Here is a 113583-nt window from a genome sequence, read left to right on the forward strand (position 1 = left end):
GCGTGGCGATGGCGACCAGCGGCAGCACCACGTCGCACTTGCGGATGTTGTACTCGATCCACTCCTTGTTGATGGTGATGTCACCTTCGAAGAAGTGCATGCGCGGGTGGTCGACGAGGTCGCCCAGGCGGTCCGTGTTCATGTCCATGCCGTAGACCTCCCACGGCGTGGTTTCCAGGACGCGGCGCGTCAGGTGATGGCCGATGAAACCGTTGACGCCGAGAATCAGGACCTTTTTCATCGGTTTTCCTCGTGGCAATGTTTTCTGAGAATCTGGGAAAAGGCATCGGGCGTGACCGGCGCCCCGTCATGCGCCAGCAATTCGGTCACGAGCACCACGCCCCCATCTCCGCACAGGCCAAGAAGCCTGCCATCATGCACGTGCAGGCCGGGCGGCAACCCGCCGGCGGCGCTTCCGGCCTCGAGGCGGCGCGCACGCGCCACGATAAAGCGCTGTCCGGCCACCTCGGTGAACGCGCCGGGGTAGGGCGGCGCGACCGCGCGGATCAGGTTGTAGACGCTGGCAGCCGGCTGGCTCCAGTCGATGCGGCCATCTTCCGGCTTGCGCCCGGAGAAATAGCTGCCTTCCGCAAGCCGGTTGGGCCGCTGCGGCGTCTGCCCGGCGATCATCGCCGGCAACACGCGCCACAAGGTCTGTTCGGCGGCCACGGTGACCTTTTCAAAGACTTCGCCGGCGGTGTCGTCCGGCAGGATCGGCACGGCGGTCTGGTCGACGATATAGCCGGCGTCGGGCCTGGCCTCCATCGCATGCAGCGTGGCGCCGGTTTCGGTCTCGCCGTGCAGCACCGCCCAGTTCACCGGCACGCGGCCGCGGTACTTCGGCAGCAGCGAGCCGTGCATGTTGAAGGCCCCGCCAGGGGCCAGCGCCAGCACTGCCGCCGGAATCATCGCGCGGTAGTAGAAGGAAAAGATCACGTCCGGACGCGCATCGCGCACGGCCTGCGCGATCGCGGGATCGGCAGGGTCCTCGCCGTAGATAAAGGGAAGGCCCAGCTCCGCGGCGGTGTCCGCCACACGGCGGAACCAGATGTTCTCGTCGGGACGGTCGCGGTGCGTGATGACCAGCGCCACCTCCACGCCGCGCGCATGCAGCACGCGCAGGCAGCGGTCGCCGACATTGTGGTAGCCGAAAACGACGGCGCGCATCATGGCTCCACGCCCTTGCGGGCCAGTGCGGCGTGCGTCGGGTCAGTCTCCAGTACCGCCTGGATGCGATAGCGCGGGCGGTCGCGCACTTCCTGGTAGATGCGGCCGACGTATTCGCCCAGCAGGCCCACGCCGAACAGCAGGATGCCGATCAGGAAGAAGTTCATGGCGAACAGCGTGAACAAACCTTGCACTTCCGAGCCCAGCACGAAGCGCCGCACCAGCAGCATCACGAACAGCACGCCGGAGAACAGCGACAGGATCGTGCCGATCGCCGAGAACCACTGCAGCGGCACGATCGAGAAACCGGTCACCAGGTCGAAATTCAGGCGGATCAGCTGGTACAGCGAATACTTCGATTCCCCCGCATGGCGCTGCTCGTGGCCGACCTCGATCTCGACCGGGTTCGACGCAAAGGTGTAGGCCAGCGCGGGGATAAAGGTGTTGACCTCGCGGCAGGCGTTGATAGTGTCGATCACGTTGCGGTCATAGGCGCGCAGCATGCAGCCCTGGTCCGTCATGCGGATCTTGGTGATGCGCTCGCGCAGCCGGTTCATCGCGCGCGACGCGTAGCGGCGGAACGCCGTGTCGTTGCGCTGGCGGCGGATGGTGCCGACGTAGTCATGGCCGGCGCGCATCGCTTCGACCAGGCGCGGGATTTCTTCCGGCGGGTTCTGCAGGTCGGCGTCGAGGGTGATCACGATCTTGCCGCGGGTGTGCTCGAAGCCCGCCAGGATCGCCATATGCTGGCCGAAGTTGCCGTTGAACAGCACCACCCTGGTGACCTCCGGGCGCTTGTGGAACTGCGCGGCCAGCAGCGCCGCCGAGCGGTCGGTGCTGCCGTCGTTGATGAAGATGATCTCGTAGGACTCGCCCAGGCCATCCAGCGCCGGGTAAAGGCGGTCGAACAGGGCTTGCAGCCCGTCTTCTTCGTTGTAGACCGGAATGACGACCGAAACTTCGACCGGGCTCATTTGGAGAGACGTTTGCATGTTTCGCTGAGGGTTGCACAGACCCGCTCGACGTCGGCGGCTTGCATCGCCGGGAACAGCGGCAGCGTGACGATGCCGCGGCCGATGCGTTCGGCATGCGGCAGCATGCCTTCGCGCCAGCCGAGCGAGCGGTAGTAGGTAAAAAGATGGATAGGCGGATAGTGCACGCCGGTGCCGATGCCGCGCTCGCGCAGGGCTTCCATGACCTGCTGGCGCGCCTGCGCCGGACCGCCCTGCAGGCGCCCGGTCGGCAGCACCACCTGGAACATGTGCCAGTTGGTGGAGGCCTGCGTATCGAGCGGCAGCGGCAACTCGATGCCCAATCCGGCGAGGCCGTGGTCCGCGGCGCAGCGGAAGTACGCCTCCGCCAGTTCGGCGCGGCGTGCGGTGATGGCGTCGAGCTTGCTGAGCTGGGCCAGGCCCACGGCGGCATTGACGTCGGTCAGGTTGAACTTGCCGCCGGGCTCTTCCACGTCCATGCCGTCCATGCCGGTGCGGATCACGCCCTGCAACCGCAGGCGTTCGGCGCGCACCGCTTCTTCCGGCGTGTTCATCACCAGGCAGCCGCCCTCGATGGTGGTGATGTTCTTGTTGGCCTGGAAGCTGAAGCTGACCAGGTCGCCGAAGGCGCCGATGCGCCGGCCCTGCCAGCGCGAGTCGATCGCCTGCGCGGCGTCTTCGATCACGCGCAGGTCATGTTTCGAAGCAATGGCGTAGAGGCGGTCCATGTCGACCGGCAGGCCCGACAGGTACACCGGCATGATCGCGCGCGTGCGCGGCGTGATCGCGGCCTCGACCGCGTCCAGGTCCAGGTTGCGCGTGCGCGGGTCGATGTCGACGAACACCGGGCGTGCGCCGACCGCGATCACCACGTTGGCGGTGGCGACCCAGGTGATCGGCGTGGTGATGACTTCATCGCCGGGGCCGATATCCGCAATGCGCAGCGCGATTTCCATCGTCGCCGAGCCGTTGGCGAAGGTGCGCACCGGGCGTCCGCCGAACAGGTCCGACAGCGCGGCCTCGAAGGCCTGCATTTTCGGCCCGGAAGTGATCCAGCCGGACGCCAGCACCTTGCCGACGTCGGCAATGGCGGCGGCATCGATTTCAGGCCGGACAAAGGGCAGGAAGTCGGGAACTGAAGCAGTCATGGGCTTAGAGAACGAAAAATCGGCGAAAAATCGGTGAAAAATCCGCGAAGAATCGGTCCCGGTCGGTGAGGCAGGGCAGGCAAGCCAGGGCGGCCAGGTCAGGAGCGGGCGATCAGGAAGACGCCAGCCAGTATCAGCAGGATGCCGGCCACGCGCAAGGGGCCGATCATCTCGCCAAACAGCCACCAGGCGGCGAGCGCGTTGACCACGTAGCCGAGCGACAGCATCGGGTAGGCGACCGACACGTCCACGCGCGACAGCCCCACGATCCACACGGCGACGCTGACCACGTACAGTGTCAGGCCGGCCAGCACCGGCCATTGCGTCAGCACGCGCATTGCAGTGACGAGCAGCGTGCCGCGATCCAGCGTGATCGCGCCGATGGCATTGACGCCGGCCTTGAGCAGCAGTTGGGCGGCTGCATTGAGCAGCACGCCGGTAACGATAAACAGGAAAGTCGAAAGCGTCATGGCGCCAGGTCGTGCAGGGTTACTGTCCTTGGGATGGCGCGTGCGGGCCTTCGCCCGGCAGTGCAAAGTTGGCGACTGCCACGCGTCGGCGGTCGCCTGCGATCCGATGCATCGGCACGCCACGTGCTGCCAGCATCTTGTAGGTATCGGGCATCATGATCGCCACGGCGCGCTGGCCGTCCTGCCAGCGCGAGATAAAACCGTCGATGGTGGGAATCCACTTCTGCGGTTCCTGCCCGATGCCGAATTGCAGTTCGTCCTGATGCGCGACCATGATGGCGGTGCGGCGCAGGTAGAACGGCAGCGTATGGTCCAGCATGCCGACGCTGTACAGCGGCATCTGCGGCGTCAGTACGGCATTGATCGCCGGCACCAGGTCCGCGCCGGAACTACGCCGTCCCATCACCTCGTGGCCACGCAGCGCCACCGTGCAGCAGGCGAACATCGCCAGCGCGTATACCACGATGCTGGGAAACACGCCGCGGGTACGCAGCAGCCGCCGGGCAGTCAAGGCCCCGGCCAGCATGATGGCAAACGCAATGGCGAGCCAGATTGTGAATTCGCGGTACACGGCATTAGGCGTGCTTGGCTTGTCCAGCATGGCGACGAAAGGGCACGCCAGCAGCCCGACCGCGCCCAGCGCAATCATGGCATTGACCTGCCAGCGCCACGCGCGTTCCGTGATCGTGTCCAGCGCCACGCCCGCCAGCAGCGCCAGCGCCGGGAAGATCGGCACGATATAGCCCGGCAGCTTGGAACCAGACAGGCTGAAGAACACGAAGATTGCCACGGCCCACAGCGCCGCCAGCAGCGCGGGCTGGAAAGGCCGCGGCGAAGTGCCGCGCGCGACGCCGGCACGCTCGCGCACAGCCCGCCACATCTGCGGCGCCAGCCCCAGCCAGGGCAGGAATCCGGCCAGCAGCAGCGGCACGAAGAACGAGATTGCGCCTTCGCGCTGGTGGACGTGCGAGGTGTAGCGCTGCCAGTGCTCGTGGATAAAGAAGAAATGCGGGAATTCGGGGTTGCGCGCCGACACCAGCCAGAACCACGGCACAGTGACCGCGAGCAGCACCGCCGTGCCGGCCAGCAGATGAAGCCTGCGCCACAGGCCAAAATCGCGCGTGGCGAAGGTATAGACCACCAGCACCAGCCCCGGCAGCGCCAGCCCCACCAGTCCCTTGACCAGCACCGCCACGCCCATGGCGCCCCAGCACGCCAGCATCCAGTTGCGCCGCGCCGTGGGCGTGGCGTCCGGATGCTGCGCGAGCAGCATGCAGGCCAGCACGCACGCCATCGCGCCGGCCAGGGTCATGTCCAGTGAATTGAAGTGCCCCGCAACATTCCACATCGGCGCCGCCACCAGAGCCAGCCCGGCCAGCAGCGCCACGCGCTGCCCATACCACCGCGCCGCGGCCAGCATGGTCACGCCCAGGCCAAGCAGGCCGGACAACGCTACGCACAGGCGCGCCTGCCAGTCGCCGACACCGAACAGCGTATAGGCCAGCGTGGTTACCCACAGGTGGAAGGGCGGTTTCTCGAAGTACTTGAGTTCGTGGTAGCGGATCGTCACCCAGTCGCCGGTGACGAACATCTCGCGTGCGATTTCAGCGTAGCGGCCCTCGTCGGAGCGCAGCAGGTGGCGCATGTCGAGTGTGCCGAACCAGACCAGCAGGACGGCGAGGCTGACCAGCACGACAGCGCTGGTGGTGGTGGCACCAACGGACAGCCCGGCATACCGCGAGGTCGATGAACTACGCATGGAACTCCTGGAAAACGACGGATTGGGATGGTCTTGCGTGGAGGCGCGATGACGGGAAGCCATCACAACGCATCAGGCCGGCCTTTGGTGGACAGCCAACCGGTGGACACCTAACCGGTAGCTTGGTCAAAGCAGACCGGAGCCTTGCAGGATGGCCGCGCCGATGGCTCGTTGCCGAGCGCCCGGGACGCCACAGCCGCGGCGGCGACACGCGCGGCGGGCAATGGTAGCACGGCGGCGGGGGCGTCCCTCGAGTCGCCGGGATCTGGACGACGGGCGTGCTCCGGCGCGGCTGGCGGGCCCGCCGGATGGCGTTCAGGTCGCCTGGATGGCTGCTGCGGCGGGGCGCGCGCGGCGCAGGCGGAACGCGACGCCGATCAGCAGGATGCCGCACACGATGGCCCATGCCCCGATCATCCACAGCACCGCGAGCGCTCCCGCCAGCGGCTGCCACAGCACCAGGAAGGCAAAGGCGATGCTGACCAGGCCGGCCAGGATCAGCCACCACTCGTTGGGAATCTCCTTGCGCAGCCGGATCGCGGCAACGATCTGCAGCACGCCGGTGGCCAGGGACCATACCGCGATATAGACCAGCAGCGACAGCGCGGTGATGGCCGGGCTGAACCACGTCAGCGCGCCCACGCCGAGACCGAGCAGGCCCTGCAGCGCAAGGATCCAGCGGTCACTGGTCTCGCGGTCCTTGCCGGAGATGGCCATGACCAGCGCCATCAGCCCGTCGGCTGCGGCAAACGCGCCGAACACGATCACCAGCGCGGCCAGCGTGGCGATCGGCGCGAAGAACGCGCAAATGCCGAACACCAGCGCAAAGAGGCCGCGCAGGGCGACCACCCACCACAGTTTCGCGTAGTACTGAAGCATGGAACCTCCTTATGGGCCCGCGCGCGGGCCGGTACACGAGAACAGCCCGGCGGTCGCAGATTGGTGGCTCTCGCCGCCGCTATGGGTCAGCGATACGGGTCAGCGAGATAGCCACTTGCACGAAAAACACGAATAATCTGATGGCCAGGCGGACGCCTGGCAGGCCGGGCGCGATATCGGGGGCGCCAGGACATTCTAGACAGGGATTGATGTGAAGACAAAGGCGCAGCATTACCGGATTGCAAGCCTGGCCGCGGTGGCAGGCATGCTGCTGGCTCTGCCGGCGGCGGCGCAGCCCGCCGCGACCGCCGGTGCTGCGGCGACCGCGGTCAGTGCCGCCGCGCAAGTGGCCGCCACGCAGGTGGCTGCGTCGGCGGCGGCCGTACTTTGCAACGCGCCGTGGTTCCGCTCCGGCTCGCATGTGCAGATGGAGGGCGATGGCGCCATGCCGATGTCGATCCGCATGACGCTGCGCGACGTCGGGCGCAGCGCATCCGGCTGCCGCGCGCAGCTGACGGTCAGCTCCAAGTCGGCGATGTCGGCCCTGATGGGGCCGCCGGTGATCATGGAACAGGTGCATGAGGTCGTGATCGACCGGCGCACGCCCAATGACCAGACCAGCATCGAAAGCCAGCGTGCGATCATCAATGCCCGCGCGCGCTATGCGCGCCTGTACGGCGAAGCCTCGTTCCGGGGCAAGGGCGTTTTCAACTACGCCGGCATGGACCTGCGCGAAGGCAGCACGCTCGACGGCGAGACATTTCAGTCCAGCGTGTCGCTCAAGGTCTATCCCCTGGGCTCCGACGAAGTGGTCAGCACCATGCGGGCGCTGCATGCATCGATCCATATCGGCTCGCGCCAGGTCGGCCGGCGCCAGGCGATCGAGACCGTGATGGGGCGCAAGGAGTGCCTGCCGATCACCTATGAGAAGCGCACTTCGCTGGGGCCGGTGCTGGTGGGCGAGGAAGTCGTGCAGGTCGAGCCCTCGGTGATGCACGTGACCGACTGGTACTGTCCGTCAGATGCCTTCGTGCTGCGCACCGAGGTGCGGCAGGATGGCAATGTGCAGCGCATCGACGTCACCGCGCTGGAGCGCGACACGCAGGCGCCATAAGCAGTCCTTGGCCTGCGCAGCCGCAAAAAACCCGCCTCGGCGGGTTTTTTGCTGGAGCCATTGCCGTTCAGCTGGCGGCCTGCGCGGGAGCGGCTTTCTTCTTGGCCTTCTGCTTGGTCGACTTCTTGGCCGGTTTCTGCTCTGAGGCCGGTGCGGCGGGATTCAGGTCGCTGCGCGTGCTCTTGTTGGCGCCCTGGCTGTACGGGTCGAACTTGTCGCCGGCCTTGGCACCCTGCGAGTACGGGTCGAACTTCTCGCCCGACTTGGCACCCTGGGAATACGGATCGAACTGCTTCTTGCCGGTGCCCTGCGCGTGGGCGGCCAGCGAGGCGGCGCCGAGGCAGAGTGCGATCGCGGTCGCGACAAACTTGTTCATGGTTTCTCCTGAGAAATGCCGCCGTCGGGCGGTCGTGTATGTGGCCTATCCCACGCAGGGATGGCTCGGGCCAGTGTCGCCAACATCGTTTGTCACTGTCAACTTGGGGCTTGCCCGGCGCGGCACTCTCATGGAAACCCTGAATTGCGGACCCAGACCGGTTGCGGTCGGGCCTCCCTGACCGGGATTACTCGGTAACGGCGTCCGAGGGGTGCTTCCACGCCGCGCGCACCTCGCCCGACGGCGCCAGCGCCAGGTTGATGCCGCGGCTGCCGATCGGCTGCTGGAACCAGCGCTTTTGCAGCGCGATCACATCCGGGCCGGTGAAGGCCGTGGCCAGGGTCTGGTCGACCAGGCGTTTCCATTCCGGGTCGGCCTTGGACAACATCAGCGCGTTCTGCTCGATCGACATCGACGGGCCCACGATCACGTACTGCGACGGATCCTTGGCGCGCGCGCGCAGCCCGGCCAGCAGCACGTCATCCATCACGAAAGCCTGGGCTCGGCCGGTTTCGAGCAGGAGGAACGACTCGCCATGGTCCTTGGCGTAGACGTCGTGGTAGCCGTACTGGTCCTTCAGGCGGCGTACGTGGCGGTCGCCGGTCGAGCCCGCGCTGGTGACCACGGTCTTGCCGCGCAGATCGCCGAGCGAGCGGATGCCAGAGTCGGCGCGGACCAGCATGCGCACGGTCGAGACATAGTGCGAGACGCTGAAGGCCACCTGCTTCTGGCGCTCAAGCGAGTTGGTGTTGGGGGCGCAATCGAGGTCGACCAGGCCGTTGACCACCGCCGGAATACGGTTCTGCGGCGTCAGTGGCATCCAGCGCACTTTCAGGTCTTTCAAGCCCAGCTTCTGGCGCGCCGCTTCTGCGGCGCGCAGGCACAGGTCGACCGCATAGCCGGCCGGTTGGCCCTTGTCGTCGGCAAAAGAAAAGGGCAGCGCCGATTCGCGGTAGCCCAGCACGATGGTGCCGGAATCGCGGATCTTGTCGAGCAGTGGAGTTTGCGGCTGGGCATTGGCTACAGCCGGTGTCAGTGCGGAGGCCATGACGCAGAAGGCGAGCGCCGCCAGGGGGCGACGCGCGTCGGACAAGCGGGCAAGCAGGGAAGACAGGGCAGAGACGGACATTCGGAAACCAGATAGCTGGCCGGCGGTGCGGCAAAGACGCTAGGGTATACCCGGGTCTTGGCTGAGCGAAGGATAAAGTCGTCATAAGCAAATGCTTCTTTGCTGAGACATGAAGTCCAAGGCGAGCAATCAGCAACAATCGCTGCCAGTGTGTAACCAATCCGCAATTTGTGGATGTAACGCCACATTTCAATCAGGGCAAACGGGTAGAATCGCGCCTTCCGTGCGCTTCATATTCCAAAAGCAATGAGCCCCCGTCCGTCACGCCTGCCTTGCATCGACGCGCTCAAGGCGGTCAGCTCCCAGCTGATCGTGCTGCATCACCTCGCTTTCTACGGGCCGATGTCCGATACGGCCTACCGCCTCGCCCCGGGGCTGGTGGACTGGCTGTACGACTATGCCCGCATCGCGGTCCAGGTGTTCCTGGTGATCAGCGGCTTCCTGGCGGCGCGCAGCCTGGCACCGCATGGCAGGCTGGAAATCCGCGAACATCCGCTGGCGATGCTGTGGCGCCGTTACCTGAAGCTGGTGGTGCCCTTCGCCGCCGCGCTGTTGCTGAGCATTGCCGGCGCCGCGCTGGCGCGGCAGTGGATGATCCATGAATCGATCCCGGCACCTCCGCACCTGACGCAGTTCCTGGCGCACCTCACGCTGCTGCATAACGTCCTCGACGTCGATGCGTTGTCGGCCGGTGTCTGGTACGTCGCGATCGATCTCCAGCTGTTTGGCCTGCTGCTGGTGTCGCTGTGGGCCGCACGCGCCTTTGCGCCGCGCCAGGCGCAGGCGGGTGCCGCTGCCGGCATTGGCGTGGTTGCGCTGCTGGCGGTCGCGTCGCTGTTCTGGTTCAACCGCGATGCCGCCTGGGATATCTGGGCGGTGTACTTCTTCGGCGCCTATGGCATGGGCACGCTGGCATGGTGGGCCTCGAACCCGGGCCGGTCGGCCATGCCGCTGCTGGTGCTCGGCGCGGTGGCGCTGGCGGCGCTGATCGTCGATTTCCGCTTGCGTATCGCCGTGGCGCTGGCCACCGCGCTGCTGCTGGCGATCGCCCGCCGCGGCGGCTGGATGGAGCGCTGGCCGCGCGGCGATGTGGTCGGCTTCTTCGGCCGCATTTCCTATTCGGTTTTCCTGGTGCACTTTCCGGTGTGCCTGCTGGTCAATGCGCTGGTGTTGAACCTTGCGCCGGGGCAGCCGGTGCTGAACGCGCTGGGCATGGCGGCGGCGTGGGCGCTGAGCAACGTCGCCGGCGCGCTGTTTCACCGCTACGTGGAAAGCGCGAGCCCGCAGGCCGCGCTGCGCGCGGCGCGGGCCTGGCTGTCGCAAGCGCGCGGCTCGGCGAGCCGTCCTTCCATGTAAGCCTTGCAAGCCTGCGCGCTGGGCAGATTGCCTCCTGCTGGTGCGCGCGCACCGTTGGCGTCACGTCCCCGGCACGCCGTCCGTGCATGCGCGCCGCCCCGCTTGCGTACGGCGCCATACAGAGCACGGCAAAACTCGCGTAAACCGGCATTGGGCGATGGCATGAACGTTGCCTAGTATGGAATCGTAAACCTGACCGTTTGGTCAGGATTCCATCGGGAACCGAGGGTGTCATGTCCGACCATATCGTCCTCACTTCGCACGCGCGCCGCGACAAGCCGGCCGAGCCGATCCACTGGGGTGCGCCCACCGCCGCCGAACGCGGACCAGTGATCGCCAGCCTGACGAATCCCGCGCAGCGCAACGTGATCGGCACCCATGCCGGCGCCTATGCCATCTACCGCGCGCTGGCGGTGGCCTCCGGCTCACTGCAGCGCGACCATCGTCCCGACCTGACGGATACCGCGCCTGCCGAGTCGATCGGCCCGCACCCGCAATGGGCCGATCCGGAAAAGATCGTTTCGCTCGATCCCTGGGGCCACCTCGTTTCGTCCGTCTTCGCCGACCGCATCGCGGCGGGCGTGGATATCCGCCCCACCATCGCCGTCACGCGCGCGCATATCAACATGCCTGAGCTGATATCGGCGATGGCTGCCGGCCGGCTGACGCCGGACGGCAGCATCCTCTATGCCAACGGCGACGTGCGCGTGACCAAGGCAGCGGTCGATCCGGTCTGGTACCTGCCAGGGCTGGCGGCGCGCTTCGGCATCAAGGAAAGCGCGTTGCGGCGCGGCCTGTTCGAGCAGACCGGCGGCATGTTCCCGGAGTTGGTCACGCGGCCCGACCTCAAAGTGTTCCTGCCGCCCATCGGCGGCATGACACTGTACTTTTTCGGCGACGTCAGTCAGCTCGGCAAGCCCGAGACAAGAGTGGCCTGCCGCGTGCACGATGAATGCAACGGATCCGACGTGTTCGGGTCAGACATCTGTACCTGCCGGCCGTACCTGGCACATGGCATCGAGGTGTGCATCGAGATGGCGCAGCAGGGCGGTGTCGGGCTGGTGGTCTACAACCGCAAGGAGGGCCGCGCGCTGGGCGAGGTGACCAAGTTCCTGGTCTACAACGCCCGCAAGCGGCAGGCGGGCGGCGACCGGGCCGAGACTTACTTTGCCCGCACCGAATGCGTGGCAGGCGTGCAGGACATGCGTTTCCAGGAACTGATGCCGGATGTGTTCCACTGGCTGGGCATCCGCCGCATCGACCGCTGGGCGTCGATGAGCAACATGAAGCATGGCGCGCTGGTGGCGCAGGGGATCGAGGTGGTCGAGCAGGTGGCGATCCCCGAAGCCCTGATCCCGGCGGACGCCCGTGTCGAGATCGACGCCAAGGTGGCGGCCGGCTACTTTACGCGTTACACGCCGCCGGATGCCGATGAACTGGCCCTGGCAAAGGGCAGGGGGTTGAACGAATGACAATGTATCCCGAAGAGGATCGTGGCGGCATGGACCGTCGGGGAGCAGGCGAGGAAATGCGTCCGGGCGCGGGCTGGCTCAGCCCCGTGCCGGAAGGGCACCCCGCTTCGGCGCTGCTGTGCGCCGAAGCCGTGCGCACGCATTGCGCGGCGGTCACCGAGCACGTGGCCAGCGGCGCGTCCAAATTGTTTACGTGGCACCCCGACCGCATCCACGCGATCGCCGATTACGTGGCCAGCACCATCCGGCAGCGCTATCCGGACCTGCAGGTGCCTTACCACAGCCGCTGGCGCCACTTCGAGAGCGGTGGCGTCGACCAGCGCGCGGACCGCTGGCAGGTGCTGTGCGAGCGTGCCGGCCTGAGCGGGCCCGAGCACCGCGAAGCGCGCGCGCGCATCGGCATCGACCTGGTGATCCCGAGCGTACTGCTCGACGCCGGCGCGGGCCCCGACTGGCGCTACCGCGACCCGGCCAGCGACCTTGTGCTGACCCGCTCCGAAGGGCTGGGCGTGGCCAGCTTCGTCCTGTTCGCACGTGGCGGCTTCTCCGCGGCGCCCGGCGACCCGCTGCGCGCGGACGCCGAGCGGCTGCAGCGCATCGACGCCGACAGCATCGCCCACGCCTTCCAGGTGGCGCAGCACAACCCGCTGGTGGGGCTGGAAGGCCGCGCCGGGCTGCTGCGCCGGCTGGGCGAGGTGATGGAAGCTACGCCGGCGCTGTTCGGGCGGCCTGCGCGCCTGGGCAACATGTTCGACTACCTGAAGGCGCATGCGGTCAACGAACGGCTCGATGCCAGTTTTCTGCTGCGCACGCTGCTGGTGGGGCTGGGGCCGGTCTGGCCGGGACGCATCGTGATCGAGGGTGTGTCCCTGGGCGATTGCTGGCGCCATCCGGCCGCGCCCGGCGGGCTGGTGCCGTTCCACAAGCTCACGCAGTGGCTGACCTATTCGCTGCTGGAACCGCTGGAGGACGCGGGCCTGACGGTCACCGGGCTGGATGCGCTGACCGGGCTGCCCGAATACCGCAACGGCGGCCTGTTGTTCGACTTCGAACTGATGGTGCCGCGCGATGCGTCCTTTGCCACCGAGCCGCACGCGGTGGACGAGCCCGTGATCGTCGAGTGGCGCGCGCTGACCGTGACTGGCCTCGACCTGGTGGCCGATGGCGTGCGCCAGGCGCTGGGACTGGCGGAAGCCGACTTCCCGCTGGCGCGCGTGCTGGAGGGCGGCACCTGGGCCGCGGGCCGGCGCATCGCCGCCAAGCGGCGCCCGGGCGGTGCGCCGCCGTTCAGCATCATCAGCGACGGCACCGTGTTCTGAGCACGGCGGGCGCCCCTGCGCCCGCCGCGATTGCGGCCGCAATCAGCAAGGTTTGCGTTGGATAACGTGGCATCAAACATGGCATCAGGAGCGTACCCATGAACGACATGTCCGCTGTTCCCGATGTAGCCGGCAGTGACGACGATGCCGGCATGCCCGGCGTGCTGGTCGTCGACCATCCGCTCGTGCAGCACAAGGTCACGCTGGCGCGCAGCGAGGAAACCACCACCGATAATTTCCGCCGCCTGGTGCGCGAGATCAGCCAGTTGCTGACCTATGAAGCCACGCGCGACCTGGCGATGGAGACCATCGCCATCCGCACCCCGATTGCGCCGACGCAGTCGCGCGTGCTGGCGGGCAAAAAGTTGTGCCTGGTGTCGATCCTGCGCGCCGGCAATGGCTTCATCGACGGCATGCTGGAACTGCTGCCGGCGGCGCGCGTCGGTCATATCGGGCTGTACCGCGACCCCGAGACGCTCGAGCCGATCGAGTACTACTTCAAGATGCCGGAAGATATCAACGAGCGCATGGTCATCGTGGTCGATCCGATGCTGGCCACAGGCAATTCGGCCATTGCCGCGCTGAACCGGCTGAAGGAGGCGGGCGTCACCACCATGAAATACGTGTGCCTGATCGCCTCGCGACCGGGCTTGCGCGCGCTGCGTGCCGCCCATCCCGAGGTGGGCATCGTTACCGCCGCGATCGACGACACGCTCAACGAGCACGGCTATATCGTGCCCGGCCTGGGCGATGCCGGCGACCGCCTCTACGGCACACGCTGATGGACCCGCGCGCCAGCGCCACGCCGCGCCGGGCGCTGCCAATGCATGGCGCGCCGCTTGTGCGCGAAGGTCCTGCCGGCCGCATCCGGCAGGAGAACCAGGCCATGATCGTGCGCGCGGCCGAGTATGTGTTCGCGCGCGCGGGGTTTGCCGGCGCCACCATGGCCGAGATCGCGGCGCGTGCCGGCGTGCCCAAGTCGAACCTGCACTACTACTTCCGCACCAAGCAGGCGCTGTACCGTGCGGTGCTGGCCCACACGCTGCAACTGTGGCTGTCGGAGACCGATATCATCCGTGCCGAACTTCCGCCGCAGGTGGCGCTGGAGCAGTACATCCGCGCCAAGATGCGGCTGTCCGCCAGCCATCCCGATGCCTCGCGCGTGTTTGCCAACGAGTTGCTGCACGGCGCGCCGGAGATCGGCGAGATCCTGCGCCATGCGCTGCGCGAACTGGTGGCGCGCAAGGCCGCGGTGGTGCAGCAATGGATCGACAGCGGCCAGATGGCGCCGGTGGACCCGCAGCATTTGTTCTTCACCATCTGGGCCGCAACGCAGACCTATGCCGATTTCGAGTCGCAGGTCTGCGCGGTGCTAGGCGTGAGCCAACTGGGGCGGCAGGACTATGCGCAGGCGACCGAGCACCTGGTGGCGCTGCTGCTGCGCGGCTGCGGCCTCGCGCCCGAAGCCATGACCATGCAGGTGCTGGCTGACGGGCAGGGGTGAGCGCATCGTCCGCACTCACGCTACCTGCGCCCGCGCGGCCATGCGATCATGCGCCGTGCTTCTTCGTCTGAACCTTTCCCGGCAAGAGACGCCATGCTCGACCTGATCCTGCGGCACTGCAACCTGCCCGACGGGCGCACCGGCATCGATATCGGCATTGCCAACGGCCGCATCGCCGCGGTGGAACCGGCGCTGGCCGCGCGGGCTGCCGAGGAAATCGATGCCGCCGGCCAATTGGTGACGCCACCGTTCGTCGACGCGCATTTCCATATGGACTCGACGCTGTCGTACGGGCTGCCGCGCGTCAACCAGTCCGGCACGCTGCTCGAAGGGATTTCGCTGTGGGGCGAACTCAAGCCGCTGCTGACGCAGGAAGCGCTGGTCGAACGCGCGCTGACCTACTGCGACTGGGCGGTGGCGCGCGGGCTGCTGGCCATCCGCTCGCATGTCGACGTCTGCGATCCGCGCCTGCTCGCGGTGGAAGCGCTGTTGCACGTGCGCGAGCGCGTGCGTCCTTACCTCGACCTGCAACTGGTGGCGTTCCCGCAGGACGGCGTGTTGCGCGCGCCCGGCGCCATGCAGAACCTGACGCGCGCGCTCGACATGGGCGTCGACGTGGTCGGCGGCATCCCGCATTTCGAGCGCACCATGGCGCAGGGCGCGGAATCGGTGCGGCTGCTGTGCGAGCTGGCGGCCGAGCGCGGGCTGCGCGTCGACATGCATTGCGACGAAAGCGACGACCCGCTGTCGCGCCATATCGAAACGCTGGCGAGCGAGACGGTGCGGCTCGGCCTGCATGGCCGCGTGGCCGGCTCGCACCTGACCTCGATGCACTCGATGGACAACTACTACGTGTCCAAGCTCATTCCGCTGATGCGCGAGTCCGGCGTGGCGGCGATCGCCAACCCCCTGATCAACATCACGCTGCAGGGCAGGCACGACAGCTACCCGAAGCGCCGCGGCATGACGCGCGTGCCGGAACTGCTGGCGGCGGGCGTGCCGGTCGCGTTCGGCCACGACTGCGTGATGGACCCGTGGTACGGCCTGGGCTCGGGCGATATGCTGGAAGTCGCGCATATGGGCCTGCACGTGGCGCAGATGACCGGGCAGGAGGCGATGCGTGCCTGCTTTGCCGCCGTGACCGCGACGCCGGCGCAAATCCTTGGTCTGGACGGCTACGGCATCGCGCCGGGCTGCCGGGCGGACCTGGTGCTGCTGCAGGCGCGCGATGCGGTCGAGGCGATCCGGCTGCGCGCCACGCGGCTGCGCGTGCTGCGTGCCGGCAAGACCATCGCCGGCACGCCGCCGGCGATGGCGGCGCTGCAATTGCCCGGGCGGCCGGCGCAAGTGGACTTCATGCGGCGGGGTGGCGAGCAGTAGGTGCATGCGGCATGTCCGCGAAGATTTTTGCCGGTGGCTGTTGACAGCGTCGGATATGGGCGGCATAATTTCTTTCTTCGCATCGCAGCAGCAATGCAGCGAGACGAAGCCCAGATGGCGGAATTGGTAGACGCACTAGGTTCAGGTCCTAGCGGTGGCAACACTGTGGAGGTTCGAGTCCTCTTCTGGGCACCAATATTTTGAAAGGCTCGCGCAAGCGAGCCTTTCGTCGTTTACGGTCGCAATCGCGGTCGAGATTGCGGCCGAAACCGCGGCCGAGATCGCAGGTCCAGCCGATCGATATTCCACCGGCAAGCTCAGGCTGCCGGTGCTCCTGCGTTGCTCTGCGCTTCGCGCACGCAATTGCGCCCCTCCGCCTTGGCCCGGTACATCGCGGCATCGGCCGCGGCGAACAGCTGCTGCCAGTGACGTGCCCCGCCGTGCCCGCTGGCGACGCCGAAACTGGCCGTCACATGCAGCGACTTGCCGCCGGGCATGCGCACCGGGCCACGGGCGAGCGCCGCGCGCAGCGCTTCGGCCTGCGCGGCGGCTTCGCCCGGGCGGCCATGCGGCAGCAGCAGCGCGAATTCCTCTCCGCCAAAGCGGGCCAGCACGCTGTCCGGCGGCACCAGCGCGCGCATCAGCGTCGCCACCTCGCGCAACACCTCATCGCCGGCCGCATGGCCATGGCGGTCATTGATCTGCTTGAAGCGATCGACATCGATCAGCACCAGGCTGGCACTGTTATGTGCCGGGTAGCGGGCCGCCACCAGTTCCAGCGCGCGCCGGTTCAGCAGCCCGGTGAGGCTGTCGGTGCGCGCCTGGTGCTCCAGCTGCGCCGTCAGCGAGGCGCGTTCGCGCAGCTTGCGGCGCAGGATATCGATGGCATCGAACAGGGGCCGCATCTCCGTTGCGCGCGTGACCAGCGCAGGTGGCGCGGTGTAGTCGGGATGGCCGCGCTCCTCGGCCAGGCCGATCACTTCGGCTCGCGCGCGCAGCAATGGCAGGAACACCGAGCGCTGCGCGAACACCAGGATGTAGCCGAGCACGGCGAGGATCAGCGCCGTCGCGCCGCAGGCGGCAGCCAGCTCGCGCAGCGCCTGCGCGCGCGTGGCGGTGAAATGCGCGACCACCTCGTCCAGGAACACGCGGCGCAGCCGCTCCAGCGGCTCCAGCGTGCGCACGTAGCGATTCGTCAGTTCCTCGGGCGTCATCGAATAACGGCCCGATACACGTCCTTGCGCGACCAGGCTGTCGATCATCGCCATGCCCTGTCCGAAAAACTGGTGATTCGTGTCGGCGTAGGCGTGCTCCAGCGCGGGCGATTCGCCGAACATGTTGTAGGCGGGCCCGGCCAGCTGCCACAGTTCGAGCAGCCGTCCGCGCGAGCGCGTGGCATCGACCAGGCTCTGCACCGGCATCGGCTGCCGCGCCGCCACGGGCGCCATGATCTGCGAGGCGATGCGCCCGCCATACTCGCGCAGGTCGCCCAGCATCTTGCCGGTCAGCGCGGGCGCGGCGAGGCCTTCGTGGCACGCGGACAACTCGCGCACCTGCCAGGCGATAGCGGGCTGCAGCATGTCGACCACGTCGAACATGCTTTCGATCGCCAGGCGGATCGCGTCCATGTCGCGTTCTGCAAGCGGGCGCGCGGCCAGTTGGTCGATCTCGGTGCGCGCGCGCTGCAGCCGCTCGCGCACGCGCTCGACCATCAGCGGCGGCAGGTGGTGGCTGTGCAGGCCGAAGGGCGGCGCGGGCGGTGCGGCCAGGCGCTGCAGCGCGGCGTCGCTGAGCGCGCGCATGGCACGCAGCCGCGCACGCGCGGCGCTGTCGGCCAGCGGCGCTTCGCCCAGCACGCTGTTGGCGGGCCCGCGTTCGGCGGACAGCACATTGGCGGCGTCGAGCACGCCACGGTATGCCGAGACGTCGTAGAGGTTCTGCCGTGCGGCCATGAAGGTGCCGAACGAGCGCGCGATCACCAGCGCGGCCAGCACGAGCGTGCAAAGGCCGCCGACCGCGGTGGCGATCGCCAGCTTGCGCTGCAGGCTGCCGGCGCGACGCGCCGCCACCACCGTCGCCGTCGCGGTCTCCGCCGCCGTGTTACCCCGGCGCGCGCGTCGCCACCGTGCCATGGGTTCTGCTCCCGGCGGCTGCGTGCCGGGCAATGCGTGGAAGATTTGTCATTCCCGCCATTATTGACGAAAAAGGCTCATCTAAAGCGCAACGCCGCGGCGATTTGATCCGGGCTATCCATGGCGAGGTGCGTAGCCGCATGTCCGGCCGCGGCCGTTGTCCGAAACACGGCCATTGCCACTGCGCGGACACGAACACTCCCCGCTTACGCAAGCAGGCGGATTGTCCTATGCTCAAGCTCATCGGGCAGGCAGATATAACGTCCGAAGGTGGTTGCCATGACTATGGTCTTGTCATCATCGAGAGAGAGGGAGGAGGCGGGATCTTGCCCCGGTTGGCACCCGTGTGCCACGCATCCGGGTCCGATCCTGCACCACCTGCAATGCTGCAGCATCCTGGCCGTGCTGATGTGTGCGCTGGCCCACGCGGATGATGCGGTTCCCGAAAGGGCGGGCGGCAGCCAGGGCCTCTCCGGCTGGGACCAGCCGCTGCAGGCTCAGGCCGCGGAGGTGCCCGACACGCTGACGGCGGCGGCCGACATATCCGCCATGGCGCCCACTTTCTCCAGTGCTCCCGAACCGGTTGCCGTCGAGTATGCGGAGCGAACGCCCGAGTATTCGCCGCCGTTGCCGCTGGCAATGGGTGTGGGGCCGGACGACGATGCGCCGGGCCTCGCCGCGGTGGATCGCGATCTCGTCGCCATGGCCGAACGCCCGCGCCGCCTGACGCTGCACCTGGATGATGTCACCAGCGCCGGCGGCTTTGTCGACGGCCGCGTGCGCACCATGGCGCTGGCTGTCGATGCCGTGGTGCCGCGCGGCGGTGGCCTGACAATCCAGCCGCGGTTGCAGCTGGCCTACCAGCCTGGCATGTCTCCGGTCAGCGGCGTGCAGGCGCAAGGCATGCCTGGCGATTCCAGCGCCACCGGCATCGGCGTACGGCTCTATGGCGCGCAGCCGACGCGGCTGGCCGGCATCTATCCGTTCGTTGAAGCCGACTGGTGGCAGGACAGCCGCAAGCAGAGCATCAACATCAATGGCACCAGGATCGATGCCGACCTCCTGCGCGGGCTGTTCTCGTTCAACATCGGCGCGCACGGCAACACGAAGACCGGCGTGAAGCTGTGGTTCAAGGTGAGGGCGGGGCGTAATCCAAGCGGTACGGTTGGCGCGAGGTACCGGTGGTAGTTTCAGAGTGCCGGCGAGCGCTTGCGCAAAGGATGGGGCGCAGCCTCGCCGCCATGAAAAAAGGGCTTCCGTTTCCGGAAGCCCTTTTCCCTTCTGCATAGGTGGCGCGGCTGGCAGGATTCGAACCCACGACCCCTTGGTTCGTAGCCAAGTACTCTATCCAACTGAGCTACAGCCGCACACGAGAGGCCGAATTGTAGCGGAATTTCGGGATTGCGCAAGTGGGGTACGCGAAAAAACTTTTGTGGCCCCCTACGGCGCTTATGGCGCCTACGCCGCCACCTCCGACCAGCCCCCATCCGCTTCGCGCGCCTTGCCTTCATCCCGCAGCTTTAGCAAGTGCGCCAGCAGCGAGCGCTGCGCGACCGGATGCATGCGCGGCGGCACGTCGTCATAGACGCGCAGCACCAGCGCTTCGATCGGCGCGGGGCCCAGTTCGCGCAGTGCGGCCGCGACCTTGGCTTCACGCTGAAGCCGGTGGCGGACCAGCAGGCGGATCGCGTCCTGCGGGCGCGCGATCAGGAAGCCGTGCCCGGGGGCGAGCCATTCCAGGTCTTGTTCCTGCAGTGCAGCCAGCGAATCGAGGTAGGCGCGCATGTCTCCGTCAGGCGGTCCGATCACGACCGTCGAGCCTTGCATCACGTGGTCGCCGGTGAACAGGGTCTTTTCTTCTTCCAGCAGGTAGCACAGATGGTTCGACGCGTGGCCCGGCGTATGGCAGACGCGCAGTGTGCAGCCGTCGCCGATGGTGATGCGCTCGCCGTGCGCGAGTTCGCGCTGCGGCGTGAAGCTCGCGTCCTGCCACTGGCCGGCGGGCGCGCCACGGCCCAGCACGGTTGCGCCGGTCGCAGCCTGCAGCGCGGCGGCTGCGGGCGAATGGTCGAGATGTGTGTGCGTGGCGAAGATCCAGCGGATCGGACCAGGCGCCGCGGCCAGGATGGCGCGTACATGTTCGGCGTCATCGGGGCCGGGGTCGATCACGGCCCATTCGTTGCGCGCGCCGCCGCCGACCAGGTAGGTGTTGGTGCCGGGGCCGGTCATCACGCTGCCGTTGTTCGCGGTCACGCGCCAGACGCGCTCGGACAACTGTACCGGCAAGCCGGGGGACAGCTCGTAACGACCATGGTGCCGGCCTTCGGGGTCGATGCGGCCGATCTCGGCATAGCACGCTTCGTTGGGCATCACCGGCCGCATGCCCGCGGCGCCGTTGGCCAGGCGCGGCATGATGCAGGCAATGCCGCGCAGTTGCGCCGCATACGCAAAGCAGGCCTCGGCGTTCTCGAATTGCGCGATCGCCGCCAGCGTGCGACGCGTGACGTGCATCATCGGCAGGCCGCTGGCGGGATCGGCGGCTTCGGCAGGGCGGATCCAGCGGTGTTCGACGATCTCGTTGCCATCGGCGATCACCTCTTGGCCTTCCGGCGCGATAGCGACGAAGAAGCGCGTGTCGAAGCGCTTGGGCAGGCCCGGCGGCGTGAGCCAGTAACTGTGGTAGGCCAGCCGGTCGGCTGCCAGCCGCAGTCCGAGTTGCTCGCATGCATGCGCCAGGCCCGGTCCGCCGCGCTGCACGGCTGCGCGCAGCAGCGCCTGCTGTCTGGCGCCGAGGGCATCGGGCGGCTGCAGTTGCCCGTCGCTGCCATAGGCGAACAGCAGGCCGGCTTCTTCGAAGCATTCGCGTACCGCGGCAACATAGAAGTCCAGGCCGCCAGCGGGCAGCCCCAGGCGCTCGCTTGCGGCGATGTCATCGAGGCCGTGGGCGTGCGCATGCAGCGCCTTGTCGTGCAGCGCGTCGAGCGTGCCGCCGGGGAACACATAGGCGCCGCTGCTGCGGTCGTTGGCGCGCTCGACGCGGCGGACCAGCAGGACTTCCATGCCGGCGGGCGCGTCGCGCACGACCAGCAGGCTGGCGGCATTGCGCAGCAACGGCGCGGGAATGGCGGTGGTGGCAGGGCGTGCGCCGCTTGTCTCTGTGGTTGTCATTGTGTCGGCATCGTGGTGTCTTGCGGCGCCGCGCGATGCGCGCCGGCGCCGGGAGCCGATAGTGTAGCCGCGTTGAAAGATTCGCAATCGCGGGCAAATCCGGAGGCAGCCGGGCCGCCCCAGGGATGCCCGGCTTTGGCTTTTCCGCCCGAAAGCATTAATCTGATAGCTCCGCTTCACTTTTTGGGAGGGCGCCGGGGTGCGCGCTTCCGCTGGGAGGAGGTCCGCGTGATCCGAGCTTCAATCCTGTGCCTGCCCCTGGCGTGCCTGCTGGCCGCCTGCGAGACGCCGCCGCAAACCGCGCCGCGCCCGGTCCCGCCCGCCACCACGCGCATCACGGTGGATGCCCAGACCGTGTCCAAGGCGGCCTCTGTTGCCTGTGAGCCGGCCGTCGCCGAAGCGCTCAAGCGCCGCTATCCGCAGCCGGGCAGCGTCATGCTGATGGCCGATCGCGAGCAGTACTACCAACGCCCTGGCGCGCAGACGTCGGTCAATGGCGAAGGTGTGTTCGAGCCCGACGACAGCTCGTCGGCGATCGGTTTCCACTACGCCTGCCTGTACAACGCGCGCACGGGCAAGGTCGACGATGTGCAGATGCGGTATTGACGGCCATCGAGCGCTGATTCCAGCTTCTGATTCCAGCTTCTGATCGGGTGATTCCCTCACGCTGTGGAGGTGCTTTATCATCCATGTTCCGCAACCAGCCCCACCTTCAGTGTGATCGCGCTCGCTTCCCTGCTTGCGAGGAATTGACACGGCGCAAGGGGAGGGACAAGATGCGGGAGCTAACAGATGCGCCTCCGGGACGACATGCCGGCAGTCATAGCCGCAACCCCGGGACAAGTCGCAAGAATTGGGAACGGGGTCATGAAACCTTCATTTCGTCTTATGGCGAGCGCGGTCACGCTCGCTGTCATGCTGTCCGGCTGCGCCAGCGCGCCGGATTCAGCCGCCGTCCAGGCCGTTGCCGCCGAGCAGCCGCCTTCCGACCAGGCCATGAAGACCCTGTCGGCCGAGGTCTTCACCTATGCCTATCCGCTGGTGCTGATGGACGTGACGCGCGAGCTGATGACGCTGCGCACGCCGGTCAACACCTTCAGCCACAAGCGCACGTTCCCGGACGCCAGCTTCACTGACGTGGTCAGCCCTAATGCCGATACGTTGTATTCGTCGGCGTGGCTGGACCTGTCGCGCGAGCCGGTGATTCTGTCCGTGCCCGACACGCAAGGGCGCTATTACCTGATGCCGCTGATGGATGCGTGGACCAATGTGTTTGCCTCGCCGGGCAAGCGCACCACCGGTACCCGCCGCGGCAATTTCGCCATCACCGGACCCGACTGGCGCGGCACGCTGCCCAAGGGCGTGCAGGAAATCCGCTCGCCGACGTCGATGGTCTGGCTGATCGGTCGTACTCAGGCCAACGGCAAGAAGGATCTCGCGGCCGTGCACCGGCTGCAGGACCAGTACCGGCTGACGCCGCTGTCCGCGTGGGGCGGCGGCCGCCGTGTGCCTGAACGGCCCACCCCGCGCGCCGCTGTGGTCGACACGCAGAGCTCGCCGGTTGAGCAGGTCGCGGCGATGGACGCGCAGGCCTTCTTCACGCGCTTCGCTGCGCTGCTGCCGGCCAATCCGCCGGCGCCGGCCGACAGCGCCATGGTGGAGAAACTGCGCCGCATGGGCATCAGCCCCGGCGTGCCGTTCAAGACCACGGTGATGGAACCGTCGACCGCGCGCGCGGTGCAGGAGGGCGCGACCGCGGCGCTGTCGGCGATCGCGCAGGGCGCGCGCAAGGGCAATGCCGATGCGGGCAACGGCTGGGTCATGCACCGCGATCTCGGCAACTATGGCACCAACTACGCCCGCCGCGCGGTGACCGCGTGGGTGGGGCTGGGCGCCAACCTGCCTGAGGATGCGATCTACGCATCGACGCGCACCGATGCCAACGGCACGCCGCTGCAGGGTGGCGCGCGCTACGTGCTGCATTTCGACAAGGGCCAACTGCCGCCGGCGCGGGCGTTCTGGTCGCTGACCCTTTACAACGACCGCCAGGCGTTTATCCCCAACCCGATCCAGCGCTACGCCATCGGCAGCCGCGACCGCCTGCGCTACAATCGCGACGGCTCGCTCGACATCTATATCCAGCACGAACGCCCGGCGGGATCCCGGGCCGCCAACTGGCTGCCGGCCCCGCCCGATGGCCTGAACTTGATGCTGCGTGCGTACTGGCCGGAGCAGGCGCTGCTCGACGGCAGCTGGATGCCGCCGGCGGTGACGCCGGTGAACTGAGCCGGCAACGCCCTACTGGCAAGAAAAGAAGGCCGCATGCCCATCAGGCATGCGGCCTTCTTTCCGGCCTTTCCTGCAATGACGCGCGCCGCTGCTCAGTGCGCGTGCGTCGCGCAACCAGTGCAAGCGGTGCCGCCTGCAGGCGCCGCGGCGACATGGCCGGCCGGCTTGCCGACCCGCTTCCATGCCATCGTGCCGGGGCTGGACCAGCGCTCGCGCAGCGCGCGCGCCGCGCTGACCATGTTGGCCAGCGCCGCCTCGGTTTCTTCCCAGGCGCGCGTCTTCAGGCCGCAGTCAGGGTTGACCCACAGGCGCTGCGGCGGCACCACTTCGCAGGCACGGTCGAGCAGCCGCTCCATCGCCTGCACCGACGGCACGCGCGGCGAGTGGATGTCGTACACGCCAGGCCCGATCTCGTTCGGGTAGTCGAAGTCGCCGAAGCCTTCCAGCAGTTCCATCGCCGAGCGCGAGGTCTCGATGGTGATCACGTCGGCGTCCAGCGCCGCGATCGACGGCAGGATGTCGTTGAACTCGGCGTAGCACATATGCGTGTGGATCTGGGTCTGGTCCCTGACGCCGCTGGCTGAGAGGCGGAAAGCGGTGACTGCCCAGTCCAGGTAGGCGTCCCAGTCGCCGCGGCGCAGCGGCAGGCCTTCGCGCAGCGCGGGCTCGTCGATCTGGATCACGCGGATGCCGGCCTGTTCCAGGTCGCACACCTCGTCGCGGATGGCCAGCGCGAGCTGGCGCGCGGTGGTGGCGCGCGGCTGGTCGTCGCGCACGAACGACCATTGCAGCATGGTGATCGGACCGGTGAGCATGCCCTTCATCGGCCGCTCGGTCAGCGATTGCGCGTAGCGGGTGGTGTCTACCGTCATCGGCTCCGGCCGGTACACATCGCCGTAGATCACCGGCGGCTTGACGCAGCGCGAGCCATAGCTCTGCACCCAGCCGTTCTCGGTAAAGCCGTAGCCGCACAGCTGCTCGCCGAAATACTCGACCATGTCGTTGCGCTCGGCCTCGCCGTGGACCAGCACGTCCAGGCCCAGCGCTTCCTGCTTGCGCACGGCCAGCGCGATTTCGGCGCGGATGCGCTCCAGGTATTCAAGCGCGCCGATTTCGCCGCGCTTGAAGGCCGCACGGGTCTGGCGGATGGCCGCGGTCTGCGGGAACGAACCGATGGTGGTGGTCGGCAGCAGCGGCAGCTGCAGCGCCTCGCGCTGGCGCTCGATGCGTTGTGCGAACGGGCTGGCGCGGCGGGCCATGTCGGCGGTCACGCCGGCCAGGCGTTGCTGCACGCGCGGGTTGACCACGCGGCGCGATTGCCGGCGCGAGGCCTGCACGGCGTCGGACGCTGCCAGCTGCGCGGCGACGGCGGCATCGCCTTCGTTGAGCGCGCGTGCCAGCACCTGCAGCTCGTCGAGCTTCTCGGTGGCGAAGGCGAGCCACGACTTCAGTTCGGCATCGAGGCGCACCTCATGCGCCAGCGACACCGGCACATGCAGCAGCGAACACGACGGCGCCAGCCACAGGCGGTCGCCGAGCGCCGCCTGCACGGGGCGCAGCGTGTCGAGTACGCGGCGCAGGTCGGTGCGCCAGATATTGCGGCCGTCGATCACGCCGGCGGACAGCACGGCATGCGCCGGCAGCGCGGCCTGCCATGCGGCCAGCTGGCCCGGTGCTCGCACCAGGTCGATATGGAAGCCGTCGACCGGCAGCGCGGCAGCGCGCGCGGCATGGTCGGCGGCGGTGTCGAAGTACGTCGCCAGCAGCAGCTTCGGGCCCGCGTCGCGCAGGCCGGCGTAGGCACTGTCGAAGGCGTCGAGCCATGCGGGCTCCAGGTCCAGGCACAGCGCGGGCTCGTCGATCTGTACCCACTCGATGCCTCGCGCCTTCAATTGGCCGAGGATGCGGCGGTAGGCCTGCACCAGCTTCGGCAGCAGCGAGAGGCGGTCGAAGCCGGCTACGTGGCTCTTGGACAGCCACAGGTAGGTGACCGGGCCCACCAGTACCGGCCGCGCGCGCAGGCCTTGCGCCAGCGCTTCATCGATTTCCTCGAAGAACCAGGCCGGACCGCCGTCGAAGGCGGTATCGGCATCCAGCTCGGGGACCAGGTAGTGGTAGTTGGTGTCGAACCACTTGGTCATCTCCATTGCCGGTTGTTCGCGGTTGCCGCGCGCCAGCTCGAAATACTGCGTCAGCGTCAGCTGTGACGGGTCGAAACCGAAGCGGCGCGGCAAGGCACCCAGCAGCGCGGTCAGGCTGAGCATCTGGTCGTAGTAGGCGAAGTCGCCGGTGGCCACGGTGTCCAGGCCGCGCTCGGCCTGCAGTTGCCAGTGGCGGCGGCGCAGTTGCGCGGCCACTTCGCGCAGCGCGGCTTCGCTGCTTTCACCGCGCCAGAAGGCCTCCTGCGCGAATTTCAGTTCACGGCGTTCGCCGATGCGGGGAAAGCCGAGGATATGGGTGCGTGCCATGGGGAACTTGCTCCGGAAGATGACTGGCGCACAGTGTCGGTTTCCCCATAAAATGAATCAAGCGACAAGTTTTAAACAACATATGAATCAGTTTCATACGAAAACGGGGCGGGCTAGCGCCCTGCGCTGCGCATGATCGAGGTCCGCCATTTCCGCTCGCTGGTTGCGATTGCCGAATCCGGCAAGCTCGCCACCGCGGCCGAGCGCGTGCATGTCAGCCAGTCGGCGCTGTCACACCAGATCAAGGCGATCGAGGCGCACTACGGCCTGCCGCTGTTCGACCGCACCCGGCAGGGGCTGCGCTTCACGCCGGCGGGCGACCGCCTGCTGGCGCTCGCGCGCGAGGTGCTGGCCGCGGTCAGCGCGGCCGACCGCGATATCGAACGGCTCAAGGGCGACACCCGCGGCGAACTGCGCGTGGTGCTGGAATGCCATACCTGCTTCGACTGGCTGATGCCGGTGATGGACGAGTTCCGCCGCCGCTGGCCCGAGGTGGAGGTGGATCTGGTGGCGGGCTTCCATGCCGACCCGATCTCGCTGCTCAGCGAAGGCCGCGCCGACATGGTGATCGGGTCGCAGCCGGCGGTGCGGCGCGGGCTCGACGTGGCGCCGCTGTTCCGTTTCGAGATCCTGGCGGTCATCGCCAACGAGCACCGGCTGCGCAACAAGCGCCGCATCGAAGCGGCCGACCTGGACGGCGAGACGCTGATCACCTATCCGGTGCCGGAGCAGCGTATCGACCTGATCCGCGAGGTGCTGGAACCTGCCGGTATCCGGCTGCAGCGGCGCACCGCGGAGCTGACGGTGGCCGTGCTGCAACTGGTGGCGAGCCGGCGTGGCGTGGCGGCATTGCCCAACTGGGGCGTGAAGAACTACGTCGACCACGACTACGTGCTGGCCAAGCGGATTGGCGCGGGGGGGCTGTGGAGCGAACTCTATGCCACGGTGCCGGCGCCACTGGCACGCCGGCCTTATGTGGCGGACTTTGTCGCGATCGTGCGGGATACGTGTGCGGCGCAGCTCGACGGCATCGAACTGCTGCCGGCATAGCGCAGCCGGCTAGGCCGGCAGCGCCAATGCGGCGTCGCTGCTGACCTTTGGGATAGCGGCGCGCAGCCCGGGAGTCAACTCGCTTTGCGCCTCGTCGTCCGGATCGTCGATGTCTGCGCCCAGCACAGCCATGTCGATGCCACTTTCCAGCCGGCGCAGGAACAACCAGAGCAAGCTGGCATCGGCCGCGGTCAAGGTGGCATGGAGCACTGGCTTGCTGGCGGGTTCGGCGCGGGTCGCGTCGAAGCGCAACTGTTCAGGCGCCAGTCCGGTACGCCGGGCGCTGGCAAACACCCACTCCATCGCACCGAATGGGTCGGTGCCATCGAGTTGCAGGGAAAGACGCAGGGTGGGAAGGACGGTGGCTGGCATGTGGCGTTTCAGGCAGGTTTTCTGATGAAGTTAATTTACCAGCCGGAGTGCAAAATGAGCTTCTTTATTTTTCCGGTATTGGGAAAATTGAGAAAGAAACATCTGTCTGTGGCAGAATTCAAGGATGTTTCGTCTTTGAATAACAGAGGCCATGGTGCAACCTCCCAAACTCGATGACACCGATCGCCGCATCCTGCGCGAACTCCGCCGCGACGGTCGGCTTTCCAATGCGAAGCTGGCCGAGCAGATCGGCCTCTCCGCCACACCCTGCTGGAACCGGGTGCGCGCACTCGAGGAAAGCGGGGTCATCGAAGGCTACGCCGCGCTGCTGAACCAGAAGGCGCTGGGATTGCCGGATACGGTCCTGATCGAGGTCACGCTGGAGCGCCACGACGACGACATGCTGTACCGCTTCGGCCAGGCGCTGGCCGAACTGCCGGAAGTGATGGAGGCCTACCTGCTGACCGGGGACTACGACTACCTGATCAAGGTCGCCGTAGCCGGCACGCAAGGCTATGAGGAGTTCCTGCGGCACAAACTGTACAAGCTGCCCGGCCTGCGCCATAGCCGCTCGACCTTTGTGCTGCGCACGCTGAAGCGCGAGCCATCCGTCGAACCCTGAGCCGCCAGCCGCCGCAGCAGATTGCTACGCCGTCCGCATCACTTAGGGGCTGCATAAGCCTGTCGCGCGCCCCGATGTAGGACTATGGCGACGATCCGCAACGGTGCGTTCCATGCCCGAATCAAGCGCGAACGCGCAATTCCGCTCATAATGTCGCCGGTGCCGGGCCGCCCCGCGCCCATTGAAAAGAATTCCGGTATGAACGACACAGAAATTGAGCTGATCGATTCGGCACGCCTGCCGACCCGATTTGGCGACTTCACGGCACACGCCTTCAAGGGCGCTCACTCAGGCATTGAGCATCTGGCCCTCAGCGTGGGCGAGGTAACCGGCGACGACGTGCTGATCCGCATGCACTCCGAATGCCTGACTGGGGATGTCTTCGGTTCCTGCCGCTGCGATTGCGGCCCGCAACTGGAACTGGCGATGGAAAAGATCGCTGCCGAGGGCCGTGGCATCCTGCTGTACCTGCGCGGCCACGAAGGCCGCGGCATTGGCCTGGCGGAGAAAATCCGCGCCTACCGCCTGCAGGATGGGGGGCTCGATACCGTCGACGCCAACCTGGCGCTGGGCCAGGCTATCGACGCGCGCAACTACGCCTTTGCGGCCGACCTGCTGCACCAGTGGGGCGTCACGTCAGTGCGGCTGATGAGCAACAACCCGCTCAAGGCCGCCGCGCTGGAAAAGGCTGGCATCAAGGTCAACGAGCAACTGCGGCACATCGTGCCGCCCAACGCCGAGAACGAGAAATACCTGGCGACCAAGCGCACGCGCATGGGGCACCTGCTCGACTGAAGGCGGCTTGGCTGGGCGGCATTGCCGGGTAACCGCCCGGCCGCCTGCCGGGCCTGTCCGGAAGAAGCGAGACGGGCCTGTTTCCTCACATAATCCCTGGGTTGATCCGCAAGGGGCACCGCGTCGGAGTTGCTGCGCCTAATTGGTTGCTAGTGGAAACTATTGCCATTAGAATCTGTTCGCCGTCCGCAAGCCTTCTGTCCTGATGCCCGACTCCACCACCAGTTCGATCCTGGAATACCTGACTTTCCGGCTGAACCGCCTTTGCGAAATGACCAAGGACTCTGCCTCCGGCTTCTATGAGCGGGAATTCGGCATCGGCCTGAGGGAATTGCGCGTGCTGCGTTTTGCCGGCATGGAGCCCGGCCTGACGCTGACGCGCCTGATCGAACTGGTGCTGCTGGAGAAGACGGTGACTTCCAAGCTCGTCACCGCGCTGGCAAAGCGGGGCTTGCTGCGCCGTGAGGTCGGCGCGGCCGATGCCCGCCAACTGAACCTGTTCCTGACACCGGCCGGCGCGGCATTGGTCGCGCAGACTTACCAGCGCGGCGATGTCCTGGAAAAGATGTTCCTGTCGGTCCTGACCGAAGCCGAAGTCCAGGCGCTGGACCGGGTCATCGGCAAGCTGACCGCGGCGCTCGAGGCGCACCAGCGCGGTGTCGAGCCGCCGGCCGGGTAGCAGGGCAGGGGAGCGAAAAACGGCAAGGCCACACAACAACGAGGAGACGACATGAAACCCAATACCCATACCCGGCCGCGCCGCCAATGGCGCACCATCGCATGCGGTGCACTGTGCGCCGCCGCCTTGCCGGCCTGGAGCCAGGACGCTGGCCGCGGCGCCGCGCCCGCAGCCTCGGCGCCGGCGCTGGTCGCCGCGCTGGAAAGCGATCCGGTCCGGCTCGGCTGGATGCAAGGCTTTCCGCCGCCGCCCGAGAAGCAGATCACCCACGCGCCGGGCGCCGAGAAATTCCCGCGCAATCGCTGGCTGTTCTCGCATATCCGCGAACTGGTGCCGACCGCGTCGGTCTGGCGCGGCAACGGCCCGCCCAGCGCGCTGCCGCGCGCGGAGCGCGATATCGGCTCGGTGCCGTTCACCGATGCGGACGGCACGCGCCGGACCTTCGAAGAGATGCTGGCGCTGACCTATACCGACGGCATCCTGGTCATGCACAAGGGCAAGGTCGTCTATGAGCGCTACTTCGGCGTACTGGACGGTCATACGCCCCATATCGCCATGTCGGTGACGAAATCGTTCGTCGGCACGCTGGCGGCGATGCTTGCCGCCGACGGCAAGCTCGACCCGGCGGCGCCCGTCACGCGCTACCTGCCGGAGATGGCCGGCACCGCCTACGGCGATGCCACGGTGCGCCAGGTCATGGACATGACCGTCGGCGTCCGCTATTCGGAGGACTACGCCAATCCCAAGGCCGAGGTATGGGACTATGCGCGCGCCGGCGGCATGCTCGCCCGGCCTGCCGGATATAACGGGCCGGGAACGTTCTACGACTTCCTGAAGACGCTGCAGAAAGAAGGCGGACACGACGATGTCTTTGCCTACAAGACGGTGAATGCCGAGGTGCTCGCGTGGATCGTGCGCCGCGTTTCGGGCCAGTCGCTGGCCAAGGTGCTGTCGGAACGGATCTGGCAGCCGATGGGCGCCGAGCAGGATGCTTACTTCACGGTCGACAGCATCGGCACGGAATCGGGCGGCGGCGGCCTGAACACCACGCTGCGCGACCTCGCGCGCTTCGGCGAGACCATTCGCGGCAACGGGCGCTTCAACGGCAAGCAGATCATCCCGGTATCGGTCGTGGCCGATATCCGCCGCGGCGGCGACCGCGGGCAGTTCGCACGCTCGGGCAGCGGCACCGTGTTGCCGGGCTGGAGCTACCGCGACATGTGGTGGGTCTCTCATGACAACCACGGCATGTTCCAGGCTGCCGGCATCCATGGGCAGCGCATCTACATCGATCCTAAGGCCGAGCTGACGATCGTCCGCTATGCGTCGCATCCGGTCGCGGGGAACGCTGCCAACAACCCGATCACGTTCCGCGCGTTCCGGGCGCTGGCGGAGACGTTGCCGCGGTAGTGGCATGCGGGGGGGCAGGATGGCTGCGCCGCCCCTGGCATTCTGTTTTCCTGGTTCTATGGAATTTCCTGGTCGACGCCCTCGCGCGGCAGCACTTCCGCCGCGATGCGCTCGCCCAGATCCCGTTGTGCGACCTTCAGGTCGTAAGTCACCTGCATATTCATCCACGAACGCGCATCGCCGCCGCCATAGCGCCACACCGTCACGACTCTGAAAGCGAGTGGCGCAAACAATACGAATCTTTTTCCAAACTGTTACACTGTATGGATGTACAGTGCATGGGCCATGCCTTCCCGGCCCGGCCCGACCCCTGTGCTATGGTGGTTTGCTACAGGCCCGCCTGACCCATCGCCACCCGCCGTCCACGCCTGTCCCTCCCTTAACGCATTGATCCGAAAGAAAAAAATCGTGTCGAGCAAGCAGCTGATTCGCATTCGCGGCGCCCGCCAGCACAACCTCAAGGATGTCGACCTCGATCTGCGCCCCGGCGAGATGACCGTGGTGACCGGGCCGTCCGGCTCGGGCAAGTCCAGCCTGGTGTTCGACACGCTCTATGCCGAGGGGCAGCGCCGCTACGTCGAAACCTTCAGCGCCTACGCGCGCCAGTTCCTGGACCGGATGGATCGCCCGCAGGTCGAGCGCGTCGACGGCGTGCCGCCGGCGATCGCCATCGACCAGACCAACCCGGTGCGCAGCTCGCGCTCGACGGTCGGCACGATGACCGAGCTGAACGACCACCTGAAGCTGCTTTACGCGCGCGCGGCGGAGCTGTTCGACAAGCAGACCGCACACCCGGTGCGCCACGACTCGCCGGAGACGATCTACGCCGAACTGCTGGCGCGCACGGCGCAAGGACAGCCGCACCACGATGCGCGGCTGGTGGTGACGTTCCCGGTGGAGTTGCCGGAATCGGCGACCGAGGAAGAGGTCCAGCAATGGCTCTCCGTCAGTGGCTATACGCGCGTGCAGGCGCAGCGCGTGGTGCAGTCGTCCACCGGCGCACGCAAGCTGCTCGACGTGGTTGCTGACCGCTTCCGTCTTGGCAATACCGAGAAAGTGCGTGCGGTGGAGGCGATCGAGGCTTCGCTCAAGCGCGGCGGCGGACGCGTCAACATCTACGTGCTGACCGATGGCGATGACGGCCCGGTGTGGCGCTTCTCCACCGGCCTGCATAGCCCGGACAGCGACCTGCGCTATGCCGACCCGCAACCCGCGCTGTTCTCGTTCAACTCCGCCTACGGCGCCTGCGAAACCTGCCGGGGCTTCGGCCGTGTGATCGGGGTCGACCTCGGGCTGGTCATCCCCGATGCGCGCAAGTCGCTGCGCGAAGGCGCGATCAAGCCGATGCAGACCCCGGCCTGGAAAGAATGCCAGGACGACCTGATGCGCTACGCCGGCAAGGCCGGCATCCCGCGCGACACGCCCTGGGCCGACATGACCGAGGCCGAGCGCCACTGGGTCGTCCATGGCTCGCCCGACTGGAACGGCCAGTGGAACAAGCAGTGGTACGGCGTGATGCGGTTCTTCAGCTACCTGGAGTCGAAGGCGTACAAGATGCACATCCGGGTGCTGCTGTCCAAGTACCGCAGCTACACCCCGTGCGAAACCTGCGGCGGCGCGCGCCTGAAGACCGAGTCGCTGCTGTGGCGCCTGGGCTCGAAGGACAATGCCGACGCCGTGCTGGCGGCCGGACGCCGTTTCCTGCCGCGCGGCGTGGACTGGGACCGCACCCAGGTCGAAGCGTTGCCGGGCCTGACCGTGCACGACCTGATGCTGCTGCCGATCGAGCGCATCCGCCGCTTCTTCGACGAGCTGACGCTGCCCAGCGCGATGCTGGATGACGCGCTCAAGCTGCTGCTGGCCGAAGTGCGCACGCGGCTGAAGTACCTGTGCGACGTCGGCCTTGGCTACCTGACGCTGGACCGCCAGAGCCGCACGCTGTCCGGCGGCGAAGTGCAGCGCATCAACCTGACCACCGCGCTCGGCACCTCGCTGGTCAACACGCTGTTCGTGCTGGACGAGCCCAGCATCGGCCTGCATCCGCGCGACCTGAACCGCATCGTCGAGGCCATGCACCGGCTGCGCGACGCGGGCAATACGCTGGTGGTGGTCGAGCACGATCCTTCGGTGATGCTTGCCGCGGACCGCCTGATCGACATGGGCCCCGGCCCGGGCGAGCGCGGCGGCAATATCATCTTCGACGGCCCGCCATCCGACATCCGCAGCGCCGACACGCTGACCGGCGCTTACCTGGGCGGGCGCCGTCGCGTGGCCGATGCCTCGCACTGGCAACGCCGCCCCGTTGACGACGCGCTGCCGCGCATCGTGCTGGAGGGCGCGACCGAACACAACCTGCAGGACGTCACCGTCGAGATCCCGCTGCGGCGGCTGGTGTGCGTGACCGGCGTGTCCGGCTCGGGCAAGTCCACGCTGCTGCAGGACGTGCTGTATCCGGCGATGGCGCGGCATTTCGGCAAGGCAACGGAATCGCCGGGGGCGTACCGCAAGCTGACCGGCGCGGACCTGGTCGATGACGTGATGTTCGTCGACCAGTCGCCGATCGGCAAGACCGCGCGCTCCAACCCGGCCAGCTACGTCGGCGCGTTCGACGAGATCCGCAAGATCTTCGCCAAGGCGCCGATGGCGCTGCAGCGCAGCTATACCGCGGGCACATTCAGCTTCAACTCCGGCGACGGGCGCTGCCCGACCTGCGGCGGCTCGGGCTTCGAGCACGTCGAGATGCAGTTCCTCAGCGACGTCTACCTGCGCTGCCCGGATTGCGACGGCACCCGCTATCGCCCCGAAGTGCTGGAGGTGAAGATCGAACGCGCCATCGCCGGGCAGCCGCCGCGCGCGCTCAGCATTGCCGACGTGCTGGAACTGACCGTCAGCGAAGCGGCGGCCTGTTTCGCCGGCGATGCCGCGGTGCTGCGCGTGCTGCAGCCCATTGTCGATGTCGGCCTCGAGTACGTGAAGCTGGGCCAGCCCGTGCCGACGCTGTCGGGCGGCGAGGCGCAGCGCCTGAAGCTGGCCGGCTTCCTGGCCGAAGCCGCGCAGGCCACGCCGTCACGCACCCGCGGCAGCACGCTGCCGCGCCGGCTGTTCATGTTCGACGAGCCGACCACGGGTTTGCACTTCGACGATATCGCCAAGCTGATGCTGGCCTTTGGCAAGCTGCTCGACAGCGGTCATTCGCTGATCGTGATCGAGCATAACCTGGACGTGATCCGCGCCGCCGACTGGCTGATCGACCTGGGTCCCGAAGGCGGCGATGCCGGCGGCCGCGTGGTCTGCACCGGCACGCCCGAAGACGTGAAAGGCTGCGCCGAGTCGCATACCGGGCAGGCGCTGATCCACTATGACGCCGCGCTCGGCCAGGCCGGCACTCTCGCCGCTGAGCGTGCCGCCGGCGCCGAGTCCGAAGGCGTGCCGCTGCAGGCGGTCTTGCAGGCCCGCCGCGCGCGCCGCGAGATCGAGGGTGAGGACGTGGTGCGCATCGTCAACGCGCATGAGCACAACCTGAAGTCGCTCAACGTCGATATCCCGCACGGCAAGTTCAACGTGGTCACCGGCGTATCCGGCTCGGGCAAGTCGACGCTGGCGTTCGACATCCTGTTCCACGAAGGCCAGCGCCGCTACCTGGAATCGCTCAACGCGTATGCGCGCTCGATCGTGCAGCCGGCGGGCCGGCCCGAGGTCGATGCGGTCTACGGCATCCCACCCACCGTCGCGATCGAGCAGCGCCTGTCGCGCGGCGGCCGCAAGAGCACGGTGGCGACCACGTCGGAAGTCTGGCACTTCCTGCGCCTGCTGTACGTCAAGCTGGGTATCCAGCACTGCGTGCATGACGGCGCGCCGGTGACGTCGCAGAGCCCGGAATCGATCGCCGCGCAGTTGCTGCGCGACCATCGCGGCCAGCACGTCGGCTTCCTGGCGCCGCTGGTGGTCAACCGCAAGGGCGTTTATACCGACCTGGCCAAATGGGCCAAGGCACGCGGCAATACGCATCTGCGCGTCGATGGCGAATTCCTGCCGGTCGACCCGTGGCCGCGCCTGGACCGTTTCCGTGAGCACACCATCGAGCTGCCGGTCGGCGACCTGGTCATCACGCCCGAGAACGAGCAGCAACTGCGCGCACTGCTGGCGCAGGCCCTGGAGGCGGGCAAGGGCGTGATGCACCTGCTGGCGCCCCTCGATGGGCTGGACCATGCCATGAGCAACGGCGGCACCGCGCACGTGGGCGAGGTCAAGGTGTTCTCGACCAAGCGCGCCTGCCCCGAGTGCGGTACCAGCTATCCGGAACTCGACCCGCGCATGTTCTCGTACAACAGCAAGCACGGCTGGTGCGGCAGCTGCGTCGGCACCGGCCTGGCGCTGACGCGCGAGCAGCGCGCGGCGTTTGACGATACCGTGCTGGCCGACGATAACCGCGGCCGCGAGCAGAGCCTGCCATCGGAAGAGCTGGAGCCCGAAGGCGTGGGCGAAGCGCCGTGCCCCGACTGCCATGGCACGCGCCTGAACCCGGTGGCGCGCGCGGTCACGTTCGATACGCAGGCCATCGTCGACGTGGCGCAGTGGACCGTGTCCGATACCCGCCGCTGGGTCGACGGCCTGCGCCTGGCCGGCCGCGACGCCGAGATCGCGCGCGACGTGGTCAGCGAGATCGGCAGCCGGCTGCAGTTCCTGGAAGAAGTGGGCCTGGGCTACCTGAGCCTGGACCGCGCCGCGCCGAGCCTGTCCGGCGGCGAGGCCCAGCGTATCCGGCTGGCGGCGCAGCTCGGCAGCAACCTGCAGGGCGTGTGCTACGTGCTGGACGAGCCCACTATCGGCCTGCACCCGCGCGACAACCAGATCCTGCTCGATGCGCTGCGCAAGCTGGGCGACAAGGGCAATACGCTGGTGGTGGTCGAGCACGACGAAGACACCATCCGCCGCGCCGACCACATCATCGACATCGGGCCTGGCGCGGGCAAGCGCGGCGGCACGCTGGTGGCGCAGGGCAGCGTGGCGGACCTTGCCGCGGCGCAGGCTTCCACCACCGGCCAGTTCCTGGCGCAGCCGATCGTCCACCCGCTGCAGGCGCGCCGTCCGGTGCAGCCGGGCGCGGCAGGCAAGACGGCTGATCCGTCCGCATGGCTGACCGTGCACGGCGCTTCGCTGCACAACCTGCGCAGCGTGACCGCGCGCATCCCGCTGGCGCGGCTGGTGGCGATCACCGGCGTGTCGGGCTCGGGCAAGTCGACGCTGGCGCGTGACGTGCTGATGACCAACCTGCTCGATGCGGTGGGCCGTTCGGTGCTGTCGTCGCCGGCTACGCGCCGCGCGCGCAATGCGGCCAAGGAAGGCGCGAAGGCCAGCAAGTCGACGGCGAAGCAGCCGCTCAAGGTCGATCACGACTGGTATGGCTGCGACGCCATCACCGGCTGGGAACCGATCGACCGCGTGCTCGAAGTCGACCAGACCCCGATCGGCAAGACCCCGCGTTCGTGCCCGGCGACGTATATCGGCGTATGGGACACGATCCGCCGGCTGTTCGCCGATACGCTCGAGGCGCGTGCGCGCGGCTATACCGCGTCGCGCTTCTCGTTCAACACCGGCGATGGCCGCTGCCCCGCGTGCGAAGGGCAGGGCGTGCGCACCATCGGCATGAGCTTCCTGCCGGACGTGAAAGTGCCATGCGACGTCTGCCACGGACAGCGCTTCAATCCCGAGACGCTCGCGGTCACCTGGCGCGGCAAGAACATCGGCGACGTGCTGACCATGGAGATCGACGAAGCGGTGGAATTTTTTGCATCGATGTCCAATATTGCGCACCCGCTGCAGCTGATGAAGGACGTCGGGCTCGGCTACCTGACGCTGGGCCAGCCGTCGCCGACGCTGTCCGGCGGCGAGGCGCAGCGCATCAAGCTGGTCACCGAGCTGAGCAAGGTGCGCGACGACATCACGCGCCGCGGCCAGAAGGCGCCGCATACGCTGTACGTGCTCGACGAACCGACCGTCGGCCTGCACATGGCCGACGTGGCGCGCCTGATCCGCGTGCTGCACCGCCTGACCAACGGCGGCCACAGCGTGGTGGTGATCGAGCATGATCTCGACGTGATCGCCGAGGCCGACTGGATCATCGACCTGGGACCGGAAGGCGGCGCGGGCGGCGGCACCATCGTCGGCGCGGCCGATCCGGAGTCGCTGGCGCGGATCCAGGCCAGCCATACCGGCGCGGCCCTGGTGCCGGTGCTGGCGCGTGGCAAGGCCGGGACGCAGCAGGCCGGCGCGCGGGGCAAGGTCAGCATGGCCTGAGCCGCCTGCCGCAAGCGGGGGCGTTAGTCAGGGCCATACGGCACAGGCACGTCTTTCGCTTGCTCATGGTTACTGGCGCGCACATCGCGCCCTGAACGGAGGTAACCATGAAGCATATCCGACCCAGCCGACTGCTCGCCGCCGTCGCGCTCGCCGCCGTTGCGATTCCCGCCATGGCGCAGATGACGCCCGGCACGCCGCGCGGCACCTATGATCCTTATTCGCAGGGCGCACGCAGCACAGACAAGTTCGATCCATACACGCAGGGCGCCAACGCTCCTACGCGCCAGGACCTCGCGCCCGCGCCCGAGGCCCAGCCTTCTACCGTGCCGGCGCAGCCTGGCATCGCCAGCCAGCCCATGCAGCGCACGGCTGATCCGTACATGGAAGGGACGCGCTGGGTCAGCCCGGAACTGGGCCGCCGCCTTGGCCCGCGCAGCCAGTTCCTGGACGGTGCCTGATCTTGAGCGCCTGACAGGGCAATTTTCGCAACGGCCGCTGCCACGTGCGCTGCATCATGCGCGCCGCGCAGGCAACGGCCTTTCCAGCCGGGAAGGCGCGGCAAAATGCGAATGCAACCGGACTTACCGCCTCTTGTAAATCCTGCGCAAGCGCGCGGACCCCACGGCGCGCAAGCGGCCCACGCGCTTGCGGCCCACGACCAGTTCAGCGTGCCGGATGCCGGCCAGGCCCTGCAGCGCGGCCCCATGCGGTCCGCCGGGCTCGCGCGCATGACGGTGGTCAGCTACAACATCCATCGCGCGGTCGGTACCGACCGCCGCTATCGGCCCGACCGGATCGCCGCGGTGCTGGAAGAGCTCGGCGCCGATATCGTCGCGCTGCAGGAAGTCGAGTCGGGCAGCAGCAACGACCACACGCTCGAATACCTGGCCGGGCACACCGGCATGCACGTGGTGTCTGGCTTTACCCGCATGCGCGGCAATTCGGATTTCGGCAATGCACTGCTGACGCGCTTTGCGCCGCAGGCAGTCAACCAGCTCGACCTCACGGTGAAGGGCTGCGAGGCGCGCGGCGCGATCGACGTCACGCTTGCCTGTACCGCATCGGGGCACGCCAGCGCGCTGCGCGTCATTGCCACGCACCTGGGCCTGCGCCCTGGCGAACGGCGCCATCAGGTGCAGCAGCTGCTGAACTACGTGGCCGCGGCGCCGCCGTTGCCCACCATCCTGCTGGGCGACGTCAACGAGTGGTTCTTGTGGGGACGTCCGCTGCGCTGGCTTCACGCGTATTTCGAACATACCCCGCACACGGCAACGTTTCCTTCGCGCATGCCGATATTCGCGCTGGACCGGATCTGGGTCTCGCCGCGCGCACACCTGGTCTCCGTGGCCAGCCACCGCTCGCCGCTGGCGCGGGTTGCCTCCGACCACCTGCCGCTGCTGGCCTGCTTCGAGGTGCCGTTGGCGGAAGCGTCTTCGGCCGCCGCCGGCCCGGAGATCTGTACCGGAGCATAGGCAAACATAGGAGCACGACGATGAGACAGAGCGACGACAACTACCTGCGCAGGCGCCCCGACCAACTGTACGGCAGCAACGATCAGGGCTACAGCGGCATCCCGGCCCAGTCGCGCAACCGGCGCCAGCGCGGGCTCAGCGGCGGCCGCTACGGCAATACCGCCGAGCGCCTGCCGCGCGACCAGACCCAGGACGTGACGCCGGGAGACGAAGAGTGGTATGGGCTGTACGTCGAAGAATGGCGCTGGCCGGCCGAGCCTCCTTATGCCGCCAGCGGACGCGACGATGGGCGCTACGAGGATGAATGGTCGCGGCGCAGGCCGGCGGGCGCGGGCCGCGGCCGCTACGCGCGCGATGAGGGCTATGGCGGCTATGGCGAGCCTGAGCGCTATGGCTACCGGCGCTGGCAAGACGAGCGTTATGAGCGTGAGGCGCGCGGCTATGGCGGCGTTGGCGACGTTGGCGACGAGTGGGACGGCCCCACGCAGCAACGTCCCGCCGGCCCGCGCAACTACCGGCGTGACGACGACCGCATCCACGATGAGGTCTGCAACCGGCTGGCGCGCGATGACGAGCTCGATGTCAGCGACGTCGAAGTCCGCGTGCAGGACGGCGTGGTGACGCTGGAAGGCAAGGTCAACGACCGCCGCACCAAGTACGATATCGAGGACGTGGCAGAGCGCGTGTTCGGCGTGCAGGACGTGATCAACCATATCCGCGTGCAGCGTTACGGGTTGCTGGCTTCCGAGTGAGGCCGGAGAAGGGTGGGAAAAACGGGGGGCGGGAAAAAGGCGAGGGCGGCGGCGCAGGTTCGCTGCGCCGCCGCCCTTTCCTGTAGCCTGCGCCTCAGTCCTCGCTGGGCCGGGGCGGCTGCGGCGGGTGCTCTTCGCGATCGTCGGTACGGTCGGCCTTGTCGACCGGCACCTCGGCGGGCAGCCCTTCGGCCGCGCGCACCACTTCGTCGGCAATCTCCTCTTCCGGGATTTCGTCTTCCGGCGGCATGTGCGCGTCGTCGTCGCGCTGCTCGATCTCGCTTTCGATGTCGCTGGTCTCTTGTTCGAGATCCGGATCCAGCGTGCTGGGGATATTACCGGCCTGCGCCCGCGCGGCGCCCGTCGCGGTCTTGTCGCGCGAACGGCCGCCCCCGGCGGAAGCTTGCGCGCCATCGCGACGTGTGCCGCTGGTGCTACCGACACGGTCGCCGTGGCGTGCGCTGGTACGTACGGTCTTGCTCATGGTCTCTCCTGTGGTCTCTCCTGAGCGATACGGCGTGGCATCGTAGCAGCGCTCAGGTGTTCTCCACCGGGGGTTCGCTTTCCTCCGGATTGCCGCCGCGGCGCTTGACCGAGGGCGGCTCGCCGTTCTCGTCGGGAATGTCGTGCTCGCGCTCGACATCGTGGCGGCGGTCGCGTCCGGGTTTGCCGCGCTCATGTTCGGTGTCAGGCCCGCCCTTGTGCGGATCCGGCCGCGGCTCGCTGCGGCGCCGGGTGGTGTCATGGTCGGGTTGGCGATGGGTGCTCATGGTGTCTCCAGGGCAAATGGTGTCTCCGGGGCAAATACTCGTGCCGGTGTCGGCATCGTTAGTCTGTACCGGCACGGAGTTCGTCGGATACCGCGGTCACGCCGCGTACCGAGCGTGCCAGTTCCATGGCCATGGCGCGCTGCTTGTCGTCCCGCACCGAGCCTTCAAGCTTGACGACCCCGTCCATGGTCGACACGCGGATTTTCGCCGGATCCAGCGTGCGGGCGTTGTCCAGGCGCGCACGGACTTCGGAGGTGATGGCGCGGTCGCTGGCAATCTCGGTATCGCGCGGCGCGGCGGTGCGGCCCGTCGAGGATGGGGCCGCCGGGGCATCGGTGGGCGCCGCGGGCACCGCCGGCGCAACTGCCATGGCCAGTACCGCCAGTGGCAGCGCCAGGCGGCGGATGCGGAAGCGAGTACGTAATCTCATGGCGATCCTCCTGTACGGCGCACCGTACTGTATAGCCTGAAGCTGAGCGGCGGGCTGCGCAACGTTGCCCGCACCTGCCCAAGAACCTGCAAGCTCCGTTCCCGCCGGCGCGCAAGCGCAGGAAGGGCCGGTTGTGCGCCTTGCGCCGCAGCGTATCAGGCCATGCGGTAGCGCTTCGCGGTCGGCGCGCGCCGTACTTTTTACAGTAGCTGCAGAAAGTGCATGCGTCCGGCGGCCAGCGCAAATGGTGCGTGGGACCGCCCGCACCGGTGCGCATCGCCGGCGGGTGGCGCGCCGCTTGGGCAGCGTCGTGTGCTTGCGTGCCGTCATGTCTATAGTGAAAGCAATGCTGGCCAGAACTGGCGTACGGCATGTGCCGCCGAGCACAACCCGCCACGCCGGCCCCATGCCGCGGCGGCTCCGCTTGCCGCGTGCCGAAGGGCCTATCAGCGCAGCCGGCCGGGGGAGCGGCACATCCTGTTGCGAGGGTAGAAATGAATTTCGCCAGCATCCTGTCCACCGTCGTCCTGGCCTCGTCAGTATCGGTTTCCTCAGCGCCGGTCGAACGCCAACTGCTCGCAATCACTCCCCTGGATTTCGCTCAGCGCTTTAATACGGTCGCGCAGGACACGGGCTCGGGGTTGACGTTGCCCAGTTTCAAGATCAAGCCCGGCTGGCACCGCGCCGCGCCGAGTTCCGGCGTCTCGGTCCTGGTGCGTGCCAGCCGTTCCGGCTATGCGCTCGATGAAGTGGTGGTGGTCTGCCGCGAAGTCGAGCGCTGCTTCCTGACCATCTGCACGGCCGCGCTTGCGATCGACGACAGCGTCAACCCGCTGTTGCTGCAGCGCTTTATCGTGGCGCGCATCGCCACCGAACTGGGTGAAGTGGGGCTGGTCATGTCCGGTCTTGCCTATATCGTGGTGACGCCGAAGGAAGACGATTACGTCGCCGTAGTGATCCGGCCCTATCTGCCGCAGGACCGCAGCGCCTCGCCCAGCCAGGCGCAGCGCGAGCCGCCTGCGGGGACCGAGCCATTCCATCAGGGCCAGGTGCTACCTCACGACCCGCACCACCCGCATGGGCGGTATGGGCCGCATGGACTGCCTGGACCCTATGCGGCACCGAGCGCGCCGCGCCCGCCGCTGACCCCGATCGCTGCGCAAGCCCCGATCCCGCACATGTCCCGCTTGTGACGCGCGCGTCAGGGCTCGCGCAGCAGCAGTGCCACGGGCAGTCCGCCCAGAACGTCGCGCAGGCGCAGGCGCCCGGCAGGCGCATCGAGCCGGTGCCCTGTGAGCGCGTCGATCCAGCGGCTGGGCTGCGGCGCGCCAAGGTTGAGCGTGGTGTTGCCCCAGCACGCCGGCGGAATGCGCGGCACGGCCGGGTCGACCCGTGCCGCTGACAGCCGCGTGACCACGGTGACGGCCTGGCGCGAAGCGGTGCTGCGCGCAAACGCCAGCACTTGCTGCGCCAGCGTGCCCTGTGCGGCCAGCATGTTGTACTGGCCGTCTGCAAACAGCGCGGGGTCGGCGCCGCGCGCGGCGAGCACATGGCGCACCAGTTGCTGCTTGAGCCGGCCATCGCGCCAGTGCGCCAGCCAGTGCGCCCAGCCTGCGCGGCACGCCAGCCGTGCCTGCAGCCGCCCGAAGTCCGGCGCGCAGCGGTTATCTGGATCGACCAGGCTCAGGTCCCAGCCTTCGGTGCCCTGGTAACGGTCAGGAATGCCGGGGGCAGTCAGTTGCACCAGCACCTGCGCCAGGCTGTTAACGGCACCCGCCGTGGCAATACGCTGCGCGAAGCGGCCGATTTGCGCCAGCACGCCTTGTGGCCACGCCGCCGCGATGCCGCGCAGGAAGGCCTCGCACGCCGCTTCGTACCCGGCATCGGGGCAGGTCCAGTTGCCATGGCGCTTGGCTTCGCGGATGGCCTTGACCTGCCACGCGGAAATGCGGGCCAGCAGGGCTTCAGGTACCGGCGCCGCGTCGCCGGAATGGTCCGTCGGCTCCGTCGGCTCCATCGGCCATGCCCCGACCAGCGCCTGGTACAGCATCAGCCGGTCGGCCGCGTCGGGCGCGCGCGGCAGCGTGGCGAGCAGCGATGCGCAGTCGCGCTCCCACGCGGCGACCGCGTCGCCGAAAGTGCCCGGCAGCTCGCTCAGCACGGCCAGCCGCATGCGCGCGTCTTCGCCGCGCTTGTGGTCATGCGTGGCAGTGGCCAGCATCGAATGCGGGCCGGCCAGCCGGCGCGCTGCCATGCGGGCGTGGAACTGCGCCGGCGGCATCGCCAGTTGCGCCGGGTCGCTGCCCACCTCGTTGCGCGACAGCAGCCGGCCATAGCGGTAGAAGGCGGTGTCCTCGCCGGCCTTGGCCGCCAGCGCCGGCATCAGCTGCTGCAGGCGGCGGCGCAGCACGCCGGTGTCGCTGTCCGGCGCGGCCTGCGTGCGCAGGCAGCCGGCGATAAAAGCCAGCGCCACGGTCTCGTCCGGCGCCAGGCCGCTGCGCGCGGACTGCAGGGCCTGATCGACCATGGCGTCATCGGCATGCGCGGCGGCGGCGTCGCGCGCCGACGGCTGCGCGTCGTAGTAGCTGCGATAGACCGGCACGGCCGCCATCAGCGCCATCAGCGCCTGCCGCAGCGCCGCCGGCGTGAGGTCGCGCGTGCCTGGATCCTGCTGCGCACAGGCGTGCAGGCGGGCGCTCACGCCCTCGCATTCGGTGACGAGGTGCCGCTGCAGCACCAGGCAACGGGCCGCGCGCACGTGCGCGGCGTACGGGCGCGCGTCGCCGCTGGTCATGGCCCACAGCGCGGTCAGCGCCGCTTCGCCGGCCTCGTTGTGCAGCATCGCGGCCACCTCGTCCATGAAGTCGTAGCCGGTGGTGCCGTCGACCTGCCAGTCCGGCGGCAGCCGTTCGCCGCTGCCGAGGATTTTCTCGACCACCAGCCACGGGCGCTGCAGCGGCAGCAGCGGCGGCCGCGCGGCGGCGTGCCGGTCAAGCTCGGCGCGCAGGCGGCGGCAATAGCCGGCGGGATCGGCGAGCCCGTCGACATGATCCACGCGCACGCCGTCAATCCAGCCTCCGCGCAGCAGGCGGAAGACCAGCCCATGGACCGCGTCGAAGACCTGCGGGTCTTCCTCGCGCACGCCGACCAAGTCGCTGATTTCGAAGAAGCGGCGCCAGTTCAACGAGGCAGCCGCGGTGCGCCACCAGGCCAGCCGGTAGTGCTGGCGTTCCAGCAGCGCGTGCAGCCGGGTGCGTCCGGCGGGCTGGGTGGTGTCGTACCAGCCGGGGTCGGCGGTGGCCTCCGCGTCGGGGCTGTCCGGTGCCAGCGGCAGCACATGGTCGAAGTAGCGTATGTGGGCTGGCTGGCCGCCGCTGGCGGGCACCCACCGCAACTCGCCGGCGACGACCGTGTCCCAGTACGACTGCCCCAGGATCGGCAGCAGGACCTTGTCACACAGCGCCGGGTCGCGCGGCGTCCAGTCGATATCGAAGCAGCCGGCATGGGGACTGGCGCGTCCGTGCGTCAGCACGTCCCGCCACCAGCCGTTGTGGGTGCAGTCCGCCGCCATGTGGTTGGGCACGATATCGGCGATCAGCCCGAGGCCGGCGCTGCGCGCGCGCGCAGCCAGCGCCTTCAGGCCCGCCTCGCCGCCCAATGCCTCGCGCACGCGGGTGAAATCGGTGACGTCGTAGCCGTGCGTGGAACCGGGCCTGGCCTCGCAGACGGGCGACAGATACAGGTGGCTGACCCCAAGCGCGGCGTAGTAGTCGACCACGCCGGCGGCATCGGCGAAGGTGAAGCCAGGGTGGAGCTGCAGCCGGGCGGTGGCGCGCGGCAGGCCGCGCACGGCTGCCGGCGCGGTGGCTGCCGCAGCCGGCATTACCTGGGGCGCGCCGCGGCGGGCTCGCACAGGGTGGCGACGCAGGCCAGCGGTGGCAGCATGCCGGCGGACAGTTCCGCGGCGGCGCCCGGCGCGCTCTCGTGCAGCGCCGTGCGCTCTTCACGGCAGGAGTGGGTGGCGGACACCGCATCGTCGCCCAGGTTCAGCCACAGGCTCAGCTCCATGCCGTCCACCAGGCGCCAGCGCGCGCACAGCGCCGCAGGGCCAAGGATATCCACGCCGGCAGCCTGGCAGCCCGGCAGCCGGTGCAGCAGCTCGCGCCGCCGGATCGACAGCAGCTCGCGGTAGTACGGGGCCCAGTCGGCGTCGTCCGCCAGCGACGGCCGCGACGCTTCGAAGGTGGCCGGGTCGTTGGGATCGGGGATGGCAGCGGCACGCGCATCGTCTCCGTAGGCCGCGCTGGCGGCGAATTCGCGGCGGCGGCCGTCGCGCACGGCCTTGGCCAGTTCCGGTGGATGACTGGTGAAGTAGAGGAACGGCTGCCGCGCACCGGTCTCTTCGCCCATGAACACCAACGGCACCTGTGGACACAGCAGTTGCAGCGCCACCGCGGCGCGCAGCGCGCGCGGGTCGGCCAGGCTGGCCAGCCGTTCGCCGAAGGCGCGGTTGCCAGTCTGGTCGTGGTTCTGCAAGAAGCTGACGAAGGCGGTAGGCGGCAAATGCGCGCTGGGCTGGCCGCGACGGATGGTGGCAGTGGTGGCGGCAGTGGCACCGCCGGAACGGTGCAGCGACCGCTCGCCCTGGTAGGCGAAACCTTCGGCCAGCACGCGTGCGAGATGGCGCAGCGCGGGCCGGCCACGCTCACCTGCATCGACGGCGGCGGCGGCGGGCCTGGCGTAGTCGCGATAGTAGCCGTCGTCTTCCCCGGTCAGCAGCACATGCAGCGCATGGTGGGCGTCATCGTTCCATTGCGCATCGAAGCCCTGCGCCAGCAGCGCGGCGTCGTTGTCGTCGTTCTCCAGCACCAGGTGCAGATGGCGGTCGCCACCAGCGCCATCGGCCAGCATGGTGCGCAACTCGCCCGGCAACGCGGCGAGCCAGCCTTCGTCCTCGATGGCATGGACCGCGTCGAGCCGCAGTCCGTCAAAGCGGAACTGTTCCAGCCAGTAGCGCGCGTTCTCGGTGAAGAAGCGCCGTACCTGCGGGCGCCGGAAATCGATGGCCGGGCCCCACGGGGTCTGCCGGTCGGCGCGGAAGAAGGCGCTGGCATAGCGGTGCAGGTAGTTGCCCTCGGGCCCGAAGTGATTGTAGACCACGTCCAGCAGCACCATCAGGCCGAGCGCGTGCGCACGGTCGACCAGCGCGCGCAGCTCGTCCGGCGTGCCATAGCTGGTCTCCGGCGCGAACGGCAGCACGCCGTCATAACCCCAGTTGCGTCCGCCGGGAAACTCCGCCACCGGCATCAACTCGACGGCGGTGAAGCCCAGCGCGGCCAGCCGCGGCAATTGCTGCGCGGCGCCCGCAAAGCCGCCGCACAGGCCGACGTGCATTTCATAGACGATGGCTTCATGCCACGGCCGGCCGCGCCAGCCGGGGCAGGTCCACGCGTACGAGGCACCGGCGTCGCGCGCCGGCACGATGCTCGGGCCGTGCACGTCGTCGGCCTGCCAGCGCGAGGCCGGGTCGGGCACCGTGGTGCCGTCGTCGAGCCGGAACCAGTAGCGCGCGCCTTCGCAGCACGGCACGATCGCCTCGAACCAGCCGTTGGGCCCCGCCGCCATATGGACCGGTCCCAGGCCCGCGATCTCCAGCCGCACGGCATGGCCTTGTTCGGCCGCGTCGGGCGCCCACAGGCGGAAGCGCACGCGCCCGTCGGGCAACCAGGCCGGCCCGAACAGGTAGTCCTGCGCATGTTCGTCGTTGGAGGAGAAGGCACTTGCAGAGGGCGCGGCAAAGCAGTCGAGCGGGGCCAAGTTTGGCAGGGCGGACCTGGCACCCGGGGCGAGTAGAAACGGGTTAGCGTTCAAATTCGGCTCCTGCCATCGGTTGGCGTGTGAGTCCTGGAGGTTGCCTTGCGGCGGCACTAGCGCAATGCGAGCTCCATGCCAGCAAAACGGCGTTTTGCGGTGCGGCGCGCGAGCAGGGGGACGGCCGGGCCGAGAGCTTTGTTACATGGGCGATTGTAGAAAGTACTGCCCGGCATGCGGCGCCCCGCGCATGCGATACCGCACACTGTGCGCGCGTCTTGCGCATGCATGGCTATGCCGCGCGCGGCCCCCGCGCGCCCGGATCGACCTGCCACGGCGCGCCGCTGGCACGGTGCAGCAGCCGCACCGGCACCGGCTCGACGTTCCAGATGCGCTCGCAGTATTCGCGGATGGCGCGGTCCGATGAAAAGCGGCCGGAACGCGCGCACGACAACACCGACATGCGTTGCCAGCGATCCGGATCGGCATAAGCGTCGGAGACGATCTGCTGGCATTCGATATAGGAAGCGAAGTCTGCCAGCAGCAGGTAGGGATCGTGTCCTGCCAGCGGATCGAACAGTGGCCGGAATAGCGCCGGATCGCCACGCGAGAAGAACCCCTGCTGCACCAGGTCCATCACCGCGCGCAATTGCGGATTGCTGTGGTAGTAGGCGGCCGGGTCATAGCCGCTCGCGCGCAGCGCATAGACCTCTGGCGCGGTCAGGCCGAACGGGAAGAAGTTGTCGTTGCCGACGGCCTCGCGCAGCTCGATATTGGCGCCGTCCATGGTGCCGATGTTGAGCGCGCCGTTCATCGCGAACTTCATGTTGCCGGTGCCGGAGGCTTCCTTGCCCGCCAGCGAGATCTGCTCGGACAAGTCCGCGGCCGGGTAGATGCGCTGGCCGTAGGTGACGTTGAAGTTGGGCAGGAACACCACCTTGAGCCGGTCGCGTACCTGCGGGTCGCGGTTGATCACGTCGGCGACCGAGGTGATGAAGCGGATCATCAGCTTGGCGTACTCGTAGCCCGGCGCGGCCTTGCCGCCGAACAGGAAGGTGCGTGGCTGGATCTCGGCGCCCGCGTCGGATTTGATGCGGTGGTACAGCGCGATCACGTGCAGCACCGCCAGGTGCTGGCGCTTGTATTCGTGGATGCGCTTGACCATCACATCGAACATGGACGACGGGTCCACCACCACGCCGGTGGTGTCGCGGATCAGCTGCGCCAGGTCTTCCTTGTTGGCGCGCCGCATCGCCTGCCATTGCTGGCGGAAGCCGGCATCGTCGGCATAGGGCTCGAGCACGCGGATCCGCTCCAGGTCGGAGATCCAGCCATCCCCGATCGCTTCCGTCACCAGCCGCATCAGCCTGGGGTTGGACAGCGCCAGCCAGCGCCGCGGCGTGACGCCGTTGGTGATGCTGGTGAATTTCTCAGGCCACATCGCGTAGAAGTCCTTGAGCACGTCCTCGCGCATCAGCCGCGAGTGCAACTCGGCCACGCCGTTGATGGCATGGCTGCCGACGCATGCCAGGTTCGCCATGCGCACATGGCGCTCGCCGTGCTCGTCGATCAGCGATAGCCTCGACAGCCGCGATTCGTCGCCGTAGAAGCGGATGCGCACCTCGTCCAGGAAGCGCGCGTTGATCTCCAGGATGATTTCCAGGTGACGCGGCAGCACGCGGCGGAACAGCGGCAGCGGCCAGCGCTCGAGCGCCTCGGGCAGCAGCGTGTGGTTGGTGTAGGCGAAGGCACGCCGGGTGATGTCCCAGGCCTCGTTCCATGGCAGGTTGTTCTCGTCGATCAGCAGCCGCATCAGTTCGGCGATGCCTACCGCCGGATGCGTGTCGTTCAGCTGCACCGCGAACTTTTCGTGGAAGCGCGTCACCGGGACGCCGTCGACGGCCAGCAGACGCAGCATGTCCTGCAGCGAGCAGGCGACAAAGAAGTACTGCTGTTCCAGCCGCAACTCCTTGCCCTGCGCGGTCTCGTCGTTGGGATAGAGCACCTTGGTCAGGTTCTCCGACGTCACCTTCTTGCTCACGGCGCCGAGGTAGTCGCCGCGGTTGAAGGTATGGAAGTCGAAGGCCTCGGTGGCATCGGCGCGCCACAGCCGCAGCGTGTTCACGGTGTTGACGCGGTAGCCCAGGATCGGCGAGTCGAAGGGGACGCCGGCCACGGTCTTGGCCGGCACCCAGCGCACGCGATAGTGGCCACGGTCGTCGGTGTAGTGCTCGGTGTGGCCGCCCAGGCGCACCTGCACCGCCCATTCGGAGCGCTGGATCTCCCACGGGTTGCCGTTGCGCAGCCAGGTATCGGTCTGCTCCACTTGCATGCCATCGACGATGGTCTGCTGGAAGATGCCGTACTCGTAACGGATGCCGTAGCCGAGCGCCGGGATCTCCAGCGTCGCCAGCGAATCCATGAAGCACGCCGCCAGCCGGCCCAGGCCGCCGTTGCCGAGCCCCGGCTCGACTTCTTGCTCCAGGATGCGGTCGAGGTCTAGCCCGGCCGCCGCCATGGCCTCGTGCACTTCGTCGAAGATGCCGAGGTTGATCAGGTTGTTGCCCAGGTGCGGGCCCATCAGGAATTCGGCCGACAGGTAGGCCACCGTGCGCGAAGGCTGGCCCAGATAGGCTTCCGCGGTGCTGATCCAGCGCTGCACCAGGCGGTCGCGCACAGTATGCGCCGCGGCCTGGTAGAGGTCGTTCTGGCTGGCGTGGCCGGGCAGCTTGCCCTGGGTATGGAACACGTGGTCGAGGAACGCGCGGCGCAGGCTGGCGCCGGACAGGGCGGTACGGGTGTCGTCGGCGTGCTCGGGCCGGATCACTTCCTTCATGGCGGGACCTCCTGCGCATGCTGGTGGGTCAAGCTTAGTGGATAGGGGAACAGTGCGCGCCCCGATCGCGGCGCGGGTCGGGTCGACGCCACCTCACCGGTGGCTACCCGCGCGGCGGCGGATGCAGGGTGCCGTGGCGGCCACTGCGAACGGCTTGCCGGATCGATTGCACCCGGGCGCGCAGCGCCGGCGCGTCAGCCAGCGCGCGCACGTCGGGGTCGAGCCGGCGCTGCCAGTTGGGATGGACGCTGGTGGTGCCGGGCAGGTTGGGCTGCTCGGCCTCGCCCAGCAAATCTTCCAGCGGCACCACGCGCAGTGCCGTGCGCGCGGTGCCCAGCCAGGCCAGCACGGCATCCAGCGGGGCGTGTGCGGGACCGGGCTCCGGGCCGTGGCACAGCCCGGCGTCGTTCAGTGCCTGCCACAGCGCGCTGCGCTCGCGGGCGCGGCCTGCCTGAGCCTGCGCCAGGGTTTCGCCGGGCGCGAGCAGCTTCAGCCGGTCGCGCCAGTCGAGGTCGCGTCCGGCCCACCAGCCGGCGACGGTGGGCAAGTCGTGCGTGGAAGTGGTGGCGATGGCTTCGGGCGGCCACTGCGCGGGCGGCTGGAACGGCGCCGGATCGGCCTCGATGGCCGTATCGACCGCGGCCTCGGCCGCCCTCGCTTCCTCGCGCTGGAACCACAGCACGTCGATGCCGAGCACGCCGCGCGCGGTCAGCGCCGCGTTCAGTTCGGGCGGGACCGTGCCGAGGTTCTCGCCGATGATGATGGCGCGGTGCCGCCAGGACTCCAGCGCCACCAGCCGCAGCAGGTCTTCGAGCGGATAGCGCAGGTAGGCGCCGTCGCTGGCGGATGCGCCCGCAGGCACCAGCCACATCCGCGCCAGGCCCAGCACGTGGTCGATGCGCAGCCCGCCGCAATGGGAGAGGTTGGCGCGCAGCATTTCCAGGAAGGCGGCGTAGCCTTGCCGGCGCAGGCCGCGCGGGGAGAACACCGCCACCCCCCAGTCCTGGCCGAGCGGGTTGTACAGGTCCGGCGGCGCGCCGGCATGGAAGCCGGCCAGGATTTCCTGCTGGCGGGTCCACGCCTGGCTGCCGCCCGGGTCGGCGCCGACCGCCAGGTCGCAGACCACGCCTACCGCCATGCCGGCGTCGCGCGCGGCGCGCTGCGCACGCGCCATGCCATCGGCGGCGAGCCATTGCAGGAAGGCGTGGTAGGCCACGTCGTCGGCGTGGTCGCGGGCAAAGGCCGCCACCGCGGCGTCGGCGGGAGATCGCAGCGTGGCCGGCCAGCAGCGCCAGTCCGGCGCCGCGGCGTGGTTCATGCCATGGCTGGCCGTGGCAAGCCGCTGCGCCTGGATCGCTTCATAGCAGGCATGCGCATGCAGCGCCGTGCCGCCGCGGGCGCGGAAGGCGGCGCAGTCGTCCAGCGCCGCGCGCGTCAGCAGGGACTCGCGCCGCTGCCAGAGCCAGTCCAGCACCGCGTAGCGCAACGGCGCCAGCGTAAGCCAGTCGATTTCCGTGAGCGCTTCGAGCGCCGCCAGCTGCTCGCCGATGCCGAGCGCCGCGATGGCCGCGTCCAGCGCTTGCTGGCCGAACACCGCAGCGGGATCGGCGTACAGCGGGTTCAGGAACAGCCGGCTGGAGGGGGCGTACGGGCTGTAGCGCTGCGGCAGCGCGGCAAAGCCGGCATGCAGAGGATTGATCGCGACGGCGTCGGCGTGCAGGGCGGCGGTGCTGGTGCAACACTGGGCCAGCGCGGTCAGGTCGCCCATGCCGCAGTCGGCGCCGCGGCGCAGGCTGTAGAGCTGCACCGCCAGCCCCCAGGGGCGTGCGCCGGCGCCAGCGGCAGTGCGGCCGGCGTGACGTAGCGCGTCCGCTACGCCATAGCAGCGCGCAGGCGCCACCGCCAGCACCGTTTGCGCATCGCCCAGTTCGAGCCGGTGGTAGCCGCAGACATCGACCGGCGGCAGCAGCATGGTGCCGGCCGGATTGCTGTCCGCGTGCGCGCGCACGGCGGTGCCGTTCAAGATGGCGCCGTCTTCCAGCGTCAGCCGGTACGCGCGCTCCGGCAGCTTGTGCGGCCACGGCACCGCGACCGGCTGGCTGCGTTCGGCAGTGACTAGCGGCGGCAGTGCGTTGGCGGCGTCATCGGCCACGAGCCAGGCGCGCGAGGCCTCGCACTGGCCGGGGGTGGAGCAGGGCAGGCCAAGGCCGTCCAGCACGCGCCGCAGCGCGTCGGCTGGCACGGCCCGCGGCTGGCTCCAGGCATCCGTCCAATGCGGCAGCAGGTCCGCGCGCAGCGCCAGCTTCTGCAGTGGCGTGGGGTGTGGCGCGGGGTGTGGCACGGCGCTGCGGTGCGGGGGTCGGGTCATTCCTGTGTCTCCTGCGGCGCGCCCAGCGGTGGGCTTTCCTGGTGCGGGCTGTCGCGGCTGCGGGCCGGGGCGGCCAGCAGCACAAGCGAATGGCCCGGCACCGTCTGGCTCTCGCCCACCGCATCGCCGGCAAGCTCGGACTCGGTGGCTTCGGGCCGGCTGCTGTCGAATAGCAGGGTCCAGGCCAGCCTGGGCTCGGGCAGCAGGAACGATGCGTCGGCCTCGCCGGCGTTGAGCAGCAGCAGTGTCACCTGCACGGTGCGCGCATCGTCCTCGTCTTCCTCCTCTTCCGGCAGCGAGCCCAGTTGGGGGCGCTCAGGTTGCGGCGGCGGGGCAGCGCGGCGCAGCGCCAGCGTGCGGACTTCCGGGTCGGCCCATTCCTCGGGGGTGGGCGCTTTGCCGTCGGTATCGAACCAGGCAATGTCGGCGATGCCGCGCGCCGGTTCCTGGCGCCCGTGGGCGAAACGGTCGCCGGTGAGCGCGTGCAGCCGCCGGCGCAGCGCGAGCAGGCGTCGCACCATGTGCTGCAGCGGCTGCGCACCAGGCGTCTGGGCCTGCTTCCAGTGCAGCCACGAAATCTCGTTGTCCTGGCAGTAGGCGTTGTTGTTGCCGTGCTGGGTGCGGCCCCATTCGTCGCCGGCGGTCAGCATCGGCGTGCCTTGCGCGAGCAGCAGCGTGGCCATCAGGGCCTGCGCCACGCGGCTGCGGCGCTCCAGGATTTCCGGGTCGTCGGTCGGGCCTTCAATGCTGCCGTCCGGGCTCCAGTTGGCGCTGGCGTTGTCGTCGGTGCCGTCGCGGTTGTCCTCGTCGTTGGCCTCGTTGTGCTTGGTGCTGTAGCTGACCAGGTCGGCCAGCGTAAAGCCATCGTGAGCGGTGATGAAGTTGACGCTGGCCCACGGGCGCCTGTGGCGCCAGTCGAACAGGTCGGCCGAGGCCGCCAGCCGCGCAGCCAGTTCGCCGCGCTTGCCGGCATCGCCGCGCCAGAACCGGCGCACCGCGTCGCGGAACTTGTCGTTCCATTCGGCAAAGCCTGGCGGGTGGTTGCCGAGCTGGTAGCCGCCGGGGCCCAGGTCCCAAGGTTCCGAGATCAGCTTGACGCGGCTCAGCACCGGGTCCTGCATCAGCGCATCGAAGAAGCCAGAGCCCTGGTCGAAGCCGTTGCCTTCGCGCCCGAGCGTGCTGCCCAGGTCGAAACGGAAGCCATCGACGTGGTAGCACTCCACCCAGTAGCGCAGCGAGTCCATCACCATCTGCAGCACGCGCGGATGCGACAGGTTGAGGGTGTTGCCGCAGCCGGTGTCGTTGATGTAGTGGCGCGCGTCGCCCGGCATCAGGCGGTAGTAGCTGGCGTTGTCCAGGCCGCGCCACGAAACCGTCGGCCCCAGTTCGTTGCCTTCGCAGGTGTGGTTGTAGACCACGTCAAGGATCACTTCGATGCCGGCTGCATGCAGGCGCCGCATCGCCACCTTGAATTCCTGCAACTGCCCGGTGCCCAGGTAGGCCGGTTCCGGGGCGAAGTACGCCATGGTGTTGTAGCCCCAGTAATTGCGCAGCCCGCGCTCCAGCAGGAAGCGGTCCTGCAGGATGGCTTGCACCGGCAGCAGCTCGACGGTGGTGATGCCCATCTGCACCAGGTGGTCGATGAAGCGCGGGTCGCACAGCGAGGCGAAGGAACCGCGCAGGTTGGGCAACAGGTCGTCGCGCAGCATCGACAGGCCGCGCAGGTGGGCTTCATAGATGACGGTGGCGGGCCACGGCACGGCGGGCGGGCGGTCGTCGCCCCAGTGGAAGCTTTCGTCGATCACCACGGCCTTGGGCACGCTCTGGGCGCTGTCGCGGCGGTCCGGCGTCAGGTCGCCGCGCGCGCTCTGCAGGCGGTAGCCGAACAGCACATCGGCCCAGCGCACCGGGCCGCTCAGTTGCCGCGCGTACGGGTCCAGCAGCAGCTTGTGCGGATTGAAGCGGTGCCCGTGCGCGGGGTCGTAGGGGCCGTGCGCGCGGAATCCGTACAGGGTGCCGAGCGCCGCGTTGGGCAAGTAGCCGTGCCAGATCTCGTCGGTGCATTCCGGCAGCGGCAGGCGTGCCAGTTCCTTGCGGCCATTTTCGGAGAACAGGCACAGGTCGATGCGTGAAGCATGCGCCGAGAACACCGCGAAGTTGACCCCAAGCCCGTCCCAGTGGGCGCCCATGGGGTACGGCTTGCCGGGCAGCAGCCGGTTCGCGAAGGGTCGGGTCATGTCGTTGCGGCCGGCGCACCCGCAATCGGTTCGAGCCGCAGCACGAGCGTGGCCAGCGGCGGCAGCGTCAACGCCAGCGAGGCCGGCTGGCCGTGCGAGGGCACGTCCACCGCCGTCACGGTGCCGCCGTTGCCGACGTTGCTGCCGCCATAGCACTCGGCGTCGGTGTTCAGGCATTCCTGCCAGGTGCCGGCAAAGGGTACGCCGAGCCGGTAGCCCCGGCGCGGCACCGGCGTCATGTTGACCACCACCAGCACGACCTCGCGGCTGCCCGGCGCGGCGCGGCGCAGCCACGCGAACACGCTGTTGTGGTTGTCGTCGCCGACCACCCACTGGAAGCCCTCGGGGCTGTGGTCGAGCACGTGCAGCGCCGGCAGCTCGCGGTAGAGCCGGTTCAGGTCGCGCACCAGCGTATGCATGCCGCGGTGCATGGGATGGTCCAGCAGCGCCCAGTCGAGCTCGGCGTCATGGTTCCACTCCTGCCACTGCGCCAGCTCGCCGCCCATGAACAGCAGCTTCTTGCCGGGATGGGCCCACATGAAGCCGTAGTAGGCGCGCAGGCCGGCAAAGCGCTGCCAGTGGTCGCCGGGCACCTTGCCGAGCATCGAGCCCTTGCCGTGCACGACCTCGTCGTGCGACAGCGGCAGCACGAAGGCCTCGGACCACGCATAGACCATCCCGAAGGTCATGTCCTGGTGGTGCCAGGCGCGGTGTACCGGCTCATGCCCGAGGTAGCGCAGCGTGTCGTGCATCCAGCCCATGTTCCACTTGAAGTCGAAGCCGAGCCCGCCGGCGGCCACGCTGGCGGTGACGCCGGGCCAGGCGGTGGATTCCTCGGCGATGGTCAGCGCCCCGGGGCAGCGTTCATGGACCACGGTGTTGAGTTCGCGCAGGAAAGCGACCGCCTCCAGGTTTTCGCGGCCGCCGTAGCGGTTCGGCACCCATTGCCCCGGCTCGCGGCTGTAGTCGCGGTAGAGCATGGAAGCGACCGCGTCGACGCGCAGCCCGTCGGCATGGAAGTGTTCCAGCCAGTGCAGCGCGCCGGCCAGCAGGAAGCCGCGCACCTCGTTGCGGCCGAGGTTGTAGATCAGCGTGTTCCAGTCCTGGTGGAAGCCTTCGCGCGGATCCATGTGCTCGTAGAGGGCGGTTCCGTCGAAGCGCGCGAGCCCGTGCGGGTCGGTCGGGAAGTGCGCCGGCACCCAGTCCAGGATCACGCCGATGCCGGCCTGGTGGCAGCGGTCGATAAAGGCGGCGAAGGCTTGCGGCGGACCGAGCCGCGCGGTCGGCGCGTACAGCGACAGCGGCTGGTAGCCCCACGAGCCGCCGAAGGGGTGTTCGGTGATGGGCAGCAGCTCGATATGCGTGAAGCCCAGCTCCTGCACGTACGGCACCAGCCGCTCGGCCAGGATGTCCCAGCCGTGGCGGTTGTCGTTGGCGGCGCGCAGCCACGAGCCGACATGGACTTCGTAGACCGACATCGGCAGGGTGTAGGGATCGGCGGGACCGCCGGCATCGCGGCGCGCCATCCAGTCGGCGTCATGCCATGCGAACGGCGGCGCCCCCTTGCCCGGCGCGGTCACCACCGAGGCGGTCTCCGGCGGCGCTTCGGTGGCAAGCGCGAGCGGGTCGGCCTTGTCGGGCAGCTCGGTGCCGTGCGGGTCGAGCAGGTCGTACTTGTAGCGGCTGCCGGGCTCGGCGCCCAGCGCGGCCGGCACGAACAGTTCCCAGATGCCGCTGGGATGGCGCAGCCGCATCGGGTGGCGCGCCTGGTGCCAGCCGTTGAATTCGCCGATCACGGACACGCGCCGCGCATTCGGCGCCCACACCGCGAAGCGCACGCCATCGATGCCGTCCACGCGCTGCCATTGCGCGCCCAGGCACTCGCCCAGCTCGAAGTGGCGGCCCTCGGCGATCAGGTGCAGGTCCAGCTCGCCCAGCAGCAGGTCGAAGGCATACGGGTCGGCGCTGCACTGCTCGGTGCCGTCCGGCCAGGTCACGCGGATGCGGTAGTCCGACGCCGTGGCGCGGCGCTCGTTCCCAGGCAGGTGCGCGGCGAAGATGCCGCCGGGGTGCAGCCGGTCCATCTCGGCCAGCGTGGCCCCGTCGGCAGCGGCCAGCTGCGCCGCGACCGCGCCGGGCAGGCAGGCGCGCACCAGCAGGCCGCCGTCGTCGGCGCGGTGCGGGCCCAGCACCGCAAACGGGTCGTGGTGGCGCGCGCCCAGCAGCGCGTCGAGTTCGTGTCCCGGCAGCACGCCGGTGCGCGGCGCGCCGCGCGTTGCCGTGGTCGGGGGGCTCATGGCTGCCCCCCCGGCTGCGCCAGCAACTTGCGCAGCAGGCGTGCCAGCCCGCTGACCGGCAGGTCGATCCACGCCACCCGGTTGGCGGCTTCGTAGTCGACCTCGTAGGCGGCGCGTTCCAGCAGGAACAGGTCCAGCAGCGGCTGAAACTGGACCGGGTCGACCCAGGGTGCTGGCGATGCGTCCATATGCTGGCGGTAGCAGTTCAGGAAGGCCTCGTTGGCGGTGGTGCGGAAGCGCTCGAGCAGCAGCGCGCGGCGTTCCGCCAGCTGCGGCGGCAGCTCGGTATGGGTGCGTTCCTGGCGGTCAGTGCCGACCGTGGCAGCGGCATAATCCAGCGAGCGCAGCAATCCGGCCACGTCGCGCAGCGGCGAGGTCTTGCGCCGGCGCCAGTCCAGCGGCAGGCCCGGCTCGCCCTCGAAATCGACCAGGTAGGTGTCGTTTTGCGCGATCAGCACCTGGCCCAGGTGGAAGTCGCCGTGGAAGCGCGTCTGCAGGCTGCCGGGCGCCGCCGTGGCCAGTTGTCCGACCAGCGCGGGCAGCGCGCCGCGCGCGGCCATCAGCGTCTGCACGTCGGCTTCGAACGCCTGCCCGAACGCCTGCCGCGAACCCTGGACGCTGTCAGCGCGCTTGTCGACCAGCGCCAGGGCGCGTTCCAGCGCCTGCAAGGCCTGCGCGGCCCAGTCGCGCGCGTCGGCCTCGGTGGCGGGCACGGGTGCAAAGGCCTCGTCGTCGGACGGTCGCGCCAGCACCGCATGCAGTTCTGCCAGGCGCTGTCCCAGCGTGCCTGCCAGCGCGGCGTAGCCGGTCATGGCCTCGGCGAACTCGTCCTCGCTTTCTTTCGCTGGCAGCGCATCGTCGATGGCGCGGCCCAGGTAGTCCAGGGTCCAGTCCCAGCCGTTGCCTTGGTTCAGGATGTAGCCCTGTAGCAGCATCAGCGTATGCGGCACCCCGTCGGCGCTGGTGCGTACTACCTCGCCCAGCAGCGGCGCCGCGTGCGCATAGCCCTGCGCGGTCAGGTAGCGCGTCATCTCGGCCTCGGGATGGATGCCGCCGGAAAGTCGCCGCACCAGCTTGAGCACCGCGGTGTTGTTGTACGACAGCGAACTGTTCGACTGTTCGGCCGACATCCACTCGATCGGATCGCGCTCCAGCTCCAGCGCCGCCAGGCCCGGTTCGGCGCGGAAGCGGATCCGGTCCGGTCCGGCCTGCAGCTCCAGTCCTTTGCGCAGCGCCTGCACCACCTCGCGCGCGAACGGCTCGACCACGAAGCCGTCGGTGACCAGCCCCACGCGGCTGCCCTGGCGCACGCGCGCCATCGACAGCCCGTGCGCCAGCTGCGACACGCCGTCGGCGCTCTCGCGGTCCCACAGGATGCCCACCGGCAACTGGTAGCGCTCGGTGCGGCCGGACAGCGCCACCTCGACTTCGCCGAGGTAGACGTCCTCGCCATTGCTGCCGCGCGTGAACGGCAGCACGTACGCCATGCCGACGCGCTCGATGCGCTCGTGCTTGCTGCCGAACCAGCGGCGCCGGCTGATGTAGTGGGGCAGCACCTCGGTCGCCATGATGCGGCGCGATGCGTCGGTCAGCTCGGGGCGGCCGGTGTTCTGCATCACAAGGGTGATCTGGTCTGGCATCTGTTCCGGCGCCTCCACGTGCCACGACGGCGGCTGCGCCTCGTCGCTCAGTACGAACCAGTAAAAGCCATAGGGCGGCAGCGTCAGCAGGTAGGTCAGCGTGCCGATGGCGGGGAAGGGCGTGGCGCCCATCATCTCGACCGGCACGCGGCCGTTGAACGCGGACAGGTCCAGCTCGACCGCCTGCGGGGCGCGCGACAGGTTGGCCACGCACAGGATGTGCTCGTCCTCGTGCTCGCGCAGGTACGCCAGGATCTTGCGGTTGCCGGGAAACAGGAAGCGCAGCGTGCCGCGGCCGAAGGCGCGGTGCTTGCGCCGCAGCGCCAGCATGCGCCGTATCCAGTTGAGCTGCGAATGCGGGTCGCGCGTCTGCGCCTCGACGTTGACCGCCTCATAGCCGTACAGCGGCCCCTGCAGCGGCGGCAGGACCAGCCGCTCGGGATCGGCGTGCGAGAAACCGCCGTTGCGGTCGGGCGACCACTGCATCGGCGTGCGCACGCCGTCGCGGTCGCCCAGGTGGATGTTGTCGCCCATCCCGATCTCGTCGCCGTAGTAGATCACCGGCGTCCCCGGCATCGAGAACAGCAGGCTGTTCATCAGCTCGATGCGGCGCCGGTCGCGCTCCATCAGAGGCGCCAGCCGGCGGCGGATGCCAAGGTTGATGCGCGCGCGCCGGTCTGACGCATAGACCTCCCACAGGTAGTCGCGCTCGCTGCCGGTCACCATTTCCAGCGTCAGCTCGTCGTGGTTGCGCAGGAAAATCGCCCACTGGCAGTTGGGCGGCACCTCCGGCGTCTGGCGCATGATGTCGGTGATCGGGAAGCGGTCTTCGCGCGCGATGGCCATGTACATGCGCGGCATCAGCGGGAAGTGGAAGGCCATGTGGCATTCGTCGCCTTCGGGGTCGGGGCCGGTCAGGCCGAAGTACTGCTGCGCGTCTTCCGGCCACATATTGGCTTCGGCCAGCAGCATGCGCCCGCGGAAGTGCTGGTCGAGATAGGCGCGGATATTGCGGATGACCGCGTGGGTCTCGGGCAGGTTTTCGTTGCTGGTGCCCTCGCGCTCGACCAGGTATGGCACAGCGTCCAGCCGCAGCCCGTCAATGCCCATGTCCAGCCAGAAGCGCATGACCGACAGCACCGCGTTGAGCACCTGCGGGTTGTCGAAGTTCAGGTCGGGCTGGTGTGAGTAAAAGCGGTGCCAGAAGTAGGCGCCGGCGACCGGGTCCCAGCTCCAGTTGGACTTCTCGGCATCGCAGAAGATGATGCGCGTGCCGGCATAGGCCTGGTCGTGGTCGGACCAGACGTAGTAGCGGCGCGCGGCGGAGCCCGGCTTGGCCTTGCGCGCGCGCTGGAACCAAGGGTGCTGGTCCGAGGTGTGGTTGATCACCAGCTCGGTGATCACGCGCAACCCGCGCGCATGCGCCGCGGCGATAAAGCGGCGCGCTTCGGCCAGCGTGCCGTAATCGGGATGGACGTTGCGGTAGTCGGCGATGTCGTAGCCGTCGTCGCGGCGCGGCGACGGATAAAACGGAAGCAGCCAGATGGTGTCCACGCCCAGGTTGACCAGGTAGTCGAGCTTGGCCAGCAACCCGGCAAAATCTCCCACGCCGTCGCCGTTGCCGTCAAAGAACGACTTGATGTGCAGCTGGTAGATGACCGCGTCCTTGTACCAGAGCGGGTCGGCATTGAGCAGTGCGGCGCTGGCAGTTTCGGTGAGGCGTTTCATCGTGTCTCCACGTCTGCCGGTCAGGCGCCATGCGGGTCGGTCGATGCCGGTGCGGCGGCGGGGCGCGGCGCGGGCCGGTCCAGCGGGCGTACGTGCCACACCGCGAACGGCAGCTGCGCGGGGTCGAGACGGATGCGCTGGTGCTTGCCCTGCAGTTCGAAGCGCTGGCCGCGCATCAGGTCATGCACGGCCACGCGCGCATGGTCGGACAGGCCCCATTCCCACAGCGGCAGTTCGAGATCGGCCTCGTGCGCGTTGCGCGGGTCCAGGTTGATCGCGGCCAGCAGCACGTCGTCGCCGAACAGGTAGTCGCTGCCCGGGACGAAGCGTGCGAACCACAGCACGGCATCGCTGCCGGCATGGTAGAAACGCAGCCCCAGGTGGTTTTGCAGCGCGGGGTGGCTGGCGCGAATCTCGTTCAGCCTCGAGATCTCGGCGACGATGTTGCCGCGCTGGTGCCAGTCGCGGGCGCGCAGCTGGTATTTCTCGGAGTCGAGGTATTCCTCGCGCACCTTGCCGTCGAGCACGAACGGTGCGCTCTCGCACAGCTCGAAGCCGTTGTACATGCCCCATAGCCCGGACAGCAACGTGGCCAGTGCCGCGCGGATCAGGAACGCGGGGCGGCCGCCGTGGTGCAGGAAGTAGGGATTGATGTCCGGCGTATTGACGAAGAAGTGCGGGCGGAAGAATTCGCGCAGCGGGCTCTGCGTCAGCTCGGTCAGGTACTCGGTCAGCTCCCACTTGGTATTGCGCCAGGAGAAGTAGGTGTACGACTGGCTGAAGCCCAGCTTGGCGAGCCGTGCCATCATCTTCGGCCGCGTGAAGGCCTCGGCCAGGAAGATGGTGTCGGGATGGTGCGCGCGCACGTCGGCGATCATCCATTCCCAGAACGGCAGCGGCTTGGTGTGGGGGTTGTCGACGCGGAAGATGCGCACGCCGTGCTCGGCCCAGAACATCACCACGTCGCGCAGCGCCTGCCACAGCGCGGCCCCTGCCGGCGGCGCGGCGTAGAAGTCGACGCCGACGATGTCCTCGTACTTCTTGGGCGGATTCTCGGCGTAGCGCAGCGAGCCGTCGGGGCGGTGCGCGAACCATTCCGGATGGTCTTTCAGCCACGGATGGTCGGGCGAGCACTGGATCGCGAAGTCGAGCGCGATTTCGAGCCCGTGCGCGGCCGCGGCGTGGCACAGCCGGCGGAAGTCGTCGAACGTGCCCAGTTCTGGATGCAGGGCATCGTGCCCGCCTTCTTCGCCGCCGATGGCATATGGGCTCCCCGGTTCGCCGGGCTCGGCGCGCAGGCTGTTGTTGCGGCCCTTGCGGTGGGTGCGGCCGATGGGGTGGATCGGCGTGAAGTAGAGCACGTCGAAGCCCATGGCGCGGATCGCGGGCAGCCGCGCGATGACATCGTCGAAGGTGCCGTGGCGCTGCTCGTCGTTGCTTTGCGAGCGCGGGAACAGCTCGTACCAGCTGGCGTAGCGCGCCGCGAGGCGGTCGGCTTCCACCGGCAGCGCCACAGGATGACGCGAGGCGAACTGCCTGCCGGCCGGGGTGGCCATGTGGGCCAGCATGGCGGCCGCGGTGCGCGGCGACAGCAGGATTTCCAGGCGCCGCTCGTCGTCGCCCGCGACGGTCGTGAGTTCGTCGACGATCGCGGACAGTTCGCTGTCCGAGGGCGGTGCCTGGCCATGCTTGCGGCCATTGCCTTTCCTTCCGTTCCTGCCGTCCTTGCCGTGCTTGTCTGTAGGCGGCAGCAGTGCATCGGCAACCAGCCGTGCGCCTTCCTCGGTCTCCAGGCTGACGTTGAGACCGGCCGCGCGTTTCTTGCCGATTTCGTCGAGCCAGCTGGCATAGGGATCACGCCAGGCTTCGACCGTGAACTCATGCCGGCCCAGCGCCACCAGCGGGAAGCTGCCTTGCCAGCAGTCGTTGACCACGTGCCGCAGCGGCGTTTCGTGCCAGTCGGTCTCGCCCGGCGCACGCCACAGCACCACGGCGCCGAGCTTGTCGTGACCGTCCATCCAGATATCGGCGCTGACTTCCACGCGCTCGCCCACCACGCGCCGCACCGCGAAGCGACCGTCGTCGCAGGCGGGTTCGACCCGCTCGATGGCGATGCGCGGCGCTTCCATGGCAGCAACCACGCTGCCCAGCCCGGTTGCGGCCAGGGTCTCGTGCCCGTGCGGCGCGCGCGCGTCGGCGCGCGGCATGCCGGGCCGGGTCAGCGGCACCGGCGGCGCTTCAAACAGGCGGATGTCGGCGGGTGCAAGCGTGATCGACCCCAACGCATCGAGCCGGTTGTTGGCGTCGAGCGTGCCGCCGGGTCCGCCCGGCGTGGCTTCGAGGTGGGCGCTGGCATGCGGCAGCGCGCTCAGCACGCGGTCGGCGCCAAGCGTGCCGGGCGCCATCGGGTCGGGATTGACCACCACCATCAGCGCCGCGGCGCTGTCTGGCCCCGCAAAGCCGTTGCCTTCGGCCGGGTCGGCGCACAAGCCTTCCGGCGCGGGCAGCCGCGCCAGCACAGTCAGCGGCGCCTCGGGCCCGCTCAGCTGGCGCACCGCGAGCGCCGGCGCGGGGTCGCGCGAAGCAAGCCACGTGGTCGCCTCGAGCAGTTCATGCGTGATGTCATAAGGAGCCCCGTCCTGGCCGGCCCCATCGGTAGCCAGTGGGTCGCGCGCAAGCGCGCCGCCGGTCTCGAATCCGGCCGGCACCAGGATGCCGTCGCCGATGGCGGCGGCGGTCCACAGCGCACGCCGTGCGCTCAGCGCATCCTGGCTGGCTGGAGTCAGGGCCGGCGCCGCCAGCACGCTGCCGAAGCGGCGCAGCCGCGCGATTTCTTCGGTCAGCCAGGCGCTGCGGAAGTCCCACCACGGCAGCGAGCAGAAGGCGCCATCAAAGCCGGCGGGGGCAAGGTCGTCCAACTGTGCGGGGGTCAGGCCAGGCGTCCACGCCAGCAGGCGCGGCGCGCGGCGCGCATCGGCAGGCGCGGCGTCGTTGCGCAGCGTTTCTGCCAGCGCTGCCCAATGCCTGCCGGGCACGCGTGCCGGCGCGCGGCAGCAGAAGCCGGCCGCGCCCGAGGCCCATGCCAGGCGCAGCCGCGCGGCCCACCATTGCACCAGGGCTTCGGCCACCTGCGGGTCATGCCAGCGCAGGCGTGCGCCGGGAAGATGGTTGTCGGTTTCATGGGGGGCGAAGGCGGGGGCCGCGGCGTCGATCCAGCCGGGGTCGGGAGCGCCTTCCCCATCGGCGCTGTAGCGGTCCAGTGAGATGTCGAGCAGCGGCGCGAGCCCATGCCGGGCGCACGCCGCCAGCGTGTCTGCCCCGGACAGGTGCGGCCAGCCGCCGATCAGTACGTGGTCGAAGCCCAGTGCCGCCACGCGTTGCAAGGCGTGTTCGTCGGCGTCCGGGGTTCCGGTCAGGTCGATCTGGCAGATCCGCACAAAATCCTCCTGGTGTTTCGCTCCGGCGGAGCAACAATGACCCCCCCCGGCGCCAGACGGCCAGCCGGCGGGATGGCTCACCCATGCGAAGTGCGTGCCAGCGCGCCCGCTCGATAAAAGATATGCGGCGGAGCGCCGCCGCGCCAAAGGATTTCAAGCGAAAGGCAATGTGCATAAAGCGCTACCGCTTGTAAAAAGTACCGGGTACGCCATGATCCGTGGCAAGAAGCAGCCGCATGCCGGCCACGCGGCGCGGAGGCGGATTGCCCGGTACGCTTCTTGCCCGCTGTCACGATGGACAAACCGGGAAAACATGCATGGACTGGTTGCTCGAGGCTGCGCAGTGGCCGGCGATGGTAGTGACAGTGCTCGCCACATGGCTGGTGGGATCGCGCTCCATTGCGCGGCGCCGCGCAGGCTTCTGGGTGTTCCTGGCCAGCAACCTGTTGTGGATCGCGTGGGGATGGCATGGCGATGCCCACGCGCTGATCGTGCTGCAATTTGCGCTGATCGTGATGAACCTGCGTGGCCTGCGCGAAGCGCGCGGGGCCTGGCAGGCGGCATCGCGCCGGACCTTCGGCGTGCCGCACGACAGCCCTGGCAGCGCAGGTGCGGGGCCGCTATTCTCGTCCAATGTCGACGAGCGCGACATGCGCCATGGGCGGGGCGAACGACGTCAACCGCCGGCCTCGGCCGGCCCTGATCGATGATTCACGGGTCCGGCCGCGGACCAGGCAGGTGGGCGATGGCAAGGAAAAAAATCCTGGTGCTCAACGCGCTGATCGCGGTCTCGCGCGAGGGCGAGCGCGATTGCCGGCGTGCGGCCCTCGCCGCGGCCAATCCGCACCTCAAGTCGTTGCTGACCAGCCGCGCCAATGCCTTCGCCCTGGCGGCACAGGAACTGCAGGCGTGCCTGCTGGTACTCGGACACCTGCCGCTGGCCATGGCGCCCACGGCGTGTCGCGGCGGGGCGGGCAAGCACCGTTCGGACCGCGCCATCCTGCACGCGGTCAGCAAGGGCGAGCAGGCGGTGCAACGGCGCTTTGCGCGTGCGTTGCGGGCGCACGTACTGGGCTCGCGCCTGCGCGCGGTGGTGCGGCGCCAGTATCGCGGCGTGCAGGTCAATCATGAGCTGTTCCGGGTGCTGCGCGAACAATACCGTGCGCAGACGGCCCGTCCATAGCAGGACCTTGTCCCACCACCATGCCCACTGCCGCTGCTTCCGACCTGCAAGCCTTCGAGCATGCCGCGCGCCTGGTGCTGATGTACGGCCTGGTGCCGCTGTGGCTGCTGGCCGGCGCAGGTGACTGGCTGTGCCATCGCTTTACGCACATCGAGCGCAACGCCGGCGTGCGCGAATCCTTGCTGCACATGCTGATGTTGGTGGAGGTCGGCCTGCCGCTGCTGATGGTGCTGTTCCTGGAGATCAATGCGCTGGTGATCGCCGTCGTGCTGGCGGCGCTGGTGATCCACGAGGCCACGGCGTGGTGGGACGTGCAGTACGCGAGCAAGCGTCGCCATATCGCGCCGGTCGAACAGCATATGCACAGCCTGCTCGAAGTCCTGCCGATGGCTGCCGCTTCATACGTGGTTGTGATGTACTGGGGCCAGTTCCTGGCGCTGTTCGGCGCCGGCAGCGAACCCGCGCGGCTGGCGCTGGCATGGAAACCCGCGCCATTGCCGCCGGGCTATCTGGTCGGATTGCTTGCAGCGGTGGTCCTGCTGGCCGGCCTGCCGTACCTGGAGGAGCTGTGGCGCTGCCACCGCTGGCGCCAGCGCGAACGCGAAGCCGCGCTGGCGCAGGCGACCCGGGCGCTGCGCGGGGATACCTGAGCAGCGCCCATCCGGCGGGAGCCCGTCCGCACAAGCCCCGCCACGATTGCGCTCAATGCATGCGAAACGGCATGCGCAATGGCATGCGCTTACTGCTTGGGCGCCGGATCGGGCGAGTCGCCCTTCGGGCCGCTCGGCGCATCGGCGGTTGGTGCCGCCGGCGTGCCCTGTTCGCGAGGCTTCTTGCTGCGGGCGGTGTTGGCCTCCTTGCCGGACTTTGACTTGGACTTCTTGGCAGTGTCCTTGGTGGTGTCAGTCGGCGCCGTGGTCATGTCGGTGGCGGCCGGGGTTTCCGCAGGCACGCGCAGCAACTGCTCCTTGGCCGAGGGCGAGTACGCCACGATCGCGCAGTACAGGACATCACCGCAGCCCGGCACCTCGGCGATACGCGACGCAATCAGCCCCGCGGTGCACGATTCCGCAGTCACTACGTGGAGCCCGTGGCGCCGCAGATAGCGGGCGATGCTGCGGTGATCGCCGGGGCCCGCCGGGGCGTCGTGGCTGGTCATGGCGGCATCCGGAGTGGAATTGATGCGAGCGGCGGCAGGTTCCGTGCCAGCGGCGCGGCATCCGCCGCGCGCCGACCGGGCATCGTCCGGGCGTCGTCCGGGCGTCGTCCAGGCGTCGCAGGCGGGGAAAAATGTACATGCAGCGCCAGCAACGGCCTTGTAAAAGCTGCGTGGCCGCGCACGCTGCACGTGGCGTCGCATGGTGGCGCCTATCTTGCATGTCCTGCACCAGGGCACACACCAGAATGCCACGGAGACTCCTATGCCAGACCCGACGCACAAGCCGAACCAGCCGGCGCCGGATGCGCCCCGCAAGCAGCGCTACCCCGGTGATCCCGCCGATGTCCGCAAGGGACAGGTGAGCGGGCCGCTGCCGCGCGAAACCTTCCGGGAGCGCTTTATGGCGCGCTTCACCGACCCCGCCTATCGTGACGAGGATGAAGCCCTGGCGCGGCTCGAGCGCATCGCGTGGGAGGCTTACCATGAGGGCCGCAAGGCGCCGCTCAAGCACAAGGCCGGGCCTGGCTTCGCCGATCCGGACTATGAGCTGTCCGACGAATGGCGCGCGGCGAGCGAGGCAATCCGCGCGGCGCAGCAACGGCAGGCCGACCCTGCCACGCCATCGCGCGTGCTGCTGGTCTGTGCCGCCGCGCGCAATGACTACACCTGCCCCGGCGAGATGTCCAAGTCCTGGCGCCTGGCGGGGCGCGCGCGAGCAACGCTGGAAGCGGAGGGCATGGAGATCGATATGCTCGACCTCAGCCTGCTCACCTCCGATGCGGACTTGCGCATCCATCCGTGCAAGGGCTGCGTCTCGACGTCGATGCCGTTATGCCACTGGCCCTGCAGTTGCTACCCCAACCACGCGCTCGGCCAGGTCAACGACTGGATGAACGACATCTACCCGCGCTGGACCGGCTGCCACGGCGTGCTGATCGTCACGCCGGTCTACTGGTACCAGGCCAGCAGCCCGCTGAAGCTGATGATGGACCGGCTGGTCTGCGCGGATGGCGGCAACCCGGATCCGACCAGCACGCAGGGCAAGGACGTGGTGCGTGCCAAGTCGATCGAGCTGGCGGGATGGGACTATCCCAAGCACCTGGCAGGCCGTACCTACGGGCTGGTGGTCCACGGCGACGTGGCTGGCATCGAAGGCGTGCGCCGCGCGCTCTCCGACTGGCTTGACTGGATGGGCCTGATCGATGCCGGCCCGCAGGCGCGGCTCGACCGGTTTATCGGCTACTACAAGCCGTATGCCACCAGCCATGTGGAACTGGACGAGGATGACGGCGTGCTCGGCGAGGTGGATAACGTGGCACGTGCGCTGGCGTGCGCGGTACGGCAATTGCGCGACGGCAAGCTCAGCGAGCCCGACCGCGGCCTCGTGCCGCCGCGGCAGAAATAGTTGCGTTGCGCTGCAGATAGAGCGGCGCCGCAGATCCCGGCACGGCAAGCGGAGACGACAATGGACCGTAGAGACAACCGGCGCGGACAACCCTGGCACGAAAGCGCCGTGCCGGAAACCGACATGCGCAGCCACTACGTGGGCGCCTACGGCGTGTACGACTATGACAAACCGGTGGACCCCGGTGAGTTTGGCGGCACGCAGGGCTGGCAGTCCGCCACCGCGTCAGACGCACGCGCCCGGCAGGCGCCGCGTGGACGGGATCCTTACCGCCAATTTACCGGCTACAACGAGCGCATGGATCTGTATCGCGGGGGCCCGCGCCAGGCGCGCCCCGTAGGCCCGCGCAACTACCAGCGCAGCGATGCGCGCATCCTCGAGGACCTGTGCGAGCAGCTCGCGCGCAGCGCCCGGCTGCAGGTCGAAGATGTCGAGGTGCGGGTGGAGCAGGGCGTGGTCACGCTGGAGGGCTGCGTGCCCCATCGCCAGCAGAAATACCGGATCGAAGATATCGCGGACGAGATCTACGGCGTCAAGGACGTGGTCAATCACCTGCGCGTGGCGCGCGGCGATGCTTCGGCGGCGCATCCGGGCCACGGCATGCGCATGTACTGACGCCGGAGGGGCACGCATGCAGGATCCTTCCAATACGCCGCCAGCCAATCCGCGCGGCACCGCCGTCACCGCTGCTGACGTCGAGTTGCAGGCAGCACTGTGCGCGCGGCTGTGGGACAGCGGCCTCGATGTCAGCGAGATCGCGCTGAATGTCGCAAACGGGCGCGTCACCATCGAAGGCGCGATCGGCACGCGGGCGGATCGCGAGGCGATCGAAGCGTGCATCCGCGCGGCCGGCGGCGTGCGAGAGGTCGTCAACCACGTCAGCGTGGCGCCGGATCGCACCGGCGGGTGAGGGCCGGGGAGCGCGGGGGAGGGGCCTCATGGCACGTCTTTCGCACCAGCCACGAGCTCGCGGCCGGCGGCGAATGTGTCGCGCGCGCGTAGTGGCTCTGCAATTCCGTTTCGGGCCGGTAGATGACCCCGATGAAGCGCTCCTGCCGCGGCGGCAGCAAGGCGGTGCGGGCGTCTTCGAGCGGGCCGCCACGCGCGCCCCGCAGGTCGAGCCAGCATTGCGCGTGGCCGGTCCGCTTCCACCGCGACGATGCGGAAACCATGGCGCGCCACCAATTGCGCCGTCAGCGCGGCGCGCGTGGTAGAACTCCGCGGTACCGAGCGTGCTTTCGCCAAGCAGCACCACCCGGTGCGCGGCCAGCGCTTCGGCCTGCCTCGCGAGTGCATTGGGGAAGGGGCCGGAGAAGGGGCTGCTCTGTGCGGGGTCGTCGACCTGCGGCAGCGGCACCGCCGCGGCTGCGATTGCGGCAGCTGCCCGCAGGTCGTCCCGGTGCGGTGCCATGGATGCGCGTGCGCAGGATTGGGTGCCGGAGGCGTTATCCGGCGAGACAGGGTTTAGCCTGGTATGGTGCGCGGATCGTGGCCGAAGCTGTTGCGCGAGCGGATCTGGCCATCGCGGCCATGGATCAGCAATTCAACATGCTCGCGCTGCGCCTGCGTAGTCGCGGCGGCAATGGCTTCTTCCTGGGTGGCATGGTGGGATTCGGCGTAGCGGGCGCCTTCATGGATGACATCCCAGCCATCCCGATGCGGCACGACGTGTATGCTGGTGCCCATTTTGGTGTCTCCTTGGCTGTCGATGCCTTTATTGTGGGCGATATACGGCGGCTGTCTATCCGGCGGCGTCTGACAGGTCGGACAGTAACCCCGGACGATGCGCGGAGGGCAGCAAGCCCGACTTTTGCATGGAAATTTCTGGTTATTTGGCGCCCCTCTTGTAAGCTGGACTTGGATCGCATTAGAGGAGCGGACCATGCGAGCAAGATTTGCCAGGGGACTGACGCAGTCGCCGGTGACCGTGGTGGCCCGGGCGTTCGACGGAGAAGCGGTGCAGGTGCCCCAGATTGGCGACCTGGTGACCGTGTACAGCCAGGACCAGGACACTGAATTCAATATCCGCCTGTGCGAGGCCGTCGAGCCCGGCCGCTGGCGCGGGGTGGTCTACGCGATCGGCCGCGGACAGGACGTGCTGGTGACGGCCGAAGGGCTGGAGATCGATGATGTGGTCGAGGTGATGCGCGAGGAGATCGCGCAGGTCATTCCCTGCGGCCGGTCCCATTGAACGCCGCACCCGAGCGGGTGCGGACATTCCGGTTTGACGAAACCCGCTGCAGGCCCTTCCTGCAGCTTAGTCCTGCTGCGCCTGGCGGGATTCTTGCGCGTGCTGGCGCGGCACGCCCAGCCACATTGCGAGCCCGCTGACGAGCAGCAGTGCCGCCAGCAGCAACAGCGCATGGTCGAGGCTGCCGGTGCGGGTCTTGATCTGCCCGATCACCCACGGGCTGACGATGCCGCTGGTGATGCCGACGCTGCTGATCATGGCGATGCCGGCCGCTGCCCCCGCGCCCGGCAGGTAGCTGGGCGGCAGTGACCAGAACACCGGCAGCGCGGCAAAGATCAGCACTGCGGCAACCGAAAGGATCGCCAGCATCATGGCCAGGCTGGCCGGGTGCAGCGCAAGCGCGGCCAACGCCAGCGCGCCGCCGGCGGTGCACAGCAGGAAATGGCGGTGGCGCTCGCCGGTGCGGTCGGAATGGCGCGCGATCAGGATCAGCCCGACCGCACCGACAGCATTGGGCACCACTGAATACAGGCTGACCGACATCACATCGGTGATGCCGAAGTCGCGGATGATCAGCGGCATCCAGAAGCTCAGCGCGAGCGAGCCGCACGTCAGCGAAAAGTAGATAAAGGCGAACAGGTACACGCGCGGGTTGCGCAGCACCTGGCGCAGCGCCTGCAGCGAATGGCCGCCTTTGCCTGCATCGGCGGCGTTTGCCGCCTCGCCCGCCGCGGCGCGGATCAGGTAAGCGCGCTCGCCGGCGCTGAGCCAGCGGGCCCGTTCCGGACCATCCACCAGGCAGCGTGCGGCAATCAGCCCCAGGAAAACCGCGGGCGCACCTTCGATCGCGAACATCCATTTCCAGCCTTGCAGGCCGAGCACGCCGGCCATGTCGCGCATGATCCAGCCGGAAACCAGGCCGCCAAGCACGCCCGCCACCGCCACGCCGGCAAAGAAGATCGCCATCACCGCGGCGCGGCGCCGCGCCGGGAACCAGTAGGTCATGTAGAGCACGATGCCGGGGAAGAAGCCAGCCTCGAACACACCCAGCAGGAAGCGCAGCGTGTAGAACTGCGCCGGCGTCGACACGGCCATCATGCCCACCGAGACCAGGCCCCACAGCACCATGATGCGCGTGAAGGTGCGGCGCGCGCCGAAGCGCGCCAGCAGCATGTTGCTCGGCACCTCGCACAGCACGTAGCCGACGTAGAAGATTGCGGCGCCCAGCCCGTACATGGCGTCGCTGAAGCCAAGGTCCTGCTTCATCTGTAACTGGGCGAAGCCAATGTTGATGCGGTCCAGGAACGAGACCACGTAGCAGACGAACAGGAACGGGATGATGCGCAGCCAGACCTTGCGGTAGAGCGCGTCTTCCTCGCGCGCCGCCAGCGTGGGCAGGGCAGTGGCGGTGGGCGTCAGATGCAGGGACGCAAGATCCCCTGAGACCGGATGGCTCATGCTGTTTGTCTCCGTATGGTGTGGTGGCTGCGTGTGTTGCGTCGGGGTGGTCGCAGCCAGGGATGGCACTGCCGGGCGCGTCTGTAGCGCGCTAGCTGGCGGACCTGAGTCGGGCCAGGGAAAGAGCGGAGCAGGGCACGGCCTGGCCGCGCCCGTGCCGTGTCAGGCTGCCGGCGCTGCGGCGCCCATGCCGTGTCCAGTTGCCGGCGCTGCCGCGCCCGGCATGTCGGCTACGCCTTCGCGAGCCGCCTTCAGCGCGGCCAGCAGCACGTCGTGGTCGCCGATATGGTTGGCCAGCAGCAGGATCAGCTGCGCGTTGGCGGCCTGGCTCTGGGCGTCGTCGAGATCGCGGTGCATCTCGATCAGCGCTTCGTAGAAATCGTCGGGCCGGGCCAGGTTGGGTTGCGTATTGAGGGTGGCGGGCATGTTGTCGTCTCCTTTTGCTTACTGTCCGGGCTGCCTCAGGCGGCGATCCGGCCTGGGGCCGGTGCGGCCAGGCCGGCACCGGTGGCGCGCGCCAGCGCGGCGCGGACTGCAGCGGGGTCGGCGCGGCGCCAGCGCGCGCACACGTGCTGGTCCGGGCGCACCAGATAGCAGGTGCCGGGCATGGCGCCGTAGCGGACCGCTGCCAGGCCCTGGTCGTCGCGCAGCACGGTGGCGCCGGAACAGGTCATCGCCGGCTGCGCCGCGTCGGTGACGTAGACCAGCCGCAGCGGTACGTTGCCTTCCCTGAGCGTGGACAGGTCTGCCAGCGTGGCGGCGTCGATGGCATCGGGATTGCCGAACAGCAGCACGGTGAAATCCTGCCCCAGATGCGACAGCAGCCAGCTGGCACCTTGCGGCCCGGATACCGGCGCGTCGGCGCAGACCGCGCCCGGCACCATGCTGCCGGCATAGGCGTCATCGGCGTCATCGGCGTCGGCGGTGTTCAGCGGCGAGTCGCGCAGCACAGCCGGCACCGACAGGCGGCCGCTGTTGACCAGGCCGCGGGCAAAGGCATGCCGCTTGGACAGCGTCAGCACCGCGTCGCGGAAGACCCGGCTGACGGCGCTCTTGGGCGTGATGAAGTCGGTGGCGCGGGTCGAGTTCAGGAGGTTCTCGTCGGCGGCGTATTCGCGCTCGCTGGCATAGGTGTCGAGCAGGCTGTCGGCCGCGTGGCCCTGCAGCACGTAGGCCAGCTTCCAGGCAAGGTTCTCGGCATCCTGCACGCCGCTGTTGGCGCCGCGCGCCCCGAACGGCGATACGCCGTGCGCAGAGTCCCCGGCGAACAGGATATTGCCGTGGCGGAAGCTGTCCATGCGCAGGCACGAGAAGGTGTACACGCTGACCCATTCCAGCTCGAACTTCACGTCCTTGCCGAGCAGCGCCTGCACACGCGGGATCACGCGCTCCGGCGCTTTCTCCAGTACCGGATCGGCATCCCAGCCAAGCTGGAAGTCGATGCGCCAGACATTGTCCGGCTGGCGGTGCAGCAGCACCGACTGGTTGGGGTGGAAGGGCGGGTCGAACCAGAACCACCGTTCGCTGGGGAAGTCGGCCTCCATCTTCACGTCAGCGATCAGGAAGCGGTCGCGGAAGGTGCGGCCCTTGCTGTCCAGGCCGAGCAGCTTGCGCATCGGGCTGCGCGAGCCGTCGGCCGCCACCACGTAGCGCGCAGCCAGCGGGTAGCAGCCTTCGGGCGTCTCGATGGTCAGTGCCGCACCGTCCGCGCGCTGCTCCAGCCCAACCACCTTGTTGTGCCAGCGGATCTCGATATTGGGCAGCGCCTGCGCGCGCTCCAGAAGGAAGCCTTCAACGTAGTACTGCTGCAGGTTGATAAAGGCCGGGCGGCGGTGGCCGCTTTCGGGCAGCAGGTCGAAGCTGTAGACCTGCTGGTCGCGCAGGAAGACCTTGCCGACGTTCCAGCTCACGCCCTTGTCCACCATGCGCTCGCCGCAGCCCAGCCGGTCGAAGATGTCCAGCGTGCGCTTGGCGAAGCAGATGGCGCGCGAGCCCGTGGACAGCGTGCAGTCGTCATCGACCAGCACCACGCGCACGCCGCGCTGTGCCAGGTCGATGGCGGTGGCCAGCCCGATCGGGCCGGCGCCGACCACCACGACAGGATGGACCGCGCCATCCGCCTGCGCGCCGCGCTGTTCCGCGCAGGGCTGGTATTCAAACGACAACCGCTGGTAGTCGATGCTGCTCATTGCCTGTCTCTCCATCCAACTCTTGATGCTCTGTTGCCCGACTTGTTATGGGTTTTCGGTCGCTCAGTCCTGCAGCGCGGCCCACATTTCCTTGTCGCGCTGCGCGGTCCAGATGCGCGGGTGACGGATGCCGCTGGCTTCGTCAAAGGCGCGCGAGACGTCGAACGGCAGGCAGTGCTCGTAGATAAAGACATGGCCGAACTTGGGATCCATGGCCTGGCGCGTATGCGCCATCGCGGCTTTCAGGTCGAGCTTCCCGGCGACGGCTTCCTTGCCCGACTGGAACAGCGTGGTAACGAAGTCCTTGGTGTAGGCGAGCCCCTTCTTTACCTCTTCCGGCGTGGTCAGCGCGGGGCCGCGGCCGGGAACCAGCTTGTCGGGGTTGAGCGCCTGCAGCGCGTCAAGCGTGGCGGGCCATTCTTCCAGTTGGGCGTCGCCGCAATAGCAGGCGGCGTCGTACTCGACCAGGTCGCCGGAAAACAGCACCTTCTGCTGCGGCAGCCAGACCACGGTGTCGCCCTTGGTGTGGCCCGAGCCCAGGTGGGCGATGCGGACTTCCAGCTTGCCGAGGAACAGCGTGATCTCCTTTTCGAACACCAGCGTCGGCCAGGTCAGGCCGGGCACGGTCTCGACGCCGGCAAACAGGCGCGGGAAGCGCTCGATCTCGGACTTCATGTCCGCCTCGCCACGCTCGACGATCATTTCCCACGTGCCGCGGCTGGCGATGACCTGCTGCGCGCCTTCGGCGAAGTAGGCGGAGGCGCCCAGCACGCGCACCGCGTGGTAGTGCGACAGCACCACGTACTTGATGGGCTTGTCGGTGATGGTGCGGATGCGCGCGATCAGGTCCTGTGCCATCGCCGGTGTGGCGGTGGTGTCGACGATCAGCACGCCGTCGTCGCCGATCACGACGCCGGAATTGGGGTCGCCCTCGGCGGTGTAGGCCCAGGCGTTCTCGGACAGCTGGGTAAAGGTGACTTGCTTGGCTTCGAGGTCGGCCTGGGATGCGAATGCCTTGGACATGGCGTCTTTCCTTTGTGTGGGGGAGGCAAGACGGCACGCGCACGCGGCGGGTTTGCCGCAGGGCAGGGCTGGCGGCACGGGCTGTCTCGCCCCCGTTTCTATGCGTCTTTCAGGCGGTGGTGCCTGCGTGTTCCGACGGGGTAGTGCAATCTTAGGAAACCTCGTTTAATTAATCAATAGCTAAAACGTTCGTCTATAACAAATATCCGTGAGGCCGCCGAGATGAACGGAACCGGCACCGATCGGCTGCGGGTTTACCCCGATTCGAGGGCGCGTGAATGGCGTTCGATTAATATCCGGGTTTTCCGATCACACAGGGTGACGATGGCCAGGGGCAAGGCAACCGGCGCGACCGGCAAGGCTGCACAGGAAGGAAAGGAAAAGCCGGAAAAGGCAGAGAAGGCCCAGCGCGGCATCCAGAGCGTGGAAGTCGGCGGCCGGCTGCTGGCCGCGCTGGCGGCGGCACGCGTACCGATGCCGCTGGCCGCGCTGGCCGAGGCCGCGCAGCTGGCGCCGGCGCAGGCGCACGCCTACCTTGTCAGCCTGACGCGCCTGGGCCTGCTCAAGCGCGACCATGTTTCCGGCCGCTACGAGCCCGGCCCGCTATCGCTGCAGCTGGGCATGCTGCACCTGGAGCAGGATCCGGCCTACCGCGCCGCGCTTTCGCGTGTCGACGCGCTGGCGCAATCGTCGGGCTTCGGCGTGGCCATCAGCATCGCGGGGCCGCAAGGGCCGACCATCGTCCGCTACGTCCCCGCCAGCGCGCCGCTGCACGTGAACCTGCACGTGGGTACAGTGATGGCGCTGGCGGCCACCGCCACCGGCCGCGTCTACTGCGCGTTCCGGCCGCCGGCGCAGTGGCAGCCGCTGTGGCGGGCGCAGCAGCCGGACGCCGCGGATGCGCGGTTGGCGGACTTTGGCGCCACGCTGCAGGTCATCCGCGAGCGCGGCATCGAGCGCAGCATCGACACGCCCAGCCCGGCGGTCAGCAGCCTCAGCGTGCCGGTGCTGGACGCTGCCGGGGTGCTGCGGCTGGTGCTGACGCTGGTTGGCTCGACCGGCGCCATCGATGTCGACTGGAACGGCACCGCCGCACGGGCGCTGCGGGCAGCAGCGGCCGATATCGCAGCCACCCTGCGCGCCGATGGTTCGGAAGGTTCGTAAGGTTCGGAAGAGGAAAGCCCGGCATGACTCCCACCCGCATACCCGAGCCGGCCGGCATCGCCGGCCCGGATGCCGACGCCGAAGGCGGCAAGCCGCAGCGCGGCATCCAATCCCTGGACAGCACCGGCCAGCTGCTGGGCGCGCTGGTCGCCGCGGGGCGTCCGCTGGCCTTGCGCGACCTCGCGCTGGCTGCCGGCATGCCCGCCGCCAAGGCATTCCCGCACCTGGTCAGCCTGCAAAAGGCCGGACTGCTCGCGCGCGATGCCGCGGGCAACTACCTGTGCGGCCCGCTGGGGCTGGAGCTCGGCCTGGTCGCGCTGCAGCGGCTGTCGCCGACGCGCGAGGCCGAGCCCGAAGTGATTGAGCTCGCCGGCACCACCGGCCTGAGCGTGGCCATGGCCGTGCTGGGCCCGATGGGTCCGACCGTGGTCAGGCTGGAGGAGTCGGCGCGGCCGCAGCATGTCAGCCTGCGCGTCGGCACGGTGCTGTCGCTGGTCCATACCGCGATCGGCCGCACCGTGGCCGCGCACCTGCCGGGCAACGTACTCGCCGGGCTGCTGCAAACCGACTACCTGCGCATGGCCGGCGCTGCCGTCGGGCAGGTGCTGGGGGAAGACGGAACGCCCACGGCCGACTACGCCGCCCGCCTGGCGAAGGTGCGCGCGGCGCAGATCGACAACGCGCTGAGCCACCCGGTGCCGGGCATCGATACGCTGGCGGCGCCGGTGTTCGACCATACCGGCAGCCTGGCGTTGGTGATCGCGGTGATGGGGTCAAGCGGCAGCTTCGACAGCGGCACGCAAGGCGCGCCCGCCGCGCTGGTGCGGCAGGCGGCACGGCGGCTTTCCTGGCGCTTCGGTGCCTTGCGCGGCGCGGCCGGCTGATCCGGCCGGCTGACTCGGCCGGCTAACTCGGCCGGCTAACTCGGCCAGTTACTGGTCCAGCCGGATATTGGCGGACTTGATCAGCCCGTCCCACTTTTCGTACTGCGCGCGGATATAGCTGCCGAACTGCGCGGGGGTGGCCGGGAACGGCACCGTGCCCTGGCTCGCGAGCCTGGCCGACAGCTCCGGCTGCTTCAGCGCGGCAACGATCTCGCCGTTGAGCCGGTCGATCACGGCCTTGGGCGTGCCGGCCGGCGCGGCCACGCCGAACCACGCCGTCAGTTCATAGTTGGGGACGCCTGCGGCGGCCAGCGCAGGCACGCCCGGCAGCTGTTCCGAGGGCTTCTGCGTTGTCACCGCCAGCGCGCGCACGCGGTTGTCGCGGATATACGGCAGCGCGGTGGAGACGCTGTCGAACATCATCGTAATGCGGCCGCCGATCAGGTCGGTCATCGACGCGGCGCTGCCCTTGTACGGAATGTGCGCGATATTGACGCCGGCGAGGTGGGTGAACAGCTCGCCTGCCAGGTGCGACGACGAACCGTTGCCGAACGAGCCGTAGGTCAGCTTGCCCGGCTCCTTGCGCGCCAGCGCCAGCAGCTCCTGCACGTTGCGCGCCGGCACCGACGGATGCACCACCAGCACGTTGGGCAGGTAGGCCACGGATGCGACCGGCGCGAAATCCTTGAGCGGATCGTAGCCGGGCCTGGCGTACAGGCTCTTGTTGACTGCCAGCGAGCCGAAGGTGCCAAACAGCAGCGTGTAGCCGTCGGCCGGGGCGCGTGCCACGGCGATGGCTGCCAGGTTGCCCCCGGCGCCCGGACGGTTGTCGATCACCACCGGCTGTTGCAGCCGCGCCGACAGGGCATTGCCGATCTCGCGCGCCAGCAGGTCGGTCGCGCCGCCCGGTGGGAAGGGCACCACCAGCCGGACCGGCTTGTCCGGGTAGTCCGCCAGTGCCGTGCCTGCCGCCGTGGCGGCGAATGCGAACAGCAGCCCGCTGGCTGCACGCCTGATCCAACCCTGCATCGCTGTCTCCTCCGTGTGTTGATTGGCGATGGAATGGGCCTCAGTGTGTCGCAGCGCGCGCAAGCGCGGGTTTGGCTTTGGCGAAGGTGGCCTTCCGGCGCCTGCACGGCGCGCAGTGGGTGGCCACGGGGCAGCTTATTCGGGCCGTTGCAGTTGGGCGATGGTGCCGAACAGCGTCTCCAGCTCCACCGGCTTGACCAGGTGCGCATCGAACCCCGCGCGCGCGCTTTGCTGCCTGTCGGCAGGCTGGCCGAAGCCGGTCAGCGCGACGTAGCGGGTCTGTTCGGTGCCAGCCACGCCGCGCATGGCGCGCACCAATTCGAAACCGTCCATGCCCGGCATGGCCAGGTCGATCAGCGCGACATGCGGGCGGCAGCGCGGCGCCACGTGCAGCGCTTCGGCACCGTCGTAGGCAATGGTCACGTCGTGGCCGCACATTTCCAGCAGCATCGCCAGGCTGTCGGCGGCATCGCGGTTGTCGTCGACCAGCAGGATGCGCTGTGCCTGCAGCACGGCGTTGGCATGGCCGCCGGCTGCGGCATGCACTGGGGGGTGCATCGTGGCGGCTTCATGCGCCACCGGCAGCGGCAGCCGCAGTGTGAAGGTGCTGCCCATGTTCGGTCCGGCGCTGGCTGCGGCAATGGTGCCGCCATGCAGCTCCGCCAGCGCCCGGCACAGCGACAGGCCGATGCCCAGCCCGCCATGCGCATCGGTACCGGGGCGGCTTTCCTGCACGAACATATTGAAGATGTTTTCCAGTGATTGCAGCGCGATGCCGCGGCCCTGATCGATCACCTGTACCAGGAGGGTACGTTTTTGTACGGCGGTGACAATGCTGATGGTCGTCTGCGCCGGCGAGAACTTCGACGCATTCAGGATCAGGTTCTGTATCACCTGCACCAGCCGGGTCTTGTCGGCGTGCATCGGGATCGACGCGGCGTGGGTCTGCACCGCGACGCGCTGCGACTTGGCCTCGAGCGACGGCCGTGCCGCCTCGGCGGCGAGCGCGATCACGTCGTTGAAATCCAGCGGCCCGGTGCGCAGCTCGATGCGCCCGGAGGTAATGCGGCCGATGTCGAGCAGGTCGTCGACCAGCCGGCTCAGGTGCGTGACCTGGCGTTCGATCAGGCTCAGGCTCTTGTCGGTCAGCGCCGGGTCGCCTGGCGCCAGCCGCATCGCCGCCAGCGCGCTGTGCACCGGCGCCAGTGGATTGCGCAGCTCGTGCGACAGCGTGGCCAGGAATTCATTCATGCGCTGGCTCGAGCGCTCCAGCTCCTCGTGGCGGCGGCGTTCGCTCATGTCGCGGGTGACTTTGGCAAAGCCCCGCAGCGCGCGCGTTTCGTCGTAGACGGCGGTCAGCGTGACGTTGGCCCAGAACAGCGAACCGTTCTTGCGCACGCGCCAGCCTTCGTCCTCGATGCGCCCGGCGCGCCGGGCCTCTTCCAGCATCCGCGAGGGCTTGCCGGCGGCAATGTCGTCGGGCGGGTAGAACACGGAGAAATGCCGGCCCAGGATCTCGTCGCGGCGGTAGCCCTGGATATATGAGGCGCCGGAATTCCAGCTGACGATGTTGCCGGCGGGGTCGAGCATGAAGACCGCGTAGTCCTTTACGCCCTCCACCAGCAGCCGCAGCGTTTCCTCGCTCTGGCGCAGCGCTTCGGCGGTGCGGCGCTGCGCGGTCATGTCGCGCGTCACATTGCCAAAGCCGATCAGCTTGCCATTGGGGTCCCTTAGCGCCGTGATCACCACATTGGCCCAGAAGCGGCTGCCATCCTTGCGCACGCGCCAGCTTTCGTCCTCGAAGCGCCCGAGCTCGGCGGCGGCTTTGAGTCCGGCATCCGGCCAGTGCCTGGCGACGGCGTCGGGCGTGTAGAAGGTCGAGAAGTGCTTGCCCAGGATCTCTTCGCGCGCATAGCCCTTGATACTCGCCGCCCCCTTGTTCCAGCTCGACACATGCCCCGTCACGTCGAGCGTGAAGATGGCGTAGTCCTGCACGGACTCGACCAGGGTGCGGTAGGGCGCATCGCTGGACGCGTTGGCTTGCGCCTCGCTGGATGACGCATATACGGCCGGACTCTCGGCGCCGGCGGGGGCTTTCTTCATGGCGAAATCTGGGTTCGCTGCTGGCGGCTTGCCGGCGTTTTCCGGAAGCGCAGTGCCTGAGTGGTCGGAAGCTTCGCGATGCTGATTCAGAATATACAGATTGTTACGCGGTGCGCGATTCATAGAATGATCACAGGTTTTTTACGCCGTCAATCTTTGTCACGAAACGATGCAATTGCCCCCGACCAAAGGCCGATCCGGGCTGCCCGACGCCCTGCCTTGCTGCGACAGTTGCCCCCAGGCGCGTGGCTGCCAGGCGGCCGGCCCGGTCCAGCAAGCGCATCCCGCCGCCGGCGCGCAGCCGCAGCCAATGCGTAGCGTCCGGCTGCGCAAGGGGCAGCCGCTGTACCTGATCGGCGACCCGGCCACCGCGCTCTATGCGATCCGCGTCGGTACGGTCAAAACCCATGTCACGAGCGAGGACGGGCGCACGCAGGTGGTCGGCTTCCATTTTCCGGGCGAACTGGTCGGGCTCGATAGCCTCGCGCGCACTCGCTATGTATCGTATGCCACGGCGCTGGAAGACACCGAGCTGTGCGTGATCGCGATCGACCCGGGCCGTGCCGCCACGGCCGCGGCGCCTGCGGCGGCCCAGCTGTTCCTGGCGCTTGACTACCAGGCCCGGCGCGCGCGGGCCATGCAGACCATGCTGGCGCTGATGACCGCCGAGGAGCGGCTGGTCACGTTCCTGCTGTGGATGGCCGACGGTTTCGCGGCGCGCGGCTTTTCTTCGTCGGCGTTCATCCTGCGCATGAGCCGCGAGGAAATCGGCAGCTATGTCGGCCTGACGTTGGAGACGGTCAGCCGGCAGTTCTCGCGGCTGGCCGAGATCGGGCTGATCCGCGTACGCCACCGTTGCATCGAGCTGCTGGACAAGCCCGCGTTGCGCGCGATTGCAGAACGCCCGACGATCTCGGCGCACACCGCCCCCGACACCGCCCTGGACACTGCCGCTGGTCCCGCAGGTACCGCCACGGGTCCCACGGAATCCATCCAATGAGGCGCAAACCGGAGCACGCTGACGCCGCTGATGCTGCTGACGCAAGCGCAGGCACGACGCCCGGCGCGGCGGATCGCGGTGTTGCCGGGGCCGACATCCTGCGCGACATCCAGCAGCTGAACCTGTCATACCTGATGCTGGCGCAGCGTCTGCTGCGCCAGCACGAAGCCGAGGCGCTGTTCCGGCTTGGCATGGGGCAGGAGCTGGGGCGCACGCTGGCAGCGCTGGCCCCGGCGCAGATTGTGGCCCTGGCGCGCTCGAACCTGCTGCTGTGCCGCTTCCGGCTGGACGACTGCAAGGTGCTGGCATCGCTGACGGCAGCCGAGGCGCGGCACCCGCTGGGGGGCATGCATGCGGCGATCGTGATGGCCTCGCAGCCTGCCGGCGGGACGCGCTGATGCCTGTCCGCGCTCTTCGGCACTCCGCCACCGCCCGCACGGGCTTAGCAATCAACCATGGAGCCATGAATGACGGGTACTGCCCTGAGCTACGTCGAAACGAGCCTGCGACCGTCCGGTAACCCGAGCCAGCCGGGCGCGTCCCTGCCGACACGCACTGAAATCACCGGCATGCCGCATACGCACGCCCTGGTCCGTGCGCTGCCGTGCGACGAGATCGCGCAGCGCTGCATCGAAGCCGCGCTTCGCGTGCTGGCAGAGGCGGGACACCAGCCGGTGCGCACGGTGGTGTACAGCGGGCAGGGCCGGCAGGCATCGCTGGACTTTTACGTCGAGGCCGACGTGGTGGCCTGCTGCGAGCTCGATGGCGCGCTGCAGCGCCAGCTGGCCAGCCTGTGCACCAGCGTGCTGCCACCGGGGCTGGCGCTGTCGGTGCGACCGCTCGGCACGTATGTGCCCGATGGCCCGCCGGCGGGCGAGCATGGCGCGGCCGAGCGCTTGCGCAGGTGCGCCGGCGAACTGCTGAGCCGCGGCGGCGAGATGAACCAGCGGTTGTCGGCGCTGTGCGCCTACCTGGCGGCGCTCCATGACGCGCAGGCCACCGCCGACTGGCTTGGCCATCTCGACCAGAGCCTGTTCGGCCAGGGCCAGGAAGCGCTGTCGTGGCGCCTGCGCCGGCATCGCAGCGTGGAAGGGCGGGCGCTGGCACAGGCGCTCGAAGCGCTGTCGCGGGCCGCCGACGGTGCGCTGCATGAATTCGGCAAGCCATATGGCGCCAACCATGCGCGCTACCAGCTCGAGCAGATGCAGCGCTTCCGCGACCAGATCGAGCGTTTCCGCCTGGCGTGCTCGCCGGGACAGCCCTGTGGCCCCGGCTGCTAGAGCAGCATGGCAAGGGCGCAGGGCGGGCGCAAGCGCGGCAGCGCGCCCTGAACGTGCTAGCCGCGCTAGTCGCGCCAGGCGCCAAGCGCCAAGCGCCGCCGCGGGGTCAGATCCCGGCCATGCAGGTGTACTTGATGACCAGGTAATCCTCGATGCCGTAGTGCGAACCTTCGCGGCCGACGCCTGACTGCTTGACGCCGCCGAATGGCGCCACCTCGTTCGAGATCAGCCCGGTATTGACGCCCACCATGCCATACTCCAGCCGCTCCGACACGCGCCAGACGCGGCCCAGGTCGCGCGCATAGAAGTAGCTGGCCAGGCCGAACTCGGTATCGTTGGCCATCGCCACGACCTCGTCCTCGGTTTCGAAGCGGAACAGCGGCGCCAGCGGCCCGAAGGTTTCCTCGCGCGCGACCAGCATGCCGGGCGCGACATCGGCCAGCACGGTCGGCTGGAAGAACGAATGGCCGAGCGCGTGCCGCTGGCCGCCGTGCACTACGCGCGCGCCCTTGCCGACGGCGTCGGCGATATGCTCCTCAACCTTGGCCACGGCCTTGTCGTCGATCAGCGGCCCGATGCGCACGCCGTCGTCCATGCCGTTGCCGACCTTGAGCGCCGCGACCGCCGCCACCAGCTTCTGCGCAAAGGCCTCGTACACGCCCGCTTGCACATAGATGCGGTTGGCGCAAACGCAGGTCTGGCCGGCGTTGCGGTACTTCGACACGATCGCCCCTTCCACCGCGGCGTCGAGGTCGGCATCGTCGAACACGATGAAGGGCGCGTTGCCGCCCAGTTCCATCGAAACCTTCTTGATGGTCGATGCGGTCTGTGCCATCAGCACGCGGCCCACCTCGGTTGAGCCGGTAAAGGTGAGCTTGCGCACCAGCGGATTGCTGCTCATCTCGCCGCCGATCGCACTCGCCGAGCCCGTCACCACCGACAGCACGCCGGCCGGAATGCCGGCACGCTCGGCCAGCGCTACCAGCGCCAGCGCGGTCAGCGGCGTCTGCGACGCGGGCTTGAGCACCATGGTGCAGCCGACCGCCAGCGCAGGGCCGGCCTTGCGCGTGATCATTGCCGCCGGGAAGTTCCACGGTGTAATCGCCGCGCACACCCCGACAGGCTCCTTGGTGACGACGATGCGCTGGTTGGTGACCGGTGCGGGAATGGTGTCGCCATAGACCCGCTTGCCTTCTTCGGCAAACCACTCGATGAACGAGGCGGCATAGGCGATCTCGCCGCGTGCCTCAGCGATCGGCTTGCCCTGTTCGGCGGTCATGATGCGCGCCAGGTCTTCCTGGTTGGCCAGGATCAGCTCGAACCACTTGCGCAGCAGCGCCGAACGTTCCTTGGCCGTGCGCGCGCGCCAGGCGGGCAGGGCGCGGTTGGCGGCTTCGATGGCCTGGCGGGTTTCATCGGCGCCTAGTTGCGGCACCTGGCCGACGCGTTCGCCGGTGGCGGGGTTGGTCACGTCGATGCGGCGCTCGCCATCGATCCAGCGGCCGTCGACAAAGCACTGCTGGCGCAGCAGCGAAGAATCCTGGAGTTTCAACATGATGGTTCCGGTGGGGGGCTGTGGGAGCCGTGGGGGCTTCAGGGAGGCCGGATAGCCGTGAAGGCGATTGTAATCCCGCCCGTGTTTTCACCCGCGTTGTAGTTCAGGATCGCTGGGTTCGGTCTATGACCGGGTCAGCAGGACGGGTGCGTGTGCGTGAAGGTGAAGATGCGCGTCGGCTAGGTGGGGGCGCGTCCGCGCGCGGTGGTGTCCGGGGCCTCAATGCCCCAGTCGCCGTAGTCGAGCCAGTCATCGCCGAGCAGCTCGATGGGATGCTGCGTCCGGCTGGAACCGTTGCCGCATCCCATGGCATCTGCCGGGCAATACTTGTCGCAACCCCAGCAGACGCGCTCGGGATGGCTTGGATGCAGGGGGAATTTCTTGGCCATGGCGTGGTTGGCGGGCGGAAAGGGCTCGCTTGAGCCAGATTATCCGGCCATCAATCCAAAGCAGATTTGCACAAGATCAAGGCGGGCGGAATGAGAACGGCTGACGTGCCGATTACGCCAACTCCGGTTCCATCCTTAGCGCCAGCCATCGACGTCCAGTCGTGTCCAGCGGTCCGGCGCCTCGCCGTCGGCCGAGGCCAGCAGCAGGCTTTCGCCGCAATCGCTGCAACGGTAGACGAAGGCGTTCTGGCCGCCGGCAGTGCGCAGCGTCGCCGACTTCAGCAGGCTCGCATGTGGCGGGAAATGCCCCGGCCGGTCCAGTTGCGACAGGCAAAGGTCGCACAAAGGCATGGTGGTTCCTCCAGCACGAATGCCGCAGCAGGAAAATGTTGTGGTGCAGCATTCCTGGATTGAGTATAGGTGCACGGACGGTGCGCGGGTCCGGGCCGGTAGGGCGCCGGCGCGTGGGAAAGCGAACTGACTATTCGCCAAGGAACTCCGCTACCACTTCCAGCCCCTCGATGTGATCGGCCACGACCTTGGCAATGGTGATCAGCGGGATGGCGAGCAGCATGCCCCACACGCTCCACAGCCACGTGAACAGCAGCAGCGCCACGAACACCGCGACGGCATTCATTCTGGCCATGCGCCCGGTCATCCAGGTGGTCGACATAGCCGGGCGCTTTGGCAAAAGGCCTGGCGCTGTCTTTGAAAGATAGCTGCCCGGTGGCGCGCGGCTGTCGGACGCTGCCGACTACTGGTGTCAGACAAGGGCGGCAGTAGCCGCGCCCATGGTGCCTGCCCAGTACATTTGCCAGCGGCATCTTCGACCAGTGGATCGGCGCGCCGGGCATGGCACCTTTGTCAGCAAGGTGGAAAGACCCGGCCGGTAGCTTATGCGTAGCTGGGCCGGGTTTTAACGCTGGTCAGCCGGTGACGGTCTTGGTTTCGAGGTACTCCGCAATGCCTTCCGGACCGAACTCGCGGCCGTTGCCCGAGGCCTTGTAGCCGCCGAACGGCACCGAGATGTCCATCGATGCGCCGTTGATGCGCACGCTGCCGGCACGCAGGCGCGCGGCCAGCTTGCGGGTGCGCTCGGGGTTGGACGACGCGATGTACGCGGCCAGGCCGAACTCGGTATCGTTGGCGATGGCCACGGCGTCGTCTTCGGAGTCGTAAGGCAGTATGCACACGACTGGCCCGAAGATTTCCTCGCGCGCAATGGTCATCTCGTTGCGCACATCGGCGAAGACAGTCGGCCGGGCATAGAACCCTTGGGACAGGCCGTCGGGACGCCCTGGGCCGCCGGCGGCCACGCGTGCTCCTTCCTCGATGCCGATGCCAATCAGCCGCTGCACCTTCTCGTACTGCGCGCGGTTCGAGATAGGCCCCATCCTGGTCTGCGCATCGGTGGGGTCGCCGACCGTGACCGCGTTGGCAGCCGCGGCGGCAATCTGCACCGCCTGTTCATACTGCGCGCGCGGCACCAGCATGCGGGTCGGCGCGATGCAGGTCTGCCCGGAATTCAGCATCACCTGGGCGACGCCGCTGCTCACGGCGGCCTGCAGGTCGGCATCGTCCAGGATCACCAGCGGCGACTTGCCGCCCAGCTCCTGCGTCACGCGCTTGACCGTCGGAGCGGCGCTGACCGCCACCTCGACGCCGGCGCGCGTCGAACCAGTGATCGAGACCATGTCGACATCGCGGTGCGCCGACAGCGCCGTGCCGACCACGCGGCCTTCGCCGAAGACCATGTTGAATACGCCCGGCGGCGTGCCGGCGGCATCCATGATCTCGGCAAAGATCTGTGCGTCGAGCGGCGCGATTTCCGATGGCTTGAGCACCACGGTACAGCCCGCCGCCAGCGCTGGCGCCACCTTGGCCGCGATCTGGTTCAGCGGCCAATTCCACGGCGTGATCAGCGCCGCCACGCCGATGGCTTCGCGCAGGAGATAGCTCTTGCCGCGCTGGCTTTCGAATTCGAACTCGCGCAGCGCCTGCACCGTGGCCTGCAGTTGCGCCAGGCCGATCGCGGCCTGCAGGTTGGTGGCGACGGTGATCGGCGCGCCGATCTCCTGTCGCACTGCCTGCGCCAGGTCGCCCAAGCGCGCCTGGTACGCCGCCATGACGCGCTCAAGCAGGGAGATTCTGTCCTCGCGCGTGGACGCCGACCACGCCGGGAAGGCGGCGCGCGCGGCGGCTACCGCCTGATCCACGTCGGTGGCCGTGCCCATGGCGATTTTGCCCACCACAGACTCGGTGGCCGGATCGATGAGATCGGCCTGGGTCGCGCCCGGCGCGGGTTGCACCCACTGGCCGTTGATATAGAACTTGTCGACGAGTTTCATCGGGTTTGCCTCGCAGATCGATGGAAGAATCGAGTGGGAAGGGCCGCTCATACCGGACGGTCGCCGATGATGGTGGCGCGGTTCATGTGGCGCACGGCGGGGAAGTAGTCCTGCACCGCGTAGTGCTGCGTGGAGCGGTTGTCCCACAGGGCGATGGTGTCAGGCTGCCAGCGCAGGCGCACCTGGTATTCGGGCGCCGCCGCCTGGCGGTACAGGTATTGCAGCAGGTCCAGTTCGGCCGGTCGATAGTCCGAGCCGATGCGGTAGGACTGCTCCTTCATGAAGTTGGCGAAATGCGTGGTGAAGGCCTCGTTGATGAAGAGAATCTTCTCGCCGGTTTCCGGATGCGTGCGCACCACCGGGTGCACCATCGGCGGGTACTTGGCGCGCATTTCTTCATACTTTTCCTCGGACAGCGCGGTGCCAAAGGCGGGCATCGCGTCATGGACCGCCTTCAGGCCGGCAATGCGCGCCTTCACGTCCTCCGGCAGCTTTTCATAGGCTGCGGCCATGTTGATCCAGATGGTGTCGCCGCCCACCTCGGGGCAGGTAACACAGCGCAGCATCGAGCCCATCGAGGGGATCTCGCGCCAGGACACATCGGAGTGATACAGGTTCTCGCGCCCGCGCTTTTCGCCGTCGCGGCCGAACACCACCAGCTCGGGATGCTCGGGATGGTTGGTGAACATCGGATGCACTTCAAGTTCGCCGAAGCGGCGCGCTACGGCCACGTGCTGCGCCGGCGTGATCGCCTGCTTGCGGAAGAACAGCACCTTGTGCGTCAGCAGCGCGGCGCGCAGCGCGAGGTAAGTGGCTTCATCCAGGGTTTCGCGGAAATCGATGCCTTCGACTTCGGCGCCAATGGTGGGCGTGCAACGGCGCACGGTGAACGGCCAGGAGGCCGGGTCTTGCGCGCGGAACGCTTCCGGGCTGAGGGTCAGGGCAATGGCTTGCATGCGTTGTCTCCTTTGTGGTGGCTATTGCGGATGCAGTTCGCCGCCCGGACGAGCCAGGCGGCGAAGGGTTTTCAGCGGGCCGAGGCCTTGATCAGGTCTGCGGCCTTCTCGCCGATCATGATCGTGGGCGCATTGGTGTTGCCGCCGACCAGCGTCGGCATCACCGAGGCGTCGGCGACGCGCAGCCCGTCGATGCCACGCACGCGCAGCTCGGGATCGACGACCGCCATGTCATCGATCCCCATCTTGCAGGTGCCGACCGGGTGGTAGACGGTGTCCGCGTGCGTGCGGATGAAATGCCGGATGGCTTCTTCGTTGCTGCTGTCCGGGCCGAAATCGTCGGTCAGCAGCTCACGGCCTCCGTATTGCGCCAGCGCCGGCTGGGCGAAGATGCGGCGGATGGCACGCACGCCGGCCACCATGCCGGCCATGTCCTCTTCCGCGGACAGGAAGCGCGGGTCGATCAGCGGCGCGTCGCGCATGTCCGCGCTGCGCAGGCGCACGTGGCCGCGGCTCTGCGGACGCAGCACGCAGGCATGGCACGAATACCCGTGGCCGAGCTTGCTGCGCTTCTCCATGTTGCGGTTGCCGACCAGCGCTACCACGAACACCAGTTGCACATCAGGGATGGAAAGCCCGGGACGGCTACGGAAGAACGCGCCGGCCTCGGCGAAGTTGGACGTGACCATGCCCGTGCGGTGGCGCCGGTAGCGCATGACCTCGCCGGCCATGCGCAGCAGCCCGCTGGCGGTCTGCCCGAACAGGTCGGTCGAGTGCAGCTGCTTGTTGACGATGATGTCGAGGTGGTCCTGCAGGTTTTCGCCCACGCCTGGCAGGTCGTGGACCACGTCGATGCCAAGGTCGCGCAGTGGTGCCGCCGGGCCGACGCCCGAAGCCATCAGCAGCTGCGGCGAGTTGAAGGCACCCGTGCTGAGCACGATCTCGCGCCGCGCGCGCAGCACCTGCTTCTCGCCGTTGCGCACGATCTCCACGCCCGTGGCGCGCCTGCCCTCGAACACGATCCGCAGCGCCTGCGCGTCGGTCAGCACCGACAGGCCGCTGCGGCCGCCGTTGAAGGCCTTGTCCGCGGCATCGCCGCGATGCAGGTAGGCGCGCGCCGTGTTCCAGCGTTCGCCGTTGCGCTGCGTCACCTGGTACAGGCCGGCACCTTCCTGCGTCGGTCCGTTGAAATCGGCATTGGGCGCCATGCCGGCCTGCAGCGACGCTTCGACGAAGCGCTGCGAGAACGGGTTGGGCGAGCGCAGGTCGCTGACATGCAGCGGACCGTCGCTGCCGTGCAGGGGATCGTTGGCCAGCCTGGCGTTGTGCTCGCTGCGGCGGAAGTAGGGCAGCACGTCGTCGAAGCCCCAGCCCTTGCAACCCAGTGCTGCCCATTCATCGTAGTCGTTGCGATGGCCGCGCACGTAGAGCATGCCGTTGATCGACGAGCTGCCGCCCAGCCCGCGCCCCCGCGGCTGGTAAGAACGCCGGCCGTTCAGGCCGGGCTGCGGCTCGGTGTAGTACGCGTAGTTGCGCGGCCCGGCCTTGGGAACGGTGTTGGCAAAGCCAATGGGCGCCCAGACCGAGAAGTGGTGGTCATGCGGGCCTGCCCCGAGCAGCGCCACGGTCGCGCCCCGGTCTTCGGCCAGCCTTGCCGCCACGGCACAGCCCGCCGAACCCGCCCCGATCACGATGTAGTCAAAGTGCGCCGTCGCGCGGGCGGCGCCTGGTGTTGCGTGGGTATGCAATTGTGTGTCTCCTGAGTTGCCCGCATGCAAGGTCGGTTAGGGAAAGTCGGGGGCGCTGGCATGCGCTGGCGATGCGATACTGCCATTACCTGTTATAACAGGTCAATCGGCTTTACGACCTGACCTGTCATGATAGGTATAATCCCTGATCCCCGCATCGGAGCCGCCGCCAGGCGGAACACAACGTGGCGCTGCCAAGATTCAAGGAAATCGAGAACGAGATCCGGGAGCGGATCGTCCGCAACCAGCTGGGTCCGGGCGCCAAGCTGCCGTCAGAAGCCGAGCTGATGACGGAATTCGCCGTGAGCCGGATCACCGTGCGCCAGGCGTTGTCTGGCCTGCACAATGCCGGGCTGATCGAGAAGGTCAACGGCAAGGGCAGCTTCGTCACGCGCCCGACCGACACGCCGAGCCTTGGTGCGCTGACCGGCTTCTACGAGACCGCCCGTGCGCGCGGCCAGCTGGCCTACGGCAAGCTCGCGTCGGTCAAGCTGGTGCGCGCCCCGGCGTTCGTGACGAGCGTGCTCGACCTTGAACCCGCGGAGAAGGTGTTGAGCGTGTCGACCGTGCGCTTCTGGGACGATGCGCCGGTGGCGTATTTCACGCTGCTTGGGCGCGAGCCGCTGATGCGCCGGCTGGTGCAGGAAGACCTGGAGACCAATGACGCGATGTCCGTGCTTGAAAGCCGGCTCGGCTACCGCTTCAAGGAGTCGACGATGGAGGCAACCGCCGTTGCGGCGCCGGCTGAAGTGGCCAGGCGCCTGGGCGTAGCCGAGGGCGAGCCGCTGCTGCGGCTGCGTTCCACCCCGTACGACTTCGACGGCACGCCGCTGCTCTGCGCCGAACTGCTGTTCCGCCCGGACCGCTACGCGTACAAATGGACGATCAGGCGCTAGGCCGCTTTTCTGTAAGCGCCGAACTACGCAACGCCCCGGCCCTGCGGTAAGCGCGGTAAGTCGCGGTAAGTTTTACCCGCGCCGCGCACTTCTTACTGCAGCAAGCACGCAGACAGGTCCTTTCCCGGCGCCGGGTGGGCAACGGCAGCCCATTGCTGGCATCGCCGCCGGCTACTGGTACGTCAGTTGCGTGATGACGCAGCGCAGCGGCGATTCCAGCGCGCTCGCCGGCCGGTCCTGCGTCGATGCAAGGCCCGGCCGCAACCTGCAAGACGGAGGACCACATGAAAACGACGCTACGCATCAGCACTGCATTGCTTGCCTCGCTCGGCATCCTGGCTGGCTGCACCGCGACCGGCAGCACCAGCGGATCGGGATCGCTGTCGGGTTCCGGCTCGGTGTCTGAACAGCAACGCAGCCGCAGCGGCTATGGCTCGCCGAGTTCCAGCACTTCGACCGGCACGTCCGGCGCGACCAGCACCACCAGCCCTGGCGGCACCTCCAGCGGCTCCAGCGGCTCGACCAGCGGCTCGGGCACGGCGCGCTGAAACGCCCGCATGCTCGCGCGGCCGCCCGCACGCAAGTGCGGCGGCCGCTACCTTGGCTTCAGCGCGCTTCCAGTCGTCAGCGATCCCTTCCTGTATTCACGCGCTCGTCCCGGCGCGCACGCACTACGCCCTCATCGGCCAGCCGTTGCTGCAGGTCGTTGTTGGGCACGTGGATAAAGTCCTTGCCGATCTCGCGGGTCACCACGTTGGTGACGGAAGCAGGCAAGGTCTTGCGCAGCAGCCCCAGGAAGCGCGGTGCCGCGATCAGCACGAGTTCTTCATAGCGCTGCTTGTTGCGGGCGTCCGCCAGGAAATCTGCGACGCGGTGCGCGAACAGCTGCGCTTCCTGGTGCAGCTCGTCCTCGCCCGCGGACGACGTAACCGTGGACGGGCCGACCTGGTGCGCGCCGGGGTGACCGGCATCGCCCTGCGAGGCGGCCTGGCCACGCCGGCCGTAGGCGTCGCGGCGCAGGTCGGCGCGGTCAGCGTGCGCGGCGGCATCGGTAATTTCTTCGACCACCGCCAGCGGGGCGGCGTCTGCATGCGAGGTAAAGACGCGGGCGACGGATTCGTCCGCCACCAGGATCCAGATGTTCTTCATGATCGCTCCGGTTGCCGGCCCGAACGGTGGGCCTGATTACCGGTATTGCAAGGGGTACGCCACCGGCTGCCGGCCCGCGGCAGCGCTGGTTCGCGCGCTTCGCGGGCGTCCGGGTGCCGCATGCGGCATGGCGTTGCAGTATCGACAGGCATCCCGTGCAACTTTTTCAGGCGGGCGGCGGACGCCACAGCGTCGATTTTCCGAACAGGCTTTCCACCAGGTCCACGGCCAGTAGCCCGGTCTGGTTGCGCACGTCGCAGGCCGGGTTCAGTTCCATCACGTCGAGCGATGCCAGCCGGCCGGTATCGGCGATCATTTCCATGCAGAGCTGGGTCTCGCGGTAGGTCGGCCCGCCCGGCACGGTGGTCCCCACGCCGGGCGCAATCACGCAGTCAAGGAAATCCACGTCGAAGCTGACGTGCAGGTGCGTCTGCGCGCCAATGCCGGCCAGCGCCTGTTGCATGGTGTGGCGCATGCCGTTCTCGTCGATATAGCGCATGTCGTACACCGCCAGCTGCAGTTCGTGCAAGCGGCGCTTTTCCTCTGCATCGACGCTGCGGATACCGATCTGCCGGATCGCGCTGCGCTTCACCGCCGGCGCTGGGCCGGCCAGGGTGGTCAGCGGCGCGGGGCCGTGCCCGCACAGGCAGGCCACCGGCATGCCGTGCATGTTGCCGGTGGGCGTGGTGGTGCCGATATTGGCGTCGGCGTGCGCGTCAAGCCACAGCACCATCAGGGTCTTGCCGGTGTCGCGGCAATGGCGCGCCGCGGCGCTGATCGAGCCGATCGCCAGGCAATGGTCGCCGCCCATCAGCAGCGGCAGCCGGCCCCCCTTCAGCGCGCCCAGGCACGCGTCATGGACGGCACGGTTCCACGCCACGACTTCGTCGAGGTGGCGCATGCCCGCTTGCGGCGGCTGCCACGGATTGGCGGGGCCGCTCAGGTTGCCCGCGTCTTCGACCTGCAGGCTATTGCGTGCGAGCGCCTGCGCAATGCCGGCGACGCGCAGCGCCTCGGGGCCCATCGAGCAGCCGCGCGTGCCGGCCCCGACGTCGGTGGGGGCGCCAATCAGCGTGACAGGTTTCATGGCGGGTTGCGGTGAATGCGGACGCCCATGCGCCTGCAGGTTCCGTACCCGCCTGGCTCACCACACGCCGAAAAACACGCCGGCCTGCTTGTACACGTTGGTCTTGGCCGCGACCTCTTCGTTGGTCACGGTCACGCGCGGCTTGAGCGTGCAGAACCAGTCCAGCAGCCGCAGGCGCATGGCGTTGCGCACGGCTTCATGGCCGGGGTCGGCGCCCAGGTCGAAGTACTCGTCCGGATCGTTCTCAAGGTCGAACAGCTGCGGCCGGAAGCCTTGCCAGAGGACATATTTCCAGCGCGCGTCGCGCACCATCCAGGCGCGGCATTCGCCCGGGTGGCGGCCCAGCGCGACCCGGGCGCCGCGGTAAGCATAGTCGAGTTCGGAAACGACAAAATCGCGCCATTGCCCTGCATCGCGCGAGCGGGTCAGGTCCAGCAACGAGCGGCCTTCGATGCGATGGTCGGCCGGCGGCAGCCCCAGCGCATCGAGCACCGTCGGTACCACGTCGACCGCCGACACCATGTTCCGCTGCGCGCTGCCGCGGGTGGCATCGGCTTCGGGCGAGGGGTCGTAGACGATCAGCGGCACGTTCTGGACGGTGTCGTAGAACTGCTCCTTCTCGCCCAGCCAGTGGTCGCCGAGGAAGTCGCCATGGTCGGCGGTAAAGACGATCAGCGTGTCCTGCCAGCGGCCCAGCCGTTCCAGTTGATCCCACAGCAGGCCAAGGCGGTCATCGATCTGCTGGATCAGCCCCTGGTAGGCGGGACGCACCGCATCCGACACTTCCTGGCGCATGAAGTTGGCGCATTCCTCCTGCGTGCGATACGCCGACAGCACCGGATGCGGGTCTTCCAGTTCGGCGGCGTGGCGGCGCAGCGGCAGGCAGTCGTCGAGCTTGTACGCGGCGTGATAAGGCGCAGGCGCGAGGTAGGGCCAGTGCGGCTTGACCAGCGACAGGTGCAGCACCCACGGCTCGTCGCCGCGCGCGCCGATGTACTGCATGGCCTGGTCGACGGTGTAGGCGGTTTCGGAATGCGGCTCGGCCACGCGGGCGGGCAGGCCGGCATTGCGCATGTGCCAGCCGGAGACGACCTCGCCTTGTGCGTTCTCGGCGCTGATGACGTAGTCCGTCCACGGGTCGACGCTGTCATAGCCTTGCTGGCGCAGCCAGTCGGCATAGGCGCTGCGCGGCTCGGCGTGGTGGCCGTCGTGGCGGTCGACCTCGGTGAAATGGCCGCTGCGCAACAACGTCTCCAGTTCAGTGCCGCCGTCCAGGTGCAGGCGCTTCAGGTTGGCGCTGTCTGGCATCACGTGGGTCTTGCCCGCCAGCGCCAGCGCGCGGCCGCTGTCTTTCAGGTATTCACCCAGCGTGACCTCTCCGACCGACAGCGGCACACGGTTCCAGGTGGCGCCGTGGCTGCTGACGTAGCGGCCGGTGTAGAAGCTCATGCGGCTGGGGCCGCAAACGCCGGAGGTGACGAAGGCGCGGTCGAAGCGCACGCCGCGCCTGGCCAGCGCGTCGATATTGCGCGTGCGCAGCGTGGGATGCCCATAGCAGCCCAGGTGGTCGCGGCGCAACTGGTCGCACATGATGAACAGGGTATTGCGGATCGGCATGGTGGCTCGCTACGGCTGGTTTCCGTCAATGGGCTTTAGTCGCCGGTATAGCCGGAGGCCTTCACCACCGGCGCCCACCGGGCAGTGTCCGACTTCAGCAGGCTGGCAAACGCGTCAGCCGTGCCGGTGGCCGGTTCCAGTCCAAGCTTCAGGAACTTGTCGCGCACGTCGGGCGACTGTACTGCCTTGACGATGGCGGCGTTGAGCTTGTCCAGCACCGGCCGCGGCGTGCCGGCAGGCGCCAGCACGCCGTAGCGGCCTTCGCCCTCGATGCCCTTGTAGCCAAGTTCGGTGAAGGTCGGCACATCGGGCAGCGCCACCGAGCGCTGCGTGCCGGAAGTGGCCAGCACGCGCACCTTGCCGGCGCGGTGCATCTCGGTCAGGTCGGCCAGCGTATCGACCGAGGCCGGCACCTGTCCGCCAACCAGCGCGCTCATCAGCGGCGCCGAGCCGTTGAACGGCACATGCAGCATCTCCACACCGACCTGCTTGCCGACCATCAGCCCGAAGAAATGCGGGATGCTGCCCAGCGCCGGCGAGGCATAGGAGTTGTTCTGGGGTCCTGCCTTGAGCCACGCCACGTAATCCTTGAGCGAGCGCGCCGGGCTGCCGGGGCCGGTGGCCAGCGCCAGCTGGAAGTTGGCTGCCTGTGCCACCGGCACAAAGTCGCGCTGGATGTCGTAGTTGAGCTTGCGGTAGACCAGCGGCGCGATCGTCATCACGGCCGAATTGGCCACCACCAGCGTATGGCCGTCGGCGGGCTGCGTGCGCGCGTAGTCCATCACCAGCCGGCCGCCGGCGCCTGGCTTGTTTTCCACCACGACGTTCTGGTTCAGCGTCTCGCGCAGCTTGTCGCCGACCAGGCGCGCGGCCAGGTCAGCGGTGCCACCGGCGGGGTAGCCGACCAGAATGCGCAGCGGGCGTTCCGACTGCGCGCCGGCGGGCAGCGCCCAGGCGGTGAAGGCGGTGGCAGTGGCCGCCAGGCAGGCGGCAAGGCGGGAAATGCGGTTGCGGGGGCTCACGGTGTCTCCTCGGTGCGGGTTGTGGTTTGGTTGTCGTTTGGTATGGGTGGCACGCTAACACCCGTCGATATAATTGACAAAGTCAACTAATTCGCGGATGTGGCATGGCACACGACGACGGCGGCAGCCGGCTGCAGCGTCCCAGGCGGCTGGGCGATTTCATTAACTACCGGGTCTATCACTTGAACCGCGTCGCGCTGGGGGCCGCGGGGCTGCATCTGCGCGCCAGGGCTGGCGTCACCCGGCGCGAATGGCGCATGATTTCCTTCCTGGGCGAGCAGCCGGGCACGCGGCTGACCGAACTGGCGCAAAGCGCTGGCCTCGACAAGGTGCTTGCCAGCCGCGCCGTGCACGCGCTGGTCGACCGCGGCCTGGTGCGGCGCGAGGCGCGTGCGCAGGACCGGCGCGCCGCGGCGTTCACGCTGACGGAGGAAGGGGAGGCGGTCTACCGTCGCGCCTTTGCGCAGGCCCGTGCCTTCAACCGGGAACTGGCGGCGTGCCTGAGCGCCGAAGAGGCGCGCGTGCTGTCGCGCTGCCTGGACAAGCTGCAGGCGCGGGCCGAGGCCATGATGGAGCAGGCGCAGGCCTTGCCGCAGCCCGAAGACGCCGCGCCGGCCTGGGATCCGCTGCAGGTATGGCGGGGCGGCAAAGGGTAGGCAGGCAAACGTTGCCACGCCATGGAGCGGTTCTTGCGTGGCAGCTGGCGCCGGGGTGGCAGGAGCGCATCATGTCAGTCTCACTACGATCTTCGCTGTGCCAATGGTTTCTTGCCTGCTGCCTGGGCCTGGCGGCGTGCAGCGGCGGTGGCGGCGATGGCGGCAGTTCCGGCAACGCCGGCGGTAGCGGCAGCAGCGGCCCGGGAACGCTGTCGTTGACGATAACCGGTCTGCCATCCGGCACACCGGCCGCGGTCACGGTGACTGGCCCGGGGGAATACCGCCAGATTGCCGCCCAGTCGACAACCCTGTCCGGCCTCGCCACCGGCACCTACACCGTCAGCGCCGCCGCTGTACTCGCCGGCACCAGCCAATACCAGCCGCAGCCACCGGCCCAGTCGGTGAGTGTCGGCGCCGGCGCGGGCGCCACCGCAAACATCGTCTATGGCTCGCCCCAGTCGGTGCGCCTGTCGCTGACGCAAGTGGCTGGCGGGCTGGCCGAGCCAATCTATCTCACCGCGCCCGCAGGCGACGCGCGCCTGTTCATCGTGGAGCGTGCCGGACGCATCCGTGTCGTGCGCAATGGCGCGCTGCTGGCCACGCCCTTCCTCGATATCGATGCGCTGACCACCACCGACGGTGAGCGCGGCCTGCTGTCGATGGCATTCGACCCGGCCTATGCCAGCAACGGCCGCTTCTACGTCTACTACACCGATAACAACGGCGCCATCACCATTGCGCGCTACCAGGTTTCCACGGGCAATCCTGACGTTGCCGACACGGCCGGTACGGTGTTGCTGTCGATACCGCATAGCAACTTCCAGAACCACAACGGCGGCCAGCTGGCATTTGGCCCGGACGGCATGCTTTATCTCGGCACAGGTGATGGCGGGGGTGGGGGCGATCCGTCCGGCAATGCGCAGAACCTGGGCGTGCTGCTCGGCAAAGTGCTGCGCATCGATGCCAGCGGCGCATCGGGGCAGCCCTACGGCATTCCGGCCGGCAATCCGTTTGCTGGCCAAGGCGGCAGGCGCGGCGAGATCTGGGCATACGGACTGCGTAATCCCTGGCGCTTCACCTTCGATGCCGGACAGTTGTATATCGCGGATGTGGGACAGGACCAGCGCGAGGAAGTCGACATCGCGGCGGCCACCAGCGCCGGGCTGAACTACGGCTGGAATCGCATGGAAGGCACCGCGTGCGTGGGCGCTGCCACGTGCGATACGACCGGGCTGACGCTGCCGGTGTTCGAGTACAACCACGATGCCGGCGGCTGCGCCATCGTCGGCGGCTATGTGTACCGGGGCAATGGGCTGGTTGCGCTGCAAGGCCGCTACTTCTATTCGGACCTGTGCACCGGCAAGCTCCTGAGCTTTGTGTTCCGCGACGGTGGCGCGGCCGAGCAGGTCGACTGGAACGTCACGATCCCCGGCAACGTGTATTCCTTTGGCGTGGATGCCGCGCAGGCGCTGTATGTGCTGTCTGATGCAGGGACTTCGGCGACCAGCGGGGCGGTGTATCGGGTCGATGCGACGGTGGGCGGTCAGTAGGGCGCCGCCGTCTCGTCACACGGCATCGAAGGCTGCGCGCATGCAGCTGACAAAGTCGTTGACGTGCGTGTCGCGTGGCGCCAGCTGCGCGCGCAGCATATAGCTCCTGAACGGGATGTCGGGCTTGAACGGGATGGCAACCACGCCCGGGAACTTCATCGTCCGGCTGACGATGGGATTCAGCAGGCTCACGCCGAGACCTTCGCTGACCATCCTGCAGATCGTCGCGGCGAAGGGCGTTTCGAGCGCCATGATGCGGTCGCCCTCGCGGAACACGGCGTCGATTGCGTGCCGTGACGAACTGCCGCCGGGCAAGGAAATGAAGCGTTCCCCGGCGAGGTCTTCCGGGACGAGCCGCTTCTTCTTCGCCAGCCGGTGACGCGCCGGCACGACGCACACCGCGCTTTCGGTATGGATGACGGACGCCACTACCCCCGCTTTGTCGGAGATATTGGAGACGAAGCCGATGTCGCAGTGCTGCGTCGCAATCCAGTTGGCGATCACGTGAGATTCGCTGGTATCGCAGACGATGCGCACCTGCGGGTACTTTTCGCTGAATCGCCGGACCGCCAGCGGCAGCACGCTCAGCGATATCGATGCTGCGGCCGCCACGCGCAGCGTGCCGACGCCGGCATCGCGTATCGCACGCGCCGAGTCGCTCAGGCTGTCCAGTCCGACGAAGGCGCGCTCCACTTCCTTGAATAGTGCCTCGGCGCCCTTTGTCGCTACCACGCGCCCCGGCAGCCGGTCGAACAGCTCGAAGCCGAGCTCCGCTTCGAGCTTGCCGATGACGCGGCTCACGTTCGGCTGCGACGTATGCAACTGCTTCGCCGCGACGGTCATGGAGCCGGTCAGCATGACGGTGCGGAAGGTTTCAATCTGCTTGAAGTTCATGCCGGCAATGGTACAGGCATTGCCAGGTGCCCATATCAAAAATGCATGCGCCCACCGGAAGCTGTCATTTGACCGGTATGTTGCCGCCTTCGATACTTGGTTCATCACACAACGCACCAACCACCATGGAATCGAAAGTCAGCCGCCGGCTCAACGAGCCGCTTGCCCAGGAAATCTGCGAGCACATTTACGGTCCGCGCCTTGCGCGTGACTTCACGAGACAATTCGCCTACCTCACCGAGGTGAATCAGGCGCACCTGCTGATGCTGCACAGGACTGGCCTGGTTGCGCCAGAAGTTGCGCAGAAGCTGGCCAGCGGCCTCCGGCAGATGGAAGCCGAAGGGCCCGACGCGGTGACGCTGGATCCGGCCCGCGAGGATCCTTACTTCAACTATGAAGCCCGGCTGATGGAAGTCAGTGGCCGGGACATCGGCGGTCGCCTGCACATGGCGCGCAGCCGGAACGACATTGCGGCCACCATCGACCGGATGCGTTCCCGCAGCATCGTGCTCGATACGATCGAGGCGCTGGGCAGCGTACGCAAGGTGGCGCTGCAACGGGCCAGCGAGTTTGCCGACGCCGTCATGCCTGGCTACACGCACCTGCAGCCCGCGCAGCCAATCACCTTCGGTTTTTACCTGAGCGCCGTCGCCGAGACGCTGGGCCGGGACATGGACCGGCTGTATGCGGCCCTGGCGCGGATCGACGCCATGCCACTGGGCGCGGGCGCGCTCGCCGGCACGCGCTTCCCGATCGACAGGGGCGTCACCGCGGCCGGGCTGGGCTTCGGCTCGCTGGTGCACAACACGCTGGATGCGGTGGCGTCGCGCGACTTCGCGTGGGAGGCCATGTCCGCTATGGCCATTGTCGCGCTGACGTGGGGTCGCGTGGCGCAGGACTTCTACGTGTGGTCCACGCCGGAGTTCAGCCTGCTGTCCTTTCCGGACCGCGTGGCGAGCACCTCGAGCATCATGCCGCAGAAGAAAAATCCCGCCGTGCTCGAGTACCTGCGCGGCAAGAGTGCCCACGCCGTCGGCCTGTTGACGACCGCGCTGATGGCAGTCAAAGGCACCCACTTCACGCACACCGGCGACAGCAGCCGCGAGAGCATCCGCAGCTTCTGGGAGTGCGCCGAGGAAACGGCGCGCTGCCTCGCGCTGTTCAAGCTGGTCGTCGGCAGCGTGGAGCCGAAGCGGCAATCCATGCTGCAGCGGGTCAGCTTCGACTTCTCAGTGGCGACGGACTTGGCCGACGGGCTCGTGGCCGAGGCGGGACTGTCGTTCCGCGACGCTCACCACGTCGTGGGCGGACTGGTGCGCATCGCGCTAGATGCCGGCCAGTCGGCCGGCGAGGTGACCAGCGCCATGCTCGACCGCGCGGCGGTGGACGTGATTGGCCGGGCCATCGAATGGCCCGAGGCCAAGCTGCGCCAGTACCTGGACCCCGTCGAGAGCGTCAACGCGCGGCGTAATGGCGGGCCGGCGCCAGCGGAGGTGATCCTTGCCATCGAGCGCCAACGCGCTCATCTTGAAACCGTGCTGGCTGCCGTGACGTCGACGCGGCTGCGCCTCGACGCGGCGCACGACCAGATGAAGCGCGATATTGCCGCCCTGGCGGCGGCGTGATCCATCCATCCTCTTCCTGCCCAAGCACCATGAAGCTCATCGCCAAGTTGCTGATCGCTGCCGTAACAACGGCTTGTGTTGCCACCGGCGCGTCCGCCGCGTATCCGGACAAGCCGATCCGCCTCATCGTTCCGTTCCCGGCCGGAGGCACCGTCAACCTCGTCGGCCGCGTGCTGGCGCAGCGCCTGTCCGAGACGCTGGGCCAGCAGGTCATCGTGGAGAACAAGCCCGGTGCGGGCGGCACGCTGGGTGCGGACCTGGTCGCCAAGTCGCCGCCTGACGGCTATACGCTGCTGCTCGCGTCTTCCGGCCACCAGTCCATCCATCCGCTGATCTACAAGAGGCTGCCGTACGACGCAAGCAAGGACTTTGTGCAGGTGGCGCTGTTCGCGGCCGTGCCGAACGTGCTGGTGGTCTCGAACAAGGTACCGGCGAAGACCGTCAAGGAGTTCGTCGCCTATGCAAAATCCGGCGGCAAGCCGCTGTTCATGGGCTCGGCAGGCAACGGCAGCGTCAATCAGATGGTCGGCGAGCTGTTCCAGCACAAGACCGGCACCAGCTTCGAACATGTGCCCTTCAAGGGCGCGGGCCCGGCGGCAGTCGACCTCATGTCGGGCCAGATCGACCTGATGTTCGTCAACCTGCCGAACGTCCTGCCGCACATCCAGGGCGGGAAGATGCGCGCCCTTGCGGTTGCGAGCTCGCAACGGGTGGCCTCGCTGCCGGACGTTCCCACCATGGCAGAGGCCGGCATCCCTGACTTCGTGGTCGACTCCTGGTCTGGAGTGCTGGCGCCGGCGGGAACGCCCAAGCCGATCGTCGACCGGCTCTCGCTCGAGATCAACAGGATCGCGAAAGAGAAGAAAACTGCCGACGGCCTTGCCGCCCAGGGGGCCATCCCGATGTCCGGCACCAGCGCCGAATATGCCGCGCTGGTGCGCGTCGAGACCCGGCGCTGGGCCGAGGTGATCAGGAAGGCGAACATCACGCTGGATTGAAGCCGCAGCGAGGGCCACGCGGGCCGGATGCGTGTATCGCACGGATCCGGCCATACCCCGCCTCCCTGCCGCGAGGCCCGGCGCTCAGAACAGAACTTCCAGCTCGTCGAACAACTCGCTGTCCTTCTGCGCCGCCGAGCGCGCGCGGCGCCGGATCTCCTGCAGCAGGCAATCGGTGAAGCACTGCGCCGCGGGATTGCGCACCGCGTTGTGGCGCGTGATGATGCCGAGCCGGCTGGTTTCGAACTGCTCGGCCAGGGCAATGGCGTGGACCCAGCCACGCATCGGCTCGGTCAGCAGCAGCGGCCGCGGGCAGTAGCTGATCATGCCGGCATTGCGGATCAACTCCAGCAGTAGCGCGGTGGAGTGCGCGCAATGCAGCCGCGCCGGGTCAATCCGTGCGTCATGCTGCCAGGGCTCGCCCGCCAGCGTCGGCACCGCGGATGCGTTCAGGCCAGTTCGCCGGAAGGCTGCGCCACTTCGTCGTGCTGGGGCTCCTCGGCATGTTCAGCCTTGCCGCCCGGCAGCACCAGGTTCAGCGTCACCGCCACCAGCGATCCCACCGAGATGCCCGAGCCGAATACTTCCTGCACGAACAGCGGCAGCTTCGACAGCAGTTCCGGGCGGAAGGTCACCGCCAGGCCGCAGCCGATCGATACGGCCACGATCAGCGTATTGCGCTGCGTGAACTCGATCCGGCTCAGCATGTTGATGCCGCCCGAGACGATCATCGCGAACATCATCAGGCCGGCGCCGCCGAGTACCGGCTGCGGAATCGTCACCACCAGCGCGCCCAGCACCGGGAACAGCCCGGCCAGCAGCAGCATCACGCCGGTCAGCGCCACCACGTGGCGGCTGGCGACGCCGGTCAGCGACACCACGCCGACGTTCTGTGCGAAGGTCGACAGCGGCGGGCTCGAAATCAGCGCGGCAAAGGCGGAGCCGAAGCCGTCGCACAGGATGCCGCGCGACAGCTTGTTGCCCGTGATCGGCGTCTGCGTGGCCGAGCCCAGTGCCATGAAGGTGCCGGTGGATTCCACCGTCGTCACCAGGTAGGCAATCGCCATGGCAACGATGCCCGACACCGGGAACGTCAACCCGAAATGCAGCGGCTGCGGCAGCGCCAGCACCGGCGCATTGCGCATCTGCGTGAAATCGACCAGCCCCAGCGCCAGGCAAAGCAGATAGCCGCCCAGGATGCCGATCACGATGGCCGAGGCCGAGATCATGCCCTTGCCCCACTGCACCATCGCGATCACCAGCGCCAGCACGAAAGCCGCGATCGCCAGGTTGCCGACCGCGCCGTACTGCGGGCTGCCGCGGCCACCGGCGGCCCAGTCCACTGCAACCGGGATCAGCGACAGGCCGATCATGGTGACGACCACGCTGGTGACGGCATGGGGGAAGAGCTTGCGGATGGTCGGCATGAAATGGCTGCCAACGATCATCAGCAGCGAGCCGGCCAGCGCCGAACCCAGGATGCCCGCCACGCCGTGTTCGGCGCCAACGCTGATGGCAGCGCCGACGAAGGAAAAGCTGGTGCCCATCACGCACGGCAGGCGGATGCCGACCGGCCCCACGCCCTTGCATTGAATAATGGTCACCACGCCCGAGCCGATCAGCGCGGCATTCACCAGGGCAATGATCTCCGCGGTCGGCAGTTTTAATGCCCCGCCGATCACCAGCGGCACCGCAATAATGCCGCCGAGGGCGGCAAGCAAATGCTGAAGCGCCAGCAGCACGGTAGTGATGCGCGGCGGACGGTCTTCCACCTTGAACAGCAAAGGTGCCATTAACGTCTCCTGTTTATGCGGGTGGATGTTTCCACCTTTGTCATTTGTTCCGGGCCGGCCGGCATTTGCCGCCGGGAGGGGCAATGCGAGCGCAGCAGAAGCATCGATGCGGCTTCCGCGGCGCGCCCGGCATGCTATCCGGAAAGTAAATGAAAAATCAATCTATTTGATTATTCTGGTGCTGTGATGCTGGCGAGATGGGGGATGGGGTATATAGAAATTATCGGAAAAAATCTGTTGTCGTCCGATAATGGCGATGCACGGTTCTTGTTGTGGCGGGAGTGGGGTCGTGATTGAGTCGGTGGCCAGAATCGGTAGCCCAGCCTGTAAAATCGATAATCACTGGCGACATATATTTTCATTGAAAATGTCGCCGTTCAAGCTGTGCAAATTGTGCCGATTATTGTCTTGAGAGATTGTCGTGCGGGAAATTAAGAGAATTTTTCCAACAACGTTCAGCAACAATCTCCGGCCCCGGGATTTTTCAGATCGGCTGGCGCCCCCAGATCGGCGGCGCCGGGCTACAAATCCGGACCGGCGAGCCGAGCAGGCCGTGTCGACGGCGCCGCCTTGGTGATCCCCGTTCCGCGCTGATGACGCGTCAGCGTCCGTTTGACAGCAGTCCATCCCGCCCCCCGAACGGGATGGCCCCACGCCATCAGCCCACCCACTAGCGTTGGAAGGGATCGATGTTGAGGAACGGCTTGAGGCCGCTGCTCGCGCCGCCCGCACCGACCGCGCCTATGCATTCCGTGTTGTCCACGCCGTTCCCGGTGCTTCCGTCCTGCAGCAAGGCCCCGGTATTGCTGACCTTATGCCCTTGGGGGAAGCACAGCGAGGGATGATCGAACGGCGCTTTGCGATAGCGCACGCGGTCATCACTCAGGGCAAGCAGAAAAGCCACCAAGTCTTGCTTGTCCGACTCTGTCAAGCCGAGCGGCCTGATGCCCCGGTCCAGGTTAGCCGTGTTGACGTCCGCAAAATCGCCGCCGCGGTTATAGAAGTCGACCACCTGCATCAGGGTAGATTTGCCGCCGTTATGGAAATACGGGCCGGTAAACTCCAGATTGCGCAGACCTGGTGTCTTGAAGGCACCGTCAACAGCCACACGCTCGCTAGGGCCGACTGCCGTCTCCTTGGTGGTATCAAAGCCGTTGCCCAGCAAATGGGTCTTACCCTGTTGCGCCATCCGCGTTTCGGAAAGCGGATTGCCGAACGGGTCAATACCGCCTACGCCGAGATCCTCTGCGGTCGGTTGCACGCCGATGTTGTAGAAGCCGCTGTCATAGACAGCTTCCAGTCCATTTCCCATCGGCATCCGCCTGAGCCGCTGCCTGGTCACGCTGGAAAATGAGGCGGCAGTGAATTCAGGACCCGAGTGACAGAAGGCGCAACGCCCGGCCCCGGTGAAGACTCTGGCGCCACGCAACTGCTGCTCATTCAGGGCTCCGGTCTGGCCCTCGAGGTAGCGGTCCACGGGCGTGTCGTTGGCAATCAGGGTGGACTCGTAAAGATGAACGGCGAGGCCGAAGAAGAGCGCGAAGTTGGCTTCCATCTGGCTCACCTCGAATTTCCCGGTACTGCGCTTGAACTGGCGGGCGGGCATCAAATCCATCGAGGCGAATTTCGCCTCATCCGCAGCCGACATTTTCAGCAGCGTCGGCGAGCTCCAATACTGGGAGCGGAATGCCTTCTTGACCATCTCAGAGTAGGTCGGCACCTGATCCTTGCTGCGTAGTAACACCAGCGGGCCAAGTACGCTGTCGTCGGCCGCGATGGCCTGGCCGGCCAACGGCCGCTGGCCAAGCAGCTTCTTGCCGAGTTTCATGAATGACCGTCCATTGCAACTCATTTCGACCGAACTCAGGGGAGGGCCGTCACCTTGCGACGCCAGGGAGGCGCCTGGAATGGCCAACTTGGCTTGCCTCAGCACGCCGCCTTCATTCTTCCACACCAGGGCTTCCGGATTGCGCATGCCAAAGGGGTCGCCGCCGTTGTATATGTTGTTGGCGCGCCCATCCCAGAAGTTGCGGAAATTGAATACCGCATTGATGACCGAGGGGGTATTGCGTCCGGTCACCTGCCGCGTGTTGACGCCGTTGATGTTGAATCCCGTGCCGCCGTGGAAGATGTCGTCGGAAACATTGGCGCAGACATCGCCCGAGCTGCCCGTTCCGAATTCAATGAAGTTGGCCGTGAATACCCCCTGCGAGCCGGAAACCTCGTTGACGTTCGAAAGTTGCGGCTGCGCTTGGTTCACCTGCACATGCTTGGTGAACCCAAAGTCTTCCGGCTTGAAGGTGTAGTTTGGCCCGCCCAGCTGGAAGGTTCTATCGGTGCCCGGCAGACCTGAACCTGGAGAGAGCTGGTTCGTGATGCGGTTGTCGACACCGGCATGGAAGTGGCAGCTTGCGCAAGAGGTCTTGTTGTCGCTGCCTACCTTCATGTCCCAGAACAGCGCCTTGCCGAGCTGGATGGCGGCCGCCTTGTCCTTGACGAACTCGTCCAGGACTTCGGCAGGCGGACCGGGAACCGTAACGGTTTTGAGCGAACGCAGGCCGGCCAATGGATCTACCACTTGTGCCTGCGGTGCGCGCGGCGTGAGACCTATTGCTGCCGCCAGGATGGCAGCCATGAAGATAGGCTTGACTGGGCCATTGCAACTTTTGCTGAACATATCTCTCCCCTCAACCGTAGGCAATTGCACCCCATGAACTTGTGTGGCGTTGTTTTGTTTGACTTCGCCAACGGACCGCTCCTGTCAGGATTGAAGTGGCCCTCACGCGTTGGCTGCTGCTGCCTTGAAAGCGGACCCGCAGGAAACCAATCGCTATTAATTTGTAGGGGCGGCGCGGTGTCGCATGAACCGTCTATGTGCGGTACCGCACATAGACCTGATGGACCAGTCATGGGCCTTCGCCAACGCACTGGCATGGCCGGATAGCGTTGTCGCAAAAGGAGAGACGAGGGGATGCCCGCAACGCGCGATCATTTTCTGGTGCAGCGCGATAACAGGTAAGCAGGGAGCGGATTGAGGCATACCGCTGAATCAGGCCATGGGTGGCCCGGTTTTTGCAGTGATGTGCCAGCCGATCGCCTCCGCCTTTGCTGTGCACCACGCCGAAGCGGCCATGAACCTCGTCCGTACATACCCTCGGTTGACGATGAAATTTATGAGGATAAAATCAGATTCACCGTCATGAATAAATGGGGCGCGGCGACATAACGGCGCGGCGGCCAAACCGGAGACAGCACAATGACCATCAACCTGCGCCGCCGCGTGCTGCTGTGTGCCGCCGTGCTGGGCACTCTGCCCACGCTGGCCTGGAGCGACACCTATCCCAGCAAGCCGATCCGCATGGTGGTGCCGTTTTCTCCTGGTGGCGCCACGGATGTGGTGGCGCGGCTGATCTCGCAGAAGCTGGGCGAGGCGCTGAAGCAGTCGGTGGTGGTGGAGAACCGCCCTGGCGCCAACGGCATCATCGGCACCGATATCGTTGCGCGCGCGGCGCCGGACGGCTACACGTTGCTGCTCAACACCGCCGGCGCGCAGACGCTCAGCCCGCTGCTGTACAAGGCTGGCTATGAACCGCTGAAGAGCTTTGCGCCGATCTCGCTGATCAGCAATATCGGCTTCGTGATGGTGGTGCACCCGTCGGTGCCCGCCAAGACGGTGCAGGAATTCGTGGCGCTGGCCAAGTCCAAGACCCGGCCGCTGAGCCTGTCGGCAGGCAGCAGCATGATCGAGCTGATCGGCGCGAGCTTCAAGGCGAATGCGGGCATCCCTGATGTCGTCAGCGCCTCGTACAAGGGCACCGGCCCGCAGATGCAGGCGGTGGTGTCAGGCGAGGTCGACATGACCATCGATCCGTTCAACTCCATGGCGATGATCAAGGCGGGCAAGCTGCGGCCGCTGGCGGTGTTTGCCTCCAAACGATCGCCGGCGCTGCCGCAGGTGCCGACCATGCAGGAGGCGGGCTTCGACGGCATGGCGTTCAACTCGTGGGCCGGCCTGCTGGCGCCAGCGGGGACGCCCAAAGAGATCGTCAACCGGCTGAACCAGGAGGTGACGCGCATCGTCGCGCTGCCGGAGATGAAGGAGAAACTGGCGGCGATCGACTACGAAGCGGTCGGCAGCACGCCGGAGCAATTTGCTACCACCATTGCCGAAGATGCGGCCCGTTGGGCCCGCATCGTCAAGGAAACCAACTACAAGGCGGGTTCCTGACCGACTACTAATCCATGGCGCATATGGGTTGACCCGCTTCCGACGCTGGCATTACACTGCGCCCCGTTCTGATAAACGGAGCTATCCGTGGACAGTTGTTCCAGTCATTCTCGCGGAAGGGGATCGCCCCGGGTCGCCATGGCGCGCTGAGCAACTGCAGTCTTGCGGCTGCAGGCGCGGCATCGCCGCCTGCAGTGGTTTCCATTGGCATCCATCCTGGTGAGCGCGCGTGCAGCCGCGCGCGCTGTCGCTGAGCCGGCGGCATCCCTTTCCTGTCCATCGAAATCGTGTCACGACCGTCGTGTATCGTCGTCGGCCGTGTCCCGCATGTGTCCAGGAGGGTTGCCATGGCATGGCACCAGGTTTTTGTCCGTCTCGCCGCAGTGGCCTTGCTGGCCGCCGCCTGCCGCCCCGCGATCGCTGCGCGGCCGCTGATTACCGACGATGCCCGCATCGTCGATCCCAAGTCCTGCCAGCTTGAATCGTGGATGCAAGTCCAGTCCGCCGGCAATGAGTTCTGGGCGCTGCCGGGCTGCAACCCGACGGGAAATCTCGAACTGACGCTGGGCGGCTCGCTGCGGCGCGTGGACGGCGGCACGGATTTCACCAACGTGCAGTTCCAGGGCAAGACGCTGCTCCGGCCGCTGGAAACCGGCGGCTACGGTGTCGCCTTTACTGCTGGCGTGATCCACCATCCGACTGCGGAACAACGCAAAGTGTTTGGCAACGTCTATGTCAATGTGCCGGTGTCGTTCTCGTTTGCTGAAGACCGCTTCCTGGCTCACCTCAACGTCGGCGCCAACCGCGATACCGAAGCGGGACAGACGCGCATGACATGGGGTGTCGGCACGGAGACCCAGGTGCATCCGCGCGTGGCCATCGTGGCCGAAACCTTCGGCGAGAACCGCGGCAAGCCATCGTTCCAGGCGGGTCTGCGCTTCTGGGTCGTGCGGGACCGGGTGCAGGTCGATACCACCTATGGCAATGTGTTCGGCGGTGGGACTGGCGAGCGGTTTTTTACGATCGGGTTGCGGCTGTTGTCGCCGGCGTTTTTGCCGTAGCGTGCGGAGCCTGGGAGCGGGTATCGGCCCGCTCAATGAAAGGCTAGCTCAAGCTCTATGCCGCTATAGTGGACGCGTGGTGCGAGCTTGCGGCGTGGCCCTTGCTCGAAGTGAACCAGCCCGTAGCCTTCCATCGTACGCAACGTCCGGGACAGGTTTGACACGGCACGTCCGGTGCGTTGGGAAAGCTCATCGAGCGATTCAGGATTGACTTCGGCGATCACGGCAAGCAGGTGGCGGTTGGCCGGCGACAGTACCTTGGCAAGGACGTCCAGCGACTGAAACCAGACCTTGGGCTCATTCTTCCCGGGCTTGAGTTCTCCGCGGGCAATTGCCATGGTCCGGGCTTTGAAATCCTCCAGTGACGCGATGCCGATCTTGAGTTTTCTGGTCATTGTTCACTCCTTGAGCCGCAGGATCTTGCCAACCTCGGTCCAGAAATCTTGCAGCAAGCTGGACGCATCCTTGTAGTCATAAAACCGAACCCGGGCTCCCACATGCTGGTGGTCGTATGTAATGCGCGTACGTGCGCCGCGGCCGCATCGGTCGCGGATGCCATGAGCATTGTCGAAACCAAGCAAGCGGCGGCCACTACGTTCGTGCAGGGTCAGGCAATACCTGAGCCCGTGTGGACGTTCAGGCGATACAGCGCAGACGCTGATATCGAACTTCACCCAGCAAATGCCCGCCTCGTCGAGAACGAAGCGAGTGCCATTCAGATCCAGCAATGTGTCGAGGCCAGGGTCGCGCATTGGTATGTTATCACAGTATGATAATAGTCCAACGCCCGATCGCAACTAAATTCTCCGACGCGCATTGCGCGCGGAATTGCGGTCAGGCTTAGCGCAACACATTGCCAGCCCGATGGTATGGAATCGTTACTTGCGGTGGTCGGTACCGCCTACCGCGTTGCGGCGATCATGCCCTCAACTTCCTCGCGCGACGGCGGATACGCCCCAGCCCGCGTCGCGGCTACTGCTGCGGCTGCCGCAGCAAGTCGCGCCTGCGCCGTCAGATTCTGCGCCGCGCCCGACAGCACACCGGCCATCCACCCGCCCATTGCAGCATCGCCGCAGCCGACCGTGTCGGCGACTTCTACACGCAGCGCAGGCTGTTCGACCTTGGCACTGCCTTTGAACAGGGTCATGCCCTGGGCACCGCGCGTCAGCATCACGGTGGCATCCGGCGCCATGGCGCGCACCTGCGCGAGTGCGGCACCGGTGTCGAGGGTGGGAAACAGGCCTGCCAGGTCTTCGTCGGAGATCTTGACGTAGCTGGCCAGGCGCAGCATATGCGCCAGCACCGCGGCGTAGCCGGGCGTGCGCATCAGGTCGCGGAAATTGGGATCGAAGGCGATGTGCTTGCCGGCCTGGGCGGCCTGGGTGGCCTCTTCGCACAGCCGTGCGGCCAGCGGCTGGCGCACCAGGCTGATCGAGCCGAAATGCACGACTTCGGCAGCCTGGCGCCAGCCGGCGGGCAGCGCGGCGGGATCGAAGTGCAGGTCGGCGCTGTCGTCGCCGACAAAGAAATACTGCGGCGGATGGCGCGAGGCGACGAAGGCAAGGAAGGGCGAGCGCGGCACGCGCTGCAGGAAACGCGCATCGAGCCCGGCCGTGGCGCTGGCGCGGGCGAGGTCGTCGCCGAACAGGTCCTGGCTGACGGCGCCGGCGAACGCGGTGGCAATGCCCAGCCGCGCGCCGGCGCGCGCCACGTTCCAGCACGAGCCGCCAGGCAGGCCCAGCCAGCTGCCGTCGGGCTGGCGCACCATGTCGGTCAGGGCTTCGCCAAAGACGACATAGCGGGGCAGGGAGGTAGGCGTGGACATCGGGTATCTCCGGCGGAAAGTTCAGGCCGCGGCGCCTTGCGGGGCCAGAGCGGCCTGCGCGCGGCGGATCAGTGCGGCGGTGGAGGCATCATGCGCGGCCGCGGCCGCCGTGCCTTCCAGCTCGCGCTGGATCGGCGCGGCCAGCTTCTTGCCCAGCTCCACGCCCCACTGGTCGAAGGAATTGATCTGCCACAGCGCGCCCTGCACGAAGGTCCGGTGCTCGGCCAAGGCGAGCAGCGCACCAAGGTGCCACGGATCCAGCCGCTGCAGCAGCAGCGTATTGCTGGGCCGGTTGCCTTCGAACACCAGGTGCGGCACCAGGGCTTCATCGCTGACGCCTTCTGCCCGCACTTCGTCGGCCGTGCGGCCGCGCAGCAGGGCCTCGCCCTGTGCAAAGCAGTTGGCCAGCAGCTTGGTATGGTGCCCGGGCAGGTCGCTGACCGGCTCCAGCGTGGCGATGAAGTCCACTGGAACCAGTTGCGAGCCCTGGTGCATCATCTGGAAATAGGCGTGCTGGCCGTTGGTGCCGGTCGTGCCCCACACCACCGGGGCCGAGCCTGCCTGGATGCTGCCGCCGTCGAGCCGCACCGACTTGCCATTGCTTTCCATCTCCAGTTGCTGCAGGAATGCAGGCAGCAACTCGAGCGGTTCGCAGTAGGGCGCCACGCAGCGGCTGCCGGCGCCGAGGAAGCTGCGGTACCAGACATCGAGCAGCCCCAGCAGCATCGGCAGGTTCCGCGCTGCAGGCGCGCTCGCAAAATGCAGGTCCATCGCGCGCGCGCCGTCGAGCAGTTCGCGGAAGCGCGCAAAGCCCACTGCCACGGCGATCGACAGGCCCACCGCCGACCACAGCGAAAAGCGTCCCCCCACCCAGTCCCAGAACGGGAACATATTGGCCGGGTCGATGCCGAACGCGGCCACCGCGTCGCGGTTGGTCGAGACCGCCACGAAATGGCGCGCCAGGTCCGCGCCAGACGCACCCTGCTGCACGAACCAGTCGCGCGCCGTGCCCGCATTGGCCATGGTTTCCAGCGTGGTGAAGGTCTTGGAGCAAACGATCACCAGCGTGGTCGCGGCGTCCAGCGGCGCCAGCGTGCGTGCCAGGTCGCTGCCGTCGACATTGGCGACGAAATGCATGCGCGGCCCGGCGCTGTCGGTGCTGTCGGCGCTCGCCAGCGCGCGGCACACCATGCGCGGTCCCAGGTCTGAGCCGCCGATGCCGATGTTGACCACATCGGTGATCGCGCGGTCGTCAAAGCCGGTCCACGCACCGCTGCGCACGGCATCGGCAAATCGTTCCATCTGGCCCAGCACCGCGGCGACGTCCTCGCCAACCGGCACGCCAAGCGCGCGGTAGCCGTCCTCCGGGTAAGCGCGCAGCGCGATATGCAGCGCTGCGCGGCGCTCGGTGGTATTAACTGGTTCGCCGGCGAACATGGCATCGCGCCGCTCGCTTACGCGCGCCTGTGCCGCCAGGTCGAGCAGCAGTTGCAGTGTCTCGTCGGTGATCCGGTTCTTGGCGTAGTCGAGCGTCAGGCCGCAGGCCTCGGCGGTGAAGCGATCGGCACGCGCAAGGCCATGCGGGCCGTCGAAGCAGTCGCGCATATGGGTGCGGCGCATCGTTTCGGCATGGGCGCGCAGCGCTTGCCAGGCGGGAAGAGTGGTGGTCATGTCGATGGCTCCTACATTTCTTCGTGCCAGGCCTGGCCGTCGCGCGACAGCAGGGCGCTGGAGGCCGCCGGCCCCCAGGTGCCGGCGGTGTATGGCTTGGGCGGCGCGGTGGTGTTCTCCCACGCCTGCAGGATCGGCGCGACCCAGCGCCATGCCTGCACCTGCTCGTCACGGCGCACGAACAGGCCCAGCCGGCCGCGGATCACATCGAGCAGCAGGCGTTCATAGGCGCCCACGCGCCGCACGCGCGGCGCCGCGCTCGTCAGTTGCAGGTCGAGCGAGGCAGGCAGCAGCGCCTGCGTGTCGCCCGGCTGCTTGGTCAGGAAATAGAGGCGGATGCTTTCCTCCGGCTGCAGCGTGATCACCAGCCGGTTGCCGGCCATGGTGCCCAGCGGATGCGGGAACAGCGAGTAGGGTACGTCGTGGAAATGGATCACGATCTCCGCCACGCGCGACTGCATGCGCTTGCCGGTACGCAGGTAGAACGGCACGCCGGCCCAGCGCCAGTTGGCGATCTCGGCGCGGATGGCCACGAAGGTTTCGGTGCGGCTGTCGGGGGCGATGCCCGGCTCGCTGGCATAGCCGGGTACCGGGTTGCCGCCCGCGGCGCCGCGGCAATATTGGCCGCGTACCGCTTTCTCGGCCACGTCCTCGGTGCGGATCGGACGCAGCGCCTTCAGGATCTTGAGCTTCTCGTCGCGGATGGCGTCTTCCGACAGGCTGGTGGGCGGCTCCATCGCCACCATGCACAGCAGTTGCAGCAGGTGGTTCTGCACCATGTCGCGCAGCGCGCCGATGCCGTCGTAGAAGCCGCCGCGGCGCTCAACGCCCAGCTCCTCGGCAATGGTGATCTGTACCTGCCGCACCCATTCGCGCCGCCACAGGGGCTCGAACAGCACATTGCCGAAGCGCATCGCCATCAGGTTCTGCACCGACTCCTTGCCGAGGTAGTGGTCGATGCGGTAGATCCGATCCTCGGCGAAATGCCGCGCCACTTCGGCATTGATGGCTTCGGACGAGGCCAGGTCATGGCCGAGCGGCTTTTCCAGTACCACCCGGCTGCGCTCGCCGGCCAGCCCCACGCGTGCCAGTTGCGCGCAGATGGTGGCAAACAGGTGCGGCGCGGTCGCCAGGTAGCACACCACCACCGGCGCGGCGCGGGCGTTGACCAGTTCGGCCAACGCGTCGAAGCCGGCATCGGCGTTGGCATCGACCTGCAGGTACACGATGCGCTCCAGGAAGCCTCGCCACGCTGCGGCATTGCCGGCCAGCGCCGGCAGCACCTCGTCGTTCAGCATGGCCACGTAGGCGTCGTGCGACAGCGGCTGGCTGCCCAGCGCCAGGATGCGCCCGCGCGGGTGCAGCGCGCCGGCGGCGTGCGCATCGAACAGCGCCGGCAGCAGCTTGCGCCGCGCCAGGTCGCCGGTGGCGCCGAACAGGACGAAGTCGAATTCGGGCGCGTGGGCAGCGGCAGGAGCCGCGGCGGAAAGGCTGTGCATCATGTCGGGAAGAAGCAGTGCGTTCGGCAAGGGGATTGGAAAGATGGCGGGCCTGCCGCTCATCGCGGCGCGGCCCAGCCCTTGTACTGGCCAACGTTGGCGCGCGTCACCAGCGTCGACGGCAGCAGCACGGTCGGCGTGGCGGGACGCTGGCCGTTCATCATGCCGACGCCCAGCTGCACCGCGGTGCGCGCGATCGCCCACGGATCCTGGCTGGCCGAGGCCTGCACCAGGGTATCGGCCTTCAGCGCGGCTTCGATATCGGGCGCGCCGTCGACCGAAGCGATCAGGATGCCGCGGCGGTTCAGCTGGCGCGCGGCCAGGTCGGCACCCACGGCCTGCGGGTCGTTGATGGTGAAGACCGCGTCGACCTTGGGAAAGCGCGTCAGGTACAGCTGCATCACGTTCAGGCCGCCCTCGCGCGAGCCCTTGGCGTCCTGGTCGTCGGACAGGATGCGGATGTCTGGGTGCCGCGCCAGCACGGCCTTGCAGCCCTTGACGCGATCGAGCACGGCCGACACCGGCGGCCCGTTCTGGATGATCACGTTGCCGCGCCCCTTGAGCCGCTCGGCGATAAAGCCGCAGGCCAGTTCGCCCGCCTGAGTGTTGTCGGTCTGCACCGTGGCATCGGCGCCGGCGGCGGCCACGTCGACGGCGACCACCACGATGCCGGCCTTGCGCGCCTTGCGCACCGCGGGCTCGATCGCGCGCGCATCCGCCGCGTTGATCAGGATCAGGTCGACCTTGGCGACGATAAAGCTGTCGATATGGGTGAACTGCTTGTTCAGGTCATAGTCCGCCGACAGCACGGTGACTTTCACGTCGGGATTGACCTGCCGGGCAGCAGCTTCGGCGCCGCGCGCCAGCGCGACGAAGTAGGGGTTGCCGAGCGAGCCCAGCGTTACGCCGACCTTCTTGAGCTGGCGCTGCGGGGCTTGTGCGGCAGGCTGCGACGGTGCCTGCGCAGCGGCCGGCAGGGCGCCGAGCGCGGCCATTGCGACCGCTGTCAGCGCGCAGAGGAAGGGAAAGGAAAAGGGCTTGATCATCCATCTGTCTCCTGTCAGTGCGTGGCTCAGGTCCGCGCCGAGCCCTTCTGCCGGTAGCGGTCCAGCGCCACCGCGCCGATGATCACCAGCCCCTTGATGATGTATTGCCAGATGTCCGACACGCCCAGCAGGATCAGCCCGTTGGACAGCACCGCGATAATCAGCGCGCCCACCAGCGTCCCGGCAATCGATCCGACCCCGCCGACGAAGCTGGTGCCGCCCAGGATGACCGCGGCGATGGCATCGAGCTCATAGGACTGGCCCAGCTGCAGGCCGTTGGCCGCATACAGCCGCGACGCCGACATGACGCCACCCAGCCCCGACAGCAGCCCCGACACGGCATAGACGAACAGCAGCACCACCCAGACCTTGATGCCCGACAGCCGCGCCGCCTCGGCATTGCCGCCGACGGCGTAGATCTGCAGGCCCAGCACCGTGCGGCGCAGCACCAGCCACGACACCGCCACCACTGCCGCCGCGATCACGACCAGCCAGGGGATACCCAGCAGGTCGCCGTTGCCGATGAAGGCAAAGGAGATGTCAGGGTTGTAGACGGTGCTGTCATCCCCCACCAGCCGGGCCAGTCCGCGCACCGCGGTCAGGCTGCCCAGCGTCACGATAAAGGGGGGCAGCTTCATGAAGGCGATCAGCGCGCCATTGACCAGGCCGAACAGCAAACCGCACAGCAATGCCGCCGGCACGCTCAGCGCCGCCAGCTGCGGCATCAGCGAGACCAGCATCGCCACCACCGCGGACACGGACAGGATCGAGCCC

General features: G+C 67.8%; 94 protein-coding genes, 2 tRNA genes and 2 pseudogenes (1 of these 98 only partly in view). 41 read left to right on the top strand and 57 right to left on the bottom strand.

Annotated elements, in window-relative coordinates:
- The 7 genes from ACIP1U_RS22635 to ACIP1U_RS22665 form a co-directional block, all read right to left on the bottom strand.
- Positions 1-241: NAD-dependent epimerase/dehydratase family protein (locus ACIP1U_RS22635; RefSeq protein WP_400319613.1), on the bottom strand; the 241-nt coding region annotated here is incomplete at its 3' end.
- The gene (locus tag ACIP1U_RS22640) at positions 238-1167 is read right to left on the bottom strand and encodes a formyltransferase (RefSeq protein ID WP_400319616.1); all 930 of its coding nucleotides are present in this window, start codon (positions 1165-1167) and stop codon (positions 238-240) included. The genes ACIP1U_RS22635 and ACIP1U_RS22640, both read right to left, overlap by 4 nt.
- Positions 1167-2159 (bottom strand): glycosyltransferase, encoded by a 993-nt coding sequence (locus ACIP1U_RS22645; protein ID WP_400319619.1) that lies wholly within the window; start codon positions 2157-2159, stop codon positions 1167-1169. Before ACIP1U_RS22645 ends, ACIP1U_RS22640 begins: the two co-directional genes overlap by 1 nt.
- Positions 2138-3307, bottom strand: coding sequence for a DegT/DnrJ/EryC1/StrS family aminotransferase (locus ACIP1U_RS22650; protein WP_400319621.1), 1170 nt, complete (start codon positions 3305-3307; stop codon positions 2138-2140). The genes ACIP1U_RS22645 and ACIP1U_RS22650 overlap by 22 nt, the downstream gene beginning before the upstream one ends.
- 98 nt (positions 3308-3405) lie before the next feature.
- On the bottom strand, positions 3406-3777 hold the full coding sequence (locus ACIP1U_RS22655) for an EamA family transporter (protein WP_400319624.1): 372 nt from the start codon (positions 3775-3777) through the stop codon (positions 3406-3408).
- A gap of 19 nt (positions 3778-3796) precedes the next feature.
- On the bottom strand, positions 3797-5536 hold the full coding sequence (locus ACIP1U_RS22660; RefSeq protein ID WP_400319626.1) for a glycosyltransferase family 39 protein: 1740 nt from the start codon (positions 5534-5536) through the stop codon (positions 3797-3799).
- Between the two features lie 315 nt (positions 5537-5851).
- Positions 5852-6415 (bottom strand): HdeD family acid-resistance protein, encoded by a 564-nt coding sequence (locus ACIP1U_RS22665; RefSeq protein WP_400319628.1) that lies wholly within the window; start codon positions 6413-6415, stop codon positions 5852-5854.
- A gap of 211 nt (positions 6416-6626) precedes the next feature.
- Here ACIP1U_RS22665 and ACIP1U_RS22670 point away from each other — a divergent pair, with 211 nt between their 5' ends.
- Positions 6627-7529: a hypothetical protein gene (locus ACIP1U_RS22670; protein ID WP_400319630.1), complete on the top strand. Its 903-nt coding sequence runs from the start codon at positions 6627-6629 to the stop codon at positions 7527-7529.
- Positions 7530-7596: 67 nt separating this feature from the next.
- On the opposite strand, the gene ACIP1U_RS22675 is transcribed toward ACIP1U_RS22670, so the two are convergent.
- Both ACIP1U_RS22675 and ACIP1U_RS22680 read right to left on the bottom strand, forming a co-directional pair.
- Positions 7597-7905, bottom strand: a complete 309-nt coding sequence (locus tag ACIP1U_RS22675) for an amino acid ABC transporter permease (RefSeq protein WP_400319633.1) — start codon at positions 7903-7905, stop codon at positions 7597-7599.
- A 187-nt stretch (positions 7906-8092) separates the two neighbouring features.
- The gene (locus ACIP1U_RS22680; protein ID WP_400319635.1) at positions 8093-9034 is read right to left on the bottom strand and encodes an amino acid ABC transporter substrate-binding protein; all 942 of its coding nucleotides are present in this window, start codon (positions 9032-9034) and stop codon (positions 8093-8095) included.
- A gap of 246 nt (positions 9035-9280) precedes the next feature.
- On the opposite strand from ACIP1U_RS22680, the gene ACIP1U_RS22685 reads away from it, so the two are divergent.
- The 7 genes from ACIP1U_RS22685 to ACIP1U_RS22715 all read left to right on the top strand — a co-directional run bounded on the left by ACIP1U_RS22685 (position 9281) and on the right by ACIP1U_RS22715 (position 16260).
- Entirely contained in the window at positions 9281-10390 is a 1110-nt protein-coding gene (locus ACIP1U_RS22685; RefSeq protein ID WP_400319638.1) for an acyltransferase family protein, read from the top strand.
- Positions 10391-10623: 233 nt separating this feature from the next.
- A complete protein-coding gene (locus tag ACIP1U_RS22690; protein WP_400319641.1) occupies positions 10624-11862 on the top strand; it encodes a GTP cyclohydrolase II in 1239 nt (412 codons plus the stop codon).
- The gene (locus ACIP1U_RS22695) at positions 11859-13181 is read left to right on the top strand and encodes a URC4/urg3 family protein (RefSeq protein WP_400319644.1); all 1323 of its coding nucleotides are present in this window, start codon (positions 11859-11861) and stop codon (positions 13179-13181) included. Before ACIP1U_RS22690 ends, ACIP1U_RS22695 begins: the two co-directional genes overlap by 4 nt.
- 98 nt (positions 13182-13279) lie before the next feature.
- On the top strand, positions 13280-13963 hold the full coding sequence (gene upp, locus ACIP1U_RS22700; protein WP_400319647.1) for a uracil phosphoribosyltransferase: 684 nt from the start codon (positions 13280-13282) through the stop codon (positions 13961-13963).
- Complete coding sequence (locus tag ACIP1U_RS22705) at positions 13963-14685, top strand: TetR/AcrR family transcriptional regulator (protein ID WP_400319650.1); 723 nt, start codon at positions 13963-13965, stop codon at positions 14683-14685. Before upp ends, ACIP1U_RS22705 begins: the two co-directional genes overlap by 1 nt.
- A gap of 93 nt (positions 14686-14778) precedes the next feature.
- A complete protein-coding gene (locus ACIP1U_RS22710) occupies positions 14779-16065 on the top strand; it encodes an amidohydrolase family protein (protein ID WP_400319653.1) in 1287 nt (428 codons plus the stop codon).
- A gap of 108 nt (positions 16066-16173) precedes the next feature.
- Positions 16174-16260 (top strand) — tRNA-Leu (locus tag ACIP1U_RS22715).
- Between the two features lie 122 nt (positions 16261-16382).
- On the opposite strand, the gene ACIP1U_RS22720 is transcribed toward ACIP1U_RS22715, so the two are convergent.
- Complete coding sequence (locus ACIP1U_RS22720; protein ID WP_400319655.1) at positions 16383-18197, bottom strand: GGDEF domain-containing protein; 1815 nt, start codon at positions 18195-18197, stop codon at positions 16383-16385.
- Between the two features lie 279 nt (positions 18198-18476).
- On the opposite strand from ACIP1U_RS22720, the gene ACIP1U_RS22725 reads away from it, so the two are divergent.
- Positions 18477-19385 carry a hydrolase gene (locus tag ACIP1U_RS22725; protein WP_400319657.1) on the top strand — a complete coding sequence of 303 codons (909 nt, stop codon included), beginning with the start codon at positions 18477-18479 and terminating at the stop codon, positions 19383-19385.
- Positions 19386-19487: 102 nt separating this feature from the next.
- Here the strand turns inward: ACIP1U_RS22725 and ACIP1U_RS22730 are convergent.
- Positions 19488-19564: transfer RNA gene (locus ACIP1U_RS22730), tRNA-Arg, on the bottom strand.
- 91 nt (positions 19565-19655) lie between these two features.
- Complete coding sequence (locus ACIP1U_RS22735; protein ID WP_400319659.1) at positions 19656-21365, bottom strand: MBL fold metallo-hydrolase; 1710 nt, start codon at positions 21363-21365, stop codon at positions 19656-19658.
- 228 nt (positions 21366-21593) lie between these two features.
- On the opposite strand from ACIP1U_RS22735, the gene ACIP1U_RS22740 reads away from it, so the two are divergent.
- Both ACIP1U_RS22740 and ACIP1U_RS22745 read left to right on the top strand, forming a co-directional pair.
- Positions 21594-21971, top strand: coding sequence for a short-chain fatty acid transporter (locus tag ACIP1U_RS22740; protein ID WP_400319662.1), 378 nt, complete (start codon positions 21594-21596; stop codon positions 21969-21971).
- A 261-nt stretch (positions 21972-22232) separates the two neighbouring features.
- A complete protein-coding gene (locus ACIP1U_RS22745) occupies positions 22233-23651 on the top strand; it encodes a DUF1254 domain-containing protein (protein WP_400319665.1) in 1419 nt (472 codons plus the stop codon).
- A 95-nt stretch (positions 23652-23746) separates the two neighbouring features.
- On the opposite strand, the gene metE is transcribed toward ACIP1U_RS22745, so the two are convergent.
- Positions 23747-26122 (bottom strand): 5-methyltetrahydropteroyltriglutamate--homocysteine S-methyltransferase, encoded by a 2376-nt coding sequence (gene metE, locus ACIP1U_RS22750; protein WP_400319668.1) that lies wholly within the window; start codon positions 26120-26122, stop codon positions 23747-23749.
- Positions 26123-26254: 132 nt separating this feature from the next.
- Here metE and ACIP1U_RS22755 point away from each other — a divergent pair, with 132 nt between their 5' ends.
- The gene (locus tag ACIP1U_RS22755) at positions 26255-27172 is read left to right on the top strand and encodes a LysR family transcriptional regulator (RefSeq protein ID WP_400319671.1); all 918 of its coding nucleotides are present in this window, start codon (positions 26255-26257) and stop codon (positions 27170-27172) included.
- Between the two features lie 9 nt (positions 27173-27181).
- On the opposite strand, the gene ACIP1U_RS22760 is transcribed toward ACIP1U_RS22755, so the two are convergent.
- Positions 27182-27544, bottom strand: coding sequence for an AsnC family transcriptional regulator (locus ACIP1U_RS22760; protein ID WP_400319674.1), 363 nt, complete (start codon positions 27542-27544; stop codon positions 27182-27184).
- Between the two features lie 151 nt (positions 27545-27695).
- On the opposite strand from ACIP1U_RS22760, the gene ACIP1U_RS22765 reads away from it, so the two are divergent.
- The 4 genes from ACIP1U_RS22765 (at position 27696) to ACIP1U_RS22780 (ending at position 31050) form a co-directional block, all read left to right on the top strand.
- Positions 27696-28166: an Lrp/AsnC family transcriptional regulator gene (locus ACIP1U_RS22765; RefSeq protein WP_400319677.1), complete on the top strand. Its 471-nt coding sequence runs from the start codon at positions 27696-27698 to the stop codon at positions 28164-28166.
- Between the two features lie 198 nt (positions 28167-28364).
- Complete coding sequence (gene ribA / locus ACIP1U_RS22770; RefSeq protein ID WP_400319680.1) at positions 28365-28961, top strand: GTP cyclohydrolase II; 597 nt, start codon at positions 28365-28367, stop codon at positions 28959-28961.
- Between the two features lie 205 nt (positions 28962-29166).
- Positions 29167-29640, top strand: coding sequence for a MarR family winged helix-turn-helix transcriptional regulator (locus ACIP1U_RS22775; RefSeq protein ID WP_400319683.1), 474 nt, complete (start codon positions 29167-29169; stop codon positions 29638-29640).
- A gap of 51 nt (positions 29641-29691) precedes the next feature.
- Positions 29692-31050, top strand: coding sequence for a serine hydrolase domain-containing protein (locus tag ACIP1U_RS22780; protein ID WP_400319686.1), 1359 nt, complete (start codon positions 29692-29694; stop codon positions 31048-31050).
- Between the two features lie 56 nt (positions 31051-31106).
- On the opposite strand, the gene ACIP1U_RS22785 is transcribed toward ACIP1U_RS22780, so the two are convergent.
- Positions 31107-31283, bottom strand: a complete 177-nt coding sequence (locus ACIP1U_RS22785) for a hypothetical protein (protein WP_400319689.1) — start codon at positions 31281-31283, stop codon at positions 31107-31109.
- A gap of 175 nt (positions 31284-31458) precedes the next feature.
- Between ACIP1U_RS22785 and uvrA the strand changes: the two genes are divergently transcribed.
- From uvrA to ACIP1U_RS22805, 4 genes are all read left to right on the top strand, one after another.
- Positions 31459-37347 (top strand): excinuclease ABC subunit UvrA, encoded by a 5889-nt coding sequence (uvrA, locus tag ACIP1U_RS22790; protein ID WP_400319692.1) that lies wholly within the window; start codon positions 31459-31461, stop codon positions 37345-37347.
- Positions 37348-37454: 107 nt separating this feature from the next.
- Complete coding sequence (locus ACIP1U_RS22795) at positions 37455-37808, top strand: endonuclease (protein ID WP_400319695.1); 354 nt, start codon at positions 37455-37457, stop codon at positions 37806-37808.
- Positions 37809-38054: 246 nt separating this feature from the next.
- The gene (locus ACIP1U_RS22800) at positions 38055-38822 is read left to right on the top strand and encodes an endonuclease/exonuclease/phosphatase family protein (RefSeq protein ID WP_400319697.1); all 768 of its coding nucleotides are present in this window, start codon (positions 38055-38057) and stop codon (positions 38820-38822) included.
- Between the two features lie 20 nt (positions 38823-38842).
- Positions 38843-39574, top strand: coding sequence for a BON domain-containing protein (locus tag ACIP1U_RS22805; RefSeq protein ID WP_400319699.1), 732 nt, complete (start codon positions 38843-38845; stop codon positions 39572-39574).
- 94 nt (positions 39575-39668) lie between these two features.
- Here the strand turns inward: ACIP1U_RS22805 and ACIP1U_RS22810 are convergent, their stop codons facing one another.
- From ACIP1U_RS22810 to ACIP1U_RS22820, 3 genes are read right to left on the bottom strand one after another with little or no spacing between them, the layout of a single operon-like run.
- Positions 39669-40058: a hypothetical protein gene (locus ACIP1U_RS22810; RefSeq protein ID WP_400319702.1), complete on the bottom strand. Its 390-nt coding sequence runs from the start codon at positions 40056-40058 to the stop codon at positions 39669-39671.
- A gap of 52 nt (positions 40059-40110) precedes the next feature.
- On the bottom strand, positions 40111-40344 hold the full coding sequence (locus ACIP1U_RS22815) for a hypothetical protein (protein WP_063240597.1): 234 nt from the start codon (positions 40342-40344) through the stop codon (positions 40111-40113).
- Positions 40345-40402: 58 nt separating this feature from the next.
- Complete coding sequence (locus ACIP1U_RS22820) at positions 40403-40774, bottom strand: BON domain-containing protein (RefSeq protein ID WP_400319705.1); 372 nt, start codon at positions 40772-40774, stop codon at positions 40403-40405.
- A 494-nt stretch (positions 40775-41268) separates the two neighbouring features.
- Here ACIP1U_RS22820 and ACIP1U_RS22825 point away from each other — a divergent pair.
- Positions 41269-41793 (top strand): annotated as a pseudogene (locus tag ACIP1U_RS22825) (malto-oligosyltrehalose synthase); the annotation flags it as partial.
- Between the two features lie 182 nt (positions 41794-41975).
- On the opposite strand, the gene treY reads toward ACIP1U_RS22825, so the two are convergent.
- From treY to ACIP1U_RS22865, 8 genes are all read right to left on the bottom strand, one after another.
- Positions 41976-44657 (bottom strand): malto-oligosyltrehalose synthase, encoded by a 2682-nt coding sequence (treY, locus tag ACIP1U_RS22830; RefSeq protein ID WP_400319707.1) that lies wholly within the window; start codon positions 44655-44657, stop codon positions 41976-41978.
- A complete protein-coding gene (gene treZ / locus ACIP1U_RS22835) occupies positions 44657-46645 on the bottom strand; it encodes a malto-oligosyltrehalose trehalohydrolase (RefSeq protein ID WP_400319710.1) in 1989 nt (662 codons plus the stop codon). Before treZ ends, treY begins: the two co-directional genes overlap by 1 nt.
- Positions 46646-46877: 232 nt before the next feature.
- Positions 46878-49421, bottom strand: coding sequence for a glycogen/starch/alpha-glucan phosphorylase (locus ACIP1U_RS22840; protein WP_400319713.1), 2544 nt, complete (start codon positions 49419-49421; stop codon positions 46878-46880).
- Between the two features lie 103 nt (positions 49422-49524).
- On the bottom strand, positions 49525-51789 hold the full coding sequence (gene malQ / locus ACIP1U_RS22845) for a 4-alpha-glucanotransferase (RefSeq protein WP_400319716.1): 2265 nt from the start codon (positions 51787-51789) through the stop codon (positions 49525-49527).
- Positions 51786-54026 carry a glycogen debranching protein GlgX gene (gene glgX, locus ACIP1U_RS22850; RefSeq protein ID WP_400319719.1) on the bottom strand — a complete coding sequence of 747 codons (2241 nt, stop codon included), beginning with the start codon at positions 54024-54026 and terminating at the stop codon, positions 51786-51788. Before glgX ends, malQ begins: the two co-directional genes overlap by 4 nt.
- Positions 54023-56323 (bottom strand): 1,4-alpha-glucan branching protein GlgB, encoded by a 2301-nt coding sequence (gene glgB / locus ACIP1U_RS22855; RefSeq protein ID WP_400319721.1) that lies wholly within the window; start codon positions 56321-56323, stop codon positions 54023-54025. The genes glgX and glgB overlap by 4 nt, the downstream gene beginning before the upstream one ends.
- On the bottom strand, positions 56320-59691 hold the full coding sequence (gene treS, locus ACIP1U_RS22860; protein ID WP_400319724.1) for a maltose alpha-D-glucosyltransferase: 3372 nt from the start codon (positions 59689-59691) through the stop codon (positions 56320-56322). The genes glgB and treS overlap by 4 nt, the downstream gene beginning before the upstream one ends.
- Positions 59692-59711: 20 nt before the next feature.
- Positions 59712-63128 (bottom strand): maltotransferase domain-containing protein, encoded by a 3417-nt coding sequence (locus tag ACIP1U_RS22865; protein ID WP_400319726.1) that lies wholly within the window; start codon positions 63126-63128, stop codon positions 59712-59714.
- A 317-nt stretch (positions 63129-63445) separates the two neighbouring features.
- Between ACIP1U_RS22865 and ACIP1U_RS22870 the strand changes: the two genes are divergently transcribed.
- From ACIP1U_RS22870 to ACIP1U_RS22880, 3 genes are read left to right on the top strand one after another with little or no spacing between them, the layout of a single operon-like run.
- Positions 63446-63838: a hypothetical protein gene (locus tag ACIP1U_RS22870; RefSeq protein WP_400319728.1), complete on the top strand. Its 393-nt coding sequence runs from the start codon at positions 63446-63448 to the stop codon at positions 63836-63838.
- A 35-nt stretch (positions 63839-63873) separates the two neighbouring features.
- Positions 63874-64311, top strand: a complete 438-nt coding sequence (locus tag ACIP1U_RS22875) for a hypothetical protein (protein ID WP_400319730.1) — start codon at positions 63874-63876, stop codon at positions 64309-64311.
- A gap of 20 nt (positions 64312-64331) precedes the next feature.
- A complete protein-coding gene (locus tag ACIP1U_RS22880) occupies positions 64332-64961 on the top strand; it encodes a diguanylate cyclase (protein ID WP_400319733.1) in 630 nt (209 codons plus the stop codon).
- Between the two features lie 89 nt (positions 64962-65050).
- Here the strand turns inward: ACIP1U_RS22880 and ACIP1U_RS22885 are convergent, their stop codons facing one another.
- Positions 65051-65470 carry a CinA family protein gene (locus ACIP1U_RS22885; protein WP_400319735.1) on the bottom strand — a complete coding sequence of 140 codons (420 nt, stop codon included), beginning with the start codon at positions 65468-65470 and terminating at the stop codon, positions 65051-65053.
- A gap of 262 nt (positions 65471-65732) precedes the next feature.
- Between ACIP1U_RS22885 and ACIP1U_RS22890 the strand changes: the two genes are divergently transcribed.
- The 3 genes from ACIP1U_RS22890 to ACIP1U_RS22900 are packed head-to-tail and all read left to right on the top strand — an operon-like array spanning position 65733 to position 67785.
- The gene (locus ACIP1U_RS22890) at positions 65733-66875 is read left to right on the top strand and encodes a flavodoxin family protein (RefSeq protein ID WP_400319737.1); all 1143 of its coding nucleotides are present in this window, start codon (positions 65733-65735) and stop codon (positions 66873-66875) included.
- 60 nt (positions 66876-66935) lie between these two features.
- The gene (locus ACIP1U_RS22895) at positions 66936-67490 is read left to right on the top strand and encodes a BON domain-containing protein (protein WP_400319740.1); all 555 of its coding nucleotides are present in this window, start codon (positions 66936-66938) and stop codon (positions 67488-67490) included.
- A gap of 16 nt (positions 67491-67506) precedes the next feature.
- The gene (locus ACIP1U_RS22900) at positions 67507-67785 is read left to right on the top strand and encodes a BON domain-containing protein (protein WP_400319743.1); all 279 of its coding nucleotides are present in this window, start codon (positions 67507-67509) and stop codon (positions 67783-67785) included.
- Here ACIP1U_RS22900 and ACIP1U_RS22905 read toward each other — a convergent pair.
- The gene (locus tag ACIP1U_RS22905) at positions 67754-68047 is read right to left on the bottom strand and encodes an erythromycin esterase family protein (RefSeq protein WP_400319746.1); all 294 of its coding nucleotides are present in this window, start codon (positions 68045-68047) and stop codon (positions 67754-67756) included. The genes ACIP1U_RS22900 and ACIP1U_RS22905 overlap by 32 nt on opposite strands.
- A gap of 292 nt (positions 68048-68339) precedes the next feature.
- On the bottom strand, positions 68340-68561 hold the full coding sequence (locus tag ACIP1U_RS22910; RefSeq protein WP_400319748.1) for a DUF2188 domain-containing protein: 222 nt from the start codon (positions 68559-68561) through the stop codon (positions 68340-68342).
- A 196-nt stretch (positions 68562-68757) separates the two neighbouring features.
- Between ACIP1U_RS22910 and ACIP1U_RS22915 the strand changes: the two genes are divergently transcribed.
- A complete protein-coding gene (locus tag ACIP1U_RS22915; RefSeq protein WP_400319750.1) occupies positions 68758-69066 on the top strand; it encodes a hypothetical protein in 309 nt (102 codons plus the stop codon).
- A 66-nt stretch (positions 69067-69132) separates the two neighbouring features.
- On the opposite strand, the gene ACIP1U_RS22920 is transcribed toward ACIP1U_RS22915, so the two are convergent.
- The 4 genes from ACIP1U_RS22920 to ACIP1U_RS22935 form a co-directional block, all read right to left on the bottom strand.
- The gene (locus ACIP1U_RS22920) at positions 69133-70524 is read right to left on the bottom strand and encodes an MFS transporter (protein ID WP_400319753.1); all 1392 of its coding nucleotides are present in this window, start codon (positions 70522-70524) and stop codon (positions 69133-69135) included.
- A 162-nt stretch (positions 70525-70686) separates the two neighbouring features.
- On the bottom strand, positions 70687-70950 hold the full coding sequence (locus tag ACIP1U_RS22925) for a DUF2783 domain-containing protein (RefSeq protein ID WP_400319755.1): 264 nt from the start codon (positions 70948-70950) through the stop codon (positions 70687-70689).
- A gap of 35 nt (positions 70951-70985) precedes the next feature.
- Positions 70986-72713, bottom strand: a complete 1728-nt coding sequence (locus ACIP1U_RS22930; RefSeq protein WP_400319758.1) for an FAD-dependent oxidoreductase — start codon at positions 72711-72713, stop codon at positions 70986-70988.
- A 63-nt stretch (positions 72714-72776) separates the two neighbouring features.
- On the bottom strand, positions 72777-73736 hold the full coding sequence (locus ACIP1U_RS22935) for an MBL fold metallo-hydrolase (protein WP_400319761.1): 960 nt from the start codon (positions 73734-73736) through the stop codon (positions 72777-72779).
- Between the two features lie 324 nt (positions 73737-74060).
- Here ACIP1U_RS22935 and ACIP1U_RS22940 point away from each other — a divergent pair, with 324 nt between their 5' ends.
- Both ACIP1U_RS22940 and ACIP1U_RS22945 read left to right on the top strand, forming a co-directional pair.
- Positions 74061-74900 carry an IclR family transcriptional regulator gene (locus tag ACIP1U_RS22940; protein ID WP_400319902.1) on the top strand — a complete coding sequence of 280 codons (840 nt, stop codon included), beginning with the start codon at positions 74061-74063 and terminating at the stop codon, positions 74898-74900.
- A 23-nt stretch (positions 74901-74923) separates the two neighbouring features.
- Positions 74924-75784: an IclR family transcriptional regulator gene (locus ACIP1U_RS22945; RefSeq protein WP_400319764.1), complete on the top strand. Its 861-nt coding sequence runs from the start codon at positions 74924-74926 to the stop codon at positions 75782-75784.
- A gap of 48 nt (positions 75785-75832) precedes the next feature.
- Here ACIP1U_RS22945 and ACIP1U_RS22950 read toward each other — a convergent pair whose 3' ends face one another.
- Together ACIP1U_RS22950 and ACIP1U_RS22955 are read right to left on the bottom strand one after the other, a co-directional pair.
- Positions 75833-76813, bottom strand: coding sequence for a tripartite tricarboxylate transporter substrate binding protein (locus ACIP1U_RS22950; RefSeq protein ID WP_400319767.1), 981 nt, complete (start codon positions 76811-76813; stop codon positions 75833-75835).
- Between the two features lie 135 nt (positions 76814-76948).
- Entirely contained in the window at positions 76949-78916 is a 1968-nt protein-coding gene (locus tag ACIP1U_RS22955) for a PAS domain S-box protein (RefSeq protein ID WP_400319769.1), read from the bottom strand.
- Positions 78917-79226: 310 nt separating this feature from the next.
- On the opposite strand from ACIP1U_RS22955, the gene ACIP1U_RS22960 reads away from it, so the two are divergent.
- The 3 genes from ACIP1U_RS22960 to ACIP1U_RS22970 all read left to right on the top strand — a co-directional run bounded on the left by ACIP1U_RS22960 (position 79227) and on the right by ACIP1U_RS22970 (position 81196).
- Positions 79227-79916 carry a helix-turn-helix domain-containing protein gene (locus ACIP1U_RS22960; RefSeq protein ID WP_400319772.1) on the top strand — a complete coding sequence of 230 codons (690 nt, stop codon included), beginning with the start codon at positions 79227-79229 and terminating at the stop codon, positions 79914-79916.
- Positions 79913-80314, top strand: a complete 402-nt coding sequence (gene flhD, locus ACIP1U_RS22965; protein WP_400319774.1) for a flagellar transcriptional regulator FlhD — start codon at positions 79913-79915, stop codon at positions 80312-80314. The genes ACIP1U_RS22960 and flhD overlap by 4 nt, the downstream gene beginning before the upstream one ends.
- A gap of 69 nt (positions 80315-80383) precedes the next feature.
- The gene (locus ACIP1U_RS22970) at positions 80384-81196 is read left to right on the top strand and encodes a hypothetical protein (RefSeq protein ID WP_400319777.1); all 813 of its coding nucleotides are present in this window, start codon (positions 80384-80386) and stop codon (positions 81194-81196) included.
- Between the two features lie 106 nt (positions 81197-81302).
- On the opposite strand, the gene gabD is transcribed toward ACIP1U_RS22970, so the two are convergent.
- The 7 genes and pseudogenes from gabD to ACIP1U_RS23005 all read right to left on the bottom strand — a co-directional run bounded on the left by gabD (position 81303) and on the right by ACIP1U_RS23005 (position 88192).
- Entirely contained in the window at positions 81303-82751 is a 1449-nt protein-coding gene (gabD, locus tag ACIP1U_RS22975; protein ID WP_400319780.1) for an NADP-dependent succinate-semialdehyde dehydrogenase, read from the bottom strand.
- 179 nt (positions 82752-82930) lie between these two features.
- Positions 82931-83140 (bottom strand): DUF3079 domain-containing protein, encoded by a 210-nt coding sequence (locus ACIP1U_RS22980; protein WP_400319782.1) that lies wholly within the window; start codon positions 83138-83140, stop codon positions 82931-82933.
- A gap of 135 nt (positions 83141-83275) precedes the next feature.
- Positions 83276-83491 (bottom strand): hypothetical protein, encoded by a 216-nt coding sequence (locus tag ACIP1U_RS22985; RefSeq protein ID WP_400319785.1) that lies wholly within the window; start codon positions 83489-83491, stop codon positions 83276-83278.
- A gap of 130 nt (positions 83492-83621) precedes the next feature.
- A pseudogene (locus ACIP1U_RS22990) lies at positions 83622-83807 on the bottom strand (AI-2E family transporter); the annotation flags it as partial.
- Positions 83808-84066: 259 nt separating this feature from the next.
- Positions 84067-85488, bottom strand: a complete 1422-nt coding sequence (locus ACIP1U_RS22995) for an aldehyde dehydrogenase family protein (RefSeq protein WP_400319788.1) — start codon at positions 85486-85488, stop codon at positions 84067-84069.
- A 47-nt stretch (positions 85489-85535) separates the two neighbouring features.
- Positions 85536-86444, bottom strand: coding sequence for a TauD/TfdA dioxygenase family protein (locus tag ACIP1U_RS23000; RefSeq protein WP_400319791.1), 909 nt, complete (start codon positions 86442-86444; stop codon positions 85536-85538).
- Positions 86445-86515: 71 nt separating this feature from the next.
- A complete protein-coding gene (locus ACIP1U_RS23005; RefSeq protein WP_400319793.1) occupies positions 86516-88192 on the bottom strand; it encodes a GMC family oxidoreductase in 1677 nt (558 codons plus the stop codon).
- Between the two features lie 185 nt (positions 88193-88377).
- On the opposite strand from ACIP1U_RS23005, the gene ACIP1U_RS23010 reads away from it, so the two are divergent.
- Both ACIP1U_RS23010 and ACIP1U_RS23015 read left to right on the top strand, forming a co-directional pair.
- Entirely contained in the window at positions 88378-89088 is a 711-nt protein-coding gene (locus tag ACIP1U_RS23010) for a GntR family transcriptional regulator (RefSeq protein ID WP_400319796.1), read from the top strand.
- Between the two features lie 284 nt (positions 89089-89372).
- On the top strand, positions 89373-89636 hold the full coding sequence (locus tag ACIP1U_RS23015; protein ID WP_400319799.1) for a hypothetical protein: 264 nt from the start codon (positions 89373-89375) through the stop codon (positions 89634-89636).
- 76 nt (positions 89637-89712) lie between these two features.
- On the opposite strand, the gene ACIP1U_RS23020 is transcribed toward ACIP1U_RS23015, so the two are convergent.
- The 4 genes from ACIP1U_RS23020 to ACIP1U_RS23035 all read right to left on the bottom strand — a co-directional run bounded on the left by ACIP1U_RS23020 (position 89713) and on the right by ACIP1U_RS23035 (position 93945).
- Complete coding sequence (locus ACIP1U_RS23020) at positions 89713-90237, bottom strand: host attachment protein (protein WP_400319802.1); 525 nt, start codon at positions 90235-90237, stop codon at positions 89713-89715.
- Positions 90238-90403: 166 nt separating this feature from the next.
- A complete protein-coding gene (gene rocF, locus ACIP1U_RS23025) occupies positions 90404-91324 on the bottom strand; it encodes an arginase (RefSeq protein ID WP_400319805.1) in 921 nt (306 codons plus the stop codon).
- 57 nt (positions 91325-91381) lie between these two features.
- Positions 91382-92941: a sulfatase-like hydrolase/transferase gene (locus ACIP1U_RS23030; protein WP_400319808.1), complete on the bottom strand. Its 1560-nt coding sequence runs from the start codon at positions 92939-92941 to the stop codon at positions 91382-91384.
- Positions 92942-92976: 35 nt separating this feature from the next.
- Positions 92977-93945 (bottom strand): Bug family tripartite tricarboxylate transporter substrate binding protein, encoded by a 969-nt coding sequence (locus tag ACIP1U_RS23035; protein ID WP_400319905.1) that lies wholly within the window; start codon positions 93943-93945, stop codon positions 92977-92979.
- Between the two features lie 122 nt (positions 93946-94067).
- Between ACIP1U_RS23035 and ACIP1U_RS23040 the strand changes: the two genes are divergently transcribed.
- Both ACIP1U_RS23040 and ACIP1U_RS23045 read left to right on the top strand, forming a co-directional pair.
- Positions 94068-94619 (top strand): MarR family winged helix-turn-helix transcriptional regulator, encoded by a 552-nt coding sequence (locus tag ACIP1U_RS23040; RefSeq protein WP_400319811.1) that lies wholly within the window; start codon positions 94068-94070, stop codon positions 94617-94619.
- Between the two features lie 71 nt (positions 94620-94690).
- Entirely contained in the window at positions 94691-96169 is a 1479-nt protein-coding gene (locus tag ACIP1U_RS23045) for a PQQ-dependent sugar dehydrogenase (RefSeq protein WP_400319814.1), read from the top strand.
- 15 nt (positions 96170-96184) lie between these two features.
- On the opposite strand, the gene ACIP1U_RS23050 is transcribed toward ACIP1U_RS23045, so the two are convergent.
- Positions 96185-97063, bottom strand: a complete 879-nt coding sequence (locus ACIP1U_RS23050; protein WP_400319817.1) for a LysR substrate-binding domain-containing protein — start codon at positions 97061-97063, stop codon at positions 96185-96187.
- Positions 97064-97188: 125 nt separating this feature from the next.
- On the opposite strand from ACIP1U_RS23050, the gene argH reads away from it, so the two are divergent.
- Entirely contained in the window at positions 97189-98688 is a 1500-nt protein-coding gene (argH, locus tag ACIP1U_RS23055; RefSeq protein ID WP_400319908.1) for an argininosuccinate lyase, read from the top strand.
- A gap of 29 nt (positions 98689-98717) precedes the next feature.
- Positions 98718-99686, top strand: a complete 969-nt coding sequence (locus ACIP1U_RS23060; RefSeq protein ID WP_400319818.1) for a Bug family tripartite tricarboxylate transporter substrate binding protein — start codon at positions 98718-98720, stop codon at positions 99684-99686.
- A gap of 84 nt (positions 99687-99770) precedes the next feature.
- On the opposite strand, the gene ACIP1U_RS23065 is transcribed toward ACIP1U_RS23060, so the two are convergent.
- The 3 genes from ACIP1U_RS23065 to ACIP1U_RS23075 form a co-directional block, all read right to left on the bottom strand.
- Positions 99771-100124, bottom strand: a complete 354-nt coding sequence (locus tag ACIP1U_RS23065) for a LysR substrate-binding domain-containing protein (RefSeq protein ID WP_400319820.1) — start codon at positions 100122-100124, stop codon at positions 99771-99773.
- An 11-nt stretch (positions 100125-100135) separates the two neighbouring features.
- The gene (locus ACIP1U_RS23070) at positions 100136-101479 is read right to left on the bottom strand and encodes a nucleobase:cation symporter-2 family protein (protein ID WP_400319821.1); all 1344 of its coding nucleotides are present in this window, start codon (positions 101477-101479) and stop codon (positions 100136-100138) included.
- Between the two features lie 670 nt (positions 101480-102149).
- A complete protein-coding gene (locus tag ACIP1U_RS23075; protein ID WP_400319825.1) occupies positions 102150-104114 on the bottom strand; it encodes a cytochrome-c peroxidase in 1965 nt (654 codons plus the stop codon).
- A 621-nt stretch (positions 104115-104735) separates the two neighbouring features.
- Here ACIP1U_RS23075 and ACIP1U_RS23080 point away from each other — a divergent pair.
- Positions 104736-105707 carry a Bug family tripartite tricarboxylate transporter substrate binding protein gene (locus ACIP1U_RS23080; protein WP_400319827.1) on the top strand — a complete coding sequence of 324 codons (972 nt, stop codon included), beginning with the start codon at positions 104736-104738 and terminating at the stop codon, positions 105705-105707.
- A gap of 347 nt (positions 105708-106054) precedes the next feature.
- Positions 106055-106768: a hypothetical protein gene (locus ACIP1U_RS23085; RefSeq protein WP_400319829.1), complete on the top strand. Its 714-nt coding sequence runs from the start codon at positions 106055-106057 to the stop codon at positions 106766-106768.
- 32 nt (positions 106769-106800) lie between these two features.
- Here ACIP1U_RS23085 and ACIP1U_RS23090 read toward each other — a convergent pair whose 3' ends face one another.
- The 7 genes from ACIP1U_RS23090 to ACIP1U_RS23120 all read right to left on the bottom strand — a co-directional run.
- The gene (locus ACIP1U_RS23090) at positions 106801-107163 is read right to left on the bottom strand and encodes a helix-turn-helix domain-containing protein (protein WP_400319831.1); all 363 of its coding nucleotides are present in this window, start codon (positions 107161-107163) and stop codon (positions 106801-106803) included.
- Between the two features lie 3 nt (positions 107164-107166).
- Complete coding sequence (locus ACIP1U_RS23095) at positions 107167-107520, bottom strand: hypothetical protein (RefSeq protein ID WP_400319833.1); 354 nt, start codon at positions 107518-107520, stop codon at positions 107167-107169.
- A gap of 149 nt (positions 107521-107669) precedes the next feature.
- Complete coding sequence (locus ACIP1U_RS23100) at positions 107670-108593, bottom strand: carbohydrate kinase (RefSeq protein ID WP_400319835.1); 924 nt, start codon at positions 108591-108593, stop codon at positions 107670-107672.
- 21 nt (positions 108594-108614) lie between these two features.
- Complete coding sequence (gene pgi, locus ACIP1U_RS23105) at positions 108615-110264, bottom strand: glucose-6-phosphate isomerase (RefSeq protein WP_400319838.1); 1650 nt, start codon at positions 110262-110264, stop codon at positions 108615-108617.
- 11 nt (positions 110265-110275) lie between these two features.
- Entirely contained in the window at positions 110276-111766 is a 1491-nt protein-coding gene (zwf, locus tag ACIP1U_RS23110; protein ID WP_400319911.1) for a glucose-6-phosphate dehydrogenase, read from the bottom strand.
- Between the two features lie 56 nt (positions 111767-111822).
- A complete protein-coding gene (locus tag ACIP1U_RS23115; protein WP_400319841.1) occupies positions 111823-112809 on the bottom strand; it encodes an ABC transporter substrate-binding protein in 987 nt (328 codons plus the stop codon).
- Positions 112810-112835: 26 nt separating this feature from the next.
- Positions 112836-113583, bottom strand: partial view of a ribose ABC transporter permease gene (locus tag ACIP1U_RS23120; protein ID WP_400319843.1) — the 3' portion only. It continues 284 nt past the right edge of the window; 748 of the gene's 1032 nt are visible here — the last part of the coding sequence; its start codon lies off the right edge, out of view; the stop codon is at positions 112836-112838.

The organism is Cupriavidus sp. NPDC089707 (genome assembly GCF_044748965.1).
Lineage (GTDB): Bacteria > Pseudomonadota > Gammaproteobacteria > Burkholderiales > Burkholderiaceae > Cupriavidus.

What these genes read in the sequence shown, in the direction of transcription:
- ACIP1U_RS22920 (WP_400319753.1), bottom strand. Translation starts at nt 70,524, where the DNA reads ATGAGCCATCCGGTCTCAGGGGATCTTGCGTCCCTGCATCTGACGCCC.
- ACIP1U_RS22690 (WP_400319641.1), top strand. Translation starts at nt 10,624, where the DNA reads ATGTCCGACCATATCGTCCTCACTTCGCACGCGCGCCGCGACAAGCCG.
- ACIP1U_RS22885 (WP_400319735.1), bottom strand. Translation starts at nt 65,470, where the DNA reads ATGACCAGCCACGACGCCCCGGCGGGCCCCGGCGATCACCGCAGCATC.
- ACIP1U_RS22680 (WP_400319635.1), bottom strand. Translation starts at nt 9,034, where the DNA reads ATGTCCGTCTCTGCCCTGTCTTCCCTGCTTGCCCGCTTGTCCGACGCG.
- treY (WP_400319707.1), bottom strand. Translation starts at nt 44,657, where the DNA reads ATGCCGGCTGCGGCAGCCACCGCGCCGGCAGCCGTGCGCGGCCTGCCG.
- ACIP1U_RS22795 (WP_400319695.1), top strand. Translation starts at nt 37,455, where the DNA reads ATGAAGCATATCCGACCCAGCCGACTGCTCGCCGCCGTCGCGCTCGCC.
- ACIP1U_RS22815 (WP_063240597.1), bottom strand. Translation starts at nt 40,344, where the DNA reads ATGAGCACCCATCGCCAACCCGACCATGACACCACCCGGCGCCGCAGC.
- ACIP1U_RS23020 (WP_400319802.1), bottom strand. Translation starts at nt 90,237, where the DNA reads ATGAAGAACATCTGGATCCTGGTGGCGGACGAATCCGTCGCCCGCGTC.
- zwf (WP_400319911.1), bottom strand. Translation starts at nt 111,766, where the DNA reads ATGATGCACAGCCTTTCCGCCGCGGCTCCTGCCGCTGCCCACGCGCCC.
- ACIP1U_RS22840 (WP_400319713.1), bottom strand. Translation starts at nt 49,421, where the DNA reads ATGAAGGAAGTGATCCGGCCCGAGCACGCCGACGACACCCGTACCGCC.
- ACIP1U_RS22970 (WP_400319777.1), top strand. Translation starts at nt 80,384, where the DNA reads ATGACGGGTACTGCCCTGAGCTACGTCGAAACGAGCCTGCGACCGTCC.
- ACIP1U_RS23015 (WP_400319799.1), top strand. Translation starts at nt 89,373, where the DNA reads ATGAAAACGACGCTACGCATCAGCACTGCATTGCTTGCCTCGCTCGGC.
- malQ (WP_400319716.1), bottom strand. Translation starts at nt 51,789, where the DNA reads ATGACCCGACCCCCGCACCGCAGCGCCGTGCCACACCCCGCGCCACAC.
- ACIP1U_RS22980 (WP_400319782.1), bottom strand. Translation starts at nt 83,140, where the DNA reads ATGGCCAAGAAATTCCCCCTGCATCCAAGCCATCCCGAGCGCGTCTGC.
- ACIP1U_RS23000 (WP_400319791.1), bottom strand. Translation starts at nt 86,444, where the DNA reads ATGCAAGCCATTGCCCTGACCCTCAGCCCGGAAGCGTTCCGCGCGCAA.
- ACIP1U_RS23050 (WP_400319817.1), bottom strand. Translation starts at nt 97,063, where the DNA reads ATGAACTTCAAGCAGATTGAAACCTTCCGCACCGTCATGCTGACCGGC.
- ACIP1U_RS22875 (WP_400319730.1), top strand. Translation starts at nt 63,874, where the DNA reads ATGGCAAGGAAAAAAATCCTGGTGCTCAACGCGCTGATCGCGGTCTCG.
- ACIP1U_RS22745 (WP_400319665.1), top strand. Translation starts at nt 22,233, where the DNA reads ATGAAACCTTCATTTCGTCTTATGGCGAGCGCGGTCACGCTCGCTGTC.
- ACIP1U_RS22665 (WP_400319628.1), bottom strand. Translation starts at nt 6,415, where the DNA reads ATGCTTCAGTACTACGCGAAACTGTGGTGGGTGGTCGCCCTGCGCGGC.
- ACIP1U_RS22895 (WP_400319740.1), top strand. Translation starts at nt 66,936, where the DNA reads ATGGACCGTAGAGACAACCGGCGCGGACAACCCTGGCACGAAAGCGCC.
- ACIP1U_RS23030 (WP_400319808.1), bottom strand. Translation starts at nt 92,941, where the DNA reads ATGCCGATCCGCAATACCCTGTTCATCATGTGCGACCAGTTGCGCCGC.
- ACIP1U_RS23115 (WP_400319841.1), bottom strand. Translation starts at nt 112,809, where the DNA reads ATGATCAAGCCCTTTTCCTTTCCCTTCCTCTGCGCGCTGACAGCGGTC.
- ACIP1U_RS22905 (WP_400319746.1), bottom strand. Translation starts at nt 68,047, where the DNA reads ATGGTTTCCGCATCGTCGCGGTGGAAGCGGACCGGCCACGCGCAATGC.
- ACIP1U_RS22760 (WP_400319674.1), bottom strand. Translation starts at nt 27,544, where the DNA reads ATGCCAGCCACCGTCCTTCCCACCCTGCGTCTTTCCCTGCAACTCGAT.
- ACIP1U_RS22645 (WP_400319619.1), bottom strand. Translation starts at nt 2,159, where the DNA reads ATGCAAACGTCTCTCCAAATGAGCCCGGTCGAAGTTTCGGTCGTCATT.
- ACIP1U_RS22880 (WP_400319733.1), top strand. Translation starts at nt 64,332, where the DNA reads ATGCCCACTGCCGCTGCTTCCGACCTGCAAGCCTTCGAGCATGCCGCG.
- ACIP1U_RS22775 (WP_400319683.1), top strand. Translation starts at nt 29,167, where the DNA reads ATGCCCGACTCCACCACCAGTTCGATCCTGGAATACCTGACTTTCCGG.
- ACIP1U_RS22935 (WP_400319761.1), bottom strand. Translation starts at nt 73,736, where the DNA reads ATGTCCAAGGCATTCGCATCCCAGGCCGACCTCGAAGCCAAGCAAGTC.
- ACIP1U_RS22820 (WP_400319705.1), bottom strand. Translation starts at nt 40,774, where the DNA reads ATGAGATTACGTACTCGCTTCCGCATCCGCCGCCTGGCGCTGCCACTG.
- ACIP1U_RS22985 (WP_400319785.1), bottom strand. Translation starts at nt 83,491, where the DNA reads ATGCCTTTGTGCGACCTTTGCCTGTCGCAACTGGACCGGCCGGGGCAT.
- ACIP1U_RS22900 (WP_400319743.1), top strand. Translation starts at nt 67,507, where the DNA reads ATGCAGGATCCTTCCAATACGCCGCCAGCCAATCCGCGCGGCACCGCC.
- ACIP1U_RS22890 (WP_400319737.1), top strand. Translation starts at nt 65,733, where the DNA reads ATGCCAGACCCGACGCACAAGCCGAACCAGCCGGCGCCGGATGCGCCC.
- ACIP1U_RS23095 (WP_400319833.1), bottom strand. Translation starts at nt 107,520, where the DNA reads ATGCGCGACCCTGGCCTCGACACATTGCTGGATCTGAATGGCACTCGC.
- ACIP1U_RS22910 (WP_400319748.1), bottom strand. Translation starts at nt 68,561, where the DNA reads ATGGGCACCAGCATACACGTCGTGCCGCATCGGGATGGCTGGGATGTC.
- ACIP1U_RS22710 (WP_400319653.1), top strand. Translation starts at nt 14,779, where the DNA reads ATGCTCGACCTGATCCTGCGGCACTGCAACCTGCCCGACGGGCGCACC.
- glgX (WP_400319719.1), bottom strand. Translation starts at nt 54,026, where the DNA reads ATGACCCGACCCTTCGCGAACCGGCTGCTGCCCGGCAAGCCGTACCCC.
- gabD (WP_400319780.1), bottom strand. Translation starts at nt 82,751, where the DNA reads ATGTTGAAACTCCAGGATTCTTCGCTGCTGCGCCAGCAGTGCTTTGTC.
- ACIP1U_RS23080 (WP_400319827.1), top strand. Translation starts at nt 104,736, where the DNA reads ATGACCATCAACCTGCGCCGCCGCGTGCTGCTGTGTGCCGCCGTGCTG.
- ACIP1U_RS22960 (WP_400319772.1), top strand. Translation starts at nt 79,227, where the DNA reads ATGCGTAGCGTCCGGCTGCGCAAGGGGCAGCCGCTGTACCTGATCGGC.
- rocF (WP_400319805.1), bottom strand. Translation starts at nt 91,324, where the DNA reads ATGAAACCTGTCACGCTGATTGGCGCCCCCACCGACGTCGGGGCCGGC.
- ACIP1U_RS22955 (WP_400319769.1), bottom strand. Translation starts at nt 78,916, where the DNA reads ATGAAGAAAGCCCCCGCCGGCGCCGAGAGTCCGGCCGTATATGCGTCA.
- ACIP1U_RS22925 (WP_400319755.1), bottom strand. Translation starts at nt 70,950, where the DNA reads ATGCCCGCCACCCTCAATACGCAACCCAACCTGGCCCGGCCCGACGAT.
- ACIP1U_RS22800 (WP_400319697.1), top strand. Translation starts at nt 38,055, where the DNA reads ATGCGGTCCGCCGGGCTCGCGCGCATGACGGTGGTCAGCTACAACATC.
- ACIP1U_RS23040 (WP_400319811.1), top strand. Translation starts at nt 94,068, where the DNA reads ATGGCACACGACGACGGCGGCAGCCGGCTGCAGCGTCCCAGGCGGCTG.
- argH (WP_400319908.1), top strand. Translation starts at nt 97,189, where the DNA reads ATGGAATCGAAAGTCAGCCGCCGGCTCAACGAGCCGCTTGCCCAGGAA.
- ACIP1U_RS23085 (WP_400319829.1), top strand. Translation starts at nt 106,055, where the DNA reads ATGGCATGGCACCAGGTTTTTGTCCGTCTCGCCGCAGTGGCCTTGCTG.
- ACIP1U_RS22995 (WP_400319788.1), bottom strand. Translation starts at nt 85,488, where the DNA reads ATGAAACTCGTCGACAAGTTCTATATCAACGGCCAGTGGGTGCAACCC.
- ACIP1U_RS22870 (WP_400319728.1), top strand. Translation starts at nt 63,446, where the DNA reads ATGGACTGGTTGCTCGAGGCTGCGCAGTGGCCGGCGATGGTAGTGACA.
- ACIP1U_RS22725 (WP_400319657.1), top strand. Translation starts at nt 18,477, where the DNA reads ATGACTATGGTCTTGTCATCATCGAGAGAGAGGGAGGAGGCGGGATCT.
- ACIP1U_RS22695 (WP_400319644.1), top strand. Translation starts at nt 11,859, where the DNA reads ATGACAATGTATCCCGAAGAGGATCGTGGCGGCATGGACCGTCGGGGA.
- ACIP1U_RS22640 (WP_400319616.1), bottom strand. Translation starts at nt 1,167, where the DNA reads ATGCGCGCCGTCGTTTTCGGCTACCACAATGTCGGCGACCGCTGCCTG.
- ACIP1U_RS22755 (WP_400319671.1), top strand. Translation starts at nt 26,255, where the DNA reads ATGATCGAGGTCCGCCATTTCCGCTCGCTGGTTGCGATTGCCGAATCC.
- ACIP1U_RS23070 (WP_400319821.1), bottom strand. Translation starts at nt 101,479, where the DNA reads ATGGCACCTTTGCTGTTCAAGGTGGAAGACCGTCCGCCGCGCATCACT.
- ACIP1U_RS22930 (WP_400319758.1), bottom strand. Translation starts at nt 72,713, where the DNA reads ATGAGCAGCATCGACTACCAGCGGTTGTCGTTTGAATACCAGCCCTGC.
- glgB (WP_400319721.1), bottom strand. Translation starts at nt 56,323, where the DNA reads ATGAGCCCCCCGACCACGGCAACGCGCGGCGCGCCGCGCACCGGCGTG.
- ACIP1U_RS22810 (WP_400319702.1), bottom strand. Translation starts at nt 40,058, where the DNA reads ATGAGCAAGACCGTACGTACCAGCGCACGCCACGGCGACCGTGTCGGT.
- ACIP1U_RS22735 (WP_400319659.1), bottom strand. Translation starts at nt 21,365, where the DNA reads ATGACAACCACAGAGACAAGCGGCGCACGCCCTGCCACCACCGCCATT.
- ACIP1U_RS22655 (WP_400319624.1), bottom strand. Translation starts at nt 3,777, where the DNA reads ATGACGCTTTCGACTTTCCTGTTTATCGTTACCGGCGTGCTGCTCAAT.
- ACIP1U_RS22685 (WP_400319638.1), top strand. Translation starts at nt 9,281, where the DNA reads ATGAGCCCCCGTCCGTCACGCCTGCCTTGCATCGACGCGCTCAAGGCG.
- ACIP1U_RS23075 (WP_400319825.1), bottom strand. Translation starts at nt 104,114, where the DNA reads ATGGCTGCCATCCTGGCGGCAGCAATAGGTCTCACGCCGCGCGCACCG.
- ACIP1U_RS23090 (WP_400319831.1), bottom strand. Translation starts at nt 107,163, where the DNA reads ATGACCAGAAAACTCAAGATCGGCATCGCGTCACTGGAGGATTTCAAA.
- ACIP1U_RS22675 (WP_400319633.1), bottom strand. Translation starts at nt 7,905, where the DNA reads ATGAACAAGTTTGTCGCGACCGCGATCGCACTCTGCCTCGGCGCCGCC.
- ACIP1U_RS23060 (WP_400319818.1), top strand. Translation starts at nt 98,718, where the DNA reads ATGAAGCTCATCGCCAAGTTGCTGATCGCTGCCGTAACAACGGCTTGT.
- pgi (WP_400319838.1), bottom strand. Translation starts at nt 110,264, where the DNA reads ATGACCACCACTCTTCCCGCCTGGCAAGCGCTGCGCGCCCATGCCGAA.
- ACIP1U_RS22915 (WP_400319750.1), top strand. Translation starts at nt 68,758, where the DNA reads ATGCGAGCAAGATTTGCCAGGGGACTGACGCAGTCGCCGGTGACCGTG.
- ACIP1U_RS22650 (WP_400319621.1), bottom strand. Translation starts at nt 3,307, where the DNA reads ATGACTGCTTCAGTTCCCGACTTCCTGCCCTTTGTCCGGCCTGAAATC.
- upp (WP_400319647.1), top strand. Translation starts at nt 13,280, where the DNA reads ATGAACGACATGTCCGCTGTTCCCGATGTAGCCGGCAGTGACGACGAT.
- metE (WP_400319668.1), bottom strand. Translation starts at nt 26,122, where the DNA reads ATGGCACGCACCCATATCCTCGGCTTTCCCCGCATCGGCGAACGCCGT.
- ACIP1U_RS23045 (WP_400319814.1), top strand. Translation starts at nt 94,691, where the DNA reads ATGTCAGTCTCACTACGATCTTCGCTGTGCCAATGGTTTCTTGCCTGC.
- ACIP1U_RS22720 (WP_400319655.1), bottom strand. Translation starts at nt 18,197, where the DNA reads ATGGCACGGTGGCGACGCGCGCGCCGGGGTAACACGGCGGCGGAGACC.
- ACIP1U_RS22940 (WP_400319902.1), top strand. Translation starts at nt 74,061, where the DNA reads ATGGCCAGGGGCAAGGCAACCGGCGCGACCGGCAAGGCTGCACAGGAA.
- ACIP1U_RS23100 (WP_400319835.1), bottom strand. Translation starts at nt 108,593, where the DNA reads ATGTCCACGCCTACCTCCCTGCCCCGCTATGTCGTCTTTGGCGAAGCC.
- ACIP1U_RS22705 (WP_400319650.1), top strand. Translation starts at nt 13,963, where the DNA reads ATGGACCCGCGCGCCAGCGCCACGCCGCGCCGGGCGCTGCCAATGCAT.
- ACIP1U_RS22660 (WP_400319626.1), bottom strand. Translation starts at nt 5,536, where the DNA reads ATGCGTAGTTCATCGACCTCGCGGTATGCCGGGCTGTCCGTTGGTGCC.
- ACIP1U_RS22950 (WP_400319767.1), bottom strand. Translation starts at nt 76,813, where the DNA reads ATGCAGGGTTGGATCAGGCGTGCAGCCAGCGGGCTGCTGTTCGCATTC.
- ribA (WP_400319680.1), top strand. Translation starts at nt 28,365, where the DNA reads ATGAACGACACAGAAATTGAGCTGATCGATTCGGCACGCCTGCCGACC.
- flhD (WP_400319774.1), top strand. Translation starts at nt 79,913, where the DNA reads ATGAGGCGCAAACCGGAGCACGCTGACGCCGCTGATGCTGCTGACGCA.
- ACIP1U_RS22765 (WP_400319677.1), top strand. Translation starts at nt 27,696, where the DNA reads ATGGTGCAACCTCCCAAACTCGATGACACCGATCGCCGCATCCTGCGC.
- ACIP1U_RS22805 (WP_400319699.1), top strand. Translation starts at nt 38,843, where the DNA reads ATGAGACAGAGCGACGACAACTACCTGCGCAGGCGCCCCGACCAACTG.
- ACIP1U_RS22780 (WP_400319686.1), top strand. Translation starts at nt 29,692, where the DNA reads ATGAAACCCAATACCCATACCCGGCCGCGCCGCCAATGGCGCACCATC.
- ACIP1U_RS22945 (WP_400319764.1), top strand. Translation starts at nt 74,924, where the DNA reads ATGACTCCCACCCGCATACCCGAGCCGGCCGGCATCGCCGGCCCGGAT.
- treS (WP_400319724.1), bottom strand. Translation starts at nt 59,691, where the DNA reads ATGAAACGCCTCACCGAAACTGCCAGCGCCGCACTGCTCAATGCCGAC.